This is a genomic window from Allobrachymonas denitrificans DSM 15123 (genome assembly GCF_900110225.1).
In the GTDB taxonomy this organism is placed as follows: Bacteria; Pseudomonadota; Gammaproteobacteria; order Burkholderiales; family Burkholderiaceae_C; genus Brachymonas; species Brachymonas denitrificans.
This window is the reverse complement of the sequence record NZ_FOCW01000004.1, coordinates 1-113,287: the sequence shown is the minus strand read 5'-3', so window position 1 is coordinate 113,287 and position 113,287 is coordinate 1. Positions and strand designations below refer to the sequence as shown.

102 protein-coding genes and 1 pseudogene (1 of these 103 cut by a window edge) are annotated in these 113,287 nt (G+C 65.5%); 60 read left to right on the top strand and 43 right to left on the bottom strand.

Going from position 1 to position 113,287, the window contains the following annotated elements:
• From BMW28_RS09035 to BMW28_RS09025, 3 genes are all read right to left on the bottom strand, one after another.
• Positions 1–224: the beginning of a PTS sugar transporter subunit IIA gene (locus BMW28_RS09035; protein ID WP_091816867.1), read on the bottom strand. Its footprint begins 244 nt before the window's first position; the window shows 224 of its 468 coding nt (coding positions 1–224); it begins with the start codon at positions 222–224; the stop codon falls past the left edge of the window.
• A 198-nt stretch (positions 225–422) separates the two neighbouring features.
• Positions 423–770 (bottom strand): ribosome hibernation-promoting factor, HPF/YfiA family, encoded by a 348-nt coding sequence (gene hpf, locus BMW28_RS09030; RefSeq protein ID WP_091816977.1) that lies wholly within the window; start codon positions 768–770, stop codon positions 423–425.
• 211 nt (positions 771–981) lie between these two features.
• Entirely contained in the window at positions 982–1,437 is a 456-nt protein-coding gene (locus tag BMW28_RS09025; protein WP_091816865.1) for a DUF2214 family protein, read from the bottom strand.
• Between the two features lie 51 nt (positions 1,438–1,488).
• Here BMW28_RS09025 and aroC point away from each other — a divergent pair, with 51 nt between their 5' ends.
• The 11 genes from aroC (at position 1,489) to BMW28_RS08970 (ending at position 12,826) form a co-directional block, all read left to right on the top strand.
• Positions 1,489–2,583, top strand: coding sequence for a chorismate synthase (aroC, locus tag BMW28_RS09020; protein ID WP_091816862.1), 1,095 nt, complete (start codon positions 1,489–1,491; stop codon positions 2,581–2,583).
• Positions 2,584–3,000, top strand: a complete 417-nt coding sequence (locus tag BMW28_RS09015) for a hypothetical protein (protein WP_091816859.1) — start codon at positions 2,584–2,586, stop codon at positions 2,998–3,000.
• Between the two features lie 36 nt (positions 3,001–3,036).
• Positions 3,037–3,351, top strand: a complete 315-nt coding sequence (locus BMW28_RS09010; protein ID WP_091816857.1) for a hypothetical protein — start codon at positions 3,037–3,039, stop codon at positions 3,349–3,351.
• A gap of 275 nt (positions 3,352–3,626) precedes the next feature.
• Positions 3,627–3,947, top strand: a complete 321-nt coding sequence (locus BMW28_RS09005; protein ID WP_200785772.1) for a DUF485 domain-containing protein — start codon at positions 3,627–3,629, stop codon at positions 3,945–3,947.
• Positions 3,947–5,626 carry a cation acetate symporter gene (locus BMW28_RS09000; RefSeq protein WP_091816854.1) on the top strand — a complete coding sequence of 560 codons (1,680 nt, stop codon included), beginning with the start codon at positions 3,947–3,949 and terminating at the stop codon, positions 5,624–5,626. Before BMW28_RS09005 ends, BMW28_RS09000 begins: the two co-directional genes overlap by 1 nt.
• A 327-nt stretch (positions 5,627–5,953) precedes the next feature.
• Positions 5,954–6,940: a magnesium/cobalt transporter CorA gene (corA, locus tag BMW28_RS08995; protein ID WP_091816852.1), complete on the top strand. Its 987-nt coding sequence runs from the start codon at positions 5,954–5,956 to the stop codon at positions 6,938–6,940.
• Between the two features lie 99 nt (positions 6,941–7,039).
• Complete coding sequence (locus BMW28_RS08990; RefSeq protein ID WP_091816849.1) at positions 7,040–7,912, top strand: MerR family transcriptional regulator; 873 nt, start codon at positions 7,040–7,042, stop codon at positions 7,910–7,912.
• Complete coding sequence (locus BMW28_RS08985; RefSeq protein WP_091816846.1) at positions 7,902–9,362, top strand: TolC family protein; 1,461 nt, start codon at positions 7,902–7,904, stop codon at positions 9,360–9,362. Before BMW28_RS08990 ends, BMW28_RS08985 begins: the two co-directional genes overlap by 11 nt.
• Before the next feature lie 25 nt (positions 9,363–9,387).
• Positions 9,388–10,371 (top strand): HlyD family secretion protein, encoded by a 984-nt coding sequence (locus BMW28_RS08980; protein ID WP_091816842.1) that lies wholly within the window; start codon positions 9,388–9,390, stop codon positions 10,369–10,371.
• Between the two features lie 15 nt (positions 10,372–10,386).
• Positions 10,387–11,586: an ABC transporter permease gene (locus BMW28_RS08975; RefSeq protein ID WP_091816840.1), complete on the top strand. Its 1,200-nt coding sequence runs from the start codon at positions 10,387–10,389 to the stop codon at positions 11,584–11,586.
• 37 nt (positions 11,587–11,623) lie between these two features.
• Positions 11,624–12,826: an ABC transporter permease gene (locus BMW28_RS08970; RefSeq protein ID WP_091816838.1), complete on the top strand. Its 1,203-nt coding sequence runs from the start codon at positions 11,624–11,626 to the stop codon at positions 12,824–12,826.
• Between the two features lie 135 nt (positions 12,827–12,961).
• On the opposite strand, the gene BMW28_RS08965 is transcribed toward BMW28_RS08970, so the two are convergent.
• From BMW28_RS08965 to BMW28_RS08945, 5 genes are all read right to left on the bottom strand, one after another.
• The gene (locus tag BMW28_RS08965; protein ID WP_091816836.1) at positions 12,962–13,690 is read right to left on the bottom strand and encodes a TerC family protein; all 729 of its coding nucleotides are present in this window, start codon (positions 13,688–13,690) and stop codon (positions 12,962–12,964) included.
• A 66-nt stretch (positions 13,691–13,756) separates the two neighbouring features.
• On the bottom strand, positions 13,757–13,939 hold the full coding sequence (locus tag BMW28_RS08960; protein ID WP_091816834.1) for a hypothetical protein: 183 nt from the start codon (positions 13,937–13,939) through the stop codon (positions 13,757–13,759).
• 19 nt (positions 13,940–13,958) lie between these two features.
• Positions 13,959–15,860 carry a ferrous iron transport protein B gene (gene feoB, locus BMW28_RS08955; protein WP_091816831.1) on the bottom strand — a complete coding sequence of 634 codons (1,902 nt, stop codon included), beginning with the start codon at positions 15,858–15,860 and terminating at the stop codon, positions 13,959–13,961.
• Entirely contained in the window at positions 15,850–16,137 is a 288-nt protein-coding gene (locus tag BMW28_RS08950; RefSeq protein WP_091816827.1) for a FeoA family protein, read from the bottom strand. The genes feoB and BMW28_RS08950 overlap by 11 nt, the downstream gene beginning before the upstream one ends.
• Positions 16,138–16,286: 149 nt before the next feature.
• Positions 16,287–16,904 carry a glutathione S-transferase family protein gene (locus tag BMW28_RS08945; RefSeq protein ID WP_091816824.1) on the bottom strand — a complete coding sequence of 206 codons (618 nt, stop codon included), beginning with the start codon at positions 16,902–16,904 and terminating at the stop codon, positions 16,287–16,289.
• 142 nt (positions 16,905–17,046) lie between these two features.
• Here BMW28_RS08945 and purB point away from each other — a divergent pair, with 142 nt between their 5' ends.
• The gene (gene purB / locus BMW28_RS08940; protein WP_200785771.1) at positions 17,047–18,450 is read left to right on the top strand and encodes an adenylosuccinate lyase; all 1,404 of its coding nucleotides are present in this window, start codon (positions 17,047–17,049) and stop codon (positions 18,448–18,450) included.
• An 87-nt stretch (positions 18,451–18,537) separates the two neighbouring features.
• Here the strand turns inward: purB and BMW28_RS08935 are convergent, their stop codons facing one another.
• Positions 18,538–18,843, bottom strand: a complete 306-nt coding sequence (locus tag BMW28_RS08935) for a hypothetical protein (protein ID WP_091816818.1) — start codon at positions 18,841–18,843, stop codon at positions 18,538–18,540.
• Positions 18,844–19,032: 189 nt separating this feature from the next.
• Between BMW28_RS08935 and egtD the strand changes: the two genes are divergently transcribed.
• The gene (egtD, locus tag BMW28_RS08930) at positions 19,033–20,046 is read left to right on the top strand and encodes an L-histidine N(alpha)-methyltransferase (protein WP_234970098.1); all 1,014 of its coding nucleotides are present in this window, start codon (positions 19,033–19,035) and stop codon (positions 20,044–20,046) included.
• 166 nt (positions 20,047–20,212) lie between these two features.
• Positions 20,213–21,412 carry an ergothioneine biosynthesis protein EgtB gene (egtB, locus tag BMW28_RS08925; RefSeq protein ID WP_234970097.1) on the top strand — a complete coding sequence of 400 codons (1,200 nt, stop codon included), beginning with the start codon at positions 20,213–20,215 and terminating at the stop codon, positions 21,410–21,412.
• Between the two features lie 7 nt (positions 21,413–21,419).
• Here egtB and BMW28_RS08920 read toward each other — a convergent pair whose 3' ends face one another.
• From BMW28_RS08920 to glnE, 7 genes are all read right to left on the bottom strand, one after another.
• Positions 21,420–22,124 (bottom strand): metallophosphoesterase, encoded by a 705-nt coding sequence (locus BMW28_RS08920; RefSeq protein ID WP_091816967.1) that lies wholly within the window; start codon positions 22,122–22,124, stop codon positions 21,420–21,422.
• 188 nt (positions 22,125–22,312) lie between these two features.
• Positions 22,313–22,669: a DUF3147 family protein gene (locus BMW28_RS08915; RefSeq protein ID WP_091816816.1), complete on the bottom strand. Its 357-nt coding sequence runs from the start codon at positions 22,667–22,669 to the stop codon at positions 22,313–22,315.
• A 1-nt stretch (position 22,670) separates the two neighbouring features.
• Positions 22,671–25,976 (bottom strand): efflux RND transporter permease subunit, encoded by a 3,306-nt coding sequence (locus BMW28_RS08910; protein WP_091816813.1) that lies wholly within the window; start codon positions 25,974–25,976, stop codon positions 22,671–22,673.
• A 17-nt stretch (positions 25,977–25,993) separates the two neighbouring features.
• On the bottom strand, positions 25,994–27,250 hold the full coding sequence (locus tag BMW28_RS08905) for an efflux RND transporter periplasmic adaptor subunit (protein ID WP_091816811.1): 1,257 nt from the start codon (positions 27,248–27,250) through the stop codon (positions 25,994–25,996).
• Positions 27,247–28,764 carry an efflux transporter outer membrane subunit gene (locus BMW28_RS08900; RefSeq protein ID WP_234970096.1) on the bottom strand — a complete coding sequence of 506 codons (1,518 nt, stop codon included), beginning with the start codon at positions 28,762–28,764 and terminating at the stop codon, positions 27,247–27,249. Before BMW28_RS08900 ends, BMW28_RS08905 begins: the two co-directional genes overlap by 4 nt.
• Complete coding sequence (locus BMW28_RS08895; RefSeq protein ID WP_091816809.1) at positions 28,761–29,474, bottom strand: CerR family C-terminal domain-containing protein; 714 nt, start codon at positions 29,472–29,474, stop codon at positions 28,761–28,763. The genes BMW28_RS08900 and BMW28_RS08895 overlap by 4 nt, the downstream gene beginning before the upstream one ends.
• A 75-nt stretch (positions 29,475–29,549) precedes the next feature.
• Positions 29,550–32,411, bottom strand: a complete 2,862-nt coding sequence (glnE, locus tag BMW28_RS08890; RefSeq protein ID WP_091816806.1) for a bifunctional [glutamate--ammonia ligase]-adenylyl-L-tyrosine phosphorylase/[glutamate--ammonia-ligase] adenylyltransferase — start codon at positions 32,409–32,411, stop codon at positions 29,550–29,552.
• Positions 32,412–32,438: 27 nt separating this feature from the next.
• Here glnE and BMW28_RS08885 point away from each other — a divergent pair, with 27 nt between their 5' ends.
• On the top strand, positions 32,439–37,001 hold the full coding sequence (locus tag BMW28_RS08885) for a YhdP family protein (protein WP_091816803.1): 4,563 nt from the start codon (positions 32,439–32,441) through the stop codon (positions 36,999–37,001).
• A gap of 97 nt (positions 37,002–37,098) precedes the next feature.
• On the opposite strand, the gene BMW28_RS08880 is transcribed toward BMW28_RS08885, so the two are convergent.
• Entirely contained in the window at positions 37,099–38,535 is a 1,437-nt protein-coding gene (locus BMW28_RS08880) for an FAD-binding oxidoreductase (RefSeq protein WP_091816800.1), read from the bottom strand.
• A gap of 237 nt (positions 38,536–38,772) precedes the next feature.
• Here BMW28_RS08880 and BMW28_RS08875 point away from each other — a divergent pair, with 237 nt between their 5' ends.
• Positions 38,773–39,612: a ferritin-like domain-containing protein gene (locus BMW28_RS08875; protein WP_091816797.1), complete on the top strand. Its 840-nt coding sequence runs from the start codon at positions 38,773–38,775 to the stop codon at positions 39,610–39,612.
• Positions 39,613–39,782: 170 nt separating this feature from the next.
• On the opposite strand, the gene BMW28_RS08870 is transcribed toward BMW28_RS08875, so the two are convergent.
• Positions 39,783–40,283, bottom strand: a complete 501-nt coding sequence (locus tag BMW28_RS08870; RefSeq protein WP_091816795.1) for a flavodoxin family protein — start codon at positions 40,281–40,283, stop codon at positions 39,783–39,785.
• 57 nt (positions 40,284–40,340) lie between these two features.
• Positions 40,341–40,535, bottom strand: coding sequence for an oxidoreductase-like domain-containing protein (locus tag BMW28_RS08865; RefSeq protein ID WP_091816792.1), 195 nt, complete (start codon positions 40,533–40,535; stop codon positions 40,341–40,343).
• A gap of 183 nt (positions 40,536–40,718) precedes the next feature.
• On the opposite strand from BMW28_RS08865, the gene mltA reads away from it, so the two are divergent.
• The 8 genes from mltA to gyrB all read left to right on the top strand — a co-directional run bounded on the left by mltA (position 40,719) and on the right by gyrB (position 54,186).
• On the top strand, positions 40,719–41,861 hold the full coding sequence (gene mltA, locus BMW28_RS08860; protein ID WP_200785770.1) for a murein transglycosylase A: 1,143 nt from the start codon (positions 40,719–40,721) through the stop codon (positions 41,859–41,861).
• Positions 41,862–42,048: 187 nt separating this feature from the next.
• The gene (locus BMW28_RS08855; protein ID WP_091816789.1) at positions 42,049–45,723 is read left to right on the top strand and encodes an indolepyruvate ferredoxin oxidoreductase family protein; all 3,675 of its coding nucleotides are present in this window, start codon (positions 42,049–42,051) and stop codon (positions 45,721–45,723) included.
• 99 nt (positions 45,724–45,822) lie between these two features.
• Positions 45,823–47,307, top strand: coding sequence for an amino acid permease (locus tag BMW28_RS08850; RefSeq protein WP_091816786.1), 1,485 nt, complete (start codon positions 45,823–45,825; stop codon positions 47,305–47,307).
• 177 nt (positions 47,308–47,484) lie between these two features.
• Positions 47,485–49,806, top strand: a complete 2,322-nt coding sequence (locus BMW28_RS08845; protein ID WP_091816782.1) for an NADP-dependent malic enzyme — start codon at positions 47,485–47,487, stop codon at positions 49,804–49,806.
• Between the two features lie 581 nt (positions 49,807–50,387).
• Entirely contained in the window at positions 50,388–50,816 is a 429-nt protein-coding gene (locus BMW28_RS08840; protein WP_234970102.1) for a guanyl-specific ribonuclease, read from the top strand.
• 53 nt (positions 50,817–50,869) lie between these two features.
• The gene (locus BMW28_RS08835; RefSeq protein WP_091816959.1) at positions 50,870–51,292 is read left to right on the top strand and encodes a barstar family protein; all 423 of its coding nucleotides are present in this window, start codon (positions 50,870–50,872) and stop codon (positions 51,290–51,292) included.
• Positions 51,293–51,339: 47 nt separating this feature from the next.
• Positions 51,340–51,501: a hypothetical protein gene (locus tag BMW28_RS12915; protein WP_159430741.1), complete on the top strand. Its 162-nt coding sequence runs from the start codon at positions 51,340–51,342 to the stop codon at positions 51,499–51,501.
• A gap of 99 nt (positions 51,502–51,600) precedes the next feature.
• On the top strand, positions 51,601–54,186 hold the full coding sequence (gene gyrB / locus BMW28_RS08830) for a DNA topoisomerase (ATP-hydrolyzing) subunit B (protein WP_091816777.1): 2,586 nt from the start codon (positions 51,601–51,603) through the stop codon (positions 54,184–54,186).
• A gap of 10 nt (positions 54,187–54,196) precedes the next feature.
• Here the strand turns inward: gyrB and BMW28_RS08825 are convergent.
• Together BMW28_RS08825 and fic are read right to left on the bottom strand one after the other, a co-directional pair.
• Positions 54,197–54,361, bottom strand: a pseudogene (locus BMW28_RS08825) (leucine zipper domain-containing protein); the annotation flags it as partial.
• A 99-nt stretch (positions 54,362–54,460) separates the two neighbouring features.
• Complete coding sequence (gene fic, locus BMW28_RS08820; protein WP_091816775.1) at positions 54,461–55,579, bottom strand: protein adenylyltransferase Fic; 1,119 nt, start codon at positions 55,577–55,579, stop codon at positions 54,461–54,463.
• A 250-nt stretch (positions 55,580–55,829) separates the two neighbouring features.
• Between fic and BMW28_RS08815 the strand changes: the two genes are divergently transcribed.
• Positions 55,830–56,363: a retropepsin-like aspartic protease family protein gene (locus BMW28_RS08815; RefSeq protein ID WP_091816773.1), complete on the top strand. Its 534-nt coding sequence runs from the start codon at positions 55,830–55,832 to the stop codon at positions 56,361–56,363.
• Positions 56,364–56,391: 28 nt separating this feature from the next.
• Here BMW28_RS08815 and BMW28_RS08810 read toward each other — a convergent pair whose 3' ends face one another.
• On the bottom strand, positions 56,392–57,114 hold the full coding sequence (locus BMW28_RS08810) for an MOSC domain-containing protein (RefSeq protein WP_234970095.1): 723 nt from the start codon (positions 57,112–57,114) through the stop codon (positions 56,392–56,394).
• A gap of 138 nt (positions 57,115–57,252) precedes the next feature.
• On the opposite strand from BMW28_RS08810, the gene BMW28_RS08805 reads away from it, so the two are divergent.
• The gene (locus BMW28_RS08805) at positions 57,253–57,606 is read left to right on the top strand and encodes a zinc ribbon domain-containing protein YjdM (RefSeq protein ID WP_091816767.1); all 354 of its coding nucleotides are present in this window, start codon (positions 57,253–57,255) and stop codon (positions 57,604–57,606) included.
• A 163-nt stretch (positions 57,607–57,769) separates the two neighbouring features.
• Positions 57,770–59,017 (top strand): MFS transporter, encoded by a 1,248-nt coding sequence (locus tag BMW28_RS08800; protein ID WP_091816764.1) that lies wholly within the window; start codon positions 57,770–57,772, stop codon positions 59,015–59,017.
• 68 nt (positions 59,018–59,085) lie between these two features.
• Here BMW28_RS08800 and BMW28_RS08795 read toward each other — a convergent pair whose 3' ends face one another.
• Positions 59,086–59,448, bottom strand: coding sequence for a hypothetical protein (locus BMW28_RS08795; protein WP_091816762.1), 363 nt, complete (start codon positions 59,446–59,448; stop codon positions 59,086–59,088).
• 323 nt (positions 59,449–59,771) lie between these two features.
• On the opposite strand from BMW28_RS08795, the gene BMW28_RS08790 reads away from it, so the two are divergent.
• Complete coding sequence (locus BMW28_RS08790; RefSeq protein WP_091816760.1) at positions 59,772–60,353, top strand: NnrU family protein; 582 nt, start codon at positions 59,772–59,774, stop codon at positions 60,351–60,353.
• 124 nt (positions 60,354–60,477) lie between these two features.
• On the opposite strand, the gene BMW28_RS08785 is transcribed toward BMW28_RS08790, so the two are convergent.
• From BMW28_RS08785 to BMW28_RS08775, 3 genes are all read right to left on the bottom strand, one after another.
• Entirely contained in the window at positions 60,478–61,461 is a 984-nt protein-coding gene (locus BMW28_RS08785; protein ID WP_091816757.1) for an extracellular catalytic domain type 1 short-chain-length polyhydroxyalkanoate depolymerase, read from the bottom strand.
• A gap of 102 nt (positions 61,462–61,563) precedes the next feature.
• Positions 61,564–62,151, bottom strand: a complete 588-nt coding sequence (locus tag BMW28_RS08780) for a P-loop nucleotide/nucleoside kinase family protein (protein ID WP_091816956.1) — start codon at positions 62,149–62,151, stop codon at positions 61,564–61,566.
• A 196-nt stretch (positions 62,152–62,347) separates the two neighbouring features.
• The gene (locus BMW28_RS08775) at positions 62,348–62,866 is read right to left on the bottom strand and encodes a hypothetical protein (protein WP_091816754.1); all 519 of its coding nucleotides are present in this window, start codon (positions 62,864–62,866) and stop codon (positions 62,348–62,350) included.
• A gap of 299 nt (positions 62,867–63,165) precedes the next feature.
• On the opposite strand from BMW28_RS08775, the gene BMW28_RS08770 reads away from it, so the two are divergent.
• Together BMW28_RS08770 and BMW28_RS08765 are read left to right on the top strand one after the other, a co-directional pair.
• Entirely contained in the window at positions 63,166–63,834 is a 669-nt protein-coding gene (locus BMW28_RS08770; protein ID WP_091816954.1) for a DUF2238 domain-containing protein, read from the top strand.
• 52 nt (positions 63,835–63,886) lie between these two features.
• Positions 63,887–64,189: an encapsulin-associated ferritin-like protein gene (locus BMW28_RS08765; RefSeq protein ID WP_091816751.1), complete on the top strand. Its 303-nt coding sequence runs from the start codon at positions 63,887–63,889 to the stop codon at positions 64,187–64,189.
• A gap of 69 nt (positions 64,190–64,258) precedes the next feature.
• Here the strand turns inward: BMW28_RS08765 and BMW28_RS08760 are convergent, their stop codons facing one another.
• The 4 genes from BMW28_RS08760 to BMW28_RS08745 form a co-directional block, all read right to left on the bottom strand.
• Complete coding sequence (locus BMW28_RS08760) at positions 64,259–64,480, bottom strand: DUF2788 domain-containing protein (protein WP_091816748.1); 222 nt, start codon at positions 64,478–64,480, stop codon at positions 64,259–64,261.
• A 215-nt stretch (positions 64,481–64,695) separates the two neighbouring features.
• Complete coding sequence (locus BMW28_RS08755; RefSeq protein ID WP_091816745.1) at positions 64,696–65,136, bottom strand: Spy/CpxP family protein refolding chaperone; 441 nt, start codon at positions 65,134–65,136, stop codon at positions 64,696–64,698.
• 144 nt (positions 65,137–65,280) lie between these two features.
• A complete protein-coding gene (locus tag BMW28_RS08750) occupies positions 65,281–65,787 on the bottom strand; it encodes a MerR family transcriptional regulator (RefSeq protein ID WP_159430740.1) in 507 nt (168 codons plus the stop codon).
• On the bottom strand, positions 65,780–65,998 hold the full coding sequence (locus BMW28_RS08745) for a heavy-metal-associated domain-containing protein (RefSeq protein WP_091816951.1): 219 nt from the start codon (positions 65,996–65,998) through the stop codon (positions 65,780–65,782). The genes BMW28_RS08750 and BMW28_RS08745 overlap by 8 nt, the downstream gene beginning before the upstream one ends.
• Positions 65,999–66,163: 165 nt before the next feature.
• On the opposite strand from BMW28_RS08745, the gene BMW28_RS08740 reads away from it, so the two are divergent.
• Entirely contained in the window at positions 66,164–68,566 is a 2,403-nt protein-coding gene (locus BMW28_RS08740) for a heavy metal translocating P-type ATPase (RefSeq protein WP_091816739.1), read from the top strand.
• A 21-nt stretch (positions 68,567–68,587) separates the two neighbouring features.
• Here BMW28_RS08740 and BMW28_RS08735 read toward each other — a convergent pair whose 3' ends face one another.
• The 3 genes from BMW28_RS08735 to BMW28_RS08725 form a co-directional block, all read right to left on the bottom strand.
• Positions 68,588–69,265, bottom strand: a complete 678-nt coding sequence (locus BMW28_RS08735; protein WP_200785768.1) for a DUF6803 family protein — start codon at positions 69,263–69,265, stop codon at positions 68,588–68,590.
• Positions 69,266–69,380: 115 nt separating this feature from the next.
• Positions 69,381–69,827: a hypothetical protein gene (locus BMW28_RS08730; protein ID WP_091816735.1), complete on the bottom strand. Its 447-nt coding sequence runs from the start codon at positions 69,825–69,827 to the stop codon at positions 69,381–69,383.
• Between the two features lie 141 nt (positions 69,828–69,968).
• The gene (locus BMW28_RS08725) at positions 69,969–70,610 is read right to left on the bottom strand and encodes a flavin reductase family protein (RefSeq protein WP_091816948.1); all 642 of its coding nucleotides are present in this window, start codon (positions 70,608–70,610) and stop codon (positions 69,969–69,971) included.
• A gap of 100 nt (positions 70,611–70,710) precedes the next feature.
• On the opposite strand from BMW28_RS08725, the gene BMW28_RS08720 reads away from it, so the two are divergent.
• Complete coding sequence (locus BMW28_RS08720) at positions 70,711–71,961, top strand: YbfB/YjiJ family MFS transporter (protein ID WP_091816732.1); 1,251 nt, start codon at positions 70,711–70,713, stop codon at positions 71,959–71,961.
• A 75-nt stretch (positions 71,962–72,036) separates the two neighbouring features.
• On the opposite strand, the gene BMW28_RS08715 is transcribed toward BMW28_RS08720, so the two are convergent.
• Positions 72,037–72,678, bottom strand: coding sequence for a trimeric intracellular cation channel family protein (locus BMW28_RS08715; protein ID WP_091816729.1), 642 nt, complete (start codon positions 72,676–72,678; stop codon positions 72,037–72,039).
• A gap of 363 nt (positions 72,679–73,041) precedes the next feature.
• Positions 73,042–73,362, bottom strand: a complete 321-nt coding sequence (locus BMW28_RS08710; protein ID WP_091816726.1) for a YkgJ family cysteine cluster protein — start codon at positions 73,360–73,362, stop codon at positions 73,042–73,044.
• Between the two features lie 200 nt (positions 73,363–73,562).
• Between BMW28_RS08710 and mnmG the strand changes: the two genes are divergently transcribed.
• The 5 genes from mnmG (at position 73,563) to BMW28_RS08685 (ending at position 78,873) form a co-directional block, all read left to right on the top strand.
• Positions 73,563–75,536, top strand: coding sequence for a tRNA uridine-5-carboxymethylaminomethyl(34) synthesis enzyme MnmG (gene mnmG / locus BMW28_RS08705; protein ID WP_091816946.1), 1,974 nt, complete (start codon positions 73,563–73,565; stop codon positions 75,534–75,536).
• On the top strand, positions 75,536–76,183 hold the full coding sequence (gene rsmG, locus BMW28_RS08700) for a 16S rRNA (guanine(527)-N(7))-methyltransferase RsmG (protein WP_091816723.1): 648 nt from the start codon (positions 75,536–75,538) through the stop codon (positions 76,181–76,183). Before mnmG ends, rsmG begins: the two co-directional genes overlap by 1 nt.
• A 396-nt stretch (positions 76,184–76,579) precedes the next feature.
• Entirely contained in the window at positions 76,580–77,353 is a 774-nt protein-coding gene (locus BMW28_RS08695) for a ParA family protein (protein ID WP_091816719.1), read from the top strand.
• Positions 77,350–77,907 carry an RBBP9/YdeN family alpha/beta hydrolase gene (locus BMW28_RS08690; RefSeq protein WP_091816717.1) on the top strand — a complete coding sequence of 186 codons (558 nt, stop codon included), beginning with the start codon at positions 77,350–77,352 and terminating at the stop codon, positions 77,905–77,907. Before BMW28_RS08695 ends, BMW28_RS08690 begins: the two co-directional genes overlap by 4 nt.
• Before the next feature lie 24 nt (positions 77,908–77,931).
• Positions 77,932–78,873, top strand: coding sequence for a ParB/RepB/Spo0J family partition protein (locus BMW28_RS08685; protein ID WP_091816714.1), 942 nt, complete (start codon positions 77,932–77,934; stop codon positions 78,871–78,873).
• Between the two features lie 38 nt (positions 78,874–78,911).
• On the opposite strand, the gene BMW28_RS08680 is transcribed toward BMW28_RS08685, so the two are convergent.
• Both BMW28_RS08680 and BMW28_RS08675 read right to left on the bottom strand, forming a co-directional pair.
• Positions 78,912–80,201 carry a solute carrier family 23 protein gene (locus BMW28_RS08680; RefSeq protein ID WP_091816711.1) on the bottom strand — a complete coding sequence of 430 codons (1,290 nt, stop codon included), beginning with the start codon at positions 80,199–80,201 and terminating at the stop codon, positions 78,912–78,914.
• 214 nt (positions 80,202–80,415) lie between these two features.
• A complete protein-coding gene (locus BMW28_RS08675; protein WP_091816709.1) occupies positions 80,416–80,841 on the bottom strand; it encodes a universal stress protein in 426 nt (141 codons plus the stop codon).
• A 111-nt stretch (positions 80,842–80,952) separates the two neighbouring features.
• On the opposite strand from BMW28_RS08675, the gene BMW28_RS08670 reads away from it, so the two are divergent.
• The 11 genes from BMW28_RS08670 (at position 80,953) to BMW28_RS08620 (ending at position 93,796) form a co-directional block, all read left to right on the top strand.
• Positions 80,953–82,002: a homocysteine S-methyltransferase family protein gene (locus BMW28_RS08670; RefSeq protein ID WP_091816707.1), complete on the top strand. Its 1,050-nt coding sequence runs from the start codon at positions 80,953–80,955 to the stop codon at positions 82,000–82,002.
• A gap of 282 nt (positions 82,003–82,284) precedes the next feature.
• The gene (metH, locus tag BMW28_RS08665) at positions 82,285–85,059 is read left to right on the top strand and encodes a methionine synthase (RefSeq protein ID WP_091816704.1); all 2,775 of its coding nucleotides are present in this window, start codon (positions 82,285–82,287) and stop codon (positions 85,057–85,059) included.
• Positions 85,060–85,537: 478 nt separating this feature from the next.
• A complete protein-coding gene (locus BMW28_RS08660) occupies positions 85,538–85,900 on the top strand; it encodes a hypothetical protein (protein ID WP_091816702.1) in 363 nt (120 codons plus the stop codon).
• Between the two features lie 78 nt (positions 85,901–85,978).
• The gene (locus BMW28_RS08655) at positions 85,979–88,939 is read left to right on the top strand and encodes a beta strand repeat-containing protein (protein ID WP_143280571.1); all 2,961 of its coding nucleotides are present in this window, start codon (positions 85,979–85,981) and stop codon (positions 88,937–88,939) included.
• Between the two features lie 24 nt (positions 88,940–88,963).
• Positions 88,964–89,431 (top strand): hypothetical protein, encoded by a 468-nt coding sequence (locus tag BMW28_RS08650; RefSeq protein ID WP_234970094.1) that lies wholly within the window; start codon positions 88,964–88,966, stop codon positions 89,429–89,431.
• Between the two features lie 77 nt (positions 89,432–89,508).
• Complete coding sequence (locus tag BMW28_RS08645) at positions 89,509–90,681, top strand: hypothetical protein (RefSeq protein ID WP_200785767.1); 1,173 nt, start codon at positions 89,509–89,511, stop codon at positions 90,679–90,681.
• Positions 90,678–91,637 (top strand): tetratricopeptide repeat protein, encoded by a 960-nt coding sequence (locus BMW28_RS08640; protein WP_091816697.1) that lies wholly within the window; start codon positions 90,678–90,680, stop codon positions 91,635–91,637. The genes BMW28_RS08645 and BMW28_RS08640 overlap by 4 nt, the downstream gene beginning before the upstream one ends.
• 13 nt (positions 91,638–91,650) lie before the next feature.
• Positions 91,651–92,058 (top strand): hypothetical protein, encoded by a 408-nt coding sequence (locus tag BMW28_RS08635; protein ID WP_091816694.1) that lies wholly within the window; start codon positions 91,651–91,653, stop codon positions 92,056–92,058.
• A gap of 180 nt (positions 92,059–92,238) precedes the next feature.
• A complete protein-coding gene (locus tag BMW28_RS12910; RefSeq protein WP_159430739.1) occupies positions 92,239–92,811 on the top strand; it encodes a hypothetical protein in 573 nt (190 codons plus the stop codon).
• 3 nt (positions 92,812–92,814) lie between these two features.
• On the top strand, positions 92,815–93,537 hold the full coding sequence (locus BMW28_RS08625; protein WP_091816691.1) for an OmpA family protein: 723 nt from the start codon (positions 92,815–92,817) through the stop codon (positions 93,535–93,537).
• 19 nt (positions 93,538–93,556) lie between these two features.
• Positions 93,557–93,796: a zinc-ribbon domain-containing protein gene (locus BMW28_RS08620; RefSeq protein WP_091816688.1), complete on the top strand. Its 240-nt coding sequence runs from the start codon at positions 93,557–93,559 to the stop codon at positions 93,794–93,796.
• Positions 93,797–93,805: 9 nt separating this feature from the next.
• Here BMW28_RS08620 and BMW28_RS08615 read toward each other — a convergent pair whose 3' ends face one another.
• Positions 93,806–95,347 (bottom strand): YifB family Mg chelatase-like AAA ATPase, encoded by a 1,542-nt coding sequence (locus tag BMW28_RS08615; RefSeq protein ID WP_091816685.1) that lies wholly within the window; start codon positions 95,345–95,347, stop codon positions 93,806–93,808.
• Between the two features lie 155 nt (positions 95,348–95,502).
• Positions 95,503–95,718, bottom strand: a complete 216-nt coding sequence (locus BMW28_RS08610) for a CsbD family protein (protein WP_091816942.1) — start codon at positions 95,716–95,718, stop codon at positions 95,503–95,505.
• A gap of 369 nt (positions 95,719–96,087) precedes the next feature.
• On the opposite strand from BMW28_RS08610, the gene BMW28_RS08605 reads away from it, so the two are divergent.
• On the top strand, positions 96,088–96,573 hold the full coding sequence (locus tag BMW28_RS08605; protein ID WP_091816683.1) for a copper chaperone PCu(A)C: 486 nt from the start codon (positions 96,088–96,090) through the stop codon (positions 96,571–96,573).
• A gap of 218 nt (positions 96,574–96,791) precedes the next feature.
• Here BMW28_RS08605 and BMW28_RS08600 read toward each other — a convergent pair whose 3' ends face one another.
• Entirely contained in the window at positions 96,792–97,502 is a 711-nt protein-coding gene (locus BMW28_RS08600) for a dienelactone hydrolase family protein (RefSeq protein ID WP_091816681.1), read from the bottom strand.
• A gap of 400 nt (positions 97,503–97,902) precedes the next feature.
• Between BMW28_RS08600 and BMW28_RS08595 the strand changes: the two genes are divergently transcribed.
• Positions 97,903–98,241 (top strand): P-II family nitrogen regulator, encoded by a 339-nt coding sequence (locus BMW28_RS08595; RefSeq protein ID WP_091816678.1) that lies wholly within the window; start codon positions 97,903–97,905, stop codon positions 98,239–98,241.
• A gap of 24 nt (positions 98,242–98,265) precedes the next feature.
• Positions 98,266–99,591: an ammonium transporter gene (locus BMW28_RS08590; protein ID WP_091816676.1), complete on the top strand. Its 1,326-nt coding sequence runs from the start codon at positions 98,266–98,268 to the stop codon at positions 99,589–99,591.
• Positions 99,592–99,872: 281 nt separating this feature from the next.
• Here the strand turns inward: BMW28_RS08590 and BMW28_RS08585 are convergent, their stop codons facing one another.
• The 3 genes from BMW28_RS08585 to hemB form a co-directional block, all read right to left on the bottom strand.
• The gene (locus BMW28_RS08585) at positions 99,873–101,612 is read right to left on the bottom strand and encodes a GMC family oxidoreductase (RefSeq protein WP_091816673.1); all 1,740 of its coding nucleotides are present in this window, start codon (positions 101,610–101,612) and stop codon (positions 99,873–99,875) included.
• Positions 101,613–101,683: 71 nt separating this feature from the next.
• Complete coding sequence (locus tag BMW28_RS08580) at positions 101,684–102,868, bottom strand: magnesium transporter CorA family protein (RefSeq protein WP_234970093.1); 1,185 nt, start codon at positions 102,866–102,868, stop codon at positions 101,684–101,686.
• On the bottom strand, positions 102,861–103,868 hold the full coding sequence (hemB, locus tag BMW28_RS08575; RefSeq protein ID WP_091816670.1) for a porphobilinogen synthase: 1,008 nt from the start codon (positions 103,866–103,868) through the stop codon (positions 102,861–102,863). The genes BMW28_RS08580 and hemB overlap by 8 nt, the downstream gene beginning before the upstream one ends.
• A 162-nt stretch (positions 103,869–104,030) precedes the next feature.
• Between hemB and BMW28_RS08570 the strand changes: the two genes are divergently transcribed.
• The 9 genes from BMW28_RS08570 to tuf all read left to right on the top strand — a co-directional run bounded on the left by BMW28_RS08570 (position 104,031) and on the right by tuf (position 113,287).
• Positions 104,031–104,492 (top strand): DUF4019 domain-containing protein, encoded by a 462-nt coding sequence (locus BMW28_RS08570; RefSeq protein WP_159430738.1) that lies wholly within the window; start codon positions 104,031–104,033, stop codon positions 104,490–104,492.
• Positions 104,493–104,786: 294 nt separating this feature from the next.
• The gene (locus BMW28_RS08565; RefSeq protein WP_091816665.1) at positions 104,787–105,968 is read left to right on the top strand and encodes a VanZ family protein; all 1,182 of its coding nucleotides are present in this window, start codon (positions 104,787–104,789) and stop codon (positions 105,966–105,968) included.
• A gap of 15 nt (positions 105,969–105,983) precedes the next feature.
• Positions 105,984–106,361 carry a (2Fe-2S) ferredoxin domain-containing protein gene (locus tag BMW28_RS08560; protein ID WP_091816662.1) on the top strand — a complete coding sequence of 126 codons (378 nt, stop codon included), beginning with the start codon at positions 105,984–105,986 and terminating at the stop codon, positions 106,359–106,361.
• A gap of 9 nt (positions 106,362–106,370) precedes the next feature.
• Entirely contained in the window at positions 106,371–107,000 is a 630-nt protein-coding gene (locus tag BMW28_RS08555) for an alpha/beta hydrolase (RefSeq protein ID WP_091816659.1), read from the top strand.
• Positions 107,001–107,089: 89 nt separating this feature from the next.
• Positions 107,090–108,358, top strand: coding sequence for a D-alanyl-D-alanine carboxypeptidase family protein (locus BMW28_RS08550; protein ID WP_234970091.1), 1,269 nt, complete (start codon positions 107,090–107,092; stop codon positions 108,356–108,358).
• 315 nt (positions 108,359–108,673) lie between these two features.
• Positions 108,674–109,051 carry a 30S ribosomal protein S12 gene (gene rpsL / locus BMW28_RS08545; RefSeq protein ID WP_091816656.1) on the top strand — a complete coding sequence of 126 codons (378 nt, stop codon included), beginning with the start codon at positions 108,674–108,676 and terminating at the stop codon, positions 109,049–109,051.
• Positions 109,052–109,210: 159 nt separating this feature from the next.
• A complete protein-coding gene (gene rpsG, locus BMW28_RS08540; protein WP_091816653.1) occupies positions 109,211–109,681 on the top strand; it encodes a 30S ribosomal protein S7 in 471 nt (156 codons plus the stop codon).
• Between the two features lie 149 nt (positions 109,682–109,830).
• Entirely contained in the window at positions 109,831–111,933 is a 2,103-nt protein-coding gene (fusA, locus tag BMW28_RS08535; protein ID WP_091816650.1) for an elongation factor G, read from the top strand.
• A 163-nt stretch (positions 111,934–112,096) separates the two neighbouring features.
• Positions 112,097–113,287, top strand: coding sequence for an elongation factor Tu (gene tuf / locus BMW28_RS08530; protein ID WP_091815611.1), 1,191 nt, complete (start codon positions 112,097–112,099; stop codon positions 113,285–113,287).

Here is a 113,287-nt window from a genome sequence, read left to right as displayed (position 1 = left end):
GCCTTCAGGCCCTTGATGCGGCCATGCGGAATGGCCACCCCGTGACCAAGACTGGTGGAACCCAGCCGTTCGCGCGCGAACAGGCTGTCGGTGATAGTGGCACGGCTCAGGTTGTGCAGGTCTTCGAACAGCAGGCCGACTTCTTCGAAGGCGCGCTTTTTGCTGGTGACGTCGACGTCGACGACGACCTGTGAGGCTGGCAGGATGGAGGCTAGACGATTCATTGGGTTAATGCAGACTTTGCCCGATTATGCACACATTGTAAAACTTTGCTCGGTGAAAACCCTGTCATGCATGACACGCCTTGTCGGACAAGGCCGCCAGAACGCCGCTTTCGGGAGGGAGGGGAGCGACCAGGCCTGTGACAAAAACAAAACAGCCTGACGCGACGGCATCAGGCTGCATCCTGGATCAGACCCGGATTACTGCTGCTGCATTTCCTGCATCATGCGGCGCTGGGCCTCGGAATTGTGCGTCGTCAGCTTGTCCTTGTGGCGGATGATCTGGCGATCGAGCTTGTCCATCAAGTCATCGATGGCAGCGTACATGTCCTGCTGATTGCTCTCGGCATGGATGTCGCTTCCCTTGACGCGGATATTGCACTCGGCACGCTGCTTGCGATCCTTGTCGCTGGTGTTGTCGATGGATAGCAGAACGCGAACGTCGACGACCTGATCGAAATGACGGGTGATGCGATCAAGCTTGGTGGTTACGTAGTCGCGCAGGGCAGGGGTCACTTCCAGGTGATGTCCACTGATGGTCAGATTCATAAAGTCCTCCTTGGCCTTGGGGCCTTGCACTTCAATTCCGGTTCGCCTCGCAGGTCGGAACCGCCCGGCGGGAGGCTGCCGTCACAACCGCCCGTCCGTTGTCTCTACTATGCGGCCACCCCCCGCAAAAGACAAGATGACAGAAATATTTCTTGATCCATCTCAGGGTTAATGGGGGGCAGGTTTGCCATGGGGCAAAAACGGGGCATGATCAGAAGGTGAAGTTGAAACCGCGCGCTACCAGCACGGCCGGCAGCGGAATCAGCAGCATCAGGTGCGAGGACACCATGATGCGGCGGCGGATCTGCCGCACTTCCGGCTCGGACGGCAGGCTGCCATCGGCTTCATGCGCACGCACCCACTGGCGAAAGCGCAGCGTGGGGCGCACCGACAGCCACAGCATCACCAGGAAGATGGTGATTTTCAGGTGCAGCAGCGGCTGCGCCAGGTACCAGTCCAGCCCCTTGGCCCCCCACACCATGCGCGCCGTGCCGCTGGCCAGCACCAGCACGGCAAAGGTCAGGTAGATCAGGTCCACCCGCACCAGACGGCGCAGCATGGCGCCGTTCATCCACTCGGTGCGGCACAGCGCCGCTTCGGAGCCGAGGAACACCGTCATGCTCAGGATGGCGATGAAATGCAGATAGGCGAGGGTGGCTTCGAGCATGGGGACTCCAAAAATCAGGGCATCCGCTAGCTTATCCCCGATAATCGCGGAATGAGCGGCAATACCCTAGGAAACCTGTTTGCAGTCACCAATTTTGGTGAATCCCACGGCCCGGCCATTGGCTGCGTGATCGACGGCTGCCCGCCGGGCATGCTGCTGTCGGCGGCAGACATCCAGCCCGATCTGGACCGGCGCCGTCCCGGCACCAGCCGCCACGTGACGCAGCGCGCCGAGGCGGACCAGGTGGAAATCCTCTCCGGCGTGTACGAGGGCCGCACCACCGGCACCCCGATCTGCCTGCTGATCCGCAACACCGACCAGCGCAGCAAGGACTATGGCGAGATCCTGCAGACCTTCCGCCCCGGCCATGCCGACTACGGCTACTGGCACAAGTTCGGCATCCGCGATCCGCGCGGCGGCGGGCGCTCGTCCGCTCGCCTGACGGCTCCGACCGTGGCTGCCGGCGCGGTGGCCAAGAAATGGCTGAAGGAAAAGTTCGGCATGGAATTCCGCGGCTGCATGACGCAACTGGGCGAGCTGCCGATCCCCTTCGAGGGCTGGGAACATGTGCCCGACAACCCGTTCTTTGCCCCCTGCGCCGACGTGAGCGCGCTGGAGGCCTACATGGACAGCCTGCGCAAGGCCGGTGACAGCTGCGGCGCCAAACTGCGCGTGACGGCCACCCGCGTGCCGGTGGGCCTGGGCGAGCCGATCTACGACCGGCTCGACGCCGACATCGCGCACGCCATGATGGGCCTGAATGCCGTCAAGGGTGTGGAGATTGGCGACGGCTTTGCCACGGTGGCGCAGAAAGGCAGCTACCACGGCGATTCGCCAACGCCGCAGGGCTTTGCCAGCAACCATGCCGGCGGCATCCTCGGCGGCATCAGCAGCGGGCAGGATCTGGAAGTGAGCATCGCGATCAAGCCGACCAGTTCCATCATGACGCCGCGCGATTCCATCGACCTGCACGGCAACCCGACCGTGGTGCAGACCAAGGGCCGGCACGACCCCTGTGTGGGCATCCGCGCCACGCCGATTGCCGAGGCGCTGCTGGCGCTGGTGGTGATGGAGCATGCGCTGCGCCATCGCGCCCAGTGTGCAGATGTGCAGGTGGATACGCCGGACGTGGCCCGTCTCGGCTGAATGCCTGCTGCTCCCGACCCCATCGCCATGCTGGCCGACCTGCGTGCGGCCGGCTTTCCCGAGCCGGAAATCCAGGCGGTGCGCAATACGCCGCCGATGTGGGAGCAGCTCACGCGCTTTTATGCGCAGGGTGGGCGCGTGCAGGCCATTCCGGCAGCCTTTTCCGCGGCCAACGGCCACCCTTCGGCGATCAGTTTCTACGTGCCGGAAGATCCGGCACAGCGCACCCACTCACGCTATTCCTCGCTGGCGCACGAGCTGGGGCATGCCCTGTTCTACCCGGAGCAGTGGAACGCGATGGACAGCTTTGGCTCGGCCGAGGCCTACGCCCGCTCGCGCGAGATGGGCGAGGCCCATGCCTGGCTCAACCAGTACACCCTGTGCCTCGAGAAGGTGGGCGGGCGCAGCGAGCTGTAGTTTCCGCTCGCCATCGAGAACGAGGACGACTTCGGCGTGCGCACGCGCGATGTGTTCGGCGAGATCGCCCACATGAAACTGGCCGGCGACGACGACGCCAGCATCCTGGAACACCTGGCCACGCTCAATGCCAACATGTTTCCCTCGGGCATGGGCGAGGGCAACCACAAGACCTACGGCCAGTGCAACCGCTGGGACTACTACCTCGCCCACGGGGACGGTGCCATCCTGGCCGATTTTCAGCGCCAGCTGCAGCGCGGGCCCACGCCCGACGAGCAGAAGCGGCTGGTCAAACACGGACTGCTGGATCGCGCGCCGGACAGCGGCAGCGACCCCGTCTGGACGGCCTGAAACCCCTGCGCAACACCGTCGCGGCATGCCTTTTTCAGGGGCTGACCATGGAGCAGGCGGATGTGAAGGCTTGCCGGATACCTTAACTAAGGGTTAACCCTTGTTTCATTTTCCACATCGTGCTTTCATTTCCCGCCAAGTCTCGGCAAAAACCCTTGTTTTGTCGTTAATCCGACAGTTTTCGCCCTTTGTAAGCCAGAACGAAACTCAGCCCCCTACAATCCGCTCCGGATAAATTGAAGTTAACGCAAACGTCAACTAGAAAGGGGCGGCCCATGAGCAGTGCCATCTACAAAAACATGCGGAACCATCCGCAATTCAAGGAGCTGGTGCAAAAGCGCAGCCGCTTCGCCTGGACACTGGCCGTGATCGTGCTGGTGCTGTTCTACGGTTTCGTGCTGACCGTGGCCTTCAACCCCACCGCCCTGGGCCAGCCCATCGCGGAAGGTTCCAAGTTCACCGTGGGCGTGGTGCTGGAACTGTTCCTGTTCGTGCTGTTCTGGGTGCTGACCGCCTACTACGTGCGCCGCGCCAATACCGAGTTCGACGCGCTGAACCAGAAGATCATCCGCGACGCAGCCAAGGGAGGCAAATAATGCAGGGCAAACTGATTTCCCGTCTGCTGGCTGCGCCGCTGCTGGCCACTCCCGCACTGGCACTGGCCGCCGGCCCCGCCATGGAAGGCGCCATCCAGAAGCAGGCCACCAACTGGCACGCCATCATCATGTTCCTGATCTTCGTGGCACTGACCATGGGGATCACCTACTGGGCGGCACGCCGCACCAAGTCGGCGGCCGATTTCTACACCGCCGGCGGCGGCATCACCGGCTTCCAGAACGGCATGGCGATCGCGGGTGACTACATGTCTGCCGCCACGCTGCTGGGCCTGACGGCCATGACCTTCACCTCCGGCTACGACGGCTACATCTACATGATGGCCTTCTTCGCCGGCTGGCCCATCATCCTGTTCCTGATGGCCGAGCGCCTGCGCAACCTGGGCCGCTTCACCTTCTCCGACATCACCGCCTACCGCCTCGACCAAGGCAAGATCCGCACCATGGCTGCGATTTCCTCGCTGACCGTGGTCTGCTTCTACCTGATCGCGCAGATGGTGGGTGCCGGCCAGCTGATCAAGCTGCTGTTCGGCCTGGACTACAACGTCGCCATCTTCGCCGTGGGTATCCTGATGATGGTCTACGTGACCTTCGGCGGCATGGTGGCCACCACCTGGGTGCAGATCATCAAGGCCGGCCTGCTGCTGGCAGGTGGCACGCTGGTGATGGTGCTGGCCTTCAGCCAGTTCGGTTTCTCCTACAGCGAGATGGTCACCCGCGTGACCGAAGTGCACAAGCTGGGCGACAAGCTGATGTATCCGGGCAGCCTGCTGGCCGATCCGGTCACCGCCATCTCCCTGGGCCTGGGCCTGATGTTCGGCACCGCCGGCCTGCCGCACATCCTGATGCGCTTCTTCACCGTGACCGACGCCAAGGAAGCGCGCAAGTCCGTGCTGTACGCCTCCGGTTTCGTGGCCTACTTCTTCAACGTGATCTTCATCATGGGCCTGGCCTCCATCGTGATCGTCGGCCAGAACCCCGAGTTCTTCGAAGGCGGCGACCTGCAGGGCAAGCTGATCGGTGGCGGCAACATGGTTGCCATGCACCTGTCCAAGGCCGTGGGCGGCAACATGCTGCTGGGCTTCCTGGCTGCCGTGGCCTTTGCCACCATCCTGGCCGTGGTGTCGGGCCTGGCGCTGGCCGGTGCCTCCGCCATCTCGCATGACCTGTATGCCCGCGTGATCAAGAAGGGCCAGGTCTCCGAGACCGACGAGATCCGCGTGTCCAAGTACGCCACCGTGGCACTGGGCCTGCTGGCCATCGTGCTGGGCATCGCCTTCGAGAAGCAGAACATCGCCTTCATGGTGGGTCTGGCCTTCGGCGTGGCGGCTGCCGCCAACTTCCCGGTGCTGATCCTGTCCATGTACTGGAAGGGCCTGACCACGCGCGGCGCGCTGTGGGGCGGCTACGGCGGCCTGGTGTCTGCCGTGCTGTTCGTGCTGTTCTCCAAGTCCGTGTGGGTGGACGTGCTGGGCAATGCCGCTCCGCTGTTCCCGTACACGCAGCCGGCCCTGTTCGCCATGCCGGTGGCCTTCCTGCTGGCCTACATCTTCTCGAAGACGGACAGCAGCGTGCGTGCAAAGAACGAGATCGAGGCCTTCGACGACCAGTACGTGCGTGCCCAGACCGGCTACGGCGCGGCTTCCGCATCGAACCACTGATCGCAACCGGTGCCCGGGCTGCCCCGGGTGCCGCAAACGCCTTGAAACGGGTGTGCCAGCAACGGCACGCCCGTTTTTTCGTTGGGCGGACGCCCGCGGCGCGCGGCATGCCTTGTGGCCGTCATGTTGCAGTGCGATAATTTCGGCTTCTTCATCATGTGGAGCATTTGCTTTACACCCCATGGAACCCAGCCCTAGTTGCTAGCTTCCGCCCCCTGACGGATTCGCGGCCCCGAGCCGGCGGTCGCGGGCAGCGGAAGCCTCCCCATCGCCGTTATCCCCCGCCATACCGGCCATGCCTTGCGCGTGGCCGCAGGAATATCCGTCATGCTGAACATCTTCACGCTGGCCAATGGCCGCCTGTTTCAGGAAGAGATCGAGTCGCTCGAGGAGCTGACCCGGTTCACGCCGATCTGGGTCGATCTGGAAGACCCCACCCTCGAGGAAAAACGCTGGATCAAGCAGCACTACGGCCTGTCCATCCCGGAAGACGCGATGGACGAGGACATCGAGGAATCCGCCCGCTTCTACGAGGAAGACAACGGCGAGCTGCACATCCGCGCCGACTTTCTGGTGGCCGATTTCGATGACCCGAGCACCGAGCGCGTGGCCTTCATCCTGAACCAGAGCAATCCGGAGCTGAAGAGCTACAACATCCTGTTCTCCATCCACGACGACACGGTGCCGGTGTTCCGCCTGCTGCGCCTGCGCGCGCGCCGCATGCCGGGGCTGATCACCGATGCCAAGGAACTGCTGCTCAAGCTGTTCGACGCCGACGCCGAGTACAGCGCCGACACGCTGGAGGAAATCCACGAGGAGCTGGAGCACGCCAGCACCCGCGTGCTGAAAGGCGACGTGACCGACGACGTGGCCGGCGAGGTGCTAGCCACCATTGCCCGCCAGGAAGACATGAACGGCCGCATCCGCCGCAACGCGACCGACACGCGCCGCGCCGTCAGCTTCATGATGCGCAGCCGCATGCTCAATGCCGAGCAGTTCGAGGAAGCGCGCCAGATCATGCGCGATATCGACTCGCTCGACAGCCACACCACCTTCCTGTTCGACAAGATCAACTTCCTGATGGATGCGACGGTCGGTTTCATCAACATCAACCAGAACAAGATCATCAAGCTGTTCTCGGTGGCCAGCGTGGCGCTGCTGCCGCCGACGCTGGTGGCCAGCCTGTACGGCATGAACTTCCGCTTCATGCCGGAACTGGAGTGGCAGTATGGCTACGCCTGGGCGCTCGGACTGATGATTGCCAGCGCCCTGCTGCCCATGTGGTACTTCCGCAAGCGCGGCTGGCTCAAGTAAAACCCTGTGGCCGATGGCCTGCCGATATGGCAGGATAGGGTTTGCCCTTTATATGACATCTCTCATGTGACATAATCGCTGTCACATAGAAAGTCACCCATGACCGAATTCAGCCCTTCGCCTTCCGAACCCCCACAGACCGTGCTTGCCACGGACAGCGCCCTGCGTGCCGTGCAGCAGCGCCGTCCCGCCAGTTCACACACCATGACCATTGAGGAGCTGGCCACCCAGGTCGGCATGACGGTGCGCAACATCCGCGCCTACAACAGCGCCGGCCTGCTGCCGCCGCCCACGCTGCGCGGCCGGCTCGGCCTGTACGGCGAGGAGCATCTGGCGCAGTTGCAGGCCATCCGCATGCTGCGCAATCAGGGCCTGAGCCTGGAGCGCATCAAGGCCGTGGTGGAACAGAACAACCGCAACGAGGCCTCCGGTGCCTGGAACAAGCTGGGCGATCTGGCGCGCGTGCTGTCCTGGCATATTCCGGTGGACCAGGAAGCGCTGCGCCTGCCCCTGTCCACCATCGAGGCCACCTGGCGCGCCGACTTCACGCCGGCCCAGACCGAGCAGCTGGTGCGCAGCGGCCTGCAGCGCATCCTGCCCGATGGCAGCATCGAATACCTGACACCCGGCCTGCGCGCCGTGGCGCAGCAGCTATCCGACATGGGCGTGCCGCTGGACGACGCGCTGGAAATGCAGGAAGCCGTGAGCCGCGACCTGCGCCGTCTGGTGCGCAGCAGCCTGCGCACCGTGCTGCAGGAGGCCGGCCGGCGCCCCGAGGCAGATCAGGACGAGCAGGTGCAGCGTCTGCTGCAAAGTGCCCCGCTGCTGCTGCTGGAGGCCGTCCAGGCCATGCTGCCGGTGATCCTGCAGCAGGAGGCCGAGCATCTGGCCGAGAACCTGCAGCCGCTGGCTGCCGGCATGGCGGCTAACGCGTCCCGCGACGAGACTTCCGGACAATCGGATGCGGCCTGAGCGATTCACTGCCTGGATTCTGGCGACCGCGCTCTGTGCAGCAGCGCCCGCCGTGCAGGGCGCACCGGATGCAGCGACACGCACGTCGGCGGCCACGGCCCTGAGCCTGCAGGACGCCCGCACCCGCCTGCTGCAGGTATCCGACCAGCTTGCCGCAGCCCGGGCCGCCGTGGAGAGCAAGCGCCTGCAGACGCAGGGCCTGCAGGGTCTGGGCGGGCCCATCGTGGGGCTTTCGGCCAGCCACACCCGCTACAGCCTGCATGGCGAACTGGATCTGGCAGAGGCGAAGCAGGAAATCGGCAACCGGCTGTCCGAACTGGGCCCGTTGCTGCCCGCCCTCGGCCCGCTGGCCCAGCCCGTGGGGCAGCTGGCCACCCGCCTGCCCCAGGCGATTCCCGATGCGCTGCCCTACCACCTGAAGGGCACGCGCAACAGCCAGGCAATCAGTGCCGTGTGGCCGGTGTATACCGGCGGCGCGACGCAGGCCGTGAAGGATTTCAGTGCCGCCCAGCAGGATGAAGCCCAGGCCGATGCCCAGGCCACCACGCACCAGCTCGAGGACACGCTGGTGCAGCGCTATTTCGGCGTGCAGCTGGCACGCCGGGCGGTGGCCTTGCGCCAGCAGGCCGCCAGCACCATTGCCGAGCACGACCACGCCGCGGAGCGTCTGCTGCAGGTCGGCATGATTGCGCGCGTGGACCGGCTGCAGGCCAGCGTGGCACTGGAGCAGGCACGACGTGAGCAGCTCAAGGCGCAGGGCGATCTGGCGCTGGCCCAGGCCGCCCTGCAAAGCCTGCTGCACAGCGAACAGGCCGTGCAGCCGAGCACGCCGCTGTTTGTCGACACCCGCCCGCTGCCGCCGCTGGAGCAGTTCCGGCAGCTGGCCCTGGGCCATCATCCCGGGCTGGACAAGGTGGCCGCCAAGAAGGCCCAGGCCGAGCAGCTGCACGCGCTGGAAAACTCGCGCTGGAAACCCACCGTCGCGCTGTTCGGCCGGCGCGAGCTGCAGCGCAGCAATGCCAGCTGGGTGGCCGGCGTACAGGCGCACTGGACGCTGTGGTCGTCCGTGGACCGGCACAGCATGCAGCAGGCCGCAGCGCAGAAGATCATCCAGGCCGAACGCACCGATGCCCAGGTGCGCAGCGACATCGCGCTGCTGGTCGAGAAGAACTGGCGCGCCGTCGATGACGCGCGCCAGCAGTACCTGTCGCTGACCCCGAGCGTGCAGCTGGCGCAGGAAATGATGCGCCTGCGCTCCAGCGGCCTGCGGGAGGGCACCAGCACCATGATCGACCTGATCGACGCCCATACCCAGTACACCAGGGTGGAAACCGAACGCGCCAAGGCGGCGCACGACTACGTACTGGCCCTGTCACGCCTGCTGGACAGTGCCGGCGTGCCCGAACAGTTCGACCAATACGCGCAGCGCGCCGACGTGCGCCTGCGCTGATCCCCCGCATTCCGGAAAGCTCTCCATGCAGACAACCACTCTCCGCAAGACCGTGTTGGCCCTGGCCCTGCTGGCCGTGGCAGGCACCATCGGCTATGGCCTGTGGCGTGCCGCGGCACCGCCGCCGGTCGTGCTCCAGGGCCAGATGGAGGCCCAGGAAACCGATGTGGCACCCAAGGTGGCCGGCCGCATCGGGCAGGTGCTGGTGCAGGAAGGACAGCAGGTGCGATCCGGCGACGCGCTGATCCGCATGGACAGCCCCGAGATCGAAGCCAAGGTGGCCCAGGCGCAGGCCGCGCGCGATGCTGCCAGTGCCGTGGCACGCAAGGCCGCCAACGGCGCCCGTCCGCAGGAAGTGGAAATGGCGCGCGCCAACTGGCAGCGCGCCCAGGCGGCGGCTGACTTGGCCAGCAAGAGCTGGCAGCGCGTGGACCGGCTGGCGCGCGAGGGACTGGTTGCCGCCCAGAAGCGTGACGAGGCCTACGCCAACTTCGTGGCGGCGCGCGACCAGGCCCGCGCAGCACGCGCCCAGTACGACCTGGCCCTGTCCGGCGCCCGCGCCGAGGACCGCGCTGCCGCCAATGCGCAGGAGCGTCAGGTCGCCGCCGTGGTGGCCGAGGCGCGCGTGGCGCAGTCGGAAGCCGCGCTGGCCAGCCCGGTGGCAGGCGAGGTGGCCAAGGTGTATGCCAAGGTGGGCGAGATTGCCCCGCAGGGCGTGCCGGTGGTCACCGTGGTCGACCTGAACGACCAGTGGCTGGTGCTGAACGTGCGCGAGGACCGCGTGCAGCGCTTTGCCATCGGCAGCCAGTTCGAGGGCAGCATTCCGGCACTCAAGCAGGACAAGGTCACCTTCAAGGTGACTGCCAGCTCGGTGCTGCCCGACTTCGCCACCTGGCGCGCCACGCGCAGCGACCAGGGCTTCGACATGCGCACCTTCGAGATCAAGGCTCGCCCCATTCAGCCGGTAGCCGGCGTGCGGCCGGGCATGAGCGTGCTGGTGCAGCCCTGAGCGGGAATCCGAGCCATGCTGCGCATCGCCCAAGCCAGCGCCCTGCACGAGTGGGAGCGCCTGCGCGAGGATCCCTGGGATCTGGCCATGATCAGCCTGGTGCCCATGCTGACCGTGCTGCTGCTATGGTGGATTTTCTCGGCCGGCCTGCCGGGCAAACTGCCGATCGGCCTGCTGGACCAGGACCACAGCGCCCTGTCGCGCCAGGCGGCGCGCTTGCTGCAGGCCTCGCCGGGGCTGGACATCACGCGCACCCTCACCAGCGAACACGATGCCGAACAGGCGCTGCGCAGCGGGCAGATCGAGGCCTATGTGCAGATTCCGCCGGATTTTGCCCGGCAGGTGACCACGCAGAGGCCCACGCGCGTGGTGCTGGTGCACAACGCGCAGCGCAGCATGCCGTCGGGCTCGGTACAGCGCGATGTGCGCGCGGCCATCGGCGCCCTGTCTGCCGGCATCGAGCTGGAGGCACGCATGCGCCGGGGGCAGAGTCCGGCCCAGGCACACGCTGCGCTGGCACCGCTGCGGCTGGACGCCACCGGCCTGTTCAATGTGTCTGCCAACTACCAGGTGTTCCTCGCCACCACGCTGATGCCGGCGCTGCTGCACATCCTGGCCATGACGGCGGGCGCCTGGGCCATGGGCCGCAAGCTGCGCGACCGCTCGCTGGACGTCTGGCTGCGTGATGCGATCGGCGAGCCCGTGGGCGCGCTGCCGGGCTGGAGCGCCCTGCTGGCCGCCATTCTGGGCAAGGTGATCTGGCCCATGCTGGGCATGATGGCCGCCGCCAGCGTGGCCTTCACGCTGATGACGACCCGGCTGCACGCCGCGCCTGCCGCCTGGGTCGTCACCTGGACCGGGTTGCTGCTGCTGGTGCTGCTGTCGGTGGCACTGGGCGCGCTGGCGGCTTCGCTGACACTGTCGCTGCGCATGGCACTGTCCATGACCGGCTTCATCACGGCACCGGCCTTTGCCTTCAGCGGTGTCGGCTACCCGATCCTGGCCATGCCGCCCGGCGCACAGATTTGGGCCAACGCACTGCCGCTGACGCACTACCTGCAGCTGCAGGTGCGCATGCTGGAAATGCAGGCTCCCCTGACGCTGGCCTGGTGGCCGCTGGCCGGTCTGGCAGGTGGCACGCTGGCGACGCTGGGGCTGTCTGCACTGGCCCTGCGCCGCGCCCAGGCGCTGCCTGAACGCTGGGGGGCGCGCTGATGGCGGCCTGTCCCCACCCGATGCCGGAGGGCTGCTGATGCGGACCCTGCTGCGCGAATGGCTGGCCACCTGGCGTGCCTCCTTCACCGATGCCGGCATGGTGCTGCTGCTGGTGCTGGCGCCCTTGCTGTACGGTTTCTTCTATCCTTGGCCCTACAGCACCGAGGTGGCGCAGCGCGTGCCGGTGGCCGTGGTGGATCTGGATCACTCGGGGCTCTCGCGCCAGATCACGCGCTTTGCCCAGGCCAGTCCGCGCCTGCAGGTGCAGCCGCTCGCTTCCGAGGCGGAGGCACGGCAGGCGCTGTGGGATGGCCGCATTGTCGGCTACGCCGTGCTCCCACGCGATCTCAAGCGCGACGTGCTGCGTGGCCGGCAGGCGGTGGTGCCCGTCGCCGCCAACGGCAGCTATCTGCTGCTGAACAAGACCGTGCTGTACGGCTTTGCCGAGGCGGTGGGAACGGTGTCTGCCGGCATCGAGCTGCGCCAGCTGGGCGCCCGTGGCGTGCCTCCCGAGATCGCCAACGCCCTGCGCGATCCGGTGCCGCTACAGGCCGTGGCACAGTTCAACCCGACCGAGGGCTATGGCAGCAGCCTGGTGCCGGCGGTAGCCATGCTGATCCTGCAGCAGACCCTGCTGATGGCTGCCGGCATGCTGATTGGCACCTGGGCCGAGGCGGAAACGGCGGGCAGCAACGGGGGAGAGCCTGTATCCGAGTCGCAGAAGCCATCTGCGCCCGGTAACACCGAACCGCACGCGGTCTCCACCAGCCCCGCCGGCTGGGCCGGACGCGTGATTGCGCTGGCGATTCCGAATGCCTTGCTGGGCGCCTTCTATTTCGGCTGGCTGTTTCAGTGGCAGGGCTATGGTCATGGCGGCAACGTGCCGGTCAGCGTGCTGCTGATTGCGCTGTTCAGCCTGAGTTGTGCCGCGCTGGGCTGCCTGCTGGGCCTGGTACTGCGCAACCGCGAACGCGCCATGCAGCTGCTGCTGTTCGGCGCACTGCCGTTGTTCTTCCTGAGCGGCCATCCCTGGCCCGTGAGCGCGCTGCCCGAGTTGCTGCAAGTGCTGCGCTGGCTCTCGCCGAGCACTGCGGCCATCGAGGCCTCGATCCGGCTGAACCAGATGGGTGCCAGCCTGCACGATGTGGCACCGCAATTGCTGGCCCTGCTGGGGCTGGGGAGTGCGGGATTTACGCTGCTGGCCTGGATGGGGCGGCGCGGCAAGGCTGCCGACCGCTGACTTTGGCTGCTTTGGCTGCTTTGGCTGCTTTGGCTGCTTTGGCTGCTTTGGCTGCTTTGGCTGCTTCGCAGCAGGCTACACCGCCACGACGGGACAGAGGCAAAGCCTCGCCCCTGAACAATGGATCGCCCCGCGTCAGGGCTTGCCGGCTTCCTGCCGTGCCAGCGCCTCGTTGACTTCCTGCACTTCCATCTGGTGCACCTTGCGCTGGCGGCGCCAGCCGGCCAGCAGCACCAGTGCCACCACCAGGGCGACAAAGCCCCAGTACCAGAGCGGGCTGGTGGCAAAGAAGGCCTTGAGCTGCCACGGCTCGTTCACGATCATCTTGGCCGCGGTAAAGGCCAGCACGCCGGCGCCAAGGAAGGTGATGATGGGGAAGCGGTCCACCAGCTTGAGCACCAGCGAACTGCCGAACACCATGATCGGGATGCTGATCAGCAGGCCGGCAATCACCAGATCGATGGCGCCGTGCGCCGCGCCGGCCACACCGAGCACGTTGTCCACGCCCATCAGGGCATCGGCCACCACGATGGTTTTCATCGCGCCCCAGAACGAGGTGGCGCTTTCGCCGCCTTCCTCGTCGTGGCTTTCGTCCGACAGCAGCTTGTAGGCGATGTAGATCAGGCCCAGACCACCCACCAGCATCAGGCCGGGGATGCGCAGCAGCCAGACCACGCCGATGGTCATGAGGGTACGCACCACCACCGCGCCCAGCGTGCCCCAGACGATGGCACGGCGCTGCAGGTGCTTGGGCAGGTTGCGCGCTGCCAGCGCAATCACGATGGCGTTGTCGCCCGCCAGAACCAGGTCGATCAGAATGATGGCCAGCAGTGACGACCACCAGCCGGGAGACAGGAACTCCATAAAATCCTTTCCGGCGCTCCGCGCCGCACAGCCGTCATTGTACGAGCCGTGCGCTGCGCAGGGGTGTCAGTGGCAGCTGCCACCGTCCCGTTTGCTCGGGCAATGGGCGCAGGCATCGCTGCTGCCGGCGTCGCCACAGCCCCCCGGCTTGCCGCCCAGGCGCTGCCGCCAGGCCGCCGGCATCAGGCGCCACACGGTGTAGAGCGCAGCCACTGCCACGATCAGGTAGACGATCAGTTCCTGCCACATGGGATGCTCCTTGCCATGGTCAGCCCGCCCCCAGCGCCACGGCGATGCGGTAGGTGAGGAAGCTGGCCAGATAGGCCAGGCCGAACAGATAGGCCGCCATGATCCAGACATGGCGCCAGCTGTGTGTTTCGCGGCGCACGGCGGCCAGCGTGGCCAGGCACTGCGGTGCAAACACGAACCAGGCCAGCAGCGACAGCGCTGTCGCCAGCGACCATTGCGCGGAAATCAGCGGCGCCAGCGATGCAGCCACGCCATCGCCACTGCCGGAGAGGGCGTACACCGTACCCAGCGCCCCCACCACCACCTCGCGTGCCGCCATGCCGGGCACCAGCGCGATGGCGATCTGCCAGTTGAAGCCGATGGGCGCGAAGACCACTTCCAGCGCACGGCCGAGGCGGCCGGCAAAGCTGTACTCGATGGCCGGGCCGGTGAAGCTGTCCGGCGGGGCCGGGAAGCTGGACAGGAACCACAGCACGATGGTGAAGGCCAGAATGACGGTGCCCACGCGGCGCAGGAAGATCCAGCCACGCTCGTACAGGCCCAGCAGCAGGTTGCGCAGATTGGGCCAGCGGTAGGCCGGCAGCTCCATCAGCAGGGGCGAATAGCCCACATTCTTGCGCCAGCGCTTCATGCTCCAGGCCACCAGCATGGCCGACAGAATGCCCGCCACATACAGCACGAACAGCACCAGGCCCTGCAGGTTGAACACGCCCCACACCTTGCGCGCCGGGATGAAGGCGCCGATCAGCAGTGCATACACCGGCAGGCGCGCCGAGCAGGTCATCAGCGGCGCGATCATGATGGTCATCAGGCGGTCGCGCCAGTTGCCGATGGTGCGCGTGGCCATGATGCCGGGCACGGCACAGGCAAAACTCGACAACAGCGGGATGAAGGAGCGGCCGGACAGGCCGACCTTGCCCATCACACGGTCCAGCAGGAAGGCGGCACGCGGCAGGTAGCCGGAATCCTCCAGCGCCAGAATGAACAGGAACAGGATCAGGATCTGCGGCAGGAACACCAGCACCCCGCCCGCCCCGGCAATGGCGCCATCGACGATCAGGCTGCGCAGCACGCCTTCGGGCATGTGCTGGTTGATCCAGCCGCCCAGGGCATCGAAACTGCCGGTGATCAGGTCCATGGGCCAGGCCGCCCAGCTGAACACCGCCTGGAACATCAGGAACAGCACCGCCGCCAGCAGCAGCGGGCCCCAGACCGGATGCAGCACCACGCGGTCGATGCGGTCGCTGGTCTGCAGCTTCTTTTTCGGCTCGTGCACGGCATGGCGGTGGATGCGGCGCACTTCGGACTGCAGCGCCATCACGTCGGCCATGCTCGGCTTGCCCCAGTCCTGTGGCAGGGCCTGGCGTGGCGGGGGCGGCAGCGGGTCGTCCAGCGCGCGCAGCAGCGTCTGGGCACCCTCGGCCTGCACGCCCACGGCGTCGATCACCGGCACACCCAGTTCCCGCGACAACGCCTCGCGGTCGATCTCGATATGCGCGGCCTGCATCATGTCGGTCATGTTCAGCACCACCAGCATCGGCAGGCCGAGCTGGCGTGCCTGCAGCACCAGCTGCAGGCTCAGCCGCAGGTTGGTCGCATCCGTCACGCAGACCAGCAGATCCGGCATGGGCTCCTTGCTGCGACCGGTGACCACATCACGCGCGACCGCCTCGTCGGCCGAGGCGGCATGCAGGCTGTAGGTGCCGGGCAGGTCGAGCACGAACACGCTGCGGCCCCGCGGCGTGACGGCGATGCCCTCCTTGCGCTCCACCGTGACGCCGGCGTAGTTGGCCACCTTCTGGCGACTGCCGGTCAGCAGGTTGAACAGGGCGGTCTTGCCGCAGTTGGGGTTGCCGAGCAGGGCGATGCGCTCCGGCTGGCGCGACCCGCGCGGCTGGAAGTGCAGCGGCTCAGTGCGCATCGGCCACTCCCGGCGTCACGCAGATACGGTCCGCCTCGTGGCGGCGCAGGGCAAAGGTGGTGTGGCCCACGCGCACGGCCAAGGGATCGCGCCCGAAGCCGGCGGACGCCATGATGCGGACCGGTTCGCCCGGCACGAAACCGATTTCCAGCAGGCGCAGCATCAGCGCATCGTCTTCCCCGCCAGCGCCGGGCAGCACCCGGCGCACCGTGGCCCATTGGCCGATGGGCAGCGCGTGCAGGCGCATGCCCTCTGCCCCCTGTTGACTGTGTTGCATGATCGTGAATAGCCCGCTGTGATTCGCTCTAAATGAGAATCATACTCGATTGGAAATCACTGCACCACGGGGCAGGCCTGCATTGTTTGCGCTGGATCAAGCTTGCGGCACTGTGCGCGAAGGCCTGCATGATCCGGCTGCGTCCCGCCTCAGCCCGGCATGGTTTCTGCAAAGCTCGGGCGCTGTTCGAGCTTGTCCTGCAGCTGGGCCAGGTTGGGATGCTCGGCGCGCCAGTCGATCTGCGGGAAGCGGAAGCTCAGCCAGCCCAGCGTGCAGCCCACGGCGATGTCGGCCAGGGTAAGGTGCACGCCGCAGCAATGCGGCTGATCGCCCAGGCGGCGGTCCATCTCGGCCACGCCGGCCTGCACCTTGGCCAGCTGGCGGTTGATCCAGGCCTGGCTACGTTCGGCCTCGCTGCGGCCATTCCAGACGGCTTCGAGCCGCGCCAGCGCGCCGGCATCGCACACGCCATCGGCCAGCGCTTCCCACACCTTCACGTCGAGCCGGTCGCGGCTGGAGGCCGGTACCAGCTTGCCGACGGGGCTGAGGGTGTCGAGGTATTCGGCGATGACGCGCGAGTCGTAGATCACGTCGCCCGACTTGAGAAATTGCAGCGTGGGCACCTTGCCCAGCGGGTTGGTAGCGGCGATGTCGGTATCGGCGGCCCACACGTCGGTCGGCTCGAACTGGTATTCGAGTTTCTTTTCCGCCATCACCACGCGCACCTTGCGCACGTAGGGGCTGGTTGTGGAGCCAAAGAGTTTCATGCCGTCTGCTGTTCTGATACGAAGGCCTCATTGTATCGGTGCACTCCGCAACAGGTCTGGCGCCCCAGTTGTAAAAGCCCGTATCCGGCAAGTGTTGCTGCACTGCAGCATGACACCCCACCGGGCGTGCAGTTTCTCTACAATGCAGCCTATGCAAGCGAATTCCCTCGAACTCACCCCTGTCACCGCCGTATCGCCGCTGGACGGACGCTACGCCGCCAAACTCAAGCCCCTGCGCAGCAGCATGAGCGAATACGGCTACATGCGCGCCCGCGTGCAGGTGGAAGTGGCCTGGTTCATGGCCCTGAGCGATGCCGGCATGGAGCAGTTCAAGCCGCTCACGCCCGGTGCCCGCAAGTACCTGCTGGAGCTGGTGAAGAACTTCTCCCTGGATGACGCCCGCGCCATCAAGGACATCGAGAAGACCACCAACCACGACGTGAAGGCCGTGGAATACTGGATCAAGGGCAAGTTCGACGGCCGCCCCGAGCTGCAGGCCGCGTCCGAATTCGTGCACTTCTCCTGCACCAGCGAAGACATCAACAACACCAGCCACGCGCTGCAGCTCAAGGCCTGCCGCGAGCAGGTGCTGCTGCCCGGCCTGGACGCCATCTGCAACACGCTGCGCGACATGGCGCAGAAGTTTGCCGAAGTGCCCATGCTGAGCCGCACCCACGGCCAGACCGCCAGCCCCACCACTGTGGGCAAGGAATTTGCCAACGTGCTGGTGCGCCTGGACAAGGCCCGCGCCAAGATCGCCGAAGTGCCGCTGCTGGGCAAGATGAACGGCGCCGTGGGCAACTACAACGCCCACCTGAGCGCTGCCCCCGACATGGACTGGGAAGCCTTCAGCAGGAACGTGATCGAGACGCCCGAGCCGATCGGCCTGGGCCTGACCTTCCAGCCCTACAGCATCCAGATCGAGCCGCACGACTACATGGCCGAGCTGTTCGACGCCGTGGCGCGCAGCAACACCATCCTGATCGACTTGTCGCGCGACGTGTGGAGCTACGTGAGCCTGGGCTACTTCAAGCAGAAGCTGAAGGAAGGCGAGATCGGCTCCTCCACCATGCCGCACAAGGTCAACCCGATCGACTTCGAGAACGCCGAAGGCAACCTGGGCCTGGCCAACGCGCTGCTGCGCCACCTGAGCGAGAAGCTGCCGATCAGCCGCATGCAGCGTGACCTGACCGATTCCACCGTGCTGCGCAACATGGGCGTGGCGCTGGGTTACGCCATCCTGGCGCACCAGTCGCTGATGACCGGCCTGGGCAAGCTGCAGCTGAACGAGGAGCGTCTGGCTGAAGATCTGGACGCGGCCTGGGAAGTGCTGGCCGAGCCGATCCAGACCGTGATGCGCCGCTATGGCGTGCAGGGTGCCTACGAGAAGCTGAAGGAAGTCACGCGCGGCAAGACCGTGCAGGCTGCCGATCTGCACAATCTGATCCGCGGTCTGGAGATTCCGGAAGCGGAGAAGGAACGCCTGCTGGCGATGACGCCGGGTAGCTATGTGGGCAAGGCCGCCGAGCTGGCACGCCGCGCCTGATTGCCTGACAGCATGGCATAGCCACCCGCCGCGAGGCCGGTGGCTTTTTCGTTTCCGGAGGCGGGTAAGGCTGTCTGCTTGCAGGCCTCAGATCATCCAGTAGATGAAGACCAGAGACAGGCCCAGCAGTATCAGGTGACCCAGGGCCAGCAGCCAGGCCACATACTCGCGGTCCGCGCGCAGGCGGGCGCGGTTCTGCCAACTGTAGGCCAGTGCCAGCCCCGAGCCGATCGGAATGCTCATCAGCGCCAGCTGGGTGCCGGCAAAGAACAGCGCGTCGATCAGCCGGCTTTCCGCAAACAGGCCGAACGCGATGACCAGCGCGATGAACACCAGCAGCGGCGTGGCGCAGACGAGCAGGAAGGCGACGGGGTGTTTGGAAAGCTTGCGCATGATGCGGGGAGACGACCGGAACTGCACTGTGTCAGCAGCCCGGGAAATCCCGTAGCCAAAAACAGCACGCCATGGAGTATGCCTTGTTTCCGGGCCTCGCTGCACCCCTGACGTTCAGGATATCTCGGGCAGCGTACATCGCGGCCCAGTCCCACATGCACCGGTCACAGTCCCGGTCTAGCATGTCGCATGCACGCCAAGCTGGAGATCCGCCTGATGACCGCCACCGACGACCTTGCCCTGGCCCCCGCAACACACCCCGCACCAGTGCCCGATACACCCCGGGATGAGCGCGCCCGCATTGCCGCGCACCTGCTGGAGCCGCAGGCCAGCATTTCGCCCCGCTACCTGTACGACCCGCTCGGCTGCCACCTGTTCGATGCCATCACCGAGCTGTCCGAGTACTACCCCACGCGCACCGAGCGGGCCATTGCGCAACAGCATCGGGATGCGATTGCCGCCTTTCTGGTCGCGCATGTCGGCAGGCAGGCGCCACTGGTGGATCTGGGCGCCGGCAGCTGCGGCAAGGCGCCGTTCTGGTTCGGACCGCTGGGCTGCACCGACTATCTGGCCGTGGATCTGGCACGCGAGCATGTGGAACACGCACTGCTGGGCCTGCGCACCCGCCATCCCGGCGTGCGCATGCGCTGCGTGGCGCTGGATCTGGTCTGGGATCTGCCGCAGCTGGCCGCTCATGTGGAGCGCCCCGCCGTGCTGTTCTACCCCGGATCCAGCATCAGCAATTTCGAGCCGGAACAGGCGGTGCGCCTGCTGCGCGAGATGCGTGCCGTGGCGCGCGGCGGCGCCTTGCTGATCGGGGTGGATCTGTGGAAATCTGCCGCCGAACTGCAGGCAGCCTATGATGATGCCGTGGGCGTGACGGCGGCCTTCAACCGCAATGTGCTGCAGCATATCAACCGTTTGCTGGGAGCGGACTTCGATCCGCGCCAGTGGCAACACATCGCCCACGTGGATGGCGAACGGCAGCGCGTGGAAATGCGTCTGGCCGCCATCGGCGCCCAGACGGTGCGCTGGCCCGGCGGCGAGCGGCATTTCGCCGATGCCGAATACATCCACACCGAGAACTCCTACAAATGGACGCTGGATGGCTTTGCCGCCTGCCTGCGACAGGCCGGCTGGCAAGCCCCGCGCAACTGGACGGATGACCATGACCGCTTCGCCCTCTTTGCCGCCACGGCCTGACCGCACCGACAATCCCGCATCTCCGCCGCAGACAGCGGCACACACCCTGTCTGCTTCGCCTGCACGGCCGGGATCGGGTGGCGCGCCTGCGCCTGCTCCTGTCCCGACCACAGCCACGGAGTCGCCGGCTGCCGGACTACCGTTTGCGGTTCCGGACGACCTCGCCATGCGCTTCACCGATGTGCGCGCCGCCTCGCTGGCCCTGATTGCACCACTCAGCGAGGAAGACTGCCAGGTGCAGAGCATGAACGACGCCAGCCCCGCCAAATGGCATCTGGCCCACACCACCTGGCTGTTCGAGACCTTTGTGCTGGAGCCCTACGAACCGGGTTTCCGGCCTTTCGACGCGGATTACCGCATGCTGTTCAACAGCTACTACCACGCCATCGGGCCGCAGCATGCACGGCCGCGGCGCGGGCTGATCACGCGGCCTTCGCTGGCGGAGGTGCTGCGCTACCGCACCGAGGTGGAGGCGCGCATCCGGCGCCTGCTGGAGCAGCCGGATTGCCCGCCCGAGGTGGCCCGACTGGTGTGGCTGGGCGTGCACCACGAGCAGCAGCATCAGGAGCTGATGCTGACCGACATCCTGCATCTGCTGTCCTGTCATCCCTGCCCCGCACGCGCCGTGTATGCCGCCGATGCGCCGCAGCCGGCGCTGGCCGATCCCGCCGCGCGTACCGACGTGGCCCTGGAAGGCGGGCTGGTCCGGATCGGGCATGCCGGGGAGGACTTTGCCTACGACAACGAGACGCCGTCGCACCGCGTCTGGCTGGAGCCCTATGTGCTGCGCAGCCAGCTGGTGTCCGAAGCGGACTGGCTGGAGTTTGTGCAGGATGGCGGCTACCAGCAGGTGCGCTGGTGGCTGAGTGCCGGCTGGGACTGGGTGCAGCAGCAGGGCATTGTGGCGCCGGCCTACTGGCGGCAGAGTGCGTATGGCGGGTGGATGGGTTTTTCGTTGCGGGGCGAGGTGCCGCTATCGGCCCAGGCCCCCGTGGTGCACATCAGCCTGTACGAAGCGGCGGCCTATGCCGCCTGGGTTGCGCACCGCACCGGCCAGCGCTGGCGCCTGCCGACCGAGGCCGAATGGGAGCATGCCGTGCGCACGCGGCGCGATGCCCTGCAGCAGGTGGACGATGCCGCCTGGCAGTGGACGCAAAGCGCCTATCTGCCCTATCCGGGCTTCAGGCCGTGGGACGGGCCGGTGCAGGAGTACAACGGCAAGTTCATGGCCGACCAGATGGTGCTGCGCGGCGGATCCTGCGCAACGCCTGCCGGGCATGCGCGCGCGAGCTATCGCAACTTCTTTCCGGGGGGGGCGCGCTGGCAGTTTTCGGGGGTGCGGCTGGCGCGGGATCTGGACGCCTGAGACCGGATCAGGCCAGGGCTGGCGCCCCGTCCCGCACGATCCACTCCAGCGTGGCCAGGTTCAGGAAGGTGAAATGTCCGTGTCCGGGCATCCAGCCGCCGGTATCCAGATAGAAGCGGTTGCCCAGCTTGCGCGCCTGCGCGATCGTCATGTGGCCGTGCGCCACGGCACGGATATTCTGGATCAGGGTGGCGTCATGGGTGCGGAAACGGGTGCGGGCCCACAGGCAGGTATGCAGATCCTGCTGTGACAGCGCCCCTTCGCGCATGTGCTGCCAGTCGTCGAACGGGCATTCGGCATGCAGCAGGCCGACGGGGCCTGCGGCAGTGTCCACTTCGGCGGCAACCGGCAGGGTGCGTAGGCGCTGGCCGATCAGGCGGCGCTGGTTGGCGGGGAGCAGGCCCAGCCACTCGCCGCCGTGCTGGCGGTGGTCCACGTGCGGATAGGGGTCTTCCTCGGCATCGCGCCAGACCATGAAATCGTGGTTGCCGCACAGGGCGTGGAACCAGGGCTTGTCCAGCCAGTCCAGCACCTGGCCGGATTCCGGCCCGCGGTTGACCAGATCGCCGAGGGCAAACAGGCGGTCGCAGGCGGGGTCGAAGCCGATGGCGTCCAGCGCGCGTTGCAGGGCGGAAAAACAGCCGTGGATGTCTCCGACGGCGTAATCGGTGCCGCGAAGATTGCGGCCATGGTGAACGTAGCGGTACTGCATGGGAATGGCTTGGTACAGCGTCACTGTAAACCAAACGGAGGTTGGTTTGCTGCGGTGCAGCATGAAATCCATGATCGCGTCATGGCTCCCTGCCCGGTGCCTGCGCGGCGAAACTGCTTCTGCTTCTGCTTCTGCTTCTGCTTCTGCTTCTGCTTCTGCTTGCGTGTGCGTGGTGCGCGCTTACATGCTTACAGCGTGACGCCCAAGCGCGGCAGCAGCCACACCATCAGCGCATAGGCCAGCGCCGTCGCCACGCTGGATGTCAGCAGGGCCAGCCAGAACCCCCAGCCACTGCGCAGCAACCAGGGCAGCAGCACGAACAGCAGCAGCGACGGAATCACCAGCCAGAAGATGCTGCCGGCAGTGGCCGCGATCTTTTCGGTGTCGCCCGTATCCAGGTAGAGCCAGACGAAGGCCAGCAGCGAGGTGAGCGGCAGCGATGCCAGCGCCGCCGCCCAGAAGCTGCTGCGCTTGCCCAGTTCGGCGACGGCAACGATGATGACCGCCGAGAACAGGGCCTTCAGGCTCAGGGACAGGGACAGCATGTCAGGAGCTCCCGGAAGCGGCATCCGGCGAGCTGGCGCGTGGCTGCGCTGTCGCCCCGGCACCAGGGATTTCCGAACCGGAAGCCATGCCGGACGCCGCAGCCGGCGCGGCAGACTCCGCGCTGTCAGCGATGGCCGGCTCCCCGCCCACGGCACTCCAGTCGCCCGCAGCCGTCGCTTCCTGCGCCGTGGTCTGCTTGCGCTGCTGCTCGCGCAGGCCGAAGCGGCGCGTCAGCCACAGCTTGAGGTCGTCCACGTAGGTGAACAGCGCCGGCACCACCAGCAAGCTGAGCAGCGTGGAAGTGAGCAGGCCGCCGATCACGGTGATGGCCATGGGCGAGTTGAAGCTCGGGTCGCCCTTGCTCAGACCCATGGCCAGCGGCATCATGCCGGCGCCCATGGCGATGGTGGTCATCACGATGGGGCGGCTGCGCTTGTGGCAGGCATCGATCAGGGCGTTGGTGCGGCTCTTGCCGTCCTCGCGCGCAAGGATGGCGTAGTCCACCAGCAGGATGGAGTTCTTGGTGACGATGCCCATCAGCATGATCAGGCCGATCATGCTGGGCATGGAAAGCGCCTTGTCGGTGATCAGCAAGGCCACGAAGGCACCGCCGATTGCCATGGGCAGGGCGCCCAGAATGGTGCCCGGCTGCATGAAATCGTGAAACAGCAGCACCAGCACACCGTAGATGCAGAGCACGCCGATCATCATGGCGATGCCGAAGCTGTTGAACAGGTCCTGCATTTCCTGCGCGTCGCCTAGCTCGGCAATGCGCACGCCGGGTGGCAGCTGGCTGAACGCCGGCAGCGCACGCGCTTCCTCGTTCACCTCGCCCAGAGTGCGGCTGCCCAGCTCCACTTCCAGCCGCACGCTGCGGCTGCGGTTGATGCGGCTGATGACGGAGGGGCCGCTTTCCAGGCTCACCGTGGCCACGTTGATCAGCGGGATCATGCCGGCGCGGCTCGGCACCAGCAGCTGCTCGATATCGGCCACGCTGGTGCGGGCATCGTCGGGCAGCTTGACGCGGATCGGCACCTGGCGGTCGGCCAGGTTCATCTTGGGCAATTGCTGGTCGTAGTCGCCGGCGGTGGCCACGCGCACGGTCTGCGCGATGGCAGCGGTGGACACGCCCAGATCGGCCGCACGGGCAAAGTCGGGACGGATGATGAGCTCGGGCTGCACCAGCGCGGCGCTGGAGCTGACCCCGCCCACGCCTTCCAGGGTGCGCAGCTGGCGTTCGGCCTCGCGTGCGGCCTGCGTCAGCACCACCGGGTCGTCACCCAGCAGCACCAGTTCCATCTTGCTGCCCATGTCGCCGCTGCCGACCTGGAAGCGCGCGCCGGGAATCGTCTCCAGCACGGAGCGGATCTGGGTGTCGATATCGGCCAGGCTGGCGGTGCGGTCATCGCGGTGCACCAGATTGAGTGTGAGCACGGCACGATGCACCTCGGCAGCCGCACCGGGCTTGAAGCCGTCGCCGCTGGAGCCGCCACCCACGGACGAGTAGATGCTCACCACATTGGGATTCTGTGCCAGCTTGGTGCGCGCCATTTCGGCCGCATGGCGCGTGTCGTCCAGCGTGCTGCCGGGGGGCAGTTCGATGGTGATCTGCGTCTGGCCGCGGTCGGCCGGTGGCACGAAACCGGTGGGTAGCAGCGGCACCAGCATCAGTGAGCCAACGAAGAAGCCGATGGCGGCAAGGATGGTGGCCAGGCGATGGCGCAGACACCACTGCATCAGCCGCATGTAGAAGCGCATCACCGGGCCGTCATGCGACTGGTCGGGCGGTACGTCCCCATGCTCCTCCACCACGCGCACGCCCTTGTGCGGCTTGAGCAGGTAGGCGGCCATCATCGGCGTCAGCAGGCGCGCCACGGCCAGCGAGGCCAGAATCGCCAGCACCGCCGTCCAGCCGAACTGCTTGAAGAACATGCCCGAAATGCCGCTCATGAAGGCGGTGGGCAGGAACACCGACACCAGCGCGAAGGTGGTGGCAATCACCGCCATGCCGATCTCGTCCGCTGCTTCCAGCGCGGCCTGGAACGGCGTCTTGCCCATGGCGAGATGGCGCGAGATGTTCTCGATCTCGACGATGGCATCGTCCACCAGCACACCCACCACCAGCGCCAGCGCCAGCAGCGTCACGCCGTTGAGCGTGTAGCCGAAGTAGGCCAGCCCCAGATAGGTCGGGATGATGGACAGCGGCAGCGCCGTGGCCGCCACGATGGTGGCGCGCCAGTCGCGCAGGAACAGCCACACCACCAGCACCGCCAGAATGGCGCCTTCGTACAGCAGGTGCATGCTGCCTTCGAAGTTCTCCTGCACCGGCGTGGCGTTGTCGATCACGCGGGTGATGACCACGTCCGGATTCTGCTGCTGCAGCTCCTGCATGGCCTTGCCGATCTCGGTGGACACACCCACCTCGCTGGCGCCCTTGGAACGGAAGATCTCGATCGCCACCACCGGCTTGCCGTTGACCAGCGCCTCGGCGCGCTGCTCGGCCACCGTGTCCTTCACCTCGGCCACATCGCTCAGGCGCGCGGTGCCGCCGCTGGCCAGCGGAATCTGCAGCTGCGCCAGTTCGTCCGCACTGCGGGCAGAAGCCACGGTGCGCACGCTCTGCTCGCCGCCCCCCACTTCGCCGCGGCCGCTGGGCGCATCCTGCTGCACCAGGCCGATCTGGCGCGACACATCGGCCGCTGTCACGCCCAGCGCCTGCATTCGCTCGGGCTGCAGGATCACCTGCACCTCGCGCGTGACGCCGCCCACGCGCTTGACCGCCCCCACGCCCTTGATGTTGAGCAGGCGCTTGTTGACGGTGTTGTCCACATACCAGCTCAGCTGCTGCTGGTCCCAGCCGGTGCCGGGTTTGAGCTGCACCGCATGCACTTCCACCACGCGGCCGGCGGTGGGCAGCTTGCTGATGATGGGTTCGCGCACATCGGCCGGCAGGTCGGAGCGGATCTGCGAGACGGCATCCCGCACCTCGGTCACGGCATCGGTGATGTTCTTCTCGAGCTGGAATTCCACCGTGGTGGTGGCCATGCCATCGAGCACCGTGGTGTACATGTTCTTGATGCCGGAGACGGTGGCCACCGAGTTCTCGACCTTGCGCGCGACCTCCGTCTCGAGCTGGGCCGGCGCGGTGCCGGGCTGCGCCACCGTGACGGTGACGATGGGCAACTGGATGTCCGGAAAATCCTGCACGATGGTGTTCTTGAACGCCAGCAGACCGGCCAGGGTCAGCAGCGCAAACAGCAGGATCGCCGGAATCGGGTTGCGGATGGAATAGGCGGAGACGTTCACGATGGGTCGCCTTGCAGTCAGCGCGGGCTGGTGTTGGCTGCCGGTGCGGCAGAAGCGGGTTCAGCCGCAGCCGTGCCCGTGCCCGTCGTGCCCGGAGCCTGAGCCGCGGATGCCGCTGGCGCTGCTGCCGATGCGGCAGTGACCGGCGCCGCCTGCGTCACGCGCACCAGATCGCCATCGTTGAGGAAGCCGGCACCGGACTGCACCAGCGGCAGTTCGCCATCCACGCCCTCCAGCACCTGCACCAGTTCGCCCTGGCGCGCGCCCAGCGTCACCTTGCGCTGCAGCACCTTGCCCTGGCTGGCCACGGCAAACACGTAGTTGAAGCCGTCGCGCGACACCACTGCGGTCTGCGGCACCAGCCAGCCGTCCACCTCGCCGAGGATGAACTGGCCGCTGGCATACATGCCGGCCTTCAGGCCGCCGTTGTCGGTGCCGCCGGGCAGATCCACATACACCAGCGCCACGCGCTTGGCTGGATCCAGCGTGGGCGCCACGCTGCGCACCGTGCCTTCCACCACGGTGCCGGCGTTGCTCGTCACCTGCACACGCTGGCCGCTGCGGATGCGGGCCAGATCCTGGCCCACCACTTCGGCACGCCATTCCAGACGGCCCTGACGCACCAGACGGAACAGCTCGGTGCCAGCGGGCACCACGGCGCCCACGGTGGCGCTGCGCGAGGAAATCACGCCGCTATCGGGGGCCAGCACACGCGTGAAACCCTGGCGCAAGCGCTGCGAGGAGAGCGCCGCGCGCGCCGCCTGCACGCGCGCAGCGGTGGCTTTCTCGGCGGTGCGGAATTGGTTGATCTGCTGCGTGCTCAGGGCACCGGTACCGGCAATGCTGCGCGCCCGCTCGGCGTTGGAGCGTGCATCGGCGGCCTGGGCTTCGGCTTCGAGCAGGGCGGCACGCGCCTGTAGCACATCGGCATCCACGGTATCGGCGGCAAAGACGGCCAGCACCTGGCCCTTCTTCACCCAGTCGCCCACGTTGGCACGCAACTCGGCCAGACGCAGGCCGTTGCTCTGGGAGCCGACAATGGCCTCCTGCCAGGCGGCGATGTTGCCGCTGGCGCCCAGCGTCAGCGGCACGGTGCCGCGCGTGGCATGTACCACCTGCACGGTGAGGGCCGGCTTGCCGGCGGGCGCCCCGGCTTCGGCGGCGCTGGCGGCCGACTTGCCGTTGGGCACGGCAGCGCGCTGCATCATCCAGTAGCCGCCTCCCAGCACCAGGGCTGCGGTGGCGGCAAGCGCGATCAGGGTAGTACGTTTCATGGCTGGATGGCAGGTTCAGTTGGCGTGGCAGGTGCGCTGGTGCGGACGGCACGCGCCGCCTCGCCACTGCGCACCAGGATCTTGTCGGCTTCGGTCGGGTTGGCGGCAGGCTCCCAGCCCCCGCCGAGTGCGCGGTACAGCGCCACCCAGGCGGCATGCGTCTCGCGCTGCAGCGTGGCCTGCCCCATGCGGGCGGCCAGCAGGCTGCGGCGGGCGTCTTCCAGCTCCAGCATGCTGCCCATGCCGGCCTTGTACTTGGCATTGGCGGCGATAAAGGCCTTGTTGAAGCCGGCCACGGCAGCGGCGGTCTGGCTGCTGCGGCGCTGCGCGGCATGCAGGTCGGACAGCGCCGTCTCCACCTCGCGCACCGCATTGCGCACCGTGGCGCGATATTGGCTGGCTGCGGCTTCGTATTGCGCCTTGGCGGCTTCCAGATTGGCGCGGCGGCGGCCGCCATCGAACAGGGGCACGGTCAGCGACAGCGGGCCGATGTTCCAGGTGGTGCTTGTCAGGTCGAACTGCGGGGCATCCAGCCGGGTGCGGAAGATGTTGCCGCTCAGGCCCAGGCGCGGATAGCGCTGGGCGTCGGCCTGGCCTACATCGCCGCTGGCACCGGCCACGGCCATGGCGGCAGCGTACACATCGGGGCGCTGCGCCAGCATGGCAGCCGGCACGCTCTCCAGTGACAGGCCCGGCGCCTTGCCGGTGCTGCGCGCCGCCAGACGCTGGCGCAGGGCGTCTTCATCCAGTGCCGTCAACGCCACCAGCGCCTTCACGGCCGCATTGCATTGCGCCTCGATCTGCGTGCGCTGGGCCTGCGACTGGGCGGCGCCCGCCTGTGCCAGCGCATGCGTGGCCGGCGCGGTGAAACCGGCCTTGCTCATCTGGCCCGTCAGGCGCGCGGTTTCTTCGCGCGAAGTGGCATCGGCACCGGCAATGTCCAGCGAGGAACGGCAGCTGCGCAGCCCGAAATACTGGTTGGCCACATCCGCCGCCAGCGACACACGCGCCTCATGCCATTGCGCCTGTGCGCCCTGCAGCCGTGCCTGTGCGGCACGCTTGCCATGGCGCAGACCGCCGAACAGGTCCAGCTCCCACTGCGCCTGCACGCCGGCTTGTCCGGTCGTCACCACGGTGCCGACCAGGCCCGCCTGCGTCGATACGCCGCGCTGCACGCCGGCCTGCGCATCGAGATTGGGCAGCATGGCAGCCTCGGCGCCCACGGCACCGGCACGGGCCTGGGCGATGCGGGCGGCAGCACCGGCCAGCGTCGGGCTGGCCTGCTGTGCGGCATCGATCAGGTCCACCAGCAGCGGATCGTCCCAGCGCTGCCACCAGTCCAGCAGCTGCGGCACGCTGCCGCCGTGGGGCAGCACGGCCACGCCGGCCACCTGGGGCGCGCGCCATTGGGCCGGCGCAGTCGCCTCGGCCTGTTCCGGGGGCGCCGTGGCGCAACCGGCCAGCACGGCAGCGACGGACAGGGCCGCCAGGGTTCGGATATACAAGGGCTTCATGGATCAACTCCGGAAACGGGAGACGGCAGGCCGCGCTGGCGCGCCTCGTCATGGATCAGGGCCAGGGCATAGCGCACCAGATGCGCCACGGCGCGCCCGACCGGGCTGGGCCCCTGCTGCAGGGCGGGGCTGATGATCTGCACCATGTCGGGCGTGGCCATCAGGTGGATCGGCATGCCGCACATGGCCAGCACCAGGCGCTGGATGCCTTCGTCGTGCTGCGCCAGCCCCAGATGGCGGCACACCAGTCCCCACAGGGCGTGGTAGATGGGGCGCAGACTGTGTTCGATTTCGTGCTGCCACAGGCCGGTGGGATCCAGCATCTCGCGCATGTGCAGGCGCATGCAGTGGCGCATGGATTCGCTCTGCTCGAGCGGCGCCAGCATGCCGCTGTAGAAGCGGTGCAGCGCCTGCTCCAGGCTCAGGCCGGGATCGTTCCAGCCGTCGATCTGTTCCTGCACGTTGCTGCTGGACATCGGCTCCAGAAAGGCGCAGCGGTACAGACCCTGCTTGTCGCCGAAGTAGTAGCTGATGGCCGAGATGTTGGCGCCCGCTGCCTGGGCAATGGCGCGGGTGGAGGTGCGGGCAAAGCCCTGCTCGGAAAACAGCCGCAGCGCCTCGCCCAGCAGGCGCTCGCGCGCGAGCTGGCCGTCGCTGCGCGCCGGGCGCGCCGGCTCGTCGGCTGGCAAGGGGGAATTCAGGGCGACCATGACGCCGGATTACAGCACGAAATCAATCGTTTGATTGAAATCCCTGCAATCCGCTCGGATTAGGTCACGCGCCTGTCACCAGGGTGCGCCAAACACCTCGCGCCACAGCGCGCGACCGGCATCCCCCTGCGACTGCAGCATGTCCTCGGGGAAGGCGGTGGATTCCTCGTCCAGCCGCGCCCGGTGCTGCATGCGGCGCATCTCGCGGTAGGCGGTGGCGGCGGCGTGGCCGACCTGGCCGGGCAGGATGCCCAGGTCATCCGCCCGCTCCAGCAGCGCGATATTGCCGCGGTTCTCGATCATGGCCGCATGCTGGCGGCTGTGCAGCAGCACCAGATACTGGGTGACGAATTCGATGTCGATCATGCCGCCATGGCTGTGCTTGAGCTCGAACACGTCGGCCTGTTGCGGGTGCGCCTGCCCCATGCGGCGGCGCATGGCGACGATTTCCTCCGCCAGCGCGGCCGGATCACGCTCGGCCGTGAGCACGGCACTGCGGATGCGCTCAAAATGCGCGCGCAGGCGGGCACTGCCAAAGCAGCAGCGGGCGCGCGTCATGGCCTGGTGCTCCCACACCCAGGCGGTGTTGCTGCCGCGCTGCAGCTGGTAGGCCTCGAAGGCGTCCAGCGTGATGCTGAGCAGGCCCGAGTTGCCGTTGGGGCGCAGCTCGGTGTCGATTTCGTACAGATCGCCTTCGCCGGTCTTGACGGTGAGCCAGGAGATCAGCTTGCGCACCAGCCCCGCGTACACCTCGCCAGCACGGTCGCAGTCGTCTTCGTAGACAAACACCACGTCCAGATCGCTGCCGTAGCCCAGCTCCAGCCCGCCCAGCTTGCCGTAGGCGATGATGGCGAAGCGGTCGGCAATGTCGGCGTCGTCCGGGCCGCACCAGCCGAGCTTGCGGGCGCGCGGCAGGTAGCGCTGCCAGCACCAGCGGGTTGCAATGTCGAGCACGGCATCGGCCAGCGCGCTGAGGTCATCGGCCACCTGTTCCACCGTCAGGCGGCCGTCCAGGTCGCGTGCCAGCGTGCGGAAGGTTTCGGCGTGCATGGCGCGGCGCAGCAGGTTGAGCAGCGATTCCTCGTCATCCTCGCCGGTGGACTGCAGCGATTCGATGCGGCGGCGCAGTTCGTCCTGAAAATCGGCGGCGCTGAAGCGCTCTTCCAGCATGGCATTGCTGGTGAGTTCGTCGATCACCGCCGGGTGCTGGATCAGGTAGCGCGCCGGCCATTTGGCCACGCCGAGCAGGCGCAGCAGACGCTCGTGCACGGCCGGACGCTCCAGCAGCATGGCCAGATAGCTCTCGCGGCGCAGCAGCGTCTCGATCCAGTCGATGAAGCGCAGCACGCCGTCGGTGGTCACGCCCTGCTGCGGGCCGTCTTCGTGCAGCCACTGCACGGTGCGCTGCATCAGCCGCATCAGGCGGGCGCGCGTTTCCAGCCGCAAGGCCTGCACGCGGGCATGGTCGCGCCACTGCTCCACGCGCTGCGCCAGCGCCGGCGTGGCGGCCAGCAGTGCGGTCAGTTCGCCAATGTCATCGGCCGAACGGGCAATGTCGCCACCGCCCTTCTTCTGGCAGCCCTTGCATTCGTTGTCGCCGCCCAGTAGCGCATCGAATTCGCGTGCCACCAGTTCGCGGTGGCGCATCAGGTCCTGCAGGAAGGGGCAGGCATTTTCGTAGCCCATGGTGTGGGCGATCCACTCCATATCGTCCTCATTGGTGGGCAGCAGGTGCGTCTGCTGGTCGTCCAGATACTGGATGCGGTGTTCGACGCGGCGCAGGAAGGTGTAGGCCTCGGCCAGTTCGTCGGCAATCTCGGGCGTCATCAGGCCGGCACGGGCCACGCGCTCCAGCGCCTCCAGCGTGGGGCGCGTGCGCAACTCGGGAAACTGGCCACCGCGCACCACCTGCAGCAGCTGCACGGTGAATTCGATCTCGCGGATGCCACCACGCGAGAGCTTCACATCATTGGCGCGCTCGGGCCGGCCGGCACTGCGCTTGGCCGCATGGTCGCGGATCTGGCGGTGCAGCACGCGCAGCGATTCGAACACGTTGTAGTCAAGGTAGCGGCGGAACACGAAGGGCAGCACCACGTTGCGCAGCGCCTGGCCGGAACCATCCTCGATGCTGGAGCGCGGCGCCACGCAGCGGCTTTTCATCCAGGCAAAGCGCTCCCATTCGCGGCCCTGCACCATCAGGTACTCTTCCAGCGCGTCCAGCGAGGACACGGTGGGGCCGGAGTTGCCGTTGGGCCGCAGCGCCAGGTCGACACGGAACACAAAACCGTGCTCGGTGGTTTCGCCCACCAGCGCATAGATGATCTTGACCGCGCGGGTGAAGTATTCGTGGAAGCTGGTCCTGCCGGCGCCGCTGGGCTGGCCGTCCGGGCCGGGTCGGCCGCCGGTTTCGCCATCGCATTCGTAGATGTAGATCAGGTCGATGTCGCTGGAGACGTTGAGCTCGCGCGCACCCAGCTTGCCCATGCCCATGATCCACAGATTGCAGCGCGTGCCATCGGGCTTGAGCGGGGCACCGAAGCGGGCATCGAGCTGCCCGAAGGCCTCGTTGCAGGCGATGTCGAGCGCCATTTCGGCCAGCCAGGTCACGCTGAGCGCGATGTCGGGCATGGTCTCACCGCCATCGCAGTCGAGCACGGCCAGGCGCTCCATCACCAGCTGGCGCAGCACGCGCAGCGCGCCGCCCACGTCCAGCCCGCGTTCACGCAGGGTCTGGTAGCAGGCGCGCATGGCCTCGCGGTCGGGCAGGCCCGGCGCCAGCAGCGGCAACTCCTTCTCGTAGCGGCGATGCAGCCGCTGCACAAAGCGGGAATGCAGCGCACGCCTGGCGGTAACAGGGTGCACCACGTCTGGACTGCCTGCAGCAGCCGGTGATAATGTGTCTTGCGGCGTGTGCAGGGGGTTGCTCTGGTTGTTCATGCCCGTTTTCTTCTCGTTGCGGAGCCCATGCAGGAAGTCGCCTCGCCCTCCAGTCCTCCCAAGCGCCGCCGGTTTGCCTGGCTCCGGCGCGTTTTGCGCTGGCTGTGGCTCACGGTGGCCTTGCTGCTGGGGTTGTTCGGGCTGCTTGCACTGGTGCTGCAATTCGCCATTTTGCCGCACATCGACAGTTTCCGCCCGCAGCTTGAACAAGCCGCCAGCCGCGCGCTGGGCAAGCCGGTGCACATCGGTCGCATCGTGCTGCTGGAGCAGGGCTGGGAGCCCACCATCGCCATGGAGCAGCTGGTGGTGGAGGATGGCACCGGCCGCCACGGCCTGCGTGTGCAGAGCGTGCAGGCGGTGGTGTCGCTGCAGGCGGCGCTGCTGCGTTCGGGCTTCGAGCGGCTCTCGGTCTTCACGCCCGAACTGGAGGCGCGGCGCAATCCCGACGGCACCGTGGAAGTGGCCGGTGTCAAGCTGGCGCAGGGCAAGGGCGGCGATTCCGGCCCGGCCCTGAACTGGCTGCTGTCGCAACCCGAACTGGCCATCCACAACGGCAGCATCCGCTGGACCGACGACCAGCGCCAGCAAGCGCCGCTGCTGCTGTCCAAGGTCGAGGCCAGCCTGACCAACAGCGGCACCTCGCACGCACTGCAGCTCAACGCCACCCCGCCGCAGGGCTGGGGCCAGCCCATCCTGTTCGTGAGCGAATGGTCGCACCCGATGTTTGGCGACCGCACCCTGTGGCGCAACTGGAATGGCGTGGCCTACGCCGACATGCCCGAGCTGGACGTGTCGCAGCTGCGCCGCTACATGGAGATCGGCCACAACGTGGATCTGCGCAAGGGCCATGGCCGCCTGCGCGTCTGGGCCGATTTCAAGGAAATGCGCAGCAGCACCGCCACCATCGACGCCCAGCTCGATGAGGTGGACATGACACTGGGCCAGGGCCTGCCGCCGCTGGCGCTCAAGAACATCAAGAGCATGTTCAGCGTGCAGTTCGCCTCGGATGCACAACCCTCCGAAGAGAAGAACCCGCCCCAGACACCGGCCAATTCCACCTACACCTTCAACACGCAGGAGCTGAGCTTCACCACCCTGAGCAACCGCCAGTGGTCCGGCGGCAACGTGCGGGTGGAAATGAACAACGGCACGCAGCGCGCCGACAGCAGCGGCCGCGTGGAAGGCGACAACTGGGATCTGGGCATCATCTTCGAGCTGGCCGGCAGCCTGCCGCTGGGCGAGGCCATGCTGGAAGCGCTGGAAACCTACCAGCCCGGCGGCCATCTGGACGACATTGCCGTGACCTGGCAGGGCAACATCAACCAGCCCACCGCCTACACGGCCAAGGGCTCGGCCAAGCAGATCGGCTGGCTCTCGCGCCAGGGGCCGTACAACCGCAAGAAGGGCCGCTTCGAGCCCGGCGTGCCAGGGGTGGAAGGCGCAGCGGTGGCTTTCGACCTGACCGAACGCGGCGGCACCATGGACATCGCCATGCGCAAGGGCAATGTGGTGCTGCCGGGCGTGTTCGAGGAGCCGCGCATTCCCTTCGACCGCTTCGATGCCAAAGTGCTGTGGGAGATCGACGGCGACCACATCCGCGCACACCTGCCGGAGGTGCGCTTTGCCAACGCCGATGCCCGCGGTTCGCTCAAGGCCGAGTGGCGCACGCGCGAGCTGGCAGGAGACGAGCCGGCGGCCAACCGCTTCCCCGGCCTGCTCGACCTGAGCGCCACCATGGAAAGTGCCCGCGCCGAGCGCGTCTACCGCTACCTGCCGCTGTCGCTGGGCGAACATGCACGCGAGTACGTGCAACTGGCCGTGCGCGACGGCGACATCCGCAATGCAAAGATCCTGATCAAGGGCGATCTCGACCACATCCCCAACCAGCATGACGCGGATGGCAAGCCGGTGCCCAGCGTGTTCCGCTTCGAGGTGCCGCTGGTCAACGCCAACTACCAGTTCCTGCCGCCCAAGCTGCAGAAGCCGGGTGAATTGCCCTGGCCCGCGCTCACGCACCTCAACGGCAAGCTCATCATCGACCACAACCGGCTGGAGATTGTCGATGCCAAGGCGCGCTTCAGCACCGCCCCGGATCTGGTAGTGCACGAGCTGGGTGCCACCGTGCCCGATCTGGCGCACAACCTGACGGTGGGCGTGGCGGCGCGCGCCAGCGGCCCGCTGTCGCAGGCGCTGCATCTGGCCAATACCTCGCCGCTCACCGTCATCGCCAACCATGCGCTGGAAAAGGCCACCGCCACCGGCAACACGGATCTGACCATTGCGCTGGGTCTGCCGATCAACAACATGGACCACGCCAAGGTGGAAGGCCAGGTGGTGCTCAAGGGCAATGACCTGCGCATCACCCCCGAAACCCCGCTGCTGGCGGGCAGCACCGGCGCCGTGGCCTTTACCGAGAAAGGCTTCGAGTTGCGCCAGGTGCGCACACGCATGCTGGGTGGCAGCGCGGTGCTGGCGGGCGGCCTCAAGTCGGCCACGCGCCCCGGCGAGAAGCGCCAGATCGTGTTCAACGCCGAAGGCGACTTCAGCGCCGAAGGCCTGCGCCAGGAGCGCATGGTGAGTTTTGTGGCGCCGCTGGCCGGCTACATGCAGGGCCGCAGCCGCTACAAGGCCAGGCTGCAATTCGACCGTGGCGCGCCCGAGCTCACCATCGATACCGACCTGAACGGCATGGCCCTGAACCTGCCGGCGCCGCTGTCCAAGCCGGCCGCGGGCAGCCTGCCGCTGCATATCGAGAACACGGTGGTGAGCAACTACACCGACCGCAACGGCAAGCTGATGCCGGCCGAAGACCGGCTGCTGGTCCGTGCCGGCCAGCAGGTGTCGGTGCACTATGTGCGCGACGTGCGCGGGGCCGAACCGCGCGTGCTGCGCGGCAGTATCGCCATCGGCGAACGCGCCCACGAGAATCTGCCCCCGCTGCCGGACAGCGACGTGCATGCGCTGGTGCTGCTGGATGCCGTGGACGTGGACGCCTGGCAGCAGGTGCTGCAGCGCATCTCCTCCGCGCCCTCGGTAGCCGGCAGCAGCCAGGGCAGTGGCAGCGGCGATGACCTGAGCTACCTGCCCAGCGTGCTCGCCATCCAGACCACCTCGCTCAAGATCGCCGGCCGCAATCTGGAGAACCTGGTGATCGGTGGCTCGCGCGAGGGCCGCCTGTGGCGCTTCACGCTCGATTCGCGCCAGATCAACGGTTATGTCGAATACCTGCAGCCACGCGGCAACAGCATGGGCAGCGTCAAGGCGCGGCTGGCACGCCTGATCATCGAGCCGGCGCAAGTGGAAGACGTGAAGGAAATCGTGCGCAAGACCGAGGATCCGGAACGCCTGCCCGCGCTGGACATCGAGGCCACCAATGTGGACGTGCTGGGCTACAAGCTCGACAAGCTGGTGCTGCTGGCCAGCAACTCGGCCACGCCCATGACGGCCGACGCGCCACTGGTGGACGACCCGGAAGATGCCAGCACCGGCTGGCGCATCCACCAGCTCACAGCCACCGTGCCCAACACCGTGCTGCACGGCAGCGGCGTGTGGGGCCAGCCGCGCAACGCGCGCCTGCCGGACGGCACGCCCGCGCGCCGCTTCGTGGCCCTGAACGTGCGGCTGGAAACCACCAATCTCGGCAACATGATGGACCACTTCGGCGCCACGGATCTGGTGGCCGGCGGTGCGGGTGTGCTGGCAGGCACCATCCGCTGGCGCGGCTCTCCCATCTCGATCGACATGGCAACGCTCGATGGCACCGTGCGCATGGACGTGCGCAACGGCCGCGTGACGAAAATCGACCCCGGCGCGGCGCGGCTGATCAACCTGTTCAGCCTGCAGGCGCTGTCCAGGCTGGGGGCCAACCCCGGCCGCGGCTTTGGCTTCGACCGCGTGGGCGGCACGCTGCGCATCAACAACGGCATCGTGCAGACGGACGACACCGAGGTCATCGGCACCACTATGGCCGACGTGAAGGTCAACGGACAGGCCTCGTTGCTGGACCAGACGCTGGATCTGGATGTGCTGGTGCAGCCCAAGATCGACCTGGGCAGTACGGCTCTGATCGCTGCCGCCGTGAATCCGGCGATCGGTCTGGGCACCTATTTTGCGCAGCTGCTGCTGAGCGAATCCATCAACGCCGCGGCCACGCAGGTGCTGCATATCAGCGGACCGTGGAACAAGCCGCAGGTGGATACGCTCAAGGGCGAAGTGGCCAGCGAGACGGCCCGACGCATTCTGGTAAGCCACGCCACCCCCGGCCCGGTCGACCCGCTGTGGGATTGGTGGCCGGTGACCGGCAGCAGCCTGATGTGGGACTGGTGGCCGGTGACCGGACAGGGCAGCAACTACTTCGGCGCCTACTCGGTGCCGCCCACCGTGCCCTTGCGGGCGCTGCCGGCGGATGCGCCGGAGGCGGCTGCTGCTGCTTCCGAACCTGCGGCTGCAGGTGCCGAGCCAATGGCGCCCGCCGCCACGCCTTCGGTACCCCTCGCCCCGGAAGCCCCGGGCACGCCAGCACCCGAAACGGGCATCCTGCCGGCCACGCGGCCCTCGGCGCCTGTCTCCGAAGCGGAACTGGTGCACTGAATCAGGCTGGCTACGGCGCTCTAACGGCCCGGCTACAGGCAGCCTTCTGCCACTTCACCAGCCTGTCGCAGCGGCAGCGGCAGCGGCAGTCGGCAGTTCAGAAAATCTTGCCGGGGTTCAGGATATTGTGCGGATCCAGCGCCTGCTTGATGGCGCGCATCATGGCAATCGCGCCCTCACCCGCCTCGTGGCGCAAGAACCCCATCTTGTGCAGCCCGATGCCATGCTCGCCGGTGCAGGTGCCGCCCATCTCGATGGCGCGGCTCACCAGCGCGTGGTTGAGCTGTTCGGCACGCGCGCACTCGTCGGCATCTTCGGGGTCGACCAGATAGCCGAAGTGGAAGTTGCCATCGCCCACGTGGCCGACCAGGAAGAACGGAATGCCCGAGGCTACGGTCTCTTCGGCCGAAACCAGTAGGCAGTCAGCCAGGCGGCTGATGGGCACGCAGGTGTCGGTGCTGATGGCGCGGCAGCCGGGGCGGGAGGCCAGCGCGGCAAACAGCGCGTTGTGCCGCGCCGTCCACAAACGGGTGCGCTCCTCGGGCGTGACCGCCCACTGAAAGTCGGCGCCGCCGTTGTCGCTGGCAATCTCCTGCACGGTGGCGGCCTGCTCCTCCACGCCTGCGGGCGAACCGTGGAATTCCATCAGCAGCATGGGCGACTCGGGTAGATCCATCTTGCTGTAGGCGTTGACCATGCGCACCGAGTTGGCGTCGATCAGCTCGCAACGCGCGATCGGCACGCCGAGCTGGATGATCTGGATCACCGTCTGCACCGCCTCGGCAATGCCGGGGAACATGCAGGTGGCCGCCGACACCGCTTCGGGCAGCGGGTGCACGCGCAGGGTGATTTCGGTCATCACACCCAGCGTGCCTTCGCTGCCCACCATCAGGCGCGTCAGGTCGTAGCCGGCGCTGCTCTTGCGGGCGCGCGTGCCGGTGTGGATCACCTCGCCCGCACTGGTCACGACTTCGAGCGCCAGCACGTTTTCGCGCATGGTGCCGTAGCGCACGGCGTTGGTGCCGCTGGCGCGCGTGGCGCACATGCCGCCAATGCTGGCATCCGCACCGGGGTCGATGGGGAAGAACAGGCCATCGTGGCGCAGCGCCTCGTTGAGCTGCTTGCGCGTCACGCCGGGCTGCACCGTCACGGTCAGGTCCTCGGCGTTGATGGCCACGATCTGGTTCATGCGGTTCAGATCCAGGCTGATGCCACCCTGCACGGCCAGCAAATGGCCTTCCAGCGAGGAGCCGGCGCCGAAGGGAATCACCGGCACACGGTACTGTGTAGCCAGTTGCAGCAGATCGGCCACATCCTCGGTGCTTTCGGCAAACACCACGGCATCCGGCGGCGGCACGTTATAGACGGACTCATCGCGGCCGTGCTGCTCGCGCAACGCCAGCGAGGTCGCCAGCTGGGCGCCAAAGCGCTGCTGCAGCGCCTGCAACAGCGTAGCCGGCAGCGGGCGCGGCTGCAGATGGGCACTCAGATCGTGGGCATGGGGCCGGGTGGCGGCTTCGGCGCTGGCAGACATGGAAACTCCGTGATGCGGGGAAAACGCCATTGTGGCATTGCGGGGCGGATCGTGCAGAGCGCGCGGGGCGGTTCCTGTGCACGTCTGGCGTTGCATCCATCAACAGCGACACATTTGCATACCACTCAGCCCACAGGGTCACATCGCCTTTAGGCAAAATGTTCGCAGGGAATCACACCAGCTGCCTGCGCCCTGCACGGTTGCCGGCGCGCTCCGGCCTTTTTCGAGAAGAACAACATGGAATCCTCCCCCACTTCCGCCACCCCGGCGCCCCAGCCGGTACGCTGGCACATCAGCGAGATCGACTTCAGCCGCATCGACATCCCGCGCATCCGCCACAACCAGGACCTGTTCTATCTGGTCACCAGCGCCTCCTTCATCGAGACCGGCTCCGACATGTACACGCGCAATCTGGTGCGCCACTACGCGGCCTACCCCGAGGTGGCCGAGTGGCTGCAGCAGCGCTGGGAGCCGGAGGAGTTGCAGCACGGCCTGGCGCTGCGCACTTATGTGGAAACCGTCTGGCCTGAGTTCGCCTGGCAGACCGCCTTCGACGGCTTCTTTGCCGAATACGGCGCCATGTGCACCGACGAAGAGCTGGAAGACGACCGCACGCTGGAACTGGTCGCGCGCTGCGTGGTCGAGACCGGCACCACCACCTACTACGAAACCCTGCGCAATCTGGCCACCGAACCGGTGCTGGCCGACCTGGCCAACCGCATCCGTACCGACGAGGTGCAGCACTACAAATACTTCTTCCAGTATTTCCGCGAGCTGCAGGCGAGCCAGAAACTGAGCCGCGCGCGCATTGCCGCCGTGCTTTACAAACGGCTGGCCGAGATGCGCGAGAGCGACTCTGACGTAGCGCTGCGCCATGTCTGGCAGCACCGCCCGCCGCTGTTCCGCGAGGGCAATTTCGAGGAGCTGAGCCAGCGCACCTACCAGCTGGTGAGCAGCAGCCTGCCGATCGAGCAAGTGATCCGCATGCTGCTCAAGCCGATGGACCTGCCCAAGCGGGTGGAAAAATGGGTGCAACCCCCGCTGCAAAAGCTGGGCCGGCGTCTACTGTCGGCGTAAGACGTCCGGTTTTCACTTGGGGCTTAACGCGGGGCGTACGAGCAGCGCAGGATTCGCTGTGCAGAAGGGTCTGCCATAGGGTGTGACTGCCTTCCCCAAATATGAACAGCAGCCTCAACGCCAAAGGCGAAAACCATCGCTTTGGGGAATTATTTCCTACGCCTATATCGTCAGAAAACGCCGATGCTCAGCCCGCCCGCCAGCGCTTCCCCCAGCGCCCGGCACTGTTCCAGATCTTCCGCGCCGATCTGCTTGGGCGCCAGAATCGCCTCGGGCGTCTGGGCATGGGTGCAGACGATGAGCGGCTCCGCCACCATCTTCAAGCGCCAGCCGGTGGCAATACGGGCAATCTGCCGCGCCGCATTCTCGCCATCGCTACCGGCGCAGATCAGGCTGGCATAGGGCCGGCCATTGATGCGATCAAGCGCGCCGTAATAGCTGCGGTCGAAGAAATCCTTAAGCTGGCCGCTCATGGCACCGAGATTCTCCGGGGTGGCAAACACATAGCCGTCGGCCGCCAGCACATCCTCCGGCCCGGCTGCGCTGGCGTGCAACAGGCGCACCTCCACGCTGCCATCCGCCTGCGCACCGGCACGCGCCGCCTCGGCCATCTGGCGCGTGCCGTTGGTGAGGGAGTGGTAGACGATCAGCAGGGTCTTGCGGGCTTCCATGGGGGCAGCATAGCGCAAGCTCCCGATCCGTGCCCGTAGTTTTGCGGCGTGGCCTGATCAGGCCTCGGGCGCTTCCGGATGGCGCGCGCGCCAGGCACGCATGGCCTGCCGGTAAGCATCCATCTCCAGATCGTAGGTATCGAAAATGCAGGGATCACAGCCGTTGCCGCAGCAGGCATCCAGATCCGGCTGCACCGGCGGTTGCGGCATGGGATCCAAGGGATCCGCGTTGGGAGGAAGGCTGGTACTCATGTCCGGATTATCCGGCAAGCCGTATTCCCGTATCGCCATTGCCGACTCACCGCCCTCCTGTGCGCAGCCCGACCTGCAGGCCCAGTCCCAGCCTCTGGGCCTGCAGTTTCCGCCCCCAGCGTTACATCCTGTTAAGGGCCATCCCTGCCGAAAAACCAGGCAAGCTTCGCTACAGTAGAGCCCATGCCGAACACCGCCACCCTCCCCCGCCTGTCCGACACCCGATTCACCCTGCGCCAACCGCTGCGCCTGCTGGCCGCGGCCGGCGCCGCCACGGCCTTGTTCATGGCCGGCTGCGCCACCAAGCCGCCCACCGTGCCCGGTGTGAGCGGCAGCCCCATCACGCAGGCCAAGAGCCGCTGGGTGCCGGTGGCGTGGAACACAGTGCCCGGTTTTGCCAGCGACCCGGTGGGCGAGGCCTGGAGCGCCTGGATGCGCAGCTGCGCCAAGCCCGGCCCGGTGTATGCCGGCGTCTGCAGCGATGCGCGCCGCATGGCCAATGCCAGCGACGCCGACAAGCGCGCCTGGATGATGCAGCGCCTGCAGCCCTACCGCGTGGAGAGCCATCAGGGCAGCGCCCAGGGCCTGCTCACCGGCTATTACGAACCGGTAATGCGCGCCAGCCGCAGCCCCAGCAGCAGCTTCCGCGTGCCGCTCTACGCCGTGCCCGCCAGCGGCGCCCCGCGCAGCCCCTGGTTCACACGGCAGCAGATCGACTCCAGCCCCGCCGCCCAGTCCGAACTGCGCGGCCGCGAGATCGTCTACATGGCCGATCCCATCGACGCCATGATCCTGCACGTGCAGGGCTCCGGCCGCATGCAGGTGCGCGAGCGCGACGGCAGCGAGCGCGCCGTGCGTCTGGCCTTTGCCGGCACCAACCAGCAGCCCTTCCGCAGCCCCTCGGCCTGGGTGGTGTCGCAAGGCGGCCGTGGCGGCAGCTGGGATGCCATCCGCCAGTGGGCGGCGCAAAACCCCGGCCGCGTCAACGAGATGCTGTGGAGCAACCCGCGCTACGTGTTCTTCCGCGAGGAGGCCATCTCCGGCGCAGACACCAACGCCGGCCCGCGCGGCGCCCAGGGCGTGCCGCTCACGCCGGGCCGTTCCATCGCCGTGGACCGCGAGAGCATTCCCTACGGCACCCCGCTGTGGCTGTCCACCACCGGCCCCGCGGCCAACCTCAACCGCATGGTGGTGGCGCAGGACACCGGCACCGCCATCAAGGGTGCCGTGCGTGCCGACTACTTTGCCGGCTGGAGTCAGGAAGCCGCCGATCTGGCCCACCGCATGAAGCAGCCGCTCAACCTGTGGGTGCTGTGGCCGCGCTAACGGCACCGATCGGGGCAATACCCCTTTTGCCCATGCACTTTTAGCGTTTCTCCCCGTGTCCGGAGTCTTTCTTCAGCCTTACACTCCGGGCTGAGGCGTGCCGCCACAAGCAGCACCGCCCCTGCCATCCAAGACACAACAGCACAGGAAGGTCTACCCGGCCGATCCTGCAAGGAGACAACGCGATATGAACGCCCCCCTGGATCCGGGCGCCGCAGCACGCCTGCGCACCGCCCTCGATACGGTTTCCCTCGACGACAAGTACGCCCTCGACAAGGGCCACGCCTTCATGAGCGGCGTGCAGGCGCTGGTGCGTCTGCCCATGCTGCAGCAGCAACGGGATCAGGCCGCCGGCAAGCACACCGCCGGCTTCATCAGCGGCTACCGCGGCTCTCCCCTCGGCGGCTACGACCAGATGCTGCAGGCCGCCAGCAAGCACCTCGCCAGGCACGACATCGTGTTCCAGCCCGGCGTGAACGAGGAACTCGGCGCCACCGCCGTCTGGGGCACGCAGATGCTGGGCTACGCACCCCAGGAAGAACAGAAATACGACGGCGTGTTCGGCATCTGGTACGGCAAGGGCCCCGGCGTGGACCGCAGCGTGGACGTGTTCAAGCACGCCAACATGGCCGGCACCACGCCCTGGGGCGGCGTGATCGCCATCGCCGGCGACGACCACATCAGCAAGAGCTCCACCGCCGCCCACCAGAGCGACCACATCTTCAAGGCCTGCGGCTTTCCGGTGTTCTTCCCCTCCAGCGTGCAGGAGATTCTCGACCTGGGCATCCACGCCTTCGCCATGAGCCGCTTCGCCGGCGTCTGGACCGGCATGAAAACGATCCAGGAAGTGGTCGAATCCAGCGCCAGCGTCGAGATCGATCCCGAGCGCGTCAAGGTGGTGATTCCCGATTTCGAGATGCCGCCCGGCGGCGTGCACATCCGCTGGCCCGATCCGCCGCTGGAGCAGGAAGCGCGCCTGTTCAACTACAAGTGGTATGCCGCGCTGGCCTACATCCGCGCCAACAAGCTCAACCACAACGTGATCGAGGGGCCGAACGACCGCCTCGGCATCATCTCCAGCGGCAAGGCCTACAACGACCTGCGCCAGGCGCTGCAGGATCTGGGGCTGGATGAGACCACCTGCCAGCGCATCGGCCTGCGCGTGCACAAGGTGGGCGTGGTGTGGCCGCTGGAGGCGCACATCACGCGCGACTTCGCCACCGGCCTGGACGAAATCCTGGTGGTGGAAGAAAAGCGCCAGCTGATCGAATACCAGATCAAGGAACAGCTCTACAACTGGCGCAATGACGTGCGCCCGAACGTGCTCGGCCAGTTCGACGAGATGGAAGGCGACATGAGCGGCGGCGAGTGGAGCATGCCCAACCCGTCCGAGCACATCCTGCTGCGCGCCACCGCCGACCTGAACCCGGCCATCATCGCCCGCGCCGTGGCGGCCCGCCTGATCAAGATGGGCGTGCCCGCCGAAGTGCAGGCGCGCATGGAAGCGCAACTCGCCATCCTCGATGCGCAGGAAGCCGCGCTCAAGACCATCCATGTGGAAGGCGGCGACCGCACGCCGTGGTTCTGCTCCGGCTGCCCGCACAACACCAGCACGCGCCTGCCCGAAGGCTCGCGCGGCATGGCCGGCATTGGCTGCCACTACATGGTCAACTGGATGGACCGCGAGCACTTCGGCTTCACCCAGATGGGCGGCGAAGGCGTGCCGTGGGTGGGCCAGGCGCCGTTCACCAACGAGAAGCACCTGTTCACCAACCTGGGGGACGGCACCTACTTCCACAGCGGCCTGCTGGCGATCCGCCAAAGCATCGCCGCGGGCGTCAACATCACCTACAAGATCCTCTACAACGACGCCGTGGCCATGACCGGCGGCCAGCGCGTGGGCGAGCGCCCCGAAGGCCACACCGTGCTGCAGATCGCCAACAGCGTGGTCAGCGAAGGCGTAAGCAAGCTGGTGCTGGTGAGCGACCAGCCCGAGAAATACCAGGGCGTGACGCTGCCCGGCGGCGCGCGCGTCTACCACCGCGACGATCTGGACGAGGTGCAGCGCGAGCTGCGCGAAACGCCTGGCACCACGGTGATGATCTACGACCAGACCTGCGCCACCGAAAAGCGCCGCCGCCGCAAGCGCGGCCTGCTGGAGGATCCGGCCAAGCGCGTGGTGATCAACGAGGCCGTGTGCGAGGGCTGCGGCGACTGCGGCGTGCAGAGCAACTGCCTGAGCGTGGAGCCGCTGGAAACCGAATTCGGCCGCAAGCGCATGATCAACCAGAGCACCTGCAACAAGGACTATTCCTGCGTGAAGGGCTTCTGTCCGAGCTTTGTCACGGTCGAGGGCGGCCAGCTGCGCAAAGCGCCCGCCGCCAGCGCACAGCAGCCGGAACGTGATCTGTCGGCCTTCGCCAACCTGCCCGAACCCGCGCTGCCGGTGCTGCGCAAGGCCCAGGGCGACCAGCCGGCGGACGTGTGGGGCACGGTCGTCGCTGGCGTCGGCGGCACCGGCGTCATCACCATTGGCCAGTTGCTGGGCGTGGCTGCGCACCTGGAAGGCAAGGGCATCGTCACGCAGGATGCCGCCGGCCTTGCGCAAAAGGGCGGCGCCACCTGGAGCCATGTGCTGATCGGCCCCGATCAGGACGCCATCCGCACCACCCGCGTCAGCTTGGCCGGTGCCGACCTCATCCTGGGCTGCGACCCGCTGGTGGCCGCACACCAGGAAACCACCGCGCGCATGCGCCACGGCCGCACCCACGTGGCGCTCAACAGCAGCGCCAGCCCCACGGCCGCCTTCGTCAAGAACACGCGATGGCAGAACCCGGCGCAGCAGTGCGCCAACGCCGTGGCCGATGTGGTCGGCCCCGAACATCTCGGCCTGTTCGATGCCGAAGCCATGGCACGCGAACTGCTGGGCGACACCCTGTTCGTCAACCCCATGATCCTCGGCTACGCCTGGCAGAAGGGCTGGATTCCGCTTTCCGAAGCCGCACTGCTGCGCGCCATGGAACTGAACAACGTGCAGGTGGACAAGAACAAGCAGGCCTTCCTGTGGGGCCGCCGTGCTGCCCACGATTACGCTGCCGTGCAGAAACTGCTGGCCCCCAGCCAGATCATTGCCTTCCGCAAACCGGAAGCGCTGGCCGATGTCGTCAAGCGCCGCGTGGCGTTCCTCACGGACTACCAGAACGCCGCCTACGCCAGCGAGTACAGCAACTTCGTCGACCGTGTTGCCGCCGCCGAAGCCGCCCTGCCGGCACTGCCCAACGGCAAGCCGCGCACCAGCATTGCGCTGGCCGTGGCGCACAACCTGTTCAAGCTGATGGCCTACAAGGACGAGTACGAGGTGGCCCGCCTGTTCAGCAATGGCGACTTCGAGAAGAAGATCGCCGACATGTTCGAGGGCGACTACACCATCCACTACCACCTTGCCCCGCCCAGCTCGGCCAAGACCAACACCAAGGGCGAACTGCTCAAGCGCGAGTACGGCCCACGCATGATGCAGCTGTTCAAGCTCCTGGCACGCTTCAAGGGACTGCGCGGCGGTGCGCTGGACGTGTTCGGGCGCCATCCGGAGCGCGTCACCGAGCGTGCGCTGATCCGGGACTACCGCGCCCTGATCGAGCACTGCCTGCAACGCCTCTCGCCGGAAACGCATAACCTCATCCTGCAGATCGCCCAGGTGCCGGACAGCATCCGCGGTTTCGGCCATGTGAAAGAACGCAACCTGGCCGCGGCGCGCACGCGCTGGCAGGATCTGCGTGCCCAGCTGGATGCACCAGCGTCCGGCAACGGCCGGGCAGCTGTTGCAGGCGAGCCTACACCACTGCCCGCCGTACGCGTGGCCTGAACGATTTTCAGGCACATGCAGGCTGGCTGCACATAGAATCCAGCCCCATAGCGACTTTTTTGCACCCGCCCTGCGCCCCCGGCGCCGGGCGGTTTTTCCATGACGCATCCCTCTTCCCCGTCCGACGCGGCCATGCAGCGCCAGCTCAAGACGCGCCACCTCTCCATGATCGCCATCGGCGGCTGCATCGGCACCGGCCTGTTCATGGCCAGCGGCTCCGCCATCCACGATGCCGGCCCCGGCGGCGCCCTGCTCGCCTACGCCGCCATCGGTTTCATGGTCTATTTCTTCATGACCTCGCTCGGCGAACTGGCCACCTACATGCCGGTAACGGGCTCCTTCAGCACCTATGCTGCCCGCTTCGTGCACCCATCACTCGGCTTTGCGCTGGGCTGGAACTACTGGTTCAACTGGGTCATCACGGTGGCTGCCGACGTCACCATTGCGGCGCTGGTCATCTCGTACTGGGAGCCGCTGCGCTTCATGCCGCCCTGGGCCTGGAGCGGCGCCATCCTGGCCATCATCGTCCTGCTCAACCTGCTGCCGGTGCGGGTGTACGGTGAAACCGAATACTGGATGGCACTGGTCAAGGTCGTCACCGTGATCGTGTTCCTCGCCGTGGGTGTGCTCACCATCTTCGGCATCCTGGGCGGCGCCTATGTCGGCTTCTCCAACTTCACGCTGGGCGATGCACCCTTCCTCGGCCAGGGTCTGGGCGGACAATTCCTCACCACCTTGGGCGTGTTCCTGATTGCCGGTTTCTCCTTCCAGGGCACCGAGCTGATCGGCGTTACCGCCGGCGAATCGGAAGAACCCGAAAAAGCCATCCCGCAGGCCATCAAGCAGGTGTTCTGGCGCATCCTGATCTTCTACATCCTGGCGATTGCCGTGATCGGCCTGCTGATCCCCTACACCAGCCCCGAACTGCTGGGCGGCGATGTGAACGAGATCGCCAAGTCGCCCTTCACGCTGGTGTTCGAGCGCGCCGGCCTGGCCTTTGCCGCTGCCGTGATGAACGCGGTGATCCTTACTTCCATCCTCTCAGCCGGCAACTCCGGCATGTACGCCTCCACCCGCATGCTGTTTGCCATGGGACGCAGCGGCATGGCCTGGCCGGTGTTCGGCCGCGCCTCGCGTCTGGGCGTGCCGCTGCCTGCGGTGCTGGCCACCAGCGTCGTGGTGCTGCTGGTATTCCTGCTGCAGCAGGGCAGCGACAACGCCTACGCCTATGTACTAGCGGCCTCGGGCCTGACCGGCTTCATCGCCTGGGTGGGCATCGCCATCAGCCACTACCGCTTCCGCCGCGCCTACATGGCGCAGGGGCGCGACCTGAACGCCCTGCGCTACCGCGCCCGCTGGTTCCCCTTCGGCCCGCTGATGGCGCTGGCCATGTGCCTGCTGGTCATCGTGGGGCAGGACACGCAGCTGCTGCTGCACGGCGACCTGAACTGGCAGCGGCTGTCCGTCACCTACATGGGCATCCCCGTGTTTCTGGCCTTCTTCCTGTACCACAAGCTACGCTACCGCACGCGCATGGTGCCGCTGGAGGAGATGGATCTGCATCCGGACCCTCGCGCCAGTTGACGTATACGTCAACGGTATGCATCGGCCCGCATGACAATTGCAAAACGTTCACACGGCAATCGGGCTCTCCACGGGCGCAACACCCCGTGACTCGACCTACAATCGGCATGTAACAGCCCCATTTTCCGGCCGGCACGCCATCCGCGTGCTGTGCCTTTGTTGTTTCCGGAGCCACCCATGCCCAGCGATACCCCCGCCAGCAACCCCAGCAGCAGCGTCAACCGCCGCCCCGAACTGCGCCAGGCCGCGCTTGATTACCACGAGCTGCCGCGCCCCGGCAAGATCAGCGTCGAAGCCACCAAGCAGATGGTGAACCAGCACGATCTGGCCCTGGCCTACTCGCCCGGCGTCGCCGCCCCCTGCGAGGAGATCGTCAAGGACCCCGCAGCCGCCTTCCGCTACACCGCGCGCGGCAACCTGGTCGGCGTGGTCACCAACGGTACCGCCGTGCTGGGCCTGGGCGACATCGGCCCGCTGGCCGGCAAGCCGGTGATGGAAGGCAAGGGCGTGCTGTTCAAGAAGTTCGCCGGCATCGACGTGTTCGACATCGAACTCAACGAGAAGGATCCGGACCGCCTGGTCGAGATCATCGCGGCCATGGAGCCCACCTTCGGCGGCATCAACCTCGAGGACATCAAGGCGCCCGACTGCTTCTACATCGAGCGCAAGCTGCGCGAGCGCATGAAGATTCCGGTCTTTCACGATGACCAGCACGGCACCGCCATCGTGGTCGGCGCCGCCCTGCTCAACGGCCTGAAGGTGGTCGGCAAGAAGATCGAGGACGTGAAGGTCGTCACTTCTGGCGCCGGCGCTGCAGCGCTGGCCTGTATCAACCTGCTGGTCAAGCTCGGCGTACGCCGCAGCAACATCTGGGTGACCGACCTGGCCGGCGTGGTCTACAAGGGCCGCACCGAGCTGATGGACGACGACAAGGCCCAGTTCATGCAGGACACCCCGCTGCGCACCCTGGGCGAAGTGATCGACGGCGCCGACGTGTTCCTGGGCCTCTCCGCCGGCGGCGTGCTCAAGCAGGACATGGTGCGCAAGATGGCCGCCCACCCGCTGATCTTCGCGCTGGCCAACCCCACGCCAGAAATCACGCCCGACGAAGTCAAGGCCGTGCGCGACGACGCCCTCATGGCCACCGGCCGCACCGACTACCCGAACCAGGTCAACAACGTCCTGTGCTTCCCTTACATCTTCCGCGGTGCGCTCGATTGCGGCGCCACCACCATCACGGACGAGATGGAAATCGCCGCCGTGCACGCGATTGCCGAACTGGCCCAGGCCGAGCAGAGCGAAGTGGTGGCCGCGGCCTATGTCGGTCATGAGCTGGCCTTCGGCCCCGAATACCTGATTCCCAAGCCCTTCGATCCGCGTCTGATGATCAAGATCGCGCCGGCCGTGGCCAAGGCGGCCGACAATGCCGGCGTGGCAGCACGCCCGATCACGGACATGAACGCCTACCGCGAGAGGCTGCAGGCCTTCACCTACGCCTCCGGCTCCATCATGAAGCCGATCTTCGCCGCCGCCCGCCGCGCCGAGAAAAAGCGCGTGGTCTACGCCGAGGGCGAGGAAGAGCGCGTGCTGCGCGCCGTGCAGATCGTGGTGGACGAAAAGCTGGCGCGCCCGATCCTGGTGGGCCGCCCCGCCGTCATCGCCGAGCGCTGCGAGAAGTTCGGCCTGCGCCTCAAGCAGGGCGAGCACTACGATGTGGTCAACGTCGAGAACGACGAGCGCTACCGCGACTTCTGGCAGAGCTACTACCAGATGACCGCGCGCAAGGGCATGACCATCCCGATCGCCAAGATCGAGATGCGCCGCCGCCTGTCGCTGATCAGCGCCATGATGGTGCTCAAGGGCCATGCCGACGGCATGATCTGCGGCACCTGGGGCACCAACGCCATGCACCTGCAGTACGTGGACCAGGTCATCGGCCGCCGCGAGGGCGTGCATACCTACGCCGCCATGAACGCCCTGCTGCTGCCCGAGCGCCAGGTGTTCATCGTCGACACGCACATCAACTACGACCCGACCGCCGAGCAGATCGCCGAATACACCATCATGGCGGCGCAGGAGATGAAGCGCTTCGGCATCCAGCCCAAGGCCGCCCTGCTCAGCCACTCCAGCTTCGGCTCCTCCAACCAGCCCAGCGCCGAGAAGATGCGCGCCGTGCTGGCCCTGCTGCAGGAAACCGCGCCCTGGCTCGAGGTGGATGGCGAAATGCACGGCGATGCCGCACTCGACGCCGACCTGCGCAGCAAGCTGATGCCCGGCTCCACGCTCACCGGCTCGGCCAACCTGCTGGTCATGCCCAACCTGGACGCGTCCAACATCGCCTACAACCTGCTCAAGACGGCAGCCGGCGGCGGCATTGCCATCGGCCCGATCCTGCTGGGCGCCAACAAGCCGGTGCACATCCTCACCGCCAGCGCCACCGTGCGCCGCATCGTCAACATGACGGCGGTGACGGTGTCCGAGGTGCATGCCGGCCGCTGAGTGTCAGGCACAAGGCAGGCTGCGGGTCGATCCGTAGCCTGCCCATCCGGCACAAGATCCGGTCCGGGACATGCGGATTTTCAATCCGCTGCCCCATCGTTGCGTCAAGCAGGCATCTGGTCCGAAGCACCTTTCGCTCCCCCGGTCAGCCCGCAATGCTGCATCGCAACAACAAGCGTCTTCCCTGACCCCTACTCCGCGTCTTCCTGAACGCGCACACGCCCAGGTGCGAGCACCCATGCTGCACCGCAAGACGGACTGCAGCCCTTGTCCCACGGGGCTTTCCGCTCCAATAGCACATTCCCCCGCCATCCGGCAAGCCCGCAGGTGCAACCCCGTGTTGCGCCCTGCACAATAGCCGCCGGCTATTGATTTCCCCAAGGCTTTGCGGCACACTTGCCCATCGGAAACGTTGTGAATCCTGTGGTTCACAACCCGTGCAACTGGATATTCATGCTGACTGGAACCTGATGACTGCTGCCTTGTTCGCTGCCGCACCTACCCTCGCGGCTGCTGCCTCCGGCACCAGAGCACAGACCCCGGTTCGCAGCTGGCGAGCCGCCCTGGCTTCCTGTGCCGCCCTGCTGGCACTGGCTTCGCTCACAAGCGCCTGCACGCCCCGCGCCTCCTCCGGCGCCGTGGTCGAGGCGCCTGCGCAAGCCTATGTGCAGCGCTCGCCCGAGAGTGCGCGCGCACCGGCAGACAGGGCTGCAGAGCCGGGCATGGCCTCGATCCGCGTCTCCGACATGCCGCGCCAGGGCCAGATCGTCTACCGGATGATTCTGGACGGCGGTCCGTTCCCGTTCGACAAGGATGGTGACGTTTTCGGCAATCGCGAACGCCTGCTGCCCAAGCATCCGCGCGGCTATTACCGTGAATACACCGTGGCCCCTGCTCACGCCCGCAATCGCGGCGCCAAGCGCATCGTTTGTGGAGGGGCCCCGCGCACACCGGACGTGTGTTACTACACCCAGGATCACTACAACAGCTTCAGGCAGATAGTGAACTAAGAACAACCAAGGATGCGCCCGCCTCGCAACGGACGCAGAAAGTCACCGTGAGCATCGACACCAAACTCTCTCCAGAAACCACGCCATTGCGCAATGTACGCACGAACATCGTGCAGTCCATCCGCGCATTCCACGTGCCTGACCTGCAGGCCGCAGCCACCCAGCTGGGCCACCACTTCCTGTATGCCAACCTGGGCGGCGCCCAGACCAAGCAGGACGTGCTCGACATGATCGCCCAGCAGTTCACCCTGCCGGCGCATTTCGGCAAGAACTTCGACGCCCTGTACGACTGCATCACCGACCCGCTGCACAAGTCGGGCCCGCAGCCGGGCTTCATCGTAGTGCTGGAGCAGATCCCCACCAATGCCAAGTTCGACAAGGAATCGCGCGAGCAGCTGCTCGACATCTTCCGCGATGCTGCCGACTACTGGGGGGACCGGAAAATACCCTTCCGGTGTTTCTATTCTTTTCTGTAGCCCGTTCTGCACAAGCTGGCCAAGCAGAACGGGCGAAAACGGCTGAAGTGGAAATCACTGACGACGCCGATCCGGCCCTCGAAGAAGAGAAAATGCCCACCGACAAGATCGTGGACGTCTCCCCGCTGGCGCTGCGCATGAGCAGCCCCTTCAATGCCAACTACTGGCTGGCGGCGGTGAATGACAGCGATACGATGGCGACTGCCTGAGGCAGGGCGTTGACTCCAGCGAAGAAGCCTGCGTGAGCAGGCTTTTTTGCGTCTGCAAAAACCCCTGCAACCCCGCGTCAAATCTGCGAAAATGTCTGGATGACCGAATCGCAGAACCCTTCCGAGAATCTCCCGCAATCCACAGCCCCTGACTCCAGCTACGGCGAAGGCGCGATCCAGATCCTGGAAGGTCTGGAAGCGGTGCGCAAGCGCCCCGGCATGTACATCGGCGACACCTCCGACGGCACCGGCCTGCACCACCTGGTGTTCGAGGTGGTCGACAACTCCATCGACGAGGCCCTGGCCGGCCATTGCGATGACATCGTCGTCACCATCCACGCCGACAACTCCATTTCCGTCTCCGACAACGGCCGCGGCATTCCCACCGGCGTCAAGATGGACGACAAGCACGAGCCCAAGCGCTCTGCGGCAGAGATCGCCCTGACCGAGCTGCACGCCGGCGGCAAGTTCAACCAGAACAGCTACAAGGTATCCGGCGGCCTGCACGGCGTGGGCGTGAGCTGCGTGAACGCGCTCTCCAGCAAGCTGCGCCTGACGGTGCGCCGCGAGGGCAAGGTGCACACGCTGCTGTTCGCCAAAGGCGTGGTGCAGGATCGCGTGATCGAGATGGTGGATGGCGCCGAAACTTCGCCCATGAAGATCACCGGCGATACCGAGAAGCGCGGCACCGAGGTGCACTTCCTGCCCGATACCGAAATCTTCAAGGAAAACAACGATTTCCATTATGAAATCCTGAGCAAGCGCCTGCGCGAGCTGAGCTTCCTGAACAACGGCGTGCGCATCCGCCTGAAGGACGAGCGCGAGGCGCGCGAGGACGACTTCTCCGGCGCGGGCGGCGTGAAGGGCTTTGTCGAGTTCATCAACGGCACCAAGAAGGTGCTGCACCCCAACGCCTTCCACGCCATGGGCTCGCGCCCGGCTGATACCTACGGCGGCATTCCCGGCACCGAAATCGGCGTGGAAGTGGCCATGCAGTGGAACGATGGCTACAGCGAGCAGGTGATCTGCTTCACCAACAACATTCCGCAGCGCGACGGCGGCACCCACCTGACCGGCCTGCGCGCGGCCATGACGCGCGTCATCAGCAAGTACATCGAACAGAACGACCTGGCCAAGAAGGCCAAGGTCGAAGTGAGCGGCGACGACATGCGCGAGGGCCTGTGCTGCGTGCTGAGCGTGAAGGTGCCCGAGCCCAAGTTCAGCAGCCAGACCAAGGACAAGCTGGTGTCCAGCGAGGTGCGGGCGCCGGTGGAAGACATCGTGGCCAAGTCGCTGACCGACTTTCTGGAAGAGAACCCGAACGATGCCAAGATCATCTGCGGCAAGATCGTGGAGGCCGCCAAGGCCCGTGAAGCAGCCCGTCGCGCGCGCGAAATGACGCGCCGCAAGGGCGTGCTGGACGGCTTCGGCCTGCCCGGCAAGCTGGCCGACTGCCAGGAAAAGGACCCGTCGCTGTGCGAAATCTATATCGTGGAGGGTGACTCCGCCGGCGGCTCGGCCAAGCAGGGCCGCGACCGCAAGTTCCAGGCCATTCTGCCGCTGCGCGGCAAGATCCTGAACGTGGAAAAGGCCCGCTACGAGAAGCTGCTCACCAGCAACGAGATCGTCACCCTGATCACCGCGCTGGGCACCGGCATCGGCAAGGCCGCCGAAGACGGCAACGGCAAGAGCGGCAGCGACGATTTCAACATCGACAAGCTGCGCTACCACCGCATCATCATCATGACCGATGCGGACGTGGACGGCGCGCACATCCGCACGCTGCTGCTGACGTTCTTCTACCGCCAGATGCCCGAGCTGGTGGAGCGCGGCCACATCTACATCGCCCAGCCGCCGCTGTACAAGGTGCGTGTGGGCAAGCAGGAGCAATACCTGAAGGATGCCAACGCGCTGCAGCAGTACCTGAGCAACGTGGCGCTGGATGGCGCGCGCGTGGATCCGGGAGCAGGGCGCCCGGTGCTGGAGGGCGAGACCCTGCGCACCCTGGCCCAGCGCTACGTGCAGGCCATGGCCGTGATCGACCGTCTGAGCACCTTCATGGACGGACAGGCGCTGCGCACGCTGGCCGGCTTCGGCCCCGGCGACGGCCTGCACCTGAGCCTGGACACGGCCGAAGAGGCCGAAAGCAGCGCCCAGGCCCTGCAACAGGCCATGCTGCTGGCCGGCAGCACCGCCAAGGTCACGCACGGCTTTGACGCCCGCACCGACAAGCACTATCTGCGCGTGGCGCGCATGCACCACGGCAACGAGCGCGCCAGCCTGATCACCCCTGAATTCATCCACGGCGCCGACTACGCCGCGCTGCAAACCGCCAGCGACACCTTCAAGGGCCTGCTGGCCGAAGAGGGCGCCATGGTGATGCGCGGGGAGGGCGAAAAGCAGAAATCACAGCCCGTGAGCGACTTCCAGGACGCCATGGACTGGCTGATGCAACAGGCCGAAAGCGCCGTCAGCCGCCAGCGCTACAAGGGCCTGGGCGAGATGAACCCCGAACAGCTGTGGGAAACCACCATGGATCCGGCCGTGCGTCGTCTGCTGCGGGTGCAGATTGACGATGCGATCGAGGCGGATCGGGTGTTTACGATGCTGATGGGGGATGAGGTGGAGCCGCGGAGGGATTTTATTGAGACTAATGCGTTGCGGGCGGCGAACCTCGACGTCTAAGTAGCTGTCGGAGGCCAGCGGCGCCTTCAGCGGCAAAGCGGCGCTTCCACTTGCGAGCAGTGCGAGCGCTGATGCCGGCCGCCTCGGCGGCTGGCGTCAGACCAATGCGTGCAATCTCGCAAACCAGATGGGCTCGCCCTTTGGGCGTCAATGAGGCATTCTTATGAGTGTTCATCCGGGGAGTCATGAAGTTGATATGGCTTGAGAACCTCCATCTTGCTTCACCTCGGGTGACCAACCTACTGGGAAACGACAGCTAGAAAAACGTCAAACTTCAACCATAGGGCACAAAAGCATTGCTGTCTCGCGTCAGCAATTGCATCAGCTTGAGGTGAATAAATAGCTTCTCCTTGCCAAACTGCATCTCGCGCAGTACCCCTAGCTCAACCAGTTCTTTCAGGTAACGCGACGCCGCTTGTCGCTGGGCTATGCCCTTGTCTACCAGGTTACTGATGCGGCAGTAGGGCTGCTCGAAGAGCACATCCACCAACTCACGACTATAGATTTTGGGCAAGCGGGCTCGCAGGTATTCCGTCGTGTGTTCAGCCAGACCACGGATGGCTGCAATTTTGGCCGTAGTCCAGCGAGATGTGTCTTCCACCGCCTGCAGCATGAACAGAATCCAGGGCTCCCACGCCTCTTTCTGGGTCACCTCCAGCAGCAGCCGATAGTAGTCCGCCTTGTTGGCAATGATGTGCCGGCTCAGGTAAAGAATAGGAAGGCTGAGCAACTCTTCCTGAATCAGGTACAGGATGTTGATCACCCTGCCGGTGCGTCCATTGCCGTCGCTAAATGGGTGGATCGCCTCGAATTGATAGTGCCCAACCGCCATGCGGATCAACGGATCCAGATCGGTTTCGTTGTGCAAAAACCGTTCCCAGTTGGCCAACAAATCTCTCAAGCGAGCCTCTCCCTCGGGTGGGGTGTAGATCACCTCGCCAGTGCGGTCGTTGGCGAGTTGTGTGCCGGGTGTGCGGCGTATATCCATTTCCGCACCCTTCAGGATGCGACAGATTTCCACAGCCGTGGCGGTACACAGCGGGCGATGGCTCAGCGAGACAAACCCACGCTGCAAGGCAGACCGGTAGCGTAGCGCTTCCTTGGTCGCATGGTCAGGTGCGCCATCGCCGTGCACGTGCCGGAAGAGTTGATCCGTTGTTGTGACGATGTTTTCGATCTCGGAACTGTCCTTCGCTTCTAACAAGGGAAGCGTATTGATCAGCATCGTCTGATTGGGAATCAACTCTGCCGCCTGCTTCAGCTCGGCCAGCGCAGCCCGCGCCGTGATGCAGGCCTTCAGTACGTTTTTGCTGTCAATTTCGTGCCTGGGCGGCAAGATAGGTAGCGCGTTATAGGGCGCTTCGGCCTGCCATTGAGGTAAAGAGAGATGCATGGCTCAACGCTCGATAAGGTGTTGGTTGCGACATGATCGGATTTCATGTCGACGTTTTCTTATTTTTAGTACACGTTATCACGTCATGTCGCCCATGTCGACATGATCGGTTCGATATGTCGATAAATTGAGTTTTTTACGACATAAGGGATTCTTGCACTTTCAAGATAGCTTGCGATCCAGCAGCTCACACGACTCAAATTACTCAATAGAATCATGTGAGTGAACTTTCTAACTACCCGATTCCCCTATGCTGCGTTCTCAGTTGTCCCAAAGCGAAAACGCTTCCGTCGCGCGCACCGCTCGGCGTGGCGCGCTGGGCGTGCTGCTGTTCTGGCTGGCCCTGCTGGCAACGCTGTATTTCGGCTTTGATGCCTACCAATCCCGCCAGGCAGAGCGTTTCAAGTCCTACACCAGCACCACGGGCGAGCTGGTCATTCCACGTGGACCGGATGGCCACTTTCATGTCGATGGCGAAATCAACGGCCACCCGGTACGCTTTCTGGTGGATACGGGCGCCAGCATGGTCAGCGTGACTGATGCTTTTGCAGAGCAGGCCAGGCTGCAGGGAGGCACGCTGGCGGTGTTCCAGACTGCCAACGGAGAGCGGGAAGGGCGCATTCTGCGCGATGTGCCAGTGCGTGTTGGATCGCTGGCTGCCACGGTGCGGCTTGGCGTCGGGGTCACCGCCAACAGCGCCGATGAGGGCTTGCTGGGGCAGAGCTTTTTGCGGCAGTTTGATGTGCAGATCAGCCAGAACCAAATGGTATTGAAGGCGCGCTAGTTATCCGGAATCTCCAGACAGCTGCAGGCTATGACCCTTCACCCAGCCGCGATTGCCAATCCTCCACCTGTCCCGCCTCCAGCCGCCGTGCAAACAGGCGTTGCCACGAAGCAGGCAATCCCAGCTCCAGCAGCTCCTGCATCAATGCGGGCTCGCATTGCCTGTCTCGAATCACCGCCAGCACCCGAGCCACACTCCACTCCCCATGCGGCCGCTGCACCAGCCGGATGTCATCCCCCGCCTGCAGTTCTCCCGGCTCCAGCACCCGCAGGTACCAACCGGCCAGCAGACTGTCCTGCACACGGCGCGCCATGTCGGCAATGCCAAAGCGGTCGTTCAGCTTCCAGCACGGCTGCCGTCCCTGGCTCACTTCAAACAGCACCGTGCCCACGCGCCATTGGTCGCCCAGACACACCGTGGTTTCATCCACCCCCTCCACACTCAGGTTTTCACCAAACGCCGGCGCAGCATCAAAGCGCCGGTTGTCCGGAAACTGCGTGCGCCAGTGCGCATAGTTGGGCCAGGCGTACACATGCACCGCCTTGTCCGGCCCGCCATGCACGCGTCGGTCGCCCTGTTCATCACACTGCAGGCCTTCCGTACCCACGGCCACCGGGCCTGCTACGGGCTGCTTGTCGATGGCGCTGAAGGTGCCGGGGCGGGTGAAGGGCACAGCCTTGCCGGCATACACGCCGCGGATCTTGCCAATGGTTTCCATGTTCACGTTCCTTAATGGGATCAAGGCAATCATGCGCCATTTCCACGGGCCAGGGGCCGGTGTCCCTGTGCGCGGCAAGGCAATCGGGCAGCGCGCCGCAACGGGTCAAAAAGTCGGGCCGCAGCACGGGCTAAACTCAGGACATCGCAACATTCCTACAAGAGCACACCGATGCCCGATTCCTCCATCCCCGCCTGCCCGCAATGCGGCCTTGAAAACACCTATCCCGACGGCGACAACTTCATCTGCCCCGATTGCGGCCACGAATGGCCGGCCCAGGCGCAGGCCGAAGAGGGCGACGAAGCCGCTGCTGCCGTGCTCGATGCCAATGGCACGCCGCTGGCCGATGGCGATGCCGTCATCCTGGTGAAGGATCTGAAGGTGAAGGGCAGTTCTGTCACGCTCAAGAAGGGCACCAAGATCAAGAGCATCCGCCTGGTGGATGGCGCCGGCGGCCACAATGTGGATTGCAAGACCGAGCACGGCAGCATGATGCTCAAGTCCGAGTTCCTGAAGAAGGCCTGAGGCAGAAGAGGGCGCGACGCGCCCCGCACCCGCTGCACAAAACACCGGTTCCGGCGCATTTTTGTCTTTTCCTGGCATCGCGTAGGACACCGGCCATTACCTGCCCGCGCTTTTGGCGCTATCGTGCGGCCATACCCGCCTGCTTTTGTTCCAGAGGCCCGCCATGACGCCCGCACCCGCGCCCACCCCTGCCAGCCCCGATTCCGTTCCGCTCAGCCGCAACCGTCTGCTGTTCGTTTCCGGCACGGCCTGGCTGTTCGATGCCATGGACGTGGGCCTGCTGGCCTTTGTGCTGGCTGCGCTCAAGGTGAGCTGGTCACTCACGCCGGCGCAAATGGGCTGGCTGGGCAGCATCAACTCCATCGGCATGGCCGTGGGCGCCGTGGCCTTTGGCATGTGGGCCGACAAGGTTGGGCGGCGGCGCGTGTTCATCGCCACGCTGCTGCTGTTTTCGATTGCCAGCGGGCTGAGCGCCTTTGCCACCAGTCTGGCGGTGCTGATGGTGCTGCGCTTCCTGATCGGCGCCGGGCTGGGCGGCGAGTTGCCGGTGGCGTCCACCTATGTCTCCGAGCGTGTGCCGGCGCACGAGCGCGGGCGCGTGGTAGTGCTGCTGGAGAGTTTCTGGGCCGTCGGCTGGCTGCTGGCCGCGCTGATTGCCTATTTCGTGATGCCGCAGTTCGAGCCGGACACCGGCTGGCGCGTGGCCATGGTGCTGGGCGCCATTCCGGCGCTGTATGCGCTCTACCTGCGCCGCACACTGGACGATGACGCGCCCGCCCCCGGCAGTCGCAAGCCGGTGCCACCGTGGACGGAGCGTCTGGCGCTGCTCTGGTCTGCCCCGCACCGCCGCAGCACGGCCATGCTGTGGCTGCTGTGGTTCACCGTGGTGTTCTCCTACTACGGCATGTTCCTGTGGCTGCCCAGCGTGATGGTGACCAAGGGCTTTGCGCTGATCAAGAGCTTCGAATACGTGCTGATCATGACGCTGGCGCAGCTGCCGGGCTATTTCACCGCAGCATGGCTGATCGAGCGGGCAGGGCGCAAGTTCGTGCTGGTGACCTATCTGCTCGGCACGGCAGCCAGCGCCTGGAGCTTTGGCAACGCGGGCAGCGAAACGGCGCTGCTGGTGTCGGGCATTCTGCTGTCCTTCTTCAACCTGGGAGCCTGGGGCGCGCTGTATGCCTATACGCCCGAGAACTATCCGGGTGGCATCCGCGCAAGTGGCGTGGGCACGGCTGCCGGCATCGGGCGTCTGGGCGGCATTCTGGGGCCGCTGGCGATTCCCTTCCTGGGCGCACAGGGCTGGCCGACCAGCGCCATCTTTGCGCTGTTTGCCATCACCATCGTGGCCGGTGTGGTCGGCGTGATCCTGCTGGGGCGCGAAACGCGCGGGCAGCAGATGGAGGGCTGAGTACGGCCTTCACGGTCCGTGCCGGCGTTTCGGGTGATCCGCCTTGGCAAGGGTAGGCAAGCTCGGCCTTACTGCTTGTTTGCCGCAGCGCTGGCCGCTTCCACCGCCTTTTCACCAGCCGTCACGGCGGCACTGGCGGCCTTGTTGGCGGCGTTCACCACATCCGAGGCGGCCTGTTTCACGGCATCGGCTGCCTTGTCATCAGCGGTGCCGGGTACAGGCAGGGACGCCGCATCGCGGGCAGCAGAAGCGGCCTGATCGGCGCTGACGCGGGCGTTCTCGACGGCATCGGAAGCGTTGACCGCGCGCGTCAGTGCCTCGCTGGTGGAGGCGGGCGTTTCGGGGCGTGCCGTATCGCGGATTTCCTCGCTGCAGGCCGACAGCGTCAGTACGGCAGCACAGGCCACAGCGGGCAGGATCGAGTGTTTCATGGGGTTCTCCTAGTTGTTGGGGAACAGTACGTTCCGCCTCGTGTCAGCAAGCAAATTCGGACGCGACGGAAAACACAACCTGCATTCAGTCTAGGCAGCCGCCGGCCATCCTCCTGTGGGAATAGGGCGCACCTTGCTGCAGCCCGTGGCCGACAATCCGCAGCAGCGCCCATCGCCCAAACCCCGGCGTGAATCATGGAGCGTCCACCCCCGGCCGGCGCGCATGCCACCCGCACTCCCAAACGCTCACGCCCACTGCCTTGCCCCTGACACCGAACGCGCCAATAATGGCTCCAGCCGTTTTTCAAGCAGGGAGTATTTGCATGACCGTCCTGATTCTGGGCCTGATTCTGTTTCTGGGCCCGCATTCCGTGCGCATCGTGGCCGAACCGTGGCGCACGCAGATGCTGCATCGCCTGGGCGAGAAGCCCTGGAAGGGCCTGTACAGCCTGGTTTCCCTGATCGGCTTTGCGCTCATCATCTGGGGCTACGGCCTGGCTCGTTACAACCCGGTAGTGCTGTGGCAACCACCCGTGGCCATGCGGCACATCGCCAGCCTGCTGACGCTTTTTTCCTTCATCCTGCTGACGGCCGCCTATGTGCCGAGCAACAGCATCAAGGCACGCCTGCGCCATCCCATGATTCTGGGCGTAAAGCTGTGGGCCTTCGCCCACCTGCTGGCCAACGGCATGGCGGCCGATCTGGTGCTGTTTGGCGCCTTCCTGCTCTGGGCCGTGCTGGACTACCGCGCCGCACGCGAGCGTGACCGCGAACAGTCCATCAGCTACGGGCAGGGCAAGCTGATGCCGAGCATTGTGGCTGTGGTCATCGGCACGCTGTTGTGGGCGGCCTTTGCCTTCTGGCTGCACCGCTGGTGGATCGGCGTGGCGCCGTTCGGCGGCTGATACGGACGAAGCCAGGGGCCCGAAACCGGGCAGGGGGCCGCAAGACAGGGACTGACTGCTTTCCAGGCACGGCCTGCAGAGGCTGGCCAGCCTGCCGATGCCTTAGCACCCGCGTCAGACCCCGTCAGGCCGCCATTTCTTCAGCAACCGCGCTGACCGGCTTGCGCACATGCTGCCGGAAGAAGCGCACCATCTCGGCCGTGGCATCCGGCCCCAGCGGATCGGTATAGCTGCCTCCCGCGCGGCCACCACACCAGGCGTGCGCACAGCCATGCACCAGCCAGCTTTCGGCCAGCACCTCGCCCTCGGCGTTGCGGTAGGTGGTGCGCGTCACATCGCGGTTGTTGGCACGGAAGCGCTTGCTGACCAGCTCCGCGTCCGGTGCCACACAGGCGGCAATCAGGTACTGCGCATTGCTCGGGTGCACCACCTTGTCCAGGTCGCCCTGGAAACTGATCATGGGCACGCAGCCGTCAGTGTACGGAAACACGATGCTGCGCCCGCCACGGCGCATGGCCATCATGGCGGTAAACAGGCCGCTGGCAGCGCCCGGAGCCATGCCGGCATATACCCCCAGCGCCGCGAACAGTTCGGGGTACAGGCGCGACACCAGCGCCGCCATGGCACCACCGGCGGACAGGCCGGCGATATAGACGCGGTCCGGGTCGATGGCATGCTTGTCCAGCATCTTGCGGGTGATGCCGGCAATCAGCGCCGGTTCGCCCCGGCTGGGCTGCTGGTGGTTGCGCTGAAACCAGCTCCAGCAGCGTTGCAGGCCGCGGTTGTCGGGCTGCTCCGGGTAGAGCACATAGAACCCTTCTTCCCGCGCCAGTTCGTTCATGCCGGTGCCGCGCGCAAAATCATCGGGGTTCTGCGTGCAGCCGTGCAGCATCACCACTAGGGGCAGCTTCTGCTTGCCCTCGGCTGCGGCGGGCGGCACATACAACTTGTAATGGCTGGAGCCAACGCCCGGTTCTTCGTGGTGGCCGCGACGGAAACTGCCCTTGGCGGGCACTTCCGGGGCCGTTGCTGCAGGCACGGGCTTGCGCTTGACAAGCCGGCGCTGCAGGCCGCCCAGAATGCTTCTGGCTTTCTGTAGTAACTTCATGGAAGAATTGTGCGCCCCGTTTTGCTGCAGTGCAGCATCAAAAGGTAACCGGCCGCCTCAGTCAGCCGGAACGCGTGACAAAGTAGGCAGGAAGCCCGTGTTTCAGTCGCAACCGTCAAACAGTTCGCGCTTGAGTTGCTGGTACTGGGCCTCGTCGCTGGTGGTGTTGTCGTACAGCCGTAGTTCGGGATACTCCTGCGCCTGCGGCATGAACAGGCGGGTGCGGTACTGGTCCCAGTGTTCCAGCTTCCACTGGTCGTTCGGGTTGCCGCGCTTCTCGATGCGGCGGCGGGCTTCGTCTTCCTGCAGATGCACCCAGACAATGCTGATCGCCGTCTGCTCCGGCACACGCAGCCACTCGCGATCGATCAGCTTGTGCTCGCGGATCTCGCGCGAGAGCGGGCCGACCACAAACACATTGCAGTCCAGATCCAGGTTGTCGCGCGCGGTATCGAGCAGGCCGGCATATTCCGGATCGCGCAGGTGTTGCAGGTAGAGCGGGCTGTCGCGATCATTCGGGTTGCCGGTGAGCACGCCCATCACCGAGGAGGAGTAGTTGCCGTACAGCGTGTCCTTGTCCAGCAGGCAGAAGGATTCGGCGGTTTCCTCGTTCAGCTCACGCACCAGGCGCTTGGCCAGGGTGGTCTTGCCGGTGCCGGCGTGGCCGCAGATGAAAATGAGCTTGGACATGGGCAGGTGTTTCGAGTCGGTGACCATCCAGTGTAGCCAAACGCCATTGCCCGCAAAACAGGCAATGTTTCACGTGAAGCAATCGCGAAGCCACGCCTTGGGACGCTGGCTTCCCGAATCACGACGCATGGACGCGCCGTGATTCCTCCATCGCCTGGCCGCACTGCATGGGCGGCACCGCACGCAAGTCCCTGCTTCAGCCCACGCCCAGCGCGTTCTTCAGCTGATCCAGCAGCTTGCGCTCACCTTCGCTGAACTGCTCGCCGCCAAAGCCCAGAAAACCGCCTTCGCTGGACGCCATCGCTACCTTTTCGGCCGCACCCAGCACCCACTGGCGGTATTCGGCAGCCACCGCAGGGTCCAGCGTCATCAGCAGGTTGTTGGCTTCGCTCGCATCGGCCACCGCCATGTCCACCAGCTTCTCCTGCGAGTTCACCTGCTTGTCGCGGATGCGGCTCTGCATCCAGTCGCGCGTGGCACGCATTTCGGCAATCTCGGCGCTGCGGTCGGCGGCTTGCGGATCGGGCAGGATGGAGCGGATCAGCTCGTTGTTGGGATACAGGCGCATGCCCTCCAGCAAGGCCTTGCTGTTGGTGAACATTTCCTTGCCGGTACCGAAAATGCCGCTCTTGCCGGCAAACGCCATGGCCGAGCCGATGGTGTGGGGCAGGGAGGCCAGCAGTTGCTGCTGTTCGGGGGTGAGGCTCAGGGCCATGGTCGCGTCCTTTCTGCTTGTTCTGGAGGAAGATGGCGCGAAATCCTGGCAGAACACCTTGCAAGCAGCATCCCTTGTCAGAGCGGGAACGGCTTTTGTCGCCTTGCAGGGCAAGCCGCCAGCAGCACGTCCTTGTCACGTCCATCTCGCAGGAGGGCGCGGGGATTGCAAGGTGTTTCGCCAGGATTCCAGGCACGGTTTCACTGTAGGCAGAGCCGCGCTTTCCGGGTGTAAGAATAAACCCCGAGCTGCTGCCAGCCTGCGTGACGCAAGTCGCACCAATGGCGTATCCTGCAGCCATGCCTGCCACCTCTGCTGCCGATTCCCGCCTGCCGGCCCTGCGCCTGGCCGCGCTTGCCCTGCTGGCCATTCTTGCCATCTCGGGCTGGATGGCGGGCGACAAGGCCACCTGGCTGCTGGAAACCCTGCCGGTGATGATTGCGCTGCCGCTGCTGGCCTTCACGCACCGGCGCTATCCGCTCACCACGCTGCTGTATGTGCTGGCCTTTCTGCACTGTCTGGTGCTGATCTACGGCGGCATCTACACCTATGCCGAAACACCATTCGGCTTCTGGCTGCGCGACTGGCTGGGCACGCAGCGCAACCCTTACGACAAGATCGGGCACTTCATGCAGGGCTTCGTGCCTGCTGTTGCCGCGCGCGAGATCCTGCTGCGCGGCAACCATGTACGCGGCCCGCGCATGCGCTTCTTCCTGGTGCTATGCGTGGTCATGGCCATCAGCGCCTGCTACGAACTGATCGAGTGGGGCGTGGCCCTGTTGTCCGACCAGGCAGCCGATGCCTTCCTCGGCACCCAGGGTGATCCGTGGGACACGCAATCCGACATGGGCTTTGCCCTGCTGGGCGGACTGTGCGCGCTGCTCTTGCTGCCCCGCCTGCACGACCGGCAGCTGCAGCGCCTGCCTGTCGCCAGCAGGATACCAACCCCACAGCCGGCACGACGCTGATTCTGGTTTATAGTGGGCATGTCACCCCATCGCAACCAGTCAGGAGGAAACCATGTCCAGTGTGGGCTATCACGAACCGGTCAATGAACTGAGCAAGGAAACGCGCGACATGCACCGCGCCATCGTCTCGCTGATGGAAGAGCTCGAAGCGGTCGACTGGTACAACCAGCGCGCCGATGCCTGCAGCGATCAGGACCTGCGCAAGGTGCTGGAACACAACCGCGACGAGGAAAAGGAACACGCCGCCATGACGCTGGAATGGATCCGCCGCAAGGATCCGGTGTTTTCCAAGTACCTGAAGGAATTCCTGTTCACCGACGGTCCGCTGGTGGATCTGGAAAACCACCAGCACTGAGCGCCGCTGCGCTTGCAAGCAGAACGGGTCCTGTCGGACCCGTTTTTTCTTGGCGGCTGCAGGGCGGCCTCAGAGAATCTGGTTCTTCTCGATGATGTACTCGATCAACAGCTTGGCCAGGAAGCCGGTGAAACCCAGACCCAGCGCCAGGAACAGCCAGAAGGTGCCGGTCTTGCCCGCCTTGGATTTCCACGCCAGGTTGGCGATGATGAACACCATGTAGAGCATGAAGGCGCCGATGCCAAAGGTCATGCCGAACTGGGCGATCTGTGCTTCCGTATAACCAAACATGGTGCGATTTCCGTAATGGGCCGTGCGTCTCTGGATTCAGTCCCGCCAGGGCGGCGGGACACAGTGCAAGCATAGCGGCATTTTGCTGCGATTCCGCCCGGGCCGCGCAAGTCCCCTGCCGGGCTTGCGGGCATCTTCTGCCGCCGTGCCAAAAGAAAGACCCGCCGGAGCGGGTCTGTCGTGCAGGCTCCCCGCAAAGGGAGCTTGGCTTGGATTTACTTCTTCTTGCCGGCAGCGCGCGGAGCCTGCTGCACGGGCTGGGAAGTCATCTCGTCGAACATCTGCTTCTGGCCGTCGTCCAGCTTGTTGTACAGGGCCAGGGACGCATCGTAGCGCTTGGTCAGGAAGGCGTTTTCCTCGGCACGCAGGTTCTTCAGGAACTCGATGCGCTGGGGCGTCTTCATGGCGTTGAACTGGGCAGCGCTGGGATTGCGGCTGGGGTTGAAGTTCTGCGTGTAGGCCGTCACGAAACCGTTCCAGGCAGATTCCTGGCCGGCGTTGATCTTCAGCACGTTCTTGAGTTGTGCAATCTGGTTCTGGGCGTTGGCGGCAGCATTGGCAGGGGCCTTCTGGGCCATCGCAACACCGCTGGTACCCAGCACGCCCATCATGGCAGCTGCGATCAGGGGCTTGGCAAAAGTCTTCGTAAAGGTCATGGTTTTCCTTGCAAAAGGTCACTGCGGCGAACCACCATGGCTACGCCGAATATGCACAGTATGCCCACAACAGCGGTCCGTCATGCGGCGCCGCGTGTGCATTTGTAAGCAATCAGGCTGATATTAGCATCCTGCGCGGGATGGTTACACATTCCGCAAGCTTGATGTCAGCCCGCAACAGCCATGGTACGGGGATTTTGCCGGCGGCGCGGCCTTGCCCGACATGCTGTCGATGACGGGGCAGTCCTCCCCTGTACCGCACTGGCTGGTGAGTTCGCGCAGGGCCTGCTTCATGAATTCGATTTCGGCGATGCGGCATTCGAGCAGTTCGATGTGCCTGTCGGCCAGTTCCTTGGCAGCCAGGCAGTTGTCACCGCCCTCGCGCCACATCTTCAGCAGCTTCTCGGTATCGTCCAGGCTGAAATCCACCGAGCGGCAGTGCTGGATGAAGCGCAGCGTATCCACGTCATCGCGCGAGTACAGGCGGTAGCCGCCACCGCTGCGCTGGATCTCGCCCAGCAGGCCCTGCGCCTCGTAGTGGCGCACCATCTTGGGCGTGAGGCCGGACAGCTTGGAGACCATGCCCACGTTGATCGGCCACTGGATGTCCTCGGTGAGCTCCGGTGGCAAGGGGCGAACCATGTCAAGCATCACAGTTGTCCTCCACCTGGTAGCCTTCCTCGCGGATCGCGCCGCAAACGCTCTCGGCATCGGCCACAGTCTGCACCTGCACCAGGTTGGCTTCACGGTCGATACTGACCACGGCACCTCCATCCACCTGCTGGATGGCACGGGTCACGGCCTTTTCGCAATGGCCGCAGGTCATTCCCTTGACGGTAAGACGGAGGGTTTGGGCTGTCATGAAGTACTCCTGGAAGGAAGATGTCGGCGCTTTTGCCGCTATCCTGCGTTGAAAACACTCTGCCGCAAGGCCGCAACGTGCGTGGTGTCTTGCGCCAAGGCCCCAACCTTGTCGACGTGACAAGGTTTAAGCTGTTGCCAATTATGTGGCAATTTTGACAACAACATGAATACCTCCGCCTCTCTCCCTACCGTCGATATCGGCATTGACGGCATGACCTGTGCTTCCTGCGTCGCGCGTGTCGAACGCGCGCTACGCAAGGTGGACGGCGTGCAGGATGCCAGCGTCAACCTGGCCACCGAATCAGCCCGCGTCACACTGGCCCCCGAACTGGCAGACACGGCGGCCGGGCAGGCTCCCGCCACCCTGCTGCGCGCCATCCGCAATGCCGGCTACACGCCACGCGCGAACAGCGGCCTGCAGCCGCTGGATGACAGCCGCATCTTCGGCGTACCGCGCGACTTTGCCCCGGTGCTGGCCGGTCTGCTGCTGTGCCTGCCGCTGGTCGCCCCCATGTTCCTGGCCCCGTTCATCGGCTCGGACGAGGCGCACAGCCTGGTGCCGGTGTGGCTGCAGTTCATCCTTGGCACCATCGTGCAGTTCACGCTGGGCCTGCGCTTCTACCGTGGCGCCTGGCATGCGCTCAAGCAGCGCACCGGCAACATGGAACTGCTAGTGGCCATCGGCACCACGGCCGCGTGGGGGCTGTCGCTGTGGCTGTGGTGGCGCCATGGCCTCTCGGCCGATGCCCGCCACGCTGCTGCGCATGGCGCACCGCATGTGTATTTCGAAAGCGCCGCCGTCGTCATCACGCTGGTGCAGCTGGGCAAGTGGCTGGAAATGCGCGCCCGGCGCCAGACCTCGCAGGCCATTGCCGCATTGCAGGCGCTGCGTCCGGACGTGGCGCACTGGCTGTCGCCCTTTGACGGAGAGCAGGACGTTCCCGTCTCCGAACTGCTGGTGGGCGACCGCGTGATGTTGCGCCCAGGCGAGCGTGTACCCGCCGACGCCCAGGTGGTGGAAGGCCGCAGCCAGATCGATGCCAGCATGCTCACCGGTGAACCGTTGCCGGTGGAAGTCGGGCCCGGAGACAAGGTGACCGGTGGCACGCTCAACGGCGGCGGCCTGCTGCAGTTGCAGGTGAGCGCCACGGCCGGTGAAGGCGTGCTGGCCCACATCATCCGGCTGGTGGAAGACGCGCAGGCGGCCAAGCCGCCGATCCAGAAGCTGGTGGACAAGGTGGCGGCCGTATTCGTGCCGGCCGTGCTGGTGGTGGCAGCGCTGACGCTGGTGGCCTGGCTGCTGGCCGGACTGCCGACCGAACAGGCCATTCTGCGCGCCGTGGCGGTGCTGGTGATTGCCTGCCCGTGTGCGCTGGGCCTGGCCACACCGGTAGCCATCATGGCCGGCACCGGTGTGGCGGCGAAGCACGGCATCCTGATCAAGGACAGCGTGGCGCTGGAGCGCGCGCATGAGGTGCAGGTGGTGGCATTCGACAAGACCGGCACGCTGACGCAGGGGCAGCCGGTGCTGGCTGCGCTGCAGCCTTTGCAGGCGGGAAGTGCGCTGATGACAGGTGAAGGCGATGGGGGGGTGCCCGGCAGCGTGGCGCCTGCAGCCGCGCAAGGGGCTGCGATGGCACCGCTCGCAGCTGCAACGGCACTGCAGCAAGGCAGCGAGCACCCACTGGCACTGGCGGTGCTGCGAGCGTTTGCGGAACAGACAACGGTGACGCCAGACGAGCCCGCAGCCCCCGCCATTCCCACCGCCCAGGATGTGCAGGCCATTGCCGGCCACGGCATCCAGGGACAGCTCGAGGACGGCGCCACCTGGTACCTCGGCAGCCTGCGCTGGATGGAACAGCTGCAGCCCGAGGCGGTCGGGACGGATACCGGCGAAACTTTCATGAAACACTGGCTGGCGCAGGGCGCCACCCTGTCCGCACTGGCACGGCAACAGCCGGGCGGCCCGGTGCAGCTGCAGGCGCTGCTGGCCTTCACCGACACACCCAAGCCGGAAGCAGCCGAAGCTGTCGGCAAGCTGCATGCTCAGGGCCTGCAGACCGTGCTGATCAGCGGCGACAACCGCGCCGCTGCGGAAGCGCTGGCACGCCGCGTCGGCCTGAAGCCGGAACAGGGCGAAGTGCAGGCAGAAGTGCTGCCGGCCGACAAGGCCAATGCCATCCGCGAACTGCAGCAGGGCAGCAGCGGCGAGCCCCGCGTGGTGGCCATGGTGGGCGACGGCATCAATGATGCACCCGCACTGGCTGCCGCCGATGTCGGCATGGCCATGGCCAACCCGCAGGGCGGCACCGATGTGGCGCTGCACGCCGCCGACGTGACGCTGATGCGCGGCGATGTGCGGCTGGTAGCCGGTGCCATCGCCATCTCGCGCGCCACCGTGCGCAAGATCCGCCAGAACCTGTTCTGGGCCTTTGCCTACAACGTGATCGGCATTCCGCTCGCCGCCTTCGGCATGCTCAGCCCGATGCTGGCAGGCGCCGCCATGGCGCTCAGTTCCGTTTCGGTCGTCAGCAACGCGCTGCTGCTGCGCCGCTGGAAGCCCTGAGCGTCAGGGCTTGCTCCAGCCTCAGTGTCCGCCGTGACCGGCGGACGCTTCCATGGCGGCTGCGGAGTGCGTAGCAGGCATGGGCACGCCGGACGGTGCGGCTGAGGCTGAGGCTGAGGCTGAGGCTGCACCAGCATCCGCTTCACCGGCGTGTGCTGGCATCGTTCCTGCTGCCTGCACATCGGCTGCATCTGCCGCACCATGCATGTCATGCGCCTGACCTGCAGGCACCTGCCAGCCCAGCAGCCCCGGATCGGCCATGCCGGCAATCATGGCCACATGGCCCAGCACCAGGAACAGCGCAATGCAGATGGCCTGCAGCTTGCGCCTGGTCCATACATCGGCACCCCGGTTGATCAGGCCCAGCTGCTGCAACGCCACCACCACCAGCGGCAGTCCGCCCAGCAGATAGCTGCCGACCGCGATCACGTCGATCGCCGTGCGCCAGCTGCCGCTCTGCGTGATCGGCACCACCGCCTGTGGCACCAGCCAGGCAATCACGCCGATGAAGTACAGGCCAACGGCAATGCCGACCCAACGATTGAGGGACGCCACCCGGCCGTCCAGCTTGCGCGTGAACAGCAGGTAGAGCTCGGTGATGGCCAGGGTTTCGGCCAGGATGACCGGAATGGCCATGAAGAGGATCAGGTTCCAGGGCTGGTTGGTGGCCAGCAGTTCCATGTAATGCGTCATGTTCATGACAAAAACTCCAGAAAAAAGGCAGCCGCAGGCACGGCCGGATCAGGCCGGCACGGCTGAAAAAACAAACACAGGGGAAGTCATCCCGCCTGGGAGCAGGCGGGTTTTTCTGGAGTCAGACCGCAGGTGGGCGGTAGGGCACGTCGATGCGCTCGGACAGCCTCAGGTCCCGCACGCGGGCGTGCAGTGTGGCCGGAGCAGGATCGGCGGGAAGCAGCAGCGGCAGTTCTGCCAGCAAGGGAGGCAGGCAGCACACATGGCCGCTGGCATGGTGCTGGGTACCTGTGCCGTGGGAGGAAGGGCAGGGACTGTGGGAACTGTGCACGTTCCCGGGGGCGTCGGCATGGTCTGCAGCATGCCCGTGGAAATCCGCATGTTGGGAACAGGGTTGCATGGCTGCTTCTGACGACTGCGACAGGGCCGCCTGCAGGTGTGCCGCATGCGCTGCAGACATGGCCTGCGAAGAACCCGCCACGGAAGCATCAACTGACCCATGCCCTGCATGCAGCGGCCCACCCAGCAACAGGGACAGGCACAACAGCAGCAAGGTCAGCAGACGCATGCTGCGATTTTAGTGGGGTGGAGCCTGTCTGCGCTGTCGCGTTCGCGGTACATCGCCGTCCTGCCTGATTGCGCTCAAGCCGGCGGGTTCACTGTCTGGGCCAGATGACAGGCGAGGTGCAGCGCAGTGGCGCGAATGCACTCAGGCCGGCTTGTTCAGCACCGGACGGGCCAGCACGGCATCTTCCTTCGCCACGCTGTAGCCATCACCGCCCATCTTGCCCAGCGTCTGGTGTTGCCCCAGGGAGATCTCGCCATTGGCCTCGACCGACTCGTGCACGTGGATGGCCACCACGTCCAGCAGCATCATGGTGCCGCCCATGGGGTTGCTGGCCACCGGCAGGATCTGGCGCAGACGGCATTCGTAGCGCACCGGCGCAATCGCCACGCCGGGCACGGACACATGCACGCTGGGAGCCCGCTCGATACCGGCTGCATCGAATTCGCTCACATCCGGCGGATAGTCGCCGGCGCAGGCGTTCATCAGCTCCAGCTGGACGCTGCTGGCCACGTTGACCACGCATTCGCCCCTCTGCTGCAGATTGCTCAGCGTGTCCTTGTGCGGGCGCTCGGCGGGGCGGTTGGGCGGATTCACCTGCGTCACGGCCAGCACCGGCGGCTGCACGCTGGCCACGGTGAAAAAGGAGTAGGGCGCCAGGTTGTCCACACCTTCGGCACTGCGCGTGCTGACCCAGGCAATCGGGCGCGGCACCACGCCGCTGGTGAGCAGGCGGTACACATGGGGCACATCACGCGGGGTATCGGCAAGCAGGTCGACAAGCATGGACATTCCTTGAACAGCAATTCAATCTACCGATGAATATAGCATCAGGGCTTACCCGAGGGGCCCCGGAAGCACCGGAACCCTGTGCTAACGTAGTCGGATGACCACGCCACCCGCCCCATCCGGCCCGTTTTCCCTGCGCGGCATGGTGCTGCTGGCGCTGGCCCTGTCCCTGGCCGCCGCCATCTCGCTGGGTGTGACGCGCTTTGCCTACAGCCTGCTGCTGCCGGTGATGCGTGCCGACCTGCAATGGAGCTATACCGTTGCTGGCGCCATGAATACCGTCAATGCCGCCGGCTATCTGGTGGGCGCGCTACTGATGCCGCGTCTGGTGCAGCATGTCTCGCACGAACGCATCGTGCTGGCGAGCGCACTGCTGGCCAGCATCCTGATGGCTGTTTCCGGCCTGTTCACCGATACTGCCACGCTGCTGGCACTGCGCCTGCTGGCTGGTGTGCTGAGCGCCACGCTGTTTGTCGGCGGCGGGTTGCTGGCAGCGCGCCTGAGCAGCTATGCGCCGGCCCATGGCGGACTGCTGCTGGGCCTGTACTACGGTGGCACTGGCTGGGGCATTGCCGGCTCTGCCCTGTGGGTGCCGCTGGCACTGGAACTCAGCACCGGACAGGCGCACAGCTGGCAATCGTCCTGGTGGCTGCTGGGCGGCATGTGCCTGCTGGCCATGATCGGCCTGCTACTGGCCCGGCCCTGGCTGCACAAGCTGTGGCAACGCACGCCGCCGCCCAAGCCGGCTCCTGCGCATGCTGTTGCCAGCAACACAACCCAGCCGGACCGCTTCCGCTGGGGCCAGTTCGGCTTTGCGCTGGCGGCCTATTTCCAGTTCGGCCTGGGCTATATCGGTTACATGACCTTCATCATCGCGCTGCTGCGCAGCAGTGGCGCTTCCTCGCTGGAAATCACGGTGTTCTATACGCTGCTGGGTCTGGCTGTGGTGGCTTCCGGCCGCATCTGGGCGCGCCTGCTGGACCGCTACCACGGCGGTCAGGCTCTTGCCATCCTGAGTGCGCTGCTGGGCCTGGCCACGCTGCTGCCGGTGCTGTCCACCCATCCGCTGCTGGCCATGGTGTCCGGTGTGCTGTTCGGCGCCACCTTCCTGTCCGTCGTGGCCTCCACCACCGCCCTGGTGCGGCACAACCTCGCACCCGATGCCTGGGTGAGCGGCATCAGCGCCTTCACCATCGTGTTCGCGTTTGGGCAGGTACTCGGCCCTGCCATCGTCGGCTGGATTTCCGATGGCCCGGGCGGCCTGCAACGCGGCTTTCTGGCCTCCGCACTGGCCCTGTGGCTGGGAGCCCTGCTGGCCAGCCGGCAAAAGGCGCTGACGGGCCGCTGAGGGTGTGTTGCCGGGGATATCTCCCGACAACTGGAGATCACACTGACTTCCCTCTCTGGAGGTTACCGTATCGCGCTAATGCCCATCCAGCTGTGGCAGCTTCACGCCCAGAAATGCCAGCAGCAGGCGCGCACCGGCAATCGCCACCGAAGCCACCACGGTGCTCCAGAACACATCCAGCCATTGCAGCTGCAGCAGGAGCAGCAGCCCCCAGTTGCCAACAAAGGCCACGCTGGCGTAGGGTGTGGGATCGCTCATCAGCATGGGCTTTTCATTGCAGGCGATGTCGCGCAGCAAGCCTCCGAAAGTGGCGGCAATCACGCCAATCATCACCGCCGGCAGGGCTGGCCAGTCCAGCTGCAGCGCCATCTGGGTGCCGGTGGCGCTGAAGATGCCCAGACCGATCGCATCCGCCACCAGGATCACCCGATTGGAAAACAGCCGCGATGACAGCCGCAGCGTCAGACTGCCCAGCAAGGCCATGGCAAGAACGCCCCAGAGCAGGCTGCTGTTCTTCACCCAGTAGAACGGGCGCTGGTCCAGCAGGATATCGCGCAGCGTTCCACCGCCGAATGCCGCCAGAAAGATGGCAATGAAGCTACCCACCGCGTCCAGCCGGTGCTGCTTGGCAACGAACAGGCCGGAGAGGGCGAACGCAAAGATAGCGATCACTTCCAGGGTGGTAAAGACAAGACGGGGATCGAGGGAAAGCTCCATGGAGCGATTGTAGGCATGCGCCTGCCATCCGGCATGGCGATCACGCTGGTGCCGCCTTCCGTCATCGGGGCAAAAAACAGACCGTGACGGTCTTCGCACGGCGCGAAAAAGTTGTCCCCGGTATTTCTTTGAACGGTATATATAAATAGTAGTAGATAGTAGAGGGTCGCCGCTTTCTGTGGACAAGCTGCTTTTTGCACGCCAAATCATCAGCTTGCGATGCAGCACAAGCGCTGTATGACTATGCTTCGCTGCTGTCCGCGAACAGACAACAAGTTGGGGACAAGCCAAAGTCCTGTGGATAAGCCACCAGTTGCTCAAGAACTATCCACACAGTTATGCACTGCGGGCTTGTGGGCGGAATCAGGAGGTGCCGGGGCTCGTCAGGCGTTCGAGTTCGGCCAGGAAATGCATGGCGTGGACACGGTTTTCCGCGTCACTCGCGGCCGTTCCGCACATCTCGGGCCCAGGCTGCAGGCTGGCGCAAACTGCAGGGCGACGCGGGTCGCCGAACAGGCGGCAACGGAGATCGGCATCGAGCTGCACACAGGGCACGCCGGCCGGCTTGCTGTGGCTGCCGGGGCCATCCAGATCGGGAATGGGGCCGCTGATGCTTGGGGCGATGCAGCAGGCGGCGCAGCCGGAGCGGCAGGCAAAGGGAGCGGTGGGGGAGTTGCTGGGCATGGCCGGATTGTAGAAGTCCCGTCGCAAGCCCGCGTCACCATTGGGTTTTATCGCCAGAAACGCAACACGGAAGACGGTGCAGCCGGTACAATGCAGGGCTTGCATCGGCAAGAAGTTTGATCCAACACGCCCCTGCCTCAGGTTGTTTTCCGGAGTGCGCGGCGTGTTTTTTGTCTACCAGCCAGCGGCTGGCACAGCGCATGATTTATCCCCAGCAATTTGACGTGATCGTGGTCGGTGGCGGCCATGCCGGTACCGAGGCCGCCCTGGCCGCGGCGCGCATGGGTTGCCAGACCCTGCTGCTCACCCACAATATCGAGACCCTCGGCCAGATGAGTTGCAACCCCAGCATCGGCGGGATCGGCAAGGGCCATTTGGTAAAGGAAGTGGATGCGCTGGGCGGTGCCATGGCACTGGCCACCGATGAGGGTGGCATCCAGTTCCGCATCCTCAACTCCAGCAAGGGCCCGGCCGTGCGCGCCACGCGGGCGCAGGCCGACCGCATCCTGTACAAGGCGGCCATCCGCCGCATGCTGGAGAACCAGCCGAACCTGTGGTTGTTCCAGCAGGCGGTGACCGATCTGCTGGTGGAAGGTGAACGTGTGGCCGGTGCCGTGACGGAAGTGGGCATCACCTTCCGGGGCCGCACCGTGGTGCTGACGGCGGGTACCTTCCTGGATGGTCGCATCCATGTGGGCCTGAACAACTACCAGGCCGGACGTGCAGGAGATCCGCCGGCAGTGTCGCTGTCGGCGCGCCTGAAGGAACTGCAGCTGCCGCAGGGCCGACTCAAGACCGGAACACCGCCGCGTCTGGATGGACGCAGCATCGATTTCAGCCAGTGTGAAGAACAGCCCGGCGACGGCATGCCCGGTGGCATGAGTCCCGACATGCCGGTGTTCAGCTTCATGGGCAAGGCCGGCATGCACCCGCAGCAGATGCCCTGCTGGATCACCCATACCAATGCGCGCACGCATGACATCATCCGCAGCGGCTTCGACCGCAGCCCGATGTTTACCGGCAAGATCGAAGGGGTGGGGCCGCGCTATTGCCCGAGCGTGGAAGACAAGATCAACCGCTTTGCCGACAAGGAAAGCCACCAGATCTTTCTGGAGCCCGAAGGCCTGACCACCAACGAGTACTATCCCAATGGCATCAGCACCTCGCTGCCGTTCGACATCCAGCTGGCGCTGGTACGTTCCATGCCTGGTCTGGAGAACTGTCACATCCTGCGCCCGGGCTATGCCATCGAATACGACTACTTCGATCCGCGCAGCCTGACGGCCACCTTCGAGACACAGCAGATCAAGGGCCTGTTCTTTGCCGGCCAGATCAACGGCACCACCGGCTACGAAGAAGCAGCAGCCCAGGGCCTGTTTGCCGGTTTGAACGCCGCGCTGCAGTGCAAGGGCGAAGCCCCCTGGACGCCACGCCGCGATGAAGCCTATCTGGGCGTTCTGGTGGATGACCTGATCACCAAGGGCGTGACCGAACCGTATCGCATGTTCACCAGCCGTGCCGAGTTCCGCCTGCAGCTGCGCGAGGACAATGCCGACATGCGCCTGACCGAAATCGGCCGCAAGCTGGGTCTGGTGGATGATGCACGCTGGGATGTCTTCAACCGCAAGCGTGATGCTGTTTCACGTGAAACAGAACGCCTGAAGGCGACCTGGGTCAACCCGCAGATGCTGCCCGCTGAAGAAGCGCAACGGGTGTTGGGTAAAGCCATTGAGCACGAATACAACCTGGCCGATTTGCTGCGCCGGCCGGAAGTGGATTACCAGACCCTGATGTCGATGGATGGCGGGAAGTTTGCCAATACCGATCTGACGGCCGATGTTTCACGTGAAACCGGTGGCGATTTTGTGGACGCCGTGATCGAGCAGGTGGAGATCGGTATCAAGTACGCCGGCTACATCGATCGCCAGAAGTCCGAAGTGGAGCGTGCAGCGGCCTACGAAAGCCTGGCACTGCCCGAAGACTTTGACTACATGCAGGTGCCTGCACTCAGCATCGAAGTGCGCCAAAAGCTGAATCGCCACAAGCCGGCAACCCTGGGTCAGGCATCGCGCATCAGTGGCATCACGCCAGCGGCCATTTCGCTGTTGCTGATCCACCTGAAGAAGTCCCGCAAGGATTTCGGCCAGACATCGGCGCAGAAGGGGGATGCGTGATGCGAGCGTTGCAGGAAGAATTGTTGCAAGGTCTGGATGCCTTGCAACTGTCGCTGTCGGATGCGCAGGTGTCGCAGTTGCTGGACTATCTGGAACTGCTGCAGAAGTGGAACCGTGTGTACAACCTCACGGCAGTGCGCGATCCGCAAGAAATGCTGACGCACCATCTGCTGGATAGCCTGGCGGCAGTGCCGCCGTTGCAGCGTCATGTGCAGCAGCAGGGAAGCAAGACCTTGCTGGATGTGGGCTCTGGCGGTGGATTACCGGGCGTGGTGTTTGCCATCTGCGTGCCTGAGCTGCAGGTGAGTTGTGTGGATACCGTTGGCAAGAAAGCTGCCTTTATCCAGCAGGCTGCTGCGGGCTTGCGCCTGGCCAATCTGCGGGGCATCCATGCAAGGGTGGAGCAGTTGACTGACGTGTACGACGTGGTGAGCAGTCGTGCCTTTGCGACGCTGAAAGATTTTACCGATTGGTCGCAACAGGCGCTGGCTCCTGAAGGAGTGTGGCTGGCGATGAAGGGCAAGGAGCCTGTGGATGAAATGGCTGCGTTGTCTTCCAGCGTGGAGGTGTTTCACGTGGAACAACTGACGGTGCCGATGCTGGATGCGCAGCGCTGTATTGTGTGGATGCGTAAAGTGGTCGCTTGATCGCGTTCTGGTGGTGGGCATATTTGTACCGCTGCAATCGGTGAGTGGGCAGTCGTTCGTTTCGATTCAGGAATCATTGTTTGTGATGTTCCGTCTTGGGAGTGCAGCGCAAGCAGGCCGGCTCATACTCGCTGCGCTCGCGAAATCGCCTGCCTGCTTGCGCTGCACTCCCAAGACTACCGGGTGCCCTTTACCCCTTTCTTCTTCCCAATTTTTTGACTAACGGCCCATTGCTTCGGAGTGTTTCTCTCTCGGCTCAGCGATTTCGTGAGCGAAGCGAGCATGAGCAGAGTCGAGAGAGAAACACTCCGAAGCCAACCCGTTCGTCAAATAACACTCCCGCATTTTTGAAAACGTACAATGCAGGGGTTTACTCCACAACCGAAAGCAAACAGCATGGCCAGAATCTTTTGTGTCGCCAACCAGAAGGGAGGTGTCGGCAAAACCACCACCACCGTCAACCTGGCGGCAGGATTGGCCAAGGTCGGGCAGCGCGTGCTGCTGGTCGATCTGGATCCGCAAGGCAATGCCACCATGGGATCCAACCTCGACAAGCGCGATCTGGACCCCAGCGTGTACGACGTATTGCTGGAGGAATGCGGCGTCAAGGAAGCACGACGCACGGCCGAGAAGTGCGGCTATGACGTGCTCGGTGCCAACCGCGAACTGGCTGGCGCCGAAGTGGAACTGGTCACCCAGGATCGCCGCGAAAAGCGCCTGAAGCTGGCGCTGGCCAAGGTCAAGAACGACTACGACTTTATCCTGATCGACTGCCCGCCGGCGCTGTCGCTGCTTACGCTCAACGGCCTGTGCGCAGCGCATGGCGTGATCGTGCCCATGCAGTGCGAATACTTTGCGCTGGAAGGCCTGACCGATCTGGTCAACACGATTCGCCAGGTGCATGCCAACCTCAATCCCCAGCTGAAAATCATCGGCCTGCTGCGCGTGATGTTCGATCCGCGCATCACGCTGCAGCAGCAGGTCAGCGACCAGCTCAAGGACCATTTTGGCGACAAGGTCTTCAACACCGTCATCCCGCGCAACGTGCGTCTGGCCGAGGCGCCCAGCTACGGGCTGCCCGGCGTGGTGTTCGACCCGTCGGCCAAGGGCAGCAAGGCCTTCGTGGAGTTCGCCCAGGAAATGGTCGATCGCCTCAAGCAGCCGGCATGAGTGATTCGCAGCTGCGGATATTGACCCTGCCGGGCTGGAACGGCAGCGGGCCTGAGCACTGGCAAAGCCGCTGGGAGCAGCAGCACGGGTTTCAGCGCGTCGAGCAGCATGACTGGCAGCAGCCCCTGCGGGGGGACTGGATGATCCAGATGGAGGAGGCGGTGCTGTCCAGTGAGACGCCCGTGGTTCTGGTCGCACACAGTCTGGGCTGTCATCTGGTGGCGGCCTGGGCTGCGCACAGCCGTCAGGCACACAAGGTGCAGGCGGCGCTGCTGGTGGCACCTGCCGATCTGGACATTTCCCTGCTGCAGTCCCTGCACAGCTGGCACAACATGGTGCTGCAGCCGCTGCCGTTTGCCAGCACGGTGCTGGCCAGCAGCGATGATGTCTGGTGCAGCCTGGAGCGTGCAGCATGGCTGGCATCGGCCTGGGGCAGCACCCTGGTGGATATCGGCCCCTGCGGCCACATCAACAGCGAAAGCGGACTGGGTGACTGGCCTCAGGGACTGCAGCAACTGCAGGATCTGATCGCGCGCAGCACGCCGGTCGCCTAGACTCGAGAGAACAAGGAGAAGCTTATGGCAACCAAACGCAACAAGGGCCTGGGACGCGGACTGGAAGCGCTGCTCGGCCCCCGCCTGCAGGAAGGCGCCGCCGGCGACATGGCGCTCGATACGCCGTTCGACATGGAGCGTGGCGAGCGCTCCCCCTCCACGCTGCTGCTCGATCAGATGGTGCCCGGCATGTACCAGCCGCGCACGCGCATGGACGAGGGCGCGCTGTATGAGCTGGCCGAGAGCATCAAGGTGCAGGGCATCATGCAGCCGATCCTGGTGCGCAAGCTGGGAGAGGGCGAGCAGGCTGGCAAATACGAGATCATTGCGGGCGAACGCCGTTTTCGTGCCGCCCGTCTGGCGGGTCTGGACAGCGTGCCGGTGCTGGTGCGCAACGTGCCGGATGAAGCCGCCGCCGCCATGGCGCTGATCGAGAACATCCAGCGCGAAGACCTGAATCCGCTGGAAGAGGCGCAGGGCCTGCAGCGTCTGGTGCGCGAATTCGGCCTGACGCATGAGCAGGCGGCGCAGGCCGTGGGACGCAGTCGCAGCGCTGCCAGCAACCTGCTGCGACTGCTGCAGCTGGCCGAGCCGGTGCAGACCATGCTGATGGCGGGGGATCTGGACATGGGCCATGCACGTGCGCTGCTGAGCCTGGAAAAGGCCAACCAGATCAACGCGGCCAACCAGATTGCCGGCAAGAAGATGTCGGTGCGCGAAGCCGAGCGCCTGGTGAAGAAGCTGGGTGAGGATTTCGAGCTCAAGACCGTGCGACCCAAGCGCGACAAGAGCGGGGACGTGCGCAGTGTCGAGGAAGAGCTGTCCGACCTGCTCGCTGCCCAGGTCGAGGTGCGCGTGAAGAAGCGCGTCAAGCGCCACGGCAAGCTCGAAGAGGTGGGCGAGCTGGCGATTCAGTTCGGCTCGCTGGAGGAACTCAACGGTCTGATTGACCGCCTGCGCGGGTAAGCAGGCCCACCCGCGCATCGGGGTTCATCGACGGGGATTCAGCGGGGCCGCAAGCGCAGCAGCTGGTGTAGCAGAATGGCGCCAAAGGTCGCCGTCCCGATGCCACCCAGCTTGAAATCCCCAAAGGCCACGGTGAAGTCTCCCGTGCCCAGCACCAGCGTGATCGCCGCCACCATCAGGTTGCCGGTATCGCTGAAATCCACCTTGCTACGCACCCAGATGTTGGCACCGGAAACGGCAATCAGGCCGAACACCACGATGCTGACGCCACCCATCACCGGCAGCGGAATGGCCTGGATCACGGCGCCGAATTTGGGGCTGAAGCCGAGCAGCAGGGCGATCACTGCTGCCGCCACGAACACGGCGGTGGAGTAGATGCGGGTGGCGGCCATCACGCCGATGTTCTCGGCATAGGTGGTTACGCCGGTGCCGCCAGCCGAGCCGCTCACCATGGTGGCAATGCCGTCGCCGATGAAGGCACGGCCCATGTAGCGGTCCAGATCACGTCCCGTCATGGCGGTGACGGCCTTGATGTGGCCCAGGTTTTCCGCTACCAGGATGAACACCACCGGGACGATCAGCAGCATGGCGCTGCTCTCGAACACCGGCGCGGTGAATTGCGGCAGGCCGAACCAGGGTGCGGCGATGATGCCGGAAAAATCCATCGGCTTGCCCATGCCGAGGCCGTTGGTCAGCAGCACATAGATCACCGTGGCCACCAGCAGGCCGAGCAGGATCAGCAGGCGCTGCAGCATGCCGCGCGTCATCACGGCCACCAGTGCCACGCTGACGAAGGTGACGGCCTGCATCCAGCTGTCGAAGTTGCTGGAGGCCATGTTCTTGATCGGCACGCCGGCCAGGTTCAGGCCGATGACCGCGACCACGGCACCGGTGACGACCGGCGGCATCAGCGCCTCGATCCAGCGCGTGCCCATCAGCTGCACCAGGCCCCCGATCAGCGTATAGGCCAGGCCGCAGGCCACGATGCCGCCCAGCGCCACGGCCAGATTGCCGTTGGGCCCGGATCCGCCATAGCCGGTGGCGGCAATCACCACACCGATGAAGGCAAAGCTGCTGCCCAGATAGCTGGGCACCTTGCCGCCCGTAAGCGCAAAAAAGATGAGCGTGCCAATACCGCTCATGAAAATGGCGAGATTGGGATCAAATCCCATCAGGATGGGGGCCAGCACGGTGGCACCGAACATGGCGATGACGTGCTGCACGCCCATCAGCGTGGTCTGTGGCCAGGGCAGGCGTTCATCGGGGCCGATCAGGCCGCCCTGTTGCAGCACCGCGCTGCTCTGTTCCTTCCAGTGAAAAAGTGCCATGGCTCATCCTTGCAATGTGATTGCCAAGGATGGTAACTTTTTCGAACGGTCTTTCGATGACGGAATGAGGTCATGCGGACATGAAAATATGTCTGCAGCAACTGGGAAGACGATCAGGCCAGACCGTACACGGAGAGTGGAGAGATCACGCAGCGCCAGCCTCGCTCCTGACAGCCTGTCTGTTTCGGAAACGAGAAAAGACGGGCCAATACCCTCAGCGCACCAGCAGCACCGGCACCTTGCAGTTGGCCAGCACCTGCGTGGCCACGGAGCCCATCACCAGGTTGCCCAGCGCGCCATGGCCGTGCGAGCCCATCACCACCAGCCGGAACTTGCCCTCTTCGGCCACCTGGGCAATCATCTGGCCCGGCACGCCCACCTTGCTCACCACCGTGGGGCGGATGTCGTGCATGGCCAGGAACTTGACCACCGGCTCGGTGATCTTGTCGCTCTCGTCGGCGTAGTACTTGAGGATCACTTCCTTGCTCAGGGCGGTGTTGACGCGCGTGGGCAGCGGGGCGATCACGGTCATCACCGTGTAGTCCTGGGCGGCGTTGGCGAACAGTTCCTTGTTCTCCACCAGATAAGCCAGCATCTGCTTGGTGTAGCTGCTGCCGTCGATTGCCAGAAGTATCTTCATGCTGCCTCCTTGTCGTCTGCTGGCGCCATCCGGGCGCGCCAACCCTCTCCAGTTTAGGAGAAAAACACCGACTGTACGCCTGAGCAGGGGGGCTCTCTTACAATTCAGGGCATGAAGCTGCCTTCCTATACCCGTGCCCAAGCCCTGCCCGAGATCCTGCGCCAGCGCATCGTCATTCTGGACGGCGCCATGGGCACCATGGTGCAGCGCTTCAAGCTGAGCGAAGCGCAGTACCGTGGCGAGCGTTTTGCCGATTTTCCGCGTGACGTGAAGGGCAACAACGAGCTGCTGAGCCTGACCCAACCCGACGTGATCCGCCAGATCCACGAAGGCTATCTGGCTGCCGGTGCCGACCTGATCGAGACCAACACCTTCGGCGCCACCAGCGTAGCTCAGGAAGACTACGGCATGGCCGATCTGGCCTACGAGATGAACCTCGAGTCGGCCAAGCTGGCGCGCGCCGCCTGCGACAAGTACAGCACGCCGGACAAGCCGCGCTTTGTTGCCGGCGCCCTCGGCCCCACGCCCAAGACCGCCAGCATCAGCCCCGACGTGAACGATCCCGGCGCGCGCAACGTGGATTTCGAGACGCTGCGCGCCTCCTACTACGAGCAGATCAAGGGTCTGGTTGATGGCGGCGCCGATGTGCTGCTGGTCGAGACGATTTTCGACACGCTCAATGCCAAGGCGGCGCTGTTCGCCATCCAGCAATTCTTCGATGACAGCGGCGAGTGCCTGCCCATCATGATCAGCGGCACCGTCACCGACGCGTCCGGCCGCATCCTGAGCGGCCAGACCGTGACCGCCTTCTGGTACAGCGTGCGCCATGTGCAGCCGCTGTCCATCGGCCTGAACTGTGCGCTGGGCGCGGCGCTGATGCGCCCCTACATCCAGGAACTGCACAAGGTGGCTGGCGATACCTTCATCAGCTGCTATCCCAACGCCGGCCTGCCCAACCCGATGAGCGAAACCGGCTTCGATGAAACGCCGGACGTGACCAGCCGGCTGGTGCACGATTTTGCCGCCGAAGGGCTGGTGGATATCGTCGGTGGCTGCTGCGGCACCACGCCCGACCACATCGCTGCCATCGGCGAGGCCGTGCATGCGCTGCAGCCGCGCGGTGCCTTGCTGACGCGCTTTCCGCGTGACGAGGCGGCCTGAGATGGGCCCGGATGGCCTTGCGGCTCAGTGGAACAGGGCGGCCCTGCCGGCCCCACCGGGTTTGGCCCTGAACAGCCCCAAGCCGGGGAAACAGGGGCGGACTGTGACCGCTCCGCTGGGGCCGCAATGCAGCCCTCAGCTTCAGATGCAGGGCAAAGCATGCCGCCACGCCCTGACATCGTTGTCCTGTCCGCCGCTTGACTCTGCACCTGCCCTTTCCGTTTTACCTTTTGACGTGACGCTGTCCTGCCGCGTCACGCCTTTCCCGATCGAGTAGTAGCCATGTCTGACTCTGCCCCCCTTCCCACCGCCGCTCCTGTTGCTCCCATGTGCCTCTCCGGCCTGGAGCCGCTGGCCATCGGCGAGGGCCATCTGTTCGTCAACATCGGCGAGCGCACCAACGTCACCGGCTCCAAGGCCTTTGCGCGCCTGATCCTGAACAACCAGTACGAGGAAGCGCTGGCCGTGGCGCGCCAGCAGGTGGAGAACGGCGCACAGATCATCGACATCAACATGGACGAGGCCATGCTGGACAGCAAGGCGGCGATGGTGCGCTTCCTGAACCTGATCGCCAGCGAGCCGGACATTGCCAAGGTGCCGATCATGGTGGACAGCTCCAAGTGGGAGGTGATCGAGGCCGGTCTGCGCTGCATCCAGGGCAAGGCCATCGTCAACTCCATCAGCATGAAGGAAGGGCTGGACAAGTTCAAGCACGAGGCCACCCTGTGCAAGCGCTACGGCGCTGCTGTGGTGGTGATGGCCTTTGACGAAGTGGGCCAGGCCGACACCTTCGAGCGCAAGACCGAGATCTGCGAGCGCGCCTACCGCGTGCTGGTGGACGAGGTGGGCTTTCCGCCGGAAGACATCATCTTCGACCCCAACATCTTCGCCATTGCCACCGGTATCGAGGAGCACAACAACTACGCGGTGGACTTCATCAACGCCACGCGCTGGATCAAGCAGCACCTGCCGGGTGCAAAAGTGAGCGGCGGCGTTTCCAACGTGAGCTTCTCCTTCCGCGGCAACGAGCCGGTGCGCGAGGCCATCCACACGGTGTTCCTGTACCACGCGATCCAGGCCGGCATGGACATGGGCATCGTCAACGCCGGCATGATCGGCGTCTACGACGAGCTGGAGCCCGAGCTGCGCGAGCGCGTGGAAGACGTGGTGCTGAACCGCCGCGACGATGCCGCCGAGCGCCTGCTGGAAATCGCCGAGCGTGCCAAGGGCGCGGCCAAGGACGACAGCAAGAAGCTGGAATGGCGGGCGCTGCCGGTGCGCGAGCGCCTGAGCCACGCGCTGGTGCACGGCATCACCGACTTCATCGTCGAGGACACCGAAGAGACCTACCAGCAGATCATTGCCGATGGCGGCCGTCCGCTGCACGTGATCGAAGGCCCGCTGATGGATGGCATGAACATCGTCGGCGACCTGTTTGGACAGGGCAAGATGTTTCTGCCGCAGGTGGTGAAATCCGCCCGCGTGATGAAGCAGGCGGTGGCGCATCTGGTGCCCTACATCGAGGAAGAGAAGCGCCAGCAGGAAGCCGCCGGCATGGACGTGAAGTCCAAGGGCAAGATCGTGATCGCCACCGTGAAGGGCGATGTGCACGACATCGGCAAGAACATCGTCACCGTCGTGCTGCAATGCAACAACTTCGAAGTGGTGAATATGGGCGTGATGGTGCCCTGCCACGAGATCCTGGCCAGGGCCAAGTGCGAGGGTGCGGACATCGTCGGCCTGAGCGGCCTGATCACGCCCAGCCTGGAAGAGATGCAGTATGTGGCGGCCGAGATGCAGAAGGACGAGCATTTCCGCATCAAGAAGATCCCGTTGCTGATCGGTGGCGCCACCACCAGCCGCGTGCATACGGCTGTGAAGATCGCCCCGCATTACGAAGGCCCGGTGGTGTATGTGCCCGATGCCTCGCGCAGCGTGGGCGTGGCGCAGAACCTGCTGGGGGATGCTGCTCCGGGATTCCTGCAGGAGCTGCAGGCCGATTACGACAAGGTGCGCAGCCAGCACGCCAACAAGAAGCAGATTCCGCTCTGGGCGCTGGAGAAGGCGCGTGCCAACCGCACGCCGCTGGACTGGCAAGGCTATCAGCCGCCGGTGCCCAAGTTCATCGGCCGGCGCGAATTCCGCAATGTCGATCTGGCCGAACTGGCCAGGTACATCGACTGGGGCCCGTTCTTCCAGACCTGGGATCTGGCCGGCAAGTACCCGGCCATCCTGGACGACGAGATTGTGGGCGAGGAAGCGCGCAAGGTGTTTGCCGATGGTCAGGCCATGCTCAAGCAGATCATCGACAACAAGTGGCTGACCGCCAATGGCGTGCTGGGCTTCTGGCCGGCCAATACCGTGCGCGATGACGATATCGAGCTGTACGCCGATGAAAGCCGCAGCACGCCGGTGCTGACCTGGTACGGCCTGCGCCAGCAGACCGAGAAGCAGGAAATCGACGGCGTGATGCGTCCGAGCCGCTGTCTGGCGGACTTTGTGGCGCCGCGCAGAGTGCTGGACGGTGCGGCCCGCAACGGGGCAGGGCGCGACTATCTGGGCGGTTTTGCAGTGACGGCCGGCATCGGCTCCGAGAAGCAGGAAGCGGTGTTTGCCGCCACGCACGACGACTACTCCAGCATCCTGTTCAAGGCGCTGGCGGACCGTCTGGCCGAGGCCTTTGCCGAAATGCTGCACCAGCGTGTGCGGACTGACCTGTGGGGCTATGCCGCAGACGAAACGCTGAACAACGAGCAGCTGATCGGCGAGCAGTATGTGGGCATCCGCCCGGCGCCGGGCTATCCGGCCTGCCCGGACCACCGCATCAAGCGCCCGCTGTTCGATCTGCTGCGTGCCGAGGACATCGGCATGGGCCTGACTGAGAGCTACGCCATGACGCCGCCAGCCAGCGTCAGCGGCTTCTACTTCAGCCACCCCGAGAGCACCTACTTCAACGTGGGCAAGATCGGCGCTGATCAGGCCAGGGACATGGCCGAGCGCAGCGGCGCGGCGCAGGCCGACGTGGAACGGGCTCTGGCGCCGAACCTGGGGCTGTAAGGCTTCTCCGCGATCACCGTACGCGCGAGTGCGTTGCATTTTGCAGCGCGCTCGCGCTTTTCAATTGAGCCTGCTTTTTGGGGTTTTTGGGGCATATTCGACCCCCAAACCTTGCGACGTGGCAGGTCAGAGCACCAAATCTTTGTATCAATCGTAACCAATCGCGTGTAACAGCGTGAGGGCGGGCCATGCCTGCGCCGTTGGGGTCCGCGGCCGCTGTTCCGAGGCCGTGAGCGGACTGGCGTGCGCGTGTTTCCCTTGGCAATGGCCCGGAATGGTCGCGGGTATCCGGTCGGCAGATGTCGTGCTGCACGGCAGCATGAGGCACTGCGCATTTCATCCTCCGGGGAAATACATGCAGTAACGACTGTGAAAGGGCTTGTCATATTGCGTTTCTAGAGTTCGCCGGGTGGCCCTTTGGGCTACAACCTTTCTACGTGACAGCGCATTTCCTTTTCCTGACCATTGGAGCGATTTCATGAACAAGTTTGCAGCCATCCTGGGCGCCATTGCCCTGACTCTTTCTGCCGGCAGCGCGCTGGCCCAATCCGGTGACGTGAACATCCCGGGCATCGGCAAGGCCAAGGGCAGCGCCGGTTCCACCATCAAGAACAGCACCATCAACGTGATCGGCAACAAGTCCGGTTCCGTGCTGGCCATCGGTGGCGAAGTCGATGCCAAGATCGCTGGCGCCCGCATGAGCGGCGTGGCCAACGTGAACAGCGTGAACATCACCGGTTCCACCGTGGAAGGCAGCGGCATCAACGTGATGAACAACGAATCTTCCGACGTGAAGGCCATCGGCGGCCTCGCCAACGTGAACAGCGTGAACATCAACTAAGACTGCCATGCTGGACGGGCCGGAGCGCCGCCCGCAGGCAGCGCTCCGGCCCCGGCGCAGGCAGGTGCAGGAGCCGTCATGGATGTCGTTTTTCCTTCTGCGAGTCGCTGGGCTGTCTCCGGCCTGGTGGTGATGGGCCAACTTGCCGTCGTGCCCCTGGCACAGGCGGCTTGGCCTGATCCGCTGGGCTGGTCGAAGTCCAGTCCGGGCAGCACGCTGCAGGGCAGCCAGGCCCGCGTGTCCGGCAACCGGGCACAGGGAGAGGTGACATCCGTGGGAGGTTCAGGCGGGGCACTGGGCAACGCTGCCGCTCAGGCCAATGCCCCGGGCCGTGCCCAGTTGCACGCGGTACAGCTGCGTGCCGTGCAGGCCAGTGGTGGCAGCTTCGGCGTGCTGGAAAACCTGAGTCGCGGCGCCATGCGGGCACTGGGTGGATCCGCATTGGCCAACAGCATCGACGCCGATGGCGGGGCTGGACGCACCACGCTGAGCGGCAATCGCCTGCTGGTGGCGGGTAACCGTGCGGGCGAGGTGCAGGCCACGGGAGGCAGCGGGCGGATTGCCCTGGGTGCTGCGGCGCTAGATCTGTCCGGCCAGGCCATGGCCAACACCGTGCAGCTCACCGAGAGTCCGGCCCGTGATAGCCGGGTGCTGCTCACGTCGAACGTGGCGGACCGGGTGCATACCTTTGGCGCCAGCAGCCTCGCGAACAGCGTCTCGCTTGCCCGCACGACGCTGGCCGGCAGCCAGATCAACCAGCACGGCAACCGTGCCGAAGCGGTGCAGTCGGGCGGCGGCAGCGGCAGTGTGGGCTATGGGGCCATCGCCAGCGCGAAGCTGTCCGGCATGGCGGCGGCCAACACGCTGCTGGCCTCGCAGGCCGAATTGCGCGATGCACAGATCATGCAGCACGCCAACTGGGCCAGAAACGTGCAGGCCCTGGGCGGCGCGGCTGCGGCTAACAGCCTGTGGCTGGACAACGCCACGGTGCGGGGCGGCAGCACGCTGCTCGCGGGCAACGAAGCCGCGGATATTGCGGCCACTGGCGGCAGCGCCAGGCTGGGAGGCGGCTGGCTGGCCGACTTCCAGCGCAGCAGCCGCGCCGTTGCCAACTCCGTGGTGGTACAGGCGCAGGCCCTTTTGGAGGATGCGCAGCTGATGCTGGCCGGCAACCGCAGCCAGAAGGTGCGCAGCGACGGCGGCATGGCCGATGCCAACAGCGTGGTGGCGGAAGGAGCCGGGACACGGCTGGCTGCGCCGGTGCTGCTGGCGGGCAACCGCGTGGACGGGCTGCACAGCGGAGCCGGATCGGTGTCTGGGCCCCTGCATGCGGCCAGCCTGAACAGCAAGGCACGCGCTGCGGCGAACACGCTGGTACTGCATGATCGCGCCACCCTGAAGGGCGGTGCCGTGACGCTGGCGGGCAACCAGGTCCGGCAGGTTGGCGCCACGGGCGGAACGGCACTGGTGAACAGCCTGGCAGCCTACCGGGGCGCCAGAATGGAAGGCAGCCAGCTGCTGCTGGCGGGCAACCGCGCCTCCAACATCCAGGCCGGTGGCGGCTCGGGGCAGGCGCTGGGGCTGGGACGCAGCAGCAACGGGGTGCTGGTGGCCAACGGCATCTACCTGGATGGCCAGCAGCCGGTGTCGCTGACGCAGATGGTAGCAGCCGTGCTGGGCAACCAGGCATCCTCCGTGCGTGCGGACGGTGGCCGCATCAATGCCAACGCCCTGGCGCTCAATGGGCGGGGGCAGATGCAGGGCGGCAATGTGCTGGTGGCCGGCAACCGGGCGCGCGACATCCGCAGCCAAGGCAATGAAGGGCGGGCGTTCGGCTTCACCGTGGGCAAGGGCGTTGGCACGGCAAGCGCCAACAGTGTGCAGGTTCTCGGATCGGTGCGACAGGGCAGTGTGACGGTCGCCGGCAACACGGCCACCGGAGTTCAGGCGAGCAAGGGGCTGGCGGCCGCGAACAGCGTGCAGGTGGGCCAGAACGGCAGCGTCTCGAACAGCGCTCTTACCGTTCTGGGCAACCGCAGCGAGGGGGTGCAGGCCGGCAATGGCAGGCAGGCACTGTCTGCCAGCGTGCTCAACGAAGGCCGCCTGCGCGATTCGCAGGTGAGCATTGCCGCCAACCAGACGGGCGCCCGCACGGGCGGCAAGGATGCCACGGCCTCCAGCCTGCGCAACAGCGGCACGGGCAGTATTGCCGGATCGCGTGTGGTGATCGCCGGCAACCGCGGCAAGGCGGCGGGCGGCGGCAACAGCAACAGCGTGGACAACCATGACGGCACCGTGCAGGGCAGTCAGATCACCATCGTCGGCAACCGCGGGGACAGCGCCGATGAAGGCCAGGTAAACAGTGTGCGCAACCGGGGCCGCATCACCGGCAGCCAGGTGTTTGTTGCGGGCAACCAGGGCCAGGCACGGGGACGCTCCGCCGTCAACACGCTGGACAACACGCGCCGTGGCGTGATCGAGTCCAGCCGCATCGTCATCAGCCAGAACCAGGGTGGCGGCTCGGGCAGTGCCACCGTCAACAGTGTGCGCAACAGCGGCCGCATCAGCAACGCCACGGTGGCGCTGCATGGCAACCGGGGCGATGCACGCGGCAATGGAACGGTGAACAGCGTGCGCAACGACGGCCGCATCACCGGCACGGTGCTGATTGCGAACAACCGCGGCAGCTCCGGCGGTGGCACGGTGAACTCGCTGGTCAACGAACGCAGTGGAGTCGTCAGCGGCCGTGTCGTGATTGCCAACAACAACGGCAGCGCGGGCTGGGGCGGTGTCTCGAATTCGGTCATCAACCGCGGCCGCATCAGCGGCACGGTGGCCATCGTGGGCAACCAGTCGCGCAGCGGGCTGGGGCGCACCGTGGGCAGCGTGGAAGTGAAGCGCACGGCCAGCGTGTGGGGCGCGGCGGGTGTCACCGGCAACCATGCCTGGCAGCTCAATGGCGTCGGCAAGCGCCGCGTGTCGCCGGTGGTGAGCCGCTCGGTGATTGTCGGCACGGCGGTGAACCGGGTATATCAGTAAGTCGGCTGCGAGGCAGCAGCAAGCATGGGGCAGGAACGAATGATGTGGAAATTCTCCGGAACTGAAAACGGCACTGCTGCCGGCGTGCGCGCCATGGTGCTGGGGCTGGGTGTTGCCGTGCTGGCGTTCCCGGCATCGGCCCAGCTGGTGAGCTATGGCGAGCAACTGGGCGTGTACAAGGATATGCAGTCCAGCGGCATCCAGCTCAACGATGCGGTGTCGCCGCGTGTTGCGGCCAAGGCGCGCGTGAAGAAGGCGATCCGCGAGGATCTGCTGGTGGACCAGCGCGCACTGGTGCAGCCCGACGGCACGCTCAAGCTGCCGGCCAACCAGCAGAACCTGGTGATCCGCTCCTCCTACAGCGACGTGACGCGCGCGCCGGACGGCAGCATCCGCATCGCCAGTCCGCAGATCGACGGCAACGTCAACGGCAACGTGACGCTGTACGTGGATGGCAAGGACATCGAGAACATCACTGTGCTCAACAACTGACCGTATTCCTTTCCGTGCGGTGGTGGCTGAGGCGAGGAGCTGCCACCGTGTGTTCGTGTGCTCATTTCCAGAAAACCATGACATCCCGATTTCCCCAACGCCTGCGGCGTTCCGGCCTGATGGCCACCACGGCCCTGCTGGCTGCCCTGCTGGGCGGCTGCGCCACCACCGACAATGCCATTAGCGATGCGCAGAAACTGCTGGCCGAAGGCGAGGCGCGCAAGCTCAAGCCGGCCGAGAACCTGAATGAATACGCGCTGGCGCTGCGCCGTTTTGGCCAGATGCTGCGCGTGTACAAGCAGGGTGACCCGGTCATCTACATCCAGACACGCGACATCCGCGACGCGACCAACCTGTCCAACCCGCTGGTCGGCGCGGAAATCCCGGGTGAGATCACCGAAATGGTGCGCACTGCGGTCAACCGCATCGGTGCCAATGTGGTCTATGTGCCGTTCTACCCGGACTATCTGGTGGCGCAGGCCCAGCTGGGTGCGCGTTTCGGCGTGACCATGCCCAACTACCTGATCACCGGTGCCGTGACGGAGTTCGACCGGGCGCTGTCGGGTGCCGGCCGGGCCAACAGCCTCTCGCTGGATTTCGGCAAGGGTCGCGGCCAGACCGATTTCGGCATCGACGTGAAGCGCGCTGCCATCCTGTCGTCGCTGGCGCTGGATCTGAATCTGGTCGACTTCAGTACCAACCAGATGCTGCCGCGCATGCAGGCGGCCAATGCGGTGAAGGTGTTCAACCTGAGCTCGGAAGACAACGCCAGCCTGGGCTTCTACGGCGATTCCTTCGGCTTCAAGCTGGAGGGCAAGTACCTGCAGGGCCGCCATTCCGCCATCCGCACGCTGGTGGACCTGAGCGTGCTGGAGCTGCTGGGCAAGGCCACCAACACGCCGTACTGGCGCTGCATTCCGGGCGGCAAGCCCGACCCGGTGGTGGTGGAGAACATGCGGGAGGCCTTCGAGGGCATGACGCCGGACATGAAGGTCCGCATGGTGCAGGTGATGCTGCAGAAATACGGTCAGCCCGTCGCTGTGAGCGGCCGGTTCGATGCCACCACGCAGCAGGCCATCCGCGCCGTGTATGGCACGCATTTTGCGGATCTGGGCAACACCGTCGACGTGCTGAGCTGGGAGGGCTTCGAGCCGCTGTTCTTCAGTGTGCCGATGCCGTGGGATGCCCGCAGCACCTCTGTTGAAGCAGCCCAGGCTGCGGGTGCTGCGCCTGCCAAGGAGGCCGTGTGAGCGCGCGCAGCCTGCTGCTGGGTGCCGGAGTTCTGCTGCTGGCCGGTCAGGCGCTGGCGCAACTGCCTCCGCCCGGAACCGGAAGTGTGCTGCCCAAGCCGGTGCCTGCCGACGGCAGCGCCGGCGTGCGCTATCTCGAAGCCTGCGAGCAGGCGGCGCAGCAAGGCCTGCCGCCCCCGCCGGGCTGCGCCAACGGCATCTATCGGCCCGACGAGATCGAGCAGCTCAAGCGTGATGCGCTGCGCACGCGCAATGCCCAACTGATGACCATGGTGGGCGATGCCTACCAGCAGCCCCGTGGCGGACTGGGCGACATGAGCCAGGCCTACCGCTGGTACGTGCTGGCGGCAGTGCGCGGCGATCCGCAGGCCATGGTGCGCCTGAGTGACATGTACCGCAGCGGGCAGGGCGCACCGCAGGACAAGGTGAAGGCGCTGGGCTATGCGCGCCTGAGCCAGAAGATGGCGCCGCCCGGCAGTACCGAGGCACGCCGCGCCAGCCAGAGCGTGCGCCAGCTCAGCAGCAGCATGGCCGGGCACGAGCTGGCCATGGCCGAGCGCTTTGCCGGTGAGCTGGAGCAGCAGCTGGGCGGACGCGGCGGCGCGCCGGTTCCGCTGGCGCCTGCGCGTGCCATGGTGCCGGGGCAGGGCTCTGCCGCGGGAGGCATGGGCGCCATGCCGGCACCGGGGACGGGCATTCCCGGGCTGGGCGGTGCGGCCTTGCCATTTGCGGGCGTGCCTGTGCCGTCCGTGCCGGCAGCTGCAGTACCCGGCCTGCCAGGAACGCAGGGCATGCATACGGTAGTGATCCACGAACCGGCTCCGGAGCCTGCTGCGCCCCCAACACCGGATGCATCGCCGGCTCCTGAACCCGTTGCCGCAGAGGCGGATGCCTCCGCAGCACCTGCAGACCCCGATCCTGCGTCCGTACCAGCTGCGGACGCCACTCCCCCATGAAAGGAATCCTCTCATGTCATTCACGCGAAACAACCTGGACCGGCGCTCCGCCGCCCTGGTGCTGCTGGCCTGTGGCGGTCTGATCACCGCCTGCAGCAGCATGGCCCAGGACCATTCCAGCCGCAGCGCGGCACAAGCGGCCTCCTCCCCGACGACCGTGACCACGATCACCAATCCGGGCAATGGCACCAACCGCATCACCGTCAGCGGCAACACTGCCGGCAGCGTGGCGGTCGATTGCGCGCCGGGCCGTACCGCACGGGCCGACGTCAACGCGGTGCGCGTCGATGGCGCCGCGCTGAAGGGCAAGACCGTGATCGTGTCCGGGCGCAACTCCGGTCCGGTGTCGGTGCGTGGCGATTGCGTCTCCGGCACCGGCTCCGGTGGTGGCGTGAGCGTCAACAGCGTGACGATTCGCTGATGGTTTGTTGCGGCTCCGTACGCCGCTCGCATGTTTCACGGCAGCCCCGGTCTCCGCGGCTGCCGCAGCCATTGTTTCAACCTGACTCCTGATTGCATGATGCGTGTTCCTTCTTCTTCTGCTGCACCACTGACTATCCCGGTCCGCTCGTTGCCCCGGCATCTGGCGGCTGCAGCCCTGATGGCCAGTCTTGCTTTGGCCGCCTGCTCCGAAAAATCCGAAACGGCTGCCGGTGCGGCATCCGCTGCGCCGCCCGCAGCCGCGGAGCCTGCCACACCGGCACAGCCTGCGGCACCGGCACAGCCCGCAACGCCGGCGACGCCGCCTCCTGCCGATGCCTCCAGCCTAGCGGCAAGTCCGACCTCCGCCAGCCAGCAGATTCCGGTGAATGTGCAGGGCGTGTCGCCGCTGGGCCTCACCGTCCGCGTCAAGAACGTCGAACTCACGCCCGATGCCACCGTGCTCACGGTCAGCATGTCCTTTTCCAGCACGGTGACGCGCTTCACCAACCTGGCGGATACCAGCACCTATCTGCTGGATGGCAGTGGCAACAAGATCATGCTGAAGCGGCCTGCCGACAACCAGTACCTGCGCATCACCAATGGCCAGACGCTGGAAGGCGAGATGGTGTTCCTCGGCAGCCTGCCGGCCGGCTCCAGTCAGGTCGAGCTGGTGATCAACGAGGGACATGCGCCGGATGACAGCTCCGGGCCGGGCATGCGGCTGGCCTTGCCGCTGGCGACCGGAGGCTGAGCGATGCCGCGAGCGCGTGTAGCCCGTACCCTGGGCCTGGCAGTGATGGCGGTAACAGGCCTGCTGTCCTGCGGGGCCGTGCTGGCCGACACTGACCGACAGACGCGTCTGCAGCCGGTGGAAGGGCGACAAACGGTGCTGCGACCGGCAGGCACCGGCGGCGGGCTGGGCGAGAAACCACTCGACACGGTGTTCCGCCAGGCCGAGATCCCCGCCGGCAAGCTGGAAGAAACACGACGCCTGCTGCGCGAACTGCAGGCGCGCGAAACGCCGCAGCGCGATATCGTGATCGACCTGCCAGCGGATGTGCTGTTCGACTTCGACAAGAGCAGCTTGCGGCCTGATGCGATCCCGGCGCTGGACCGCGCGGCCCGCCTGCTCGCCAGCTATCCGCAGGCGCCGGTGCTGATCCATGGCCATACCGACAGCAAGGGCAGCGATGCGTACAACGATGCGCTGTCGCTGCGTCGCGCCGAGGCGGTATCGGCACACCTGCGCCAATTGCAGGCGACCCGGAATTTTTCCGTGGCCGGTTTCGGTGAACGGCGCCCGGTGGCCCCCAACGCCTTGCCCGATGGCAGCGATGATCCCGCAGGCCGTCAGCGCAACCGCCGGGTGGAAATCGTCATCCGCGCGGCATCGGGAGGCGCAGCGCCGCAGCTGACAGGCTCGTCGGCCCCTTCGGAACGGGCAACCAGTCTGAGCGCCACTTCTTCAACCCCTTAAGAACACTCAAGGAGACTTCATGGCCCTGATTACCTGCAACGAATGCGGCAGACAGATTTCCGACCGTGCCAGCAGCTGCCCCGGATGTGGTGCGCCTGTGGCCGGCAATGCGCCGGTCCAGCAGCTGATCGATGCCGGCACGGCCAAGACGGCTGTCACCGGTCTGGCTGCCTGGCTGGTCGCTCCGTGGATCGGGCGTGCCCTGTTTGCCATCGCAGCCCTGATCTTCCTCGGCTATCTGCTGACAAGCGGGCGCTGAATCACGCGATCAATGGGCGTGCAGCAGGCCGCGCCGCAACTGGATCGCCTCGGCAACATGGCTGACCTGCACCTCGTCGCTGTCGGCCAGATCGGCCACCGTGCGCGCCACGCGCAAGGCCCGGTGCATGCTGCGCGCACTCCAGCCGAGGCGCGTAGCGGCCTGCTGCAGAAAGTGCCGCGCCTCTTCCGGCAGCTGGATGGCCTGTTCCAGGGCCTGACCTTGCAAGGCGGCATTGGCTTGATGCTGGCGCTGCAGCGCCCGCTCGCGGGCGGTGCAGACGCGCTCGCGCGTGCTGGCCGTGTCCGGGCCGGCAGGGGCATGCAGCAATTCATCCGGCGCCAGGGCCGGCACTTCCAGATGCAGGTCGATGCGGTCCAGCAGCGGTCCGCTCAGCTTGCCCTGATAACGGCTTACCTGTTCCGGCGTGCAGCGGCAGGCCCGCACGCGGCTGCCCAGATAGCCGCAGGGGCAGGGGTTCATGGCGGCCACCAGCTGGAAGCGCGCGGGAAAGCAGGCCTGCTGCGCGGCTCGCGAAATATGGATCTGGCCGGTCTCCAGCGGCTCTCGCAAGGCTTCCAGCGCCGTGCGGGGAAACTCCGGGAGTTCGTCGAGGAACAAGATTCCGTTATGGGACAGGCTAATTTCGCCGGGCCGCGGGGGTGAGCCTCCGCCCACCAGCGCCACCGCACTCGCGCTGTGATGGGGCTGTTGCAGTGGCCGGCGCCCCCAGTGCTCGGGTCGGAAGCGCCCGGCCAGACTGGCCACCGCTGCCGAGGCCAGCGCCTCCTGCGTATTCATCGGAGGCAGCAGGCCGGCAAAGCGCCGTGCCAGCATGGACTTGCCCGCTCCCGGCGGCCCTACCAGCAGCAGGCTGTGCCCACCGGCCGCCGCAATCTCCAGCGCACGCCGCGCCGCAGCCTGCCCCTTCACATCTGCCAGATCGGGATAGTCGGCCACAGGCAGTGCCGGGTCGGCCTGCAGCCTCTGCCAGCCGCCTTCATCCTGAACCGGATCGGCGAGCGCCTTTCCCGGAGGCTGGAAACGTGTCACCACATCGCGCAGGTGACGGGCGCGGTACACGTGCGCGCCAGGCACCAGTGCAGCTTCTTCTGCGCTGCCGGGCGGCAGCACCAGGGGCAATACCTCTCCCTGTTCGGCCAGGGCGGCTGCCATCGCCAACGCACCTCGTACCGGCCGCAACTCGCCCGACAGCGACAGCTCTCCCGCAAACACATGGTTGCCCAGCAAGGCGGCGTCCAGCTGCCCGCTGGCGGCGAGAATGCCGATGGCGATCGGCAGATCGAAACGGCCGGAATCCTTGGGCAGGTCGGCTGGCGCCAGGTTCACGGTGATGCGCTTGTTATTCGGAAACTCCAGCCCGGCGTTGTGGATGGCGCTGCGTACGCGCTCGCGCGCTTCCTTCACTTCGGTATCGGCCAGACCCACCAGCGTGAAACTGGGCAGGCCGTTGGCCAGGTGCACTTCAACGGTGACGGCCGGGGCGGACAGGCCGAGCAGGGCGCGGGTGGGAATCAGGGCAAGACTCATCCCTGAATAATAAATCAAAAGTATTAAATAAATCCAGGGAAGCGATCAGGCAGTGTGACGAAAAAATCCCCGCCAGCCCAAGCTTGCGGGGATCTGCAGGGAAGCAGCGTCAAATGACGCGGCTTCCGTTCACCTGTTGATGCAGGGAGGGTGGCTTACAGCCACTTCCAGTCAGGGTTGCGGTCTTCCCAGTCCTTCACCTCCTGCTCGGCCTCATCGCGGGCGATGCCGGCGCGTTCCTGGAGGCGGCCGACCAGCTGGTCGCGCTTGCCGGCGATGACATCCAGATCATCGTCGGTCAGCTTGCCCCATTGCTCCTTGACCTTGCCCTTGAACTGCTTCCAGTTGCCTTCGATGGTGTCCTTGTTGATGGCAGTCATGTCGTTTCCTTTCATGATGTTCTTGAGGTGCCGTTATGGCTTCGGGATGGCTGCTCTTGCCGGTGTGCGGCAGGTGCAGTGCAACCATGGCTTTTATGCTACGGGGTGGGGCAGGGCGGGGCCGTAGGAGTCCGGGACCGCGCCTTGTAGGAGGAGGCGCCCTCCGAATCGCAAGAGCCATGCGGTCGCGCAAGGGCATGTGTGGCCGATCCTGGTCAAGGCATCTCTGCGTACTGGCCGGCATAATGCCTGCATCTCCTGGCCAGTGCGCAGGCAATCTTCCCGGGTGCCCATAGCGTGTGCTGCCCGCCAGTCCCTTGCGCAGGCCAGCGTTTCCTTTTCCGAATCTGGAGTAGTCTGATGAAACACCTTGTCCTCGCTCTCGCACTGTTTGGCGCCGCTTCCGTGGCGCAGGCCGCGGATGTCACCGTGAGCGATCCCTGGGTGCGTGGCACGGTCTCGGCCCAGCGCGCTACTGGTGCCTTCATGCGCCTGCAGGCGGATCAGGACCTGCGCCTGGTGGCGGCCAGCTCCCCCGTGGCCGGCGTGACCGAAATCCACGAAATGGCCATGCAGGACAACGTGATGAAGATGCGTCGCGTCGAGGGCGTGGCCCTGAGCAAGGGCACACCGCTGGACCTCAAACCCGGTGGCTACCACGTCATGCTGATGGAACTCAAGCAACCGCTCAAGACGGGCGAGCAGGTGCCCCTGACGCTGACCTTCGAGGATCGCGCCAAGGGCAAGACCTTCACCAAGGAAGTCAAGGCCACCGTGCAGAGCCTGGCACCGCAGGGCATGGCTCCGGCAGGAGGCCATGCGCACGGCGCCATGATGAAGCACTGAATTTCGGCGGGTGTGCAGGGGTGCCGCCCGCTTGGGCTGCCCTGCCAGCGGGAGCTGTTCGCTGGCTAATGCCGGCCAAGGGGCCTACGCTGCCCCAGGAGCCGGGCGAGTCAGCACGGGGCCGCCAAGCTCCCAGTGTCTGAATGCCCTCGGTGGCCTCAGCGGCCTGGTGGTGATCCTGTCCGGGTTGGGCAAACCACCGGGAAATCAGCAGTTTCTCAGCACAGCGCGTCGCGCAGGGCCTTGAGCGTACGCTCGCGCGCCAGTGCGTCTGCCGCTGCGTCGTAGTGATCGCCGCGCGGGCGCGAGAAGGCGTGCTGCACCCCGGGGTAATCGTAGATGGTGACATTGGCGCGCCCTTCGGCAGCGGCGCGGATCTTGGCCTGCGCTTCGGGCGGGCAATACTCGTCGTTGCCGGCAAAATGCAGCACCAGCTGGCCCTGGATGTTGTCCATCTCCTCCAGCTTGTTCTCGATGCCGGTTCCGTAATAGCCGACAGACACGGCGGCATCCGTGCGGCAGGCCGCCAGATAGGCCATCTTGCCGCCCAGGCAATAGCCAACCACGCCGGCCTTGTCGTAATCCTGGCATTCGGGCAGGGCGCGTGCGTCGCGCAGCGTGGCGGCGATGTCCTGCGTGCCCACATCCTGGTCGAAATTGTTGAAGAAGCCGAAGGCCTTCTGCCAGCCGTCCGGCGTGTAGTCCAGCTGTACGCCCGGCTCCAGGCGCCAGAACAGGTCCGGCACCACCGCCACGAAGCCTTCCTGGGCAAAGCCGTCGGCCACTTCGCGCATGGTGGCGTTCACGCCGAAGATTTCCTGGCAGATCACCACTGCCGGCCCCTTGCCGGACGGGGGCAGGGCGACGTAGGCAGTGAAGGTACCGGTGCCGTCGGTGGACTGGATTTCGATGGTCTGGCTGTTGCTCATGGTGTCTCCTGTTGTTGAAGGGGTGCCGCCGGCCGGCGGCCCGGGTGCTGTGCACTTGCGGCTGATTATGCCGGCAGCATGTGAAACCTTTGGGCAGTGGAGGGGCAACCGCTGGTAACAGGGCGTGTGCCGTTCCCGCGATGCCCGGGTGAAGGGCGGATTGGCGTGGCCACTCGTATCGGCCCGCGCCCAATTGCGGTGCATGCACCGGTTTGGTGCGTAAAAAATGGTGATGCCTGGGCTTGGCATGCGTGACCCACGAAGGCGCCACAGGCGGGCCGAGAGTTGTACGTCCCCTCCACTTCCCGGTACACACCAACGCCTCCCAGCCAGAAAAAGGCTGCACAACCCCAACCTGGCACGCTTCCTGCTTGATCCCGGGCATCGACCAGGAGGAACCATGAAACTCATCACTGCCATCATCAAGCCCTTCAAGCTGGACGCAGTCCGCGAGGCCCTGTCCGAAATCGGCGTGCAGGGCATCACCGTCACCGAGGTGAAGGGCTTCGGCCGCCAGAAGGGCCATACCGAGCTCTACCGTGGTGCCGAATATGTCGTGGACTTTCTGCCCAAGGTGAAGCTGGAGGCCGCTGTGGACGATGCCCTGCTGGAGCAGGCGCTTGAGGCCATCGAGAACAGCGCTCGCACCGGCAAGATCGGCGACGGCAAGATTTTCGTCACCAGCCTGGACCAGGTGATCCGCATCCGCACCGGTGAAACCGGCCGCGTCGCACTCTAACCCTGCTGCCGAGGAGAAGCTTCCATGAGAAAAACCCTCTTTCCCCTGATGACCGCGTCCAGCGGTTTGCTGTCCATGCCCCTGGCCCGGGCCGCCGAAGCCGCGCCGACTGTCGTGGCCACGGTGAACAAGGGCGACGTCGCCTGGATGCTGACCGCCACCCTGCTGGTGGTGATGATGAGCATTCCGGGCCTGGCCCTGTTCTACGGCGGCATGGCACGTGCCAAGAACATGCTGTCGGTGCTGATGCAGGTGTTCGTCGTGTTCGCGCTGGTGAGCGTGCTGTGGCTGCTGTTCGGCTACAGTCTGGCCTTCAGCGGCGGCAACGCCGTGCTGGGCGATTTCGGCAAGCTGTTCCTGGCCGGCATCGATGCTGCCAGCCTGTCCGACACCTTCAGCGCCCAGTCCAAGCTGCCGGAGCTGGTCTTTGTCGCCTTCCAGTGCTCGTTCGCGGCCATCAGCTGCGGCATCATCGTCGGCGCCTTTGCCGAGCGCATGCGCTTCGCGGCCGTGTTGGCCTTCATCGTGCTCTGGTTCACCTTCAGCTACCTGCCGATTGCGCACATGGTGTGGTCGGGCAATGGCTACCTGTTCGGCAAGGGCGCGCTGGATTTCGCTGGCGGCACCGTGGTGCACATCAATGCCGGTATTGCCGGTCTGGTCGGCGCCAAGCTGGTCGGGCGTCGCATCGGCCTCGGCCGCGAGGCGCTGATGCCGCACAGCCTCACGCTGACCATGGTGGGCGCTGCCCTGCTGTGGGTGGGCTGGTTCGGCTTCAACGCCGGTTCTGCGCTGGAAGCCAACGGCGTGGCGGCCCTGGCTTTCGTCAACACGCTCGCCGCCGCGTCTGCCGCAACCCTGTCCTGGATCGCGACGGAAGCCGTGCTGGGCCGCAAGCCGTCCATGCTCGGTGCAGCTTCCGGTGCCATCGCCGGCTTGGTGGTGATCACGCCTGCCGCCGGCACCGTGGCACCGATGGGGGCGCTGGTACTGGGCTTGCTGGCCGGTCCGGTGTGCTTCTGGGGCGTCACCACGCTCAAGCGCTGGCTGGGCATTGACGATGCCTTCGATGCCTTCGGCGTGCATGGGGTGGGCGGCATTCTGGGCGCCTTGCTGACCGGGGTGTTCAGTGCCCCCGCACTGGGTGGCAGCGGAGCGGCGGGGTATGCCATGCTGCCGCAGCTCTGGGTGCAGCTCGAGGGCGTGCTGATCACGCTGGGCTGGTCGGGGCTGGTGTCCTTCCTGGCCTACAAGTTGGTCGACCGGCTCATCGGCCTGCGCGTGGGCGAGGAAGAGGAACGCATCGGCCTGGACATCAGCAGTCACGGGGAATCGGCCTACGTACGCTGACATGCTGGGCAGCAGACAGGCCGGGCCGATTTCCGGCCGGTCTGTCTTTCAGCCATGTGGCCGGTGCAGCTTGCGCCGCAGCCATAAAAAAAGCCGATACCGGTCAGGTATCGGCTTGGTGCATATTGCACTCGATTGGTTTGTCTCCTCATCCCTCGCCACTGCTGCGGACTGCCGAAGCAGCGAGTGACTCAACTATATCCACTGGGCTTACACAGGCCTGTCAAGGTTTTCCCTGAATCAACCATGAAAACAACATGGGGATTTCCCTTGGCCCGGCTTCAGTGCCGGTCTTCGGCAATCCACTGCGCGGCCTTCTCGGCGATCATCAGGGTGGGGCTGTTGGTATTGCCGCTGGTGATGGTGGGCATGATGCCGGCATCGACCACGCGCAGACCGGCAATCAGGCTGCCGCGCCCGTCGCGTACGCGCAGGCGGCTGTCGACCACGGCCAGGGGATCATCGTCACGTCCCATCCTGGTGGTGCCTACCGGATGGAAGATGGTGCTGGCGATGTCGCCGGCCAGCCGTGCCAGCTCCTCGTCGGTCTGATACTGCACGCCCGGCTTGAATTCCTCCGGGGCAAACGGCTGCAGCGCGGGCTGCGACACGATGCGGCGCGTCACGCGCAGGCTGTCGGCCGCCACCTTGCGATCCTCTTCGGTGGCGAGATAGTTGGGGGCAATGGCCGGCGCATCGTTGAAGCGCGGGCTCTTGATGCGTACTGTCCCGCGGCTGCCCGGATTCAGGTTGCAGACGCTGGCGGTGAAGGCGTCGAACCCATGCAGCGGCTCGCCAAACGCTTCCAGCGACAGCGGCTGCACGTGGTACTCGATGTTCGGCCAGGCATAGGCCTCGCTGCTGCGCGTGAAGGCGCCAAGCTGGCTGGGTGCCATGCTCATCGGCCCGCTGCGGCGCAGCAGGTATTCCAGGCCGATGCCGGCCTTGCCGCGCAGCGTGCTGGAGAGGGTGTTGAGCGTGCGCACGTCGCGCACCTTGTAGACGGAACGGATCTGCAGATGGTCCTGCAGGTTGGCGCCCACGCCGGGTAGTTCGGCCACCGGGGCAATTCCGTGCTGCTGCAGCAAATCGGCCGGGCCGACGCCGGAGAGCTGCAGCAACTGCGCCGAGCCGATGCTGCCGGCACTCAGGACCACCTCGCTGGCAGCGTGTGCCGTGAGCAGTTCGCGTCCGTTCCACACTTCCACGCCGGTGCAGCGCGGCGGCTGGTTGCCCTCGGCCGGCTCGAACAGCAGGCGCGTCACCTGGCTGTTTGTCCACAAGGTGAAGTTGGGCCGGCGCACGCAGGTCGGGCGCAGAAAGGCCTTGGCGGCATTCCAGCGCCAGCCGGCCTTCTGGTTCACTTCAAAATAACCCACGCCCTCGTTGCTGCCGCGGTTGAAATCGCTGCTTTCGGGAATGCCGGCCTGGCGCGCCGCCTCGGCAAAGGCCTGCAGCACCGGCCAGTGCAGGCGCTGCCTGTCCACCCGCCATTCGCCGCTGGCGCCGCGTTCGCGCAGGGTGCGGAAATAGGGCGTGTCCTGCTGCAGCAGCTCCGGCACGGTGCCGTGCGCGCCATGCAATGCGTCGGCGCCCTTGTGGTAGTCCTCATGCAGGCGGAAGTAGGGCAGGCAGTGCTCCCAGCGCCACGCGTCGTCGCCGGTCAGCTCGGCCCACTGGTCGTAGTCGCGCGACTGGCCGCGCATGTAGATCATGCCGTTGATGCTGCTGCAGCCGCCCAGGGTCTTGCCGCGCGGGTAGCGCAGGGTGCGCCCGTTCAGGCCGGGATCGGGTTCGGTCTGATACAGCCAGTCGGTGCGCGGGTTGCCGATGCAGTACAGGTAGCCAACCGGAATGTGGATCCAGTGGTAGTCATCCTTGCCGCCAGCCTCGATCAGCAGCACGCGGCGCTTGGGATCGGCACTGAGCCGGTTGGCCAGCAGGCAGCCGGCCGTGCCGGCGCCGATGATGATGGTGTCGAAACTCGTGCTGGACGAGGAAGATGCAGCAGGTCGGGCCATCCGGCCATGCTAGCGCGCGCAGCCGTCCCGACTCATCGGGATTCTCCCTGTGGATGCCGCGCTGGCGCTGCTCAGCGGTCCGAATCCAGATAGCGCTTGCGCCAGAACCACAGGCTCAGCAGCAGGGCGATCATGGCCATGGCGCCGGTGGCCACCCAGAAGCCGATGCGCCAGTCCAGCAGCGGCATCTCGCGGAAGTTCATGCCGAACACGCCGGCAATCAGGTTCAGCGGCAGGAAGATGGCGGTCAGCGTGGTCAGCACGCGCATGATGTCGTTGGTACGGTTGCCTTGCGCGCTGAAGTGGATCTGCACCACGGTTTCGGCCGAATGCTGCAGCCGGCGCGCATGCTGCATCACGCGCTCGATGTGTTCCACCACATCCCGCGCACGTGCTACCAGCATGTCGCGCTGTTCCTGCGCCTGCGCCGGCTGGGCGTGGAAGGATTCCAGCGGCTGCTCGCGCAGGCTGTCCAGCCATTCCTGCATGGCGTCGAGCTGCTCCTCGCACAGGTCTTCCAGCAGATGCAGCTGGCTGCGCGCGTTCATCAGCGCGTTCCAGTCGGTATTGCGCGCATCGTTGCGCAGCAGGTGCACCTGCCAGCGCTCGAGTTCGGCCGTCAGGTCGCGCCGCAGCTCCAGATAGCTGTCCACCATGCCGTTGATCATGCGCAGCACCAGATCGGCGGGGCTGGAAGGGCGGCGGGAGCGTGCCGTCGCGGTATCCAGGCCCTGCTGGATGTCGGCCAAAAAACGCTTGACGAAGCTGCGTGCCGTCGGGCACCCGGGGGGATGCACGCTGATCAGCAGCCGGTCGAAAATCACGAAACCCACCGCCTGCGAACGGATGCGGTCGAAAGCGGCGAGCCGGTTGCCGGCCTGGGTCGGCCGGGCTTGCAGGGCGGGAGCGCCGGCAGCATCGGCCCGCAGCTCCGCTTCCTCTCCCTGCTCGCCGGGCATGGCCAGCCGGCGGAACACAATCAGGTCGTAGACCGAGGTGTAGTCGTAGTTGGAGGGGTGGATGTCCAGGCTCAGGTCCAGCCCGTGCAAGTCCAGCATCTGCGAGCCACCCAGCGTCTGCGCCGCATGCTGCAGCAGCGGCATGGCCTGCTCGAGCTGGGCGCGATCGAGGTAGACCCAGACAAAACCGTCCGCCGGCGGCGCCTCCGGCAGGTTGTCGGCAAAGCGCAGGCTGCCGGCAGTGAACTCGATGATCTTCATCGAGTCCGGCACGGGCAGCGTGAGCGTGTCAGCCATGCTGGCGCAGCCACTCGGCTGCCTCGAGCGCACAGTAGGTCAGGATGCCGTCGGCACCCGCGCGCTTGAAGGCCAGCAGCGATTCCATCATCACCGCATCGTGGTCGATCCAGCCGTTCTGCGCCGCCGCCTTCAGCATGGCGTACTCGCCGCTCACCTGGTAGGCAAAGGTCGGCACCTTGAAGGTCTCCTTCACGCGCCAGACGATGTCCAGATAGGGCAGGCCGGGCTTGACCATCACCATGTCCGCCCCCTCGGCAATGTCCAGCGCCACCTCGCGCAGCGCCTCGTTGCCGTTGGCCGGATCCATCTGGTAGTTCTTCTTGTTGCTCTTGCCCAGATTGGCGGCCGAACCCACCGCCTCGCGGAACGGGCCGTAGAAGGCGCTGGCGTACTTGGCGCTGTAGGCCATGATGCGGGTGTTAACCAGACTTTCCTCCTCCAGCGCATCGCGGATGCTCAGGATGCGGCCATCCATCATGTCGCTGGGCGAAATGATGTCGGCGCCGGCCTGTGCATGCAGCACCGACATGCGCGTCAGGATGTCCACCGTGGCATCGTTCAGGATGTAGCCGGTCTCGTCCAGCACGCCGTCCTGGCCGTGGCTGGTATAGGGATCGAGCGCCACGTCGGTCATCACGCCGAGTTCGGGAAACTCCTTCTTCAGCGCCTGGATGGCACGCGGCACCAGACCGTCCGGATTCAGCGCCTCGCTGCCGTCGGCATCCTTGCGTTCGGTATCGATGGCCGGAAACAGGTCGATGCAGGGCACGCCCAGTTCCATGCAGCGTTCGGCCACCGGCAGCAGCAGGTCGATCGACAGGCGCTCCACGCCCGGCATGCTGGCCACGGCCTGGCGGCGCTTGCTGCCTTCGTGCAGGAACACGGGATAGATGAAATCATCCGGCGTGACCTGGTTCTCGCGCACCATGCGGCGGGTGAAGTCATCGAAGCGCAGACGGCGCGGGCGGCCAAGCGGGTAGGGGGCGTAGGGAGTCATGGGCAGTCCGTGAAGAGTGGGGCAGGGCCTCGTCGGGCCGTTCCCGATTTTATGCCGCAGCTGCCGCCTGCGGTCTGGATGGGAATCAACCCCTGCACACACTGCAGATTGACAAGCATAATGAACCGGTCTGCCAACCATTCTTCCAGGGAATTGCTTTCCATGTGTGCATCCACTCTTCTCCGCTTCGGTCCCGCTGCCGTGCTGGCAGCCATGCTGGTGCCGGCACAGGCCCAGCCCGGCTTTCAGGCCAACGATCCCAACACCTTCGTGAATGCTGCCCAGGCCGCCCTCAACGACATGTCCCAGGGCAAGGCCGAGGACATCTGGAAGGAAGCCAGCGCCGAGATGAAGAAGATCGACAAGCGTTCGGCCTTCGTCAAGAACAGCGCCGAGCGCTACAAGGACGTGGGCCCGGCCCAGCAGCGTGTCTGGGTTGCCATCAACCGCCTGGTCATGCCGCAGCCGGCCAAGGACGCCAAGGGCCCGCAGCCGCCGGCCGGCCAGTATGTCAACGTCACCTTCCTCAGCCAGTTCGCCAACAACCGCAGCGGCTTCGAGCGCGTGACCTACTTCCTCGATCCCGACGGGCAGTGGCGCGTGATGGGTTTCGCGCTGCGTTGAGCGGTATCCGGGCGCCCGCACGGTGCTGCGAATGCAACAGCTTGCAACTTGCTTGAACAGAAGAAAAAAGCGGTCGTGCCTGCGCCCAAACTTGATACATTGGTCTCCGGGCTTCGTGCCCCCCGCCTTCCTCCCTGGGCGGGATTCCGCCGGCCTCCCCGTCGGCGGGATGCATTTCAACCCCGGCCGCGCGTCGGGGTTTTTTTTGGAAAACGCGACTCTGCCGCAGGGGCTGACGGCTATCATCGATTGCCCGGATTCCTTCCACCCACCGCTGCAGCTTTGCGAACCGGCATGGCACCCTCTTCCCCGCCTTCCCACGACCGCGCCGCCCACCCCCAGCCGCCTGCCAGCAGCACGGCCTGGCCGCTGGCGGCTGCCTGGCTGGCGCTGATCGTCTATGCCTCGCTGTTCCCGTTCCGGGGCTGGCATGACAGCGGCGTCGCCTGCTGGGATTTCCTCACCGCTCCGCTGCCGCACTACTGGACCTGGTTCGACATCATCGGCAACGTGCTGGCCTATCTGCCCCTGGGCTTTCTGCTGACCCTGGGCCTGCTGCGCGACGGGCAGGGCCCCTGGCGCCGCTGGAGCGTCCCGCTGGTGCTGGGCGCCGCCATCCTGCTGTCGCTGCTGATGGAAAGCGTGCAGTGCTGGCTGCCCAACCGCATCCAGTCCAACCTCGACACCCTGCTCAACGCCAGCGGCGCCCTGATTGGTGCGCTGGCCGCACGCGGCATCGACCGCCTCGGCGCCGTCGGCCGCTGGAGCGCGCTGCGTGCGCGCTGGTTCACCCCCGATGCCCGTGGCGCCCTGGTGCTGCTGGTGCTGTGGCCGTGCGCCTTGCTCTACCCGCTGGAAGTGCCCTTTGGCCTCGGCCAGGTGCTGGAGCGCGTCGAGCTGTGGCTGGCCGGCTGGCTCACCGGCACCCCTTTCCTCGAATGGCTGCCCTTGCGCGCCATCGAGTTCCAGCCCATGCTGCCGGGAGTGGAGCTCATGGTCATGGTGCTCGGCCTCTGGATTCCGGCGCTGCTGGCCTACGCCATCATTCCGTCACGGCGCTTGCGTGCGGTAGCTCTCATCAGCTGCCTGCTCGCCGGCCTGGGCGCCACCTTGCTCTCGCAGCAACTCGCCTTCGGCCCGGAACTGGCGGCCGACCTGCCGCCGACGCTGTTGGAGCGCGCCATCCCCATGGCTTTCGTACTCGGCCTGCTCAGCCTCTGGCTGCCGCGCCGCGTGCTCTGGCTGCTGGCCCTGCTGGCGCTGATCGCCCAGCTCCATGTGGTGAACGATGCTGCCGTTTCCGTCTATTACCGCTGGGCGGTCGAAAACTGGATGCAGCGCCGCTTCATCCGCCTGTATGGATTGACCCAGTGGCTGGGATGGGCCTGGCCCTATGCGGCGCTGGCCTATGTCATGATCCGTCTGGTACAGCGTCCCGCTCCAATCCCCGCCGGCACCGCAGTGCATGGCGCTTGAACCTACAATGTGCGCATGAACGATACCCCTGCCCAGACCGCCGATGCTCCGGACACGGCAGCGCCCGGCTCCTATTTCCAGCACCACGTCTTCTTCTGCCTGAACAAGCGCGAGAACGGCGAGGCCTGCTGCGCCGACCACAATGCCGACGCCATGTTCGCCTACTGCAAGGAACAGGCGAAGCAGCAGGGGCTTGCCGGCCCCGGCAAGGTGCGCATCAACAAGGCCGGCTGCCTGGATCGCTGCTCGGCCGGCCCGGTGGCCGTGGTCTATCCCGAAGCCGTCTGGTACACCTATGTGGATCAGGCCGACATCGACGAGATCATCGAGTCCCACCTCAAGAACGGCAAGGTCGTGCAGCGCCTGCTGGTGCCGCCCGAAGCCGGCCGCTGAGAGGGCAGCATGAATGCACAGACCGAAGCCCTGCAGCTGCAGGGCGCTGCCGGCGTCATCGAGGCGCTGCGCGACCATCCGGAAGGCACACCGCGTGGTGTCGCGGTCATCTCGCACCCGCATCCCCTGTTCGGCGGCAGCATGACCAACAAGGTGGTGCAGACGCTGGCACGCGCCTTCGTGCAGCATGGCTGGACGGCGGTGCGCTACAACTTCCGCGGCGTTGGCGCCAGTGCCGGCACGCACGACGAAGGCCGCGGCGAGGCCGACGACCTGCTGCAGGTGATTGCCCAGGTCGCACCCGAAGGCCCGCTGGCCCTGGCCGGATTCTCCTTCGGCGCTTTCGTCACCAGTCACGGCGCAGCCCGTCTGCAGCCGGATCGCCTGCCCGAGCAGCTGGTGCTGGTCGGCACGGCCGCCAGCCGTTTCGAGGTGGCCCCGGTATCGGCGGAACTCAAGCCCCGCACCCTGGTGGTGCATGGCGAAACCGACGATGTCGTCCCCCTTGCCTCCGTGCTCGACTGGGCCCGCCCGCAGTCACTTCCTGTCACAGTTGTGCCGGGAGTCGGCCATTTCTTTCATGGACAATTGCCGCTGCTGAAAAACATCGTGCTACATCATTTGCACGCTGCGCATTGACGCGCCCCCTGGCTGCTTCCCGGCATGCCTGCGGCCTGCCCGGGCGGCCGCCCCTTTCTTCCCGCTGATTTCCTGCTTACGCTGCCCCCATGTCCACGTCGTCCCTTTTCCGTCGCACCACGCTTCTGCTGGCCACTTCCCTGATGCTGTCTGCCGCGCCCGTCCTGGCGCAGAAGGCGCCGGCTGCGACCACGGCAGCGTCCCAGCCCGCTGCCTCCGCCGCCTCGGCCCCGGTTGCGGCCGTGCAGCCCGGTTTTCCCGCGCCGCCCGACATCGCTGCCCGTGGCTATCTGCTGATCGACATCACCGCCGGCAACCAGGTGCTCGCCGCCAAGGACATGGATGCGCCGATGGAGCCCGCCTCGCTCACCAAGCTGATGACGGCCTATATCGTGTTCGACGCGCTCAAGAGCCACAAGATCACGCTCGACCAGACCTTCGGCGTCAGCACCAAGGCCTGGAAGATGCCCGGCTCGCGCATGTTCATCGACCCCAAGATGCAGGTGCGCGTCGAGGATCTGGTCAAGGGCATGATCGTGCAGTCCGGCAATGACGCCACCATGGCCCTGGCCGAAGGCATCGCCGGCAGCGAGGAAGCCTTCGTGCAGAAGATGAACGACACGGCCAAGGCGCTGGGCATGACCCACACCGGCTACCGCAATCCCGAAGGCCTGACGGCCGACGGCCACATCACCACCGCGCGCGACATGGCCATCCTGTCCACGCGCCTGATAGGCGATTTCCCAGAGTACGTGGGCTACTACGCCACCAAGGAATACGCCTACCCCGGCACCCCCGCCTCCAACGGCACCAACCGCAACACGCTGCTGTTCCGCGATCCCACCGTCGATGGCCTCAAGACCGGCCATACCGATGCTGCCGGCTACAACCTGATCGCCACCGCCAAGCGTCCCTTCCCCAACCTGCCCGAAGGCCGCCGCCTGCTGGCCATCGTGTTCGGTACTGCCAGCGAGAATGCCCGCGCCAACGAGACACAGAAGCTGCTGAACTGGGGCTACACCGCCTTCGAGGGCATCCAGCTGTTCGGTGCCGACCAGCCGGCCGTCAAGGCCCGCATCTGGAAGGGCGAGCAGAGCGAAGTCGGCCTCGGCCGTCACCAGGCCATCGCCGTGGCGGTGCCGTCCGGCAAAGCGCAGCAGCTCACCACCCAGGTGGAGCGCCCCGATCCGCTGGTGGCGCCCGTTGCCAAGGACCAGGCCGTGGGCACGCTGAAAGTGATGCTGGAAGGCCAGCCCATCAACACCGTGCAGCTGGTGGCCCTCGAGGCCGTGCCCCAGGCCGGTTTCTTCGGCCGCATGTGGGACAGCCTGCGCATGTGGTTCGGCAAGCTGTTCTGAGCGGGAGGGCAGGGCGCATCCGGCGTCCTGACGCAAGCTTCACGAAGGACCTGACGGCTATGCGCCGCAGGTCCTTTTTCATGCCTGCCGCTGCTCCGGCTGTGGCCTGCATGCTGCAGATTCACTGCCCGCAGGGCCATCGCATCGCGCCCGCGCCCATTTCCCTCTTGTCAAACCCCGTCCTTTCCAGATAAACTGGCAGGCTCTCCGCATTGCGGCGGCGTCATGCTGCGCGCGTGTCTGGAGAGATCACGTATCGTCAACCCGTAATTCATTCACGTTTAGGGAATTACACCTTTCGAGAAGGAGGCCTGAGTGCCAACCATCAACCAGCTCGTGCGTCAGGGACGCACGGTCGAAGTCATCAAGTCCAAGAGCCCTGCGATGGAAAACTGCCCGCAGCGCCGTGGTGTGTGCACCCGTGTGTACACCACCACTCCCAAGAAGCCGAACTCCGCCATGCGTAAGGTTGCCAAGGTGCGCCTGACCAACGGTTTCGAGGTCATCTCCTACATCGGTGGTGAAGGCCACAACCTGCAGGAACACTCCGTGGTGCTGGTGCGCGGCGGTCGTGTGAAAGACTTGCCGGGTGTGCGTTACCACATCGTGCGTGGTTCGCTGGACCTGCAGGGCGTGAAAGACCGCAAGCAGTCCCGTTCCAAGTACGGCGCCAAGCGTCCCAAGAAGGCTTAATCGCTGTTCTTTTCGGTGCTTGTCCGGCCTGGCAGCCGGTGCAAGCGTAGTGACCCACAGAGCACAGCAACTTTTATTTGTGCGGGTCGAGTAAGTGGGTGTCCTGATGGCACTCGCGGTACCTGAGATGGTGCCAACTGAAGCAATGAGGTTTACAAAATGCCACGTCGTCGTGAAGTCCCTAAACGTGAAATCCTGCCGGATCCCAAGTTCGGCAATGTCGAGCTGTCCAAATTCATGAACGTGATCATGGAAGGCGGCAAGAAGGCGGTTGCAGAGCGCATCATCTATGGCGCCCTGGACATCATGGAACAGAAGTCCGGCAAGGAGCCGCTCGAACTGTTCGTGACCGCCATCAACAACGTCAAGCCGATGGTGGAAGTGAAATCCCGCCGCGTCGGTGGCGCCAACTACCAGGTGCCCGTGGAAGTGCGCCCGGTCCGTCGCCTGGCCCTGTCCATGCGCTGGATCAAGGACGCCGCCCGCAAGCGTGGCGAGAAGTCCATGGCACAGCGTCTGGCCAACGAGATGCTGGAAGCCAACGAAGGCCGTGGTGGCGCCATGAAGAAGCGTGACGAAGTGCACCGCATGGCCGAAGCCAACAAGGCATTCTCGCACTTCCGCTTCTGATCGGGCTGGCACCGCAGATGCGTATCCACAGGGCTTCGGCAGGTGTTTCCTGCTGCAAGCCCTGTCGCGTATCCGGCAGTGCCTGTCATGCCGTTTTCAAGCGGCAACCCTAAAATACCCCTCTTTTCGAATTCATCCAAAGGTTCATCATGGCTCGCAAGACCCCCATCGAGCGCTACCGCAACATCGGTATTTCTGCGCACATTGACGCTGGCAAAACCACTACGTCCGAGCGTATCCTGTTCTACACCGGCGTGACCCACAAGCTGGGCGAAGTGCACGACGGCGCAGCCACCACCGACTGGATGGAGCAGGAACAGGAACGCGGCATCACGATCACCTCGTCCGCCGTGACCTGCTTCTGGAAGGGCATGGACCTGTCCCGCCCCGAGCACCGCATCAACATCATCGACACCCCCGGCCACGTGGACTTCACCATCGAGGTGGAGCGTTCCATGCGCGTGCTGGATGGCGCCTGCATGGTCTACTGTGCCGTGGGTGGCGTGCAGCCCCAGTCCGAAACCGTCTGGCGTCAGGCCAACAAGCACAAGGTGCCGCGTCTGGCCTTCGTGAACAAGATGGACCGTACCGGTGCCAACTTCTTCAAGGTCGTCGACCAGATGAAACTGCGCCTCAAGGCCAACCCCGTGCCGATCGTGGTGCCGATCGGTGCCGAAGACAACTTTGCCGGCGTGGTCGACCTGATCAAGATGAAAGCTATCATCTGGGACGACGCTTCCCAGGGCATGAAGTTCGAATACCAGGACATCCCGGCCGACCTCGTCGACACCGCCAACGAGTGGCGCGAGAAGATGGTCGAGTCCGCGGCCGAAGCCAGCGAAGAGCTGATGAACAAGTACCTGGAAGAAGGTGAACTGAGCGAAGAGGACATCATCGCCGGTCTGCGCCAGCGTACCATCGCCACCGAAATCCAGCCCATGCTGTGCGGTACCGCGTTCAAGAACAAGGGTGTGCAGCGCATGCTGGACGCCGTGCTCGACTTCCTGCCCTCTCCGAAGGACATCCCGCCGGTCGCAGGTACCGACGAGGACGAGAACCCCATCACGCGCGAAGCTGACGACGCCGAGAAGTTCTCCGCGCTGGCATTCAAGCTGATGACCGACCCCTTCGTTGGTCAGCTGACCTTCGTGCGCGTCTACTCCGGCGTGCTGAACAAGGGCGACACCGTCCTGAACTCCGTCAAGGGCAAGAAGGAACGTATCGGCCGTATCGTGCAGATGCACGCCAACGAGCGCCAGGAGATCGAAGAGATCCGCGCCGGTGACATCGCTGCCTGCGTGGGCCTGAAGGACGTCACCACCGGTGAAACCCTGTGCGACCCGGCCAACCCCGTGATCCTGGAGCGCATGGTGTTCCCCGAGCCCGTGATTGCCCAGGCCGTCGAGCCCAAGACCAAGGCCGACCAGGAGAAGATGGGTATTGCCCTGTCCCGCCTGGCTGCAGAAGATCCGTCCTTCCGCGTGCGTACCGACGAGGAATCCGGTCAGACCATCATCGCCGGCATGGGCGAACTGCACCTGGAAATCATCGTGGACCGCATGAAGCGCGAGTTCAACGTGGAAGCCAACGTGGGCAAGCCGCAAGTGGCCTACCGCGAAACCATCCGCAAGCAGGTCACCGACGTCGAAGGCAAGTTCGTGCGCCAGTCCGGTGGTAAGGGTCAGTACGGTCACGTCGTGTTCCGTATCGAGCCGAACGAGCAGGGCAAGGGCTTCGAATTCCTGGACGAGATCAAGGGTGGTGTGGTTCCGCGCGAATACATCCCCGCGGTGCAGAAGGGTGTGGAAGAAGCCCTGAACGCCGGCGTGCTGGCTGGCTACCCGGTGGTCGACGTGAAAGTCGCCCTGACCTTCGGTTCCTACCACGACGTTGACTCTTCCGAGCAGGCGTTCAAGATGGCCGCCATCTTCGGTTTCAAGGAAGGCTGCAAGAAGGCCAACCCGGTCATCCTCGAGCCGATGATGGCCGTGGAAGTCGAGACGCCCGAAGAGTACGCCGGTACCGTGATGGGCGACCTGTCCTCCAAGCGCGGCATGGTGCAGGGCATGGACGACCTGGTCGGTGGCGGCAAGGCCATCAAGGCCGAGGTTCCGCTGTCCGAGATGTTCGGCTACGCCACCTCGCTGCGTTCCATGACGCAGGGCCGTGCCAACTACACGATGGAATTCAAGCAGTACGCGGAAGCTCCGCGCAACGTGTCCGAAGCCATCATCGCTGCACGCGCCAAGTAATCGGCTGCGCTTTGCGCCACCGCTGCGGCGGTGGCTGCAGGGCCTGCTTTTTTCGATGGTCTGCGATGTTGCACCCCCGGCTGCCCGTGGCAGGGGACCCAGTGACAGCATGCAGACCTTAAACCCGTCACGGGCACAGCTCTTTTGATAAAGGAAGCCAATCATGGCCAAGGAAAAGTTTGAACGGACCAAGCCGCACGTGAACGTCGGCACCATCGGTCACGTGGACCACGGCAAGACCACCCTGACTGCGGCAATCGCCACGGTGCTGTCCAAGAAGTTCGGCGGCGAAGCGCGTGACTACAGCCAGATCGACAACGCGCCCGAAGAGAAGGCCCGCGGCATCACGATCAACACCTCGCACGTCGAGTACGAGACGGCCAACCGCCACTACGCGCACGTTGACTGCCCCGGCCACGCCGACTACGTGAAGAACATGATTACCGGTGCTGCCCAGATGGACGGCGCCATTCTGGTGTGCTCCGCCGCTGACGGCCCGATGCCCCAGACCCGCGAACACATCCTGCTGTCCCGCCAGGTGGGCGTGCCCTACATCATCGTGTTCCTGAACAAGTGCGACATGGTTGATGACGCCGAGCTGCTGGAACTGGTCGAGATGGAAGTGCGCGAACTGCTGAGCAAGTACGACTTCCCCGGCGACGACACCCCCATCATCAAGGGTTCTGCCAAGCTGGCGCTGGAAGGCGACACGGGCGAGCTGGGCGAAGGCGCCATCATGCAGCTGGCCGAGGCGCTGGACTCCTACATCCCCGCTCCCGAGCGTGCTGTTGACGGTGCGTTCCTGATGCCGGTGGAAGACGTGTTCTCCATCTCCGGCCGCGGTACCGTGGTGACCGGTCGCGTCGAGCGCGGCATCATCAAGGTCGGCGAGGAAATCGAGATCGTCGGTATCAAGGAAACCCAGAAGACGACCTGCACGGGCGTGGAAATGTTCCGCAAGCTGCTGGATCAGGGCCAGGCTGGCGACAACGTGGGTATCCTGCTGCGCGGCACCAAGCGTGAAGACGTCGAGCGCGGCCAGGTGCTGTGCAAGCCGGGCTCCATCAAGCCGCACACCGAGTTCACCGCCGAGGTGTATGTTCTGTCCAAGGACGAAGGTGGCCGTCACACGCCGTTCTTCAACAACTACCGTCCGCAGTTCTACTTCCGCACCACCGACGTGACTGGCGCCATCGAGCTGCCGGCCGACAAGGAAATGGTGATGCCGGGTGACAACGTGTCGATCACCGTCAAGCTGATCGCCCCGATCGCCATGGAAGAAGGTCTGCGTTTCGCCATCCGCGAAGGCGGCCGTACCGTCGGCGCCGGCGTTGTTGCCAAGATCATCGCGTAA

Excerpts from the sequence above, each read along its gene's own strand:
- hpf (WP_091816977.1), bottom strand. The coding sequence starts at position 770 with ATGAATCTGACCATCAGTGGACATCACCTGGAAGTGACCCCTGCCCTG.
- BMW28_RS09025 (WP_091816865.1), bottom strand. The coding sequence starts at position 1,437 with ATGCTCGAAGCCACCCTCGCCTATCTGCATTTCATCGCCATCCTGAGC.
- aroC (WP_091816862.1), top strand. The coding sequence starts at position 1,489 with ATGAGCGGCAATACCCTAGGAAACCTGTTTGCAGTCACCAATTTTGGT.
- BMW28_RS09015 (WP_091816859.1), top strand. The coding sequence starts at position 2,584 with ATGCCTGCTGCTCCCGACCCCATCGCCATGCTGGCCGACCTGCGTGCG.
- BMW28_RS09005 (WP_200785772.1), top strand. The coding sequence starts at position 3,627 with ATGAGCAGTGCCATCTACAAAAACATGCGGAACCATCCGCAATTCAAG.
- BMW28_RS09000 (WP_091816854.1), top strand. The coding sequence starts at position 3,947 with ATGCAGGGCAAACTGATTTCCCGTCTGCTGGCTGCGCCGCTGCTGGCC.
- corA (WP_091816852.1), top strand. The coding sequence starts at position 5,954 with ATGCTGAACATCTTCACGCTGGCCAATGGCCGCCTGTTTCAGGAAGAG.
- BMW28_RS08990 (WP_091816849.1), top strand. The coding sequence starts at position 7,040 with ATGACCGAATTCAGCCCTTCGCCTTCCGAACCCCCACAGACCGTGCTT.
- BMW28_RS08985 (WP_091816846.1), top strand. The coding sequence starts at position 7,902 with ATGCGGCCTGAGCGATTCACTGCCTGGATTCTGGCGACCGCGCTCTGT.
- BMW28_RS08980 (WP_091816842.1), top strand. The coding sequence starts at position 9,388 with ATGCAGACAACCACTCTCCGCAAGACCGTGTTGGCCCTGGCCCTGCTG.
- BMW28_RS08975 (WP_091816840.1), top strand. The coding sequence starts at position 10,387 with ATGCTGCGCATCGCCCAAGCCAGCGCCCTGCACGAGTGGGAGCGCCTG.
- BMW28_RS08970 (WP_091816838.1), top strand. The coding sequence starts at position 11,624 with ATGCGGACCCTGCTGCGCGAATGGCTGGCCACCTGGCGTGCCTCCTTC.
- BMW28_RS08965 (WP_091816836.1), bottom strand. The coding sequence starts at position 13,690 with ATGGAGTTCCTGTCTCCCGGCTGGTGGTCGTCACTGCTGGCCATCATT.
- BMW28_RS08960 (WP_091816834.1), bottom strand. The coding sequence starts at position 13,939 with ATGTGGCAGGAACTGATCGTCTACCTGATCGTGGCAGTGGCTGCGCTC.
- feoB (WP_091816831.1), bottom strand. The coding sequence starts at position 15,860 with ATGCGCACTGAGCCGCTGCACTTCCAGCCGCGCGGGTCGCGCCAGCCG.
- BMW28_RS08950 (WP_091816827.1), bottom strand. The coding sequence starts at position 16,137 with ATGCAACACAGTCAACAGGGGGCAGAGGGCATGCGCCTGCACGCGCTG.
- BMW28_RS08945 (WP_091816824.1), bottom strand. The coding sequence starts at position 16,904 with ATGAAACTCTTTGGCTCCACAACCAGCCCCTACGTGCGCAAGGTGCGC.
- purB (WP_200785771.1), top strand. The coding sequence starts at position 17,047 with ATGCAGCCTATGCAAGCGAATTCCCTCGAACTCACCCCTGTCACCGCC.
- BMW28_RS08935 (WP_091816818.1), bottom strand. The coding sequence starts at position 18,843 with ATGCGCAAGCTTTCCAAACACCCCGTCGCCTTCCTGCTCGTCTGCGCC.
- egtD (WP_234970098.1), top strand. The coding sequence starts at position 19,033 with ATGCACGCCAAGCTGGAGATCCGCCTGATGACCGCCACCGACGACCTT.
- egtB (WP_234970097.1), top strand. The coding sequence starts at position 20,213 with ATGCGCTTCACCGATGTGCGCGCCGCCTCGCTGGCCCTGATTGCACCA.
- BMW28_RS08920 (WP_091816967.1), bottom strand. The coding sequence starts at position 22,124 with ATGCAGTACCGCTACGTTCACCATGGCCGCAATCTTCGCGGCACCGAT.
- BMW28_RS08915 (WP_091816816.1), bottom strand. The coding sequence starts at position 22,669 with ATGCTGTCCCTGTCCCTGAGCCTGAAGGCCCTGTTCTCGGCGGTCATC.
- BMW28_RS08905 (WP_091816811.1), bottom strand. The coding sequence starts at position 27,250 with ATGAAACGTACTACCCTGATCGCGCTTGCCGCCACCGCAGCCCTGGTG.
- BMW28_RS08900 (WP_234970096.1), bottom strand. The coding sequence starts at position 28,764 with ATGAAGCCCTTGTATATCCGAACCCTGGCGGCCCTGTCCGTCGCTGCC.
- BMW28_RS08895 (WP_091816809.1), bottom strand. The coding sequence starts at position 29,474 with ATGGTCGCCCTGAATTCCCCCTTGCCAGCCGACGAGCCGGCGCGCCCG.
- glnE (WP_091816806.1), bottom strand. The coding sequence starts at position 32,411 with ATGAACAACCAGAGCAACCCCCTGCACACGCCGCAAGACACATTATCA.
- BMW28_RS08885 (WP_091816803.1), top strand. The coding sequence starts at position 32,439 with ATGCAGGAAGTCGCCTCGCCCTCCAGTCCTCCCAAGCGCCGCCGGTTT.
- BMW28_RS08880 (WP_091816800.1), bottom strand. The coding sequence starts at position 38,535 with ATGTCTGCCAGCGCCGAAGCCGCCACCCGGCCCCATGCCCACGATCTG.
- BMW28_RS08875 (WP_091816797.1), top strand. The coding sequence starts at position 38,773 with ATGGAATCCTCCCCCACTTCCGCCACCCCGGCGCCCCAGCCGGTACGC.
- BMW28_RS08870 (WP_091816795.1), bottom strand. The coding sequence starts at position 40,283 with ATGGAAGCCCGCAAGACCCTGCTGATCGTCTACCACTCCCTCACCAAC.
- BMW28_RS08865 (WP_091816792.1), bottom strand. The coding sequence starts at position 40,535 with ATGAGTACCAGCCTTCCTCCCAACGCGGATCCCTTGGATCCCATGCCG.
- mltA (WP_200785770.1), top strand. The coding sequence starts at position 40,719 with ATGCCGAACACCGCCACCCTCCCCCGCCTGTCCGACACCCGATTCACC.
- BMW28_RS08855 (WP_091816789.1), top strand. The coding sequence starts at position 42,049 with ATGAACGCCCCCCTGGATCCGGGCGCCGCAGCACGCCTGCGCACCGCC.
- BMW28_RS08850 (WP_091816786.1), top strand. The coding sequence starts at position 45,823 with ATGACGCATCCCTCTTCCCCGTCCGACGCGGCCATGCAGCGCCAGCTC.
- BMW28_RS08845 (WP_091816782.1), top strand. The coding sequence starts at position 47,485 with ATGCCCAGCGATACCCCCGCCAGCAACCCCAGCAGCAGCGTCAACCGC.
- gyrB (WP_091816777.1), top strand. The coding sequence starts at position 51,601 with ATGACCGAATCGCAGAACCCTTCCGAGAATCTCCCGCAATCCACAGCC.
- fic (WP_091816775.1), bottom strand. The coding sequence starts at position 55,579 with ATGCATCTCTCTTTACCTCAATGGCAGGCCGAAGCGCCCTATAACGCG.
- BMW28_RS08815 (WP_091816773.1), top strand. The coding sequence starts at position 55,830 with ATGCTGCGTTCTCAGTTGTCCCAAAGCGAAAACGCTTCCGTCGCGCGC.
- BMW28_RS08810 (WP_234970095.1), bottom strand. The coding sequence starts at position 57,114 with ATGATTGCCTTGATCCCATTAAGGAACGTGAACATGGAAACCATTGGC.
- BMW28_RS08805 (WP_091816767.1), top strand. The coding sequence starts at position 57,253 with ATGCCCGATTCCTCCATCCCCGCCTGCCCGCAATGCGGCCTTGAAAAC.
- BMW28_RS08800 (WP_091816764.1), top strand. The coding sequence starts at position 57,770 with ATGACGCCCGCACCCGCGCCCACCCCTGCCAGCCCCGATTCCGTTCCG.
- BMW28_RS08795 (WP_091816762.1), bottom strand. The coding sequence starts at position 59,448 with ATGAAACACTCGATCCTGCCCGCTGTGGCCTGTGCTGCCGTACTGACG.
- BMW28_RS08790 (WP_091816760.1), top strand. The coding sequence starts at position 59,772 with ATGACCGTCCTGATTCTGGGCCTGATTCTGTTTCTGGGCCCGCATTCC.
- BMW28_RS08785 (WP_091816757.1), bottom strand. The coding sequence starts at position 61,461 with ATGAAGTTACTACAGAAAGCCAGAAGCATTCTGGGCGGCCTGCAGCGC.
- BMW28_RS08780 (WP_091816956.1), bottom strand. The coding sequence starts at position 62,151 with ATGTCCAAGCTCATTTTCATCTGCGGCCACGCCGGCACCGGCAAGACC.
- BMW28_RS08775 (WP_091816754.1), bottom strand. The coding sequence starts at position 62,866 with ATGGCCCTGAGCCTCACCCCCGAACAGCAGCAACTGCTGGCCTCCCTG.
- BMW28_RS08770 (WP_091816954.1), top strand. The coding sequence starts at position 63,166 with ATGCCTGCCACCTCTGCTGCCGATTCCCGCCTGCCGGCCCTGCGCCTG.
- BMW28_RS08765 (WP_091816751.1), top strand. The coding sequence starts at position 63,887 with ATGTCCAGTGTGGGCTATCACGAACCGGTCAATGAACTGAGCAAGGAA.
- BMW28_RS08760 (WP_091816748.1), bottom strand. The coding sequence starts at position 64,480 with ATGTTTGGTTATACGGAAGCACAGATCGCCCAGTTCGGCATGACCTTT.
- BMW28_RS08755 (WP_091816745.1), bottom strand. The coding sequence starts at position 65,136 with ATGACCTTTACGAAGACTTTTGCCAAGCCCCTGATCGCAGCTGCCATG.
- BMW28_RS08750 (WP_159430740.1), bottom strand. The coding sequence starts at position 65,787 with ATGCTTGACATGGTTCGCCCCTTGCCACCGGAGCTCACCGAGGACATC.
- BMW28_RS08745 (WP_091816951.1), bottom strand. The coding sequence starts at position 65,998 with ATGACAGCCCAAACCCTCCGTCTTACCGTCAAGGGAATGACCTGCGGC.
- BMW28_RS08740 (WP_091816739.1), top strand. The coding sequence starts at position 66,164 with ATGAATACCTCCGCCTCTCTCCCTACCGTCGATATCGGCATTGACGGC.
- BMW28_RS08735 (WP_200785768.1), bottom strand. The coding sequence starts at position 69,265 with ATGAACATGACGCATTACATGGAACTGCTGGCCACCAACCAGCCCTGG.
- BMW28_RS08730 (WP_091816735.1), bottom strand. The coding sequence starts at position 69,827 with ATGCGTCTGCTGACCTTGCTGCTGTTGTGCCTGTCCCTGTTGCTGGGT.
- BMW28_RS08725 (WP_091816948.1), bottom strand. The coding sequence starts at position 70,610 with ATGCTTGTCGACCTGCTTGCCGATACCCCGCGTGATGTGCCCCATGTG.
- BMW28_RS08720 (WP_091816732.1), top strand. The coding sequence starts at position 70,711 with ATGACCACGCCACCCGCCCCATCCGGCCCGTTTTCCCTGCGCGGCATG.
- BMW28_RS08715 (WP_091816729.1), bottom strand. The coding sequence starts at position 72,678 with ATGGAGCTTTCCCTCGATCCCCGTCTTGTCTTTACCACCCTGGAAGTG.
- BMW28_RS08710 (WP_091816726.1), bottom strand. The coding sequence starts at position 73,362 with ATGCCCAGCAACTCCCCCACCGCTCCCTTTGCCTGCCGCTCCGGCTGC.
- mnmG (WP_091816946.1), top strand. The coding sequence starts at position 73,563 with ATGATTTATCCCCAGCAATTTGACGTGATCGTGGTCGGTGGCGGCCAT.
- rsmG (WP_091816723.1), top strand. The coding sequence starts at position 75,536 with ATGCGAGCGTTGCAGGAAGAATTGTTGCAAGGTCTGGATGCCTTGCAA.
- BMW28_RS08695 (WP_091816719.1), top strand. The coding sequence starts at position 76,580 with ATGGCCAGAATCTTTTGTGTCGCCAACCAGAAGGGAGGTGTCGGCAAA.
- BMW28_RS08690 (WP_091816717.1), top strand. The coding sequence starts at position 77,350 with ATGAGTGATTCGCAGCTGCGGATATTGACCCTGCCGGGCTGGAACGGC.
- BMW28_RS08685 (WP_091816714.1), top strand. The coding sequence starts at position 77,932 with ATGGCAACCAAACGCAACAAGGGCCTGGGACGCGGACTGGAAGCGCTG.
- BMW28_RS08680 (WP_091816711.1), bottom strand. The coding sequence starts at position 80,201 with ATGGCACTTTTTCACTGGAAGGAACAGAGCAGCGCGGTGCTGCAACAG.
- BMW28_RS08675 (WP_091816709.1), bottom strand. The coding sequence starts at position 80,841 with ATGAAGATACTTCTGGCAATCGACGGCAGCAGCTACACCAAGCAGATG.
- BMW28_RS08670 (WP_091816707.1), top strand. The coding sequence starts at position 80,953 with ATGAAGCTGCCTTCCTATACCCGTGCCCAAGCCCTGCCCGAGATCCTG.
- metH (WP_091816704.1), top strand. The coding sequence starts at position 82,285 with ATGTCTGACTCTGCCCCCCTTCCCACCGCCGCTCCTGTTGCTCCCATG.
- BMW28_RS08660 (WP_091816702.1), top strand. The coding sequence starts at position 85,538 with ATGAACAAGTTTGCAGCCATCCTGGGCGCCATTGCCCTGACTCTTTCT.
- BMW28_RS08655 (WP_143280571.1), top strand. The coding sequence starts at position 85,979 with ATGGATGTCGTTTTTCCTTCTGCGAGTCGCTGGGCTGTCTCCGGCCTG.
- BMW28_RS08650 (WP_234970094.1), top strand. The coding sequence starts at position 88,964 with ATGGGGCAGGAACGAATGATGTGGAAATTCTCCGGAACTGAAAACGGC.
- BMW28_RS08645 (WP_200785767.1), top strand. The coding sequence starts at position 89,509 with ATGACATCCCGATTTCCCCAACGCCTGCGGCGTTCCGGCCTGATGGCC.
- BMW28_RS08635 (WP_091816694.1), top strand. The coding sequence starts at position 91,651 with ATGTCATTCACGCGAAACAACCTGGACCGGCGCTCCGCCGCCCTGGTG.
- BMW28_RS12910 (WP_159430739.1), top strand. The coding sequence starts at position 92,239 with ATGGCCAGTCTTGCTTTGGCCGCCTGCTCCGAAAAATCCGAAACGGCT.
- BMW28_RS08625 (WP_091816691.1), top strand. The coding sequence starts at position 92,815 with ATGCCGCGAGCGCGTGTAGCCCGTACCCTGGGCCTGGCAGTGATGGCG.
- BMW28_RS08620 (WP_091816688.1), top strand. The coding sequence starts at position 93,557 with ATGGCCCTGATTACCTGCAACGAATGCGGCAGACAGATTTCCGACCGT.
- BMW28_RS08615 (WP_091816685.1), bottom strand. The coding sequence starts at position 95,347 with ATGAGTCTTGCCCTGATTCCCACCCGCGCCCTGCTCGGCCTGTCCGCC.
- BMW28_RS08605 (WP_091816683.1), top strand. The coding sequence starts at position 96,088 with ATGAAACACCTTGTCCTCGCTCTCGCACTGTTTGGCGCCGCTTCCGTG.
- BMW28_RS08600 (WP_091816681.1), bottom strand. The coding sequence starts at position 97,502 with ATGAGCAACAGCCAGACCATCGAAATCCAGTCCACCGACGGCACCGGT.
- BMW28_RS08595 (WP_091816678.1), top strand. The coding sequence starts at position 97,903 with ATGAAACTCATCACTGCCATCATCAAGCCCTTCAAGCTGGACGCAGTC.
- BMW28_RS08590 (WP_091816676.1), top strand. The coding sequence starts at position 98,266 with ATGAGAAAAACCCTCTTTCCCCTGATGACCGCGTCCAGCGGTTTGCTG.
- BMW28_RS08585 (WP_091816673.1), bottom strand. The coding sequence starts at position 101,612 with ATGGCCCGACCTGCTGCATCTTCCTCGTCCAGCACGAGTTTCGACACC.
- BMW28_RS08580 (WP_234970093.1), bottom strand. The coding sequence starts at position 102,868 with ATGGCTGACACGCTCACGCTGCCCGTGCCGGACTCGATGAAGATCATC.
- hemB (WP_091816670.1), bottom strand. The coding sequence starts at position 103,868 with ATGACTCCCTACGCCCCCTACCCGCTTGGCCGCCCGCGCCGTCTGCGC.
- BMW28_RS08570 (WP_159430738.1), top strand. The coding sequence starts at position 104,031 with ATGTGTGCATCCACTCTTCTCCGCTTCGGTCCCGCTGCCGTGCTGGCA.
- BMW28_RS08565 (WP_091816665.1), top strand. The coding sequence starts at position 104,787 with ATGGCACCCTCTTCCCCGCCTTCCCACGACCGCGCCGCCCACCCCCAG.
- BMW28_RS08560 (WP_091816662.1), top strand. The coding sequence starts at position 105,984 with ATGAACGATACCCCTGCCCAGACCGCCGATGCTCCGGACACGGCAGCG.
- BMW28_RS08555 (WP_091816659.1), top strand. The coding sequence starts at position 106,371 with ATGAATGCACAGACCGAAGCCCTGCAGCTGCAGGGCGCTGCCGGCGTC.
- BMW28_RS08550 (WP_234970091.1), top strand. The coding sequence starts at position 107,090 with ATGTCCACGTCGTCCCTTTTCCGTCGCACCACGCTTCTGCTGGCCACT.
- rpsG (WP_091816653.1), top strand. The coding sequence starts at position 109,211 with ATGCCACGTCGTCGTGAAGTCCCTAAACGTGAAATCCTGCCGGATCCC.
- fusA (WP_091816650.1), top strand. The coding sequence starts at position 109,831 with ATGGCTCGCAAGACCCCCATCGAGCGCTACCGCAACATCGGTATTTCT.
- tuf (WP_091815611.1), top strand. The coding sequence starts at position 112,097 with ATGGCCAAGGAAAAGTTTGAACGGACCAAGCCGCACGTGAACGTCGGC.